This is a genomic window from Acidovorax sp. LjRoot66, from assembly GCF_964253305.1.
Taxonomy (GTDB): domain Bacteria; phylum Pseudomonadota; class Gammaproteobacteria; order Burkholderiales; family Burkholderiaceae_C; genus Acidovorax.
Genome location: NZ_CAXUQU020000001.1, coordinates 222,410 through 334,157, shown reverse-complemented (window position 1 = coordinate 334,157; position 111,748 = coordinate 222,410). Strand labels below are relative to the sequence as shown.

The window sequence follows — 111,748 nt, the reverse complement described above, 5'->3', positions numbered from 1 at the left end:
TTGCCGCGCAGCGGCAAGATCGCCTGAAACTTGCGGTCGCGCCCCTGCTTGGCAGACCCACCGGCGGAGTCACCCTCGACGATGTAGATTTCGCACAGCGAGGGGTCTTTTTCCTGGCAGTCGGCCAGCTTGCCGGGCAGGCCCATGCCGTCGAGCACGCCCTTGCGGCGCGTCATTTCGCGGGCCTTTCGGGCGGCTTCGCGGGCGCGGGCGGCCTCCACGATCTTGCCGCAGATGATTTTGGCGTCGGCCGGGCGCTCCTGCAGGTAGTCGGTAAGCAGCTTGCCCACGATGTCTTCCACCGGGGCGCGCACTTCGCTCGACACCAGCTTGTCCTTGGTCTGGCTGCTGAACTTGGGTTCGGGCACCTTCACGCTCAGCACGCAGCACAGGCCTTCGCGCATGTCGTCGCCGGTGACTTCGACCTTGGCCTTCTTGGCAAACTCGTGCTCTTCGATGTACTTGTTGATGACGCGGGTCATCGCGGCGCGCAGGCCTGTGAGGTGGGTGCCGCCGTCACGCTGGGGGATGTTGTTGGTGAAGCACAGCACCTGCTCGCTGTAGGCGCTGTTCCACTGCATGGCCACTTCCACGCCGATGTGCGTGCCGGGGATGCCGCCGTAGGTCTCGGCCGGGCGCTCGCCTGCGGCGTAGAACGAGTTGGGGTGCAGTACCGTCTTGCCCTTGTTGATGAATTCGACAAAGCCGCGCACGCCGCCGGCGCCCGAGAAGTCGTCTTCCTTGCCGGTGCGTTCGTCCTTCAAGCGAATGCGCACGCCGTTGTTCAGGAACGAGAGTTCGCGTAGGCGCTTGGCCAGGATCTCGTAGTGGTAGTCGTTGTTCTCTTTGAAGATCTCGGTGTCGGGCAAAAAGTGCACTTCGGTGCCGCGCTTTTCGGTATCGCCCGTCACCCGCATGGGCGACACTTCGATGCCGTCAATTTTGTCGAGCAGGCGGTCTTGCACAAAGCCGCGCGAAAACTCGATCTGGTGCACCTTGCCTTCGCGGCGCACAGTCAGGCGCAGCCATATGCTCAGCGCGTTCACGCAGCTCACGCCCACGCCGTGCAGGCCGCCCGATACCTTGTAGCTGTTCTGGTTGAACTTGCCGCCTGCGTGCAGCTCGGTCAGCGCGATCTCGGCGGCGCTGCGCTTGGGCTCGTGCTTGTCGTCCATCTTCACCCCGGTGGGGATGCCGCGGCCGTTGTCGGTCACGCTGATGGAGTTGTCGGAGTGGATGGTGACGACGATGTCGTCACAATGTCCGGCCAGGGCCTCGTCGATGGAGTTGTCGACCACCTCGAACACCAGGTGGTGCAGGCCGGTGCCGTCGGACGTATCGCCGATGTACATGCCGGGGCGCTTGCGCACGGCCTCCAGGCCTTCGAGGATGGTGATGGAGCCTTCGCCGTAGCTTTCGCTGGCGCCAGCCTGGTTGGTGTCGATCTTGTGCGGAACGGGCTCACCAGTGCCGGTAGGTTCTTCTTGCTCGGGCAGGTTGTTGTCAGCGGTCATGGTGGGCCTTGGGATCCGGGGAAGCCGGGGTCGGCTTCCAATGTGTCTGTCGAAAAAGGTTCAAATAGGGCTCTAATCCCCATCATATGAGGGCGAGCAGCTATCAAATCAATAGCTCATGCGGGGTGCCCGGCGCGCAAGGCGGGGGCACGGCGCAGGGCTAGATGCGCATCGGCATCACCACGTACTTGAAGCTTTCGTTGTCGGGGATGGTCAGCAGCGCGGAGCTGTTGCCGTCCGAGAGCTCCACCTTCACCATGTCCTGGCCCATATTGGCCAGGGCGTCGATGAGGTAGGTCACGTTGAAGCCGATCTCGATGGTGTCGCCACCGTAGTCGATGTCGAGCTCGTCCACGGCCTCTTCCTGCTCGGCGTTGTTGGACGCCACGCGCAGGGTGCCGGGCTCCAGGTTCAGGCGCACGCCCTTGAACTTGTCGCTGGTCATGATGGCGGTGCGCTGCAGGCTGGCCAGCAGCGGGGCACGGCCCAGGGTGATGCTGTTCTTGTGGTTCTTGGGGATGACGCGGTTGTAGTCGGGGAACTTGCCCTCGACCAGCTTGGTCACGAACTCCATGCCGCCAAAGGTGAACTTGGCCTGGTTGTTGGCGAACTGCATCTCGATGTGGGGCTGGTTCTCGCCGCCGGCGTCGGACAGCAGGCGCTGCAGTTCGATCACGGTCTTGCGCGGCAGGATGACTTCTTGCTTGGGCACTTCCACGTCCAGGGTGGCGCTGGCAAACGCCAGGCGGTGGCCATCGGTGGCCACCAGGCTGAGCTGCTTGCCCTCGGCCACGAACAGAATGCCGTTGAGGTAGTAGCGGATGTCCTGCACGGCCATGGCAAACGACACCTGGCCCAGCAGGTCTTTCAGCGTCTTTTGCGGCACGGCGAACACGGGGCCGAAGGCGGCCGACTCCTGCACCAACGGGAAGTCCTCGGCCGGCAGGCTTTGCAGGGTGAAGCGGCTCTTGCCACCCTTGAGGATCAGCTTGGACTGGGCGGATTCGAGGCTCACCGTCTGGTCGCTGGGCATGGTGCGCAGGATGTCGATGAGCTTGCGCGCACCCACGGTGGTGGTGAAGTCGCCCGTGTCGCCACCCAACTCTGCGGTGGTGCGGATCTGGATCTCGAGGTCGCTGGTCGTCAGCTGCAGCGCGTTGCCGGTCTTGCGGATCAGCACGTTGGCCAGAATGGGCAAGGTGTGGCGACGCTCCACGATGCCAGCCACCGATTGCAGAACCGCGAGTACCTTGTCTTGTGTTGCCTTCAGGACGATCATGTCATCAACCCCTTGCTTGTGGATCTTTTTTGGAACGGTGCGGGCAGCGGCACGGGTTGTGCCCCCCTGCTGCCCATAAACCCCCCATTTTGCCTTGTAAGGACGTGTTTACTGTGGCGCTGGGGCGCCGAACAAGTTCTTACATCAAAGGCCAGGGTGGAACGCACGGTGGTTCAGCCCTTGAGCGTCTGTTCCAGCACGTGCAACTGCTGGTTCAGCTCGGTGAGCTGCTGGCGCTCGCCCGAAATCTTGCGCACGGCGTGCAGAACAGTGGTGTGGTCGCGGCCGCCGAACAGCTCGCCGATCTCGGGCAGGCTCTTTTGCGTCAGCTCCTTGGCCAGGTACATGGCAATCTGGCGCGGGCGGGCAATGCTGGCCGGGCGCTTCTTGCTGTACATGTCCGCCACCTTGATCTTGTAGTAATCGGCAACGGTCTTCTGGATGTTTTCCACAGAAATCTGGCGGTTCTGGATGGACAGCAGGTCGCGCAGTGCCTCGCGGGCCAGCTGGATGGAGATCTCTTTCTGGTTGAAGCGCGAGTACGCCAGGATCTTGCGCAGCGCGCCTTCGAGCTCGCGCACGTTGGAGCGCACGTTCTTGGCCACGAAGAAGGCGACTTCCTCGGGCATCTCGGTGCCTTCAACGCGGGCCTTGTTGATCAAGATGGCCACGCGCATCTCGAGCTCGGGCGGCTCGATGGCCACGGTGAGGCCCGAGTCGAAGCGCGAAACCAGCCGCTCGTGGATGTTGGCCAGGCCCTTGGGGTAGGTGTCGCTGGTCATCACGATGTGGCTCTTCTTGGCCAGCAGGGCTTCGAAGGCGTTGAAGAATTCTTCCTGCGTGCGGTCCTTGTTGGCAAAGAACTGCACGTCGTCGATGAGCAGCAGGTCCAGCGAGTGGTAGCGCTCCTTGAATTCGTCGAAGGTGCGGCGCTGATAGGCCTTGACCACATCCGACACGAATTGTTCGGCGTGGATGTAGAGAATTTTGGCGTCGGGCTTGTCGGCCAGCAGGCGGTTGCCCACAGCGTGCACCAGATGGGTCTTGCCCAGGCCGACGCCGCCGTAGATGAACAGCGGGTTGTACAGGTGGCCGGGCATGCCCGCCACGTGCATGGCGGCCGAGCGCGCCATGCGGTTGGCCGTGCCCTCCACCAGGGTTTCAAAGGTCAGGCCGGCGTTCAGGCGGTTGCGGAAGGCACCGGCCGATTCGTCGGAGGTGCTGCTGCCGCTGTTGCTACTGTTGCCATTGCCGGAGCTGTTGTTGTTGCCATGGCTGCCCTGCCCCTGGCCGTGCTGGTCATTGTGGGAAACAGGGGTTTGCGTGCCCGCTGCGTTGGGGCGCACATACGTGCGGGTAACGGCTTCACGCTGAGCGAGCGCTAACTCCAGCGTAACGGGCTGGCCGTACAGGTCTTCGAGCAGCAGCGAGATGCGCTTGCCGTACTGCGCGCGGATCCAGTCGAGCTTGAAGCGGTTGGCGACGAACAGCGTCACCTTGGAGAAGTCTTCGGTTACCTGGGCCACCAGGGGCTTGATCCAGGTGTTGAACTGCTGCTCGGGCAGGTCTTGCGCCAGTTGTTCGATACAGGCCTGCCACAGGCCCTGGCCGGCGTCTGCCCCGGGGTTGGATGCGGAGCTGCTGGAGGGTTCCTCGGTCATTTATAGGCGGATTCTTGTTGTGGATAGGAGGAACGGAGCTTGGCCTCGCATTGTAGCTTGTCAAGGAGTTATCCACAATTTGGAAAGGCCCCCTGACAGAGGGGATCAGGGCCTTGGGGAGGTGGGCCGAAAGTACATTTTGAACCCCTGATTCGGGCACGCCACAGGGTCTTCCCGCAGAGGGGCATTGCCAGCACTGCAGAAGCCTGCGATAATTTTGGGTTTCCCTGAATGTGTTCAGGGTGATTTGACCCGGCGTGCCGCTATTTCTGCGCAACAGTCCGGAACTGAACCTCAAGGAATAGAGCACCATGAAACGTACTTACCAACCCTCCAAGACCCGCCGCGCGCGCACCCACGGCTTCCTCGTTCGCATGAAGACCCGCGGTGGCCGTGCCGTTATCAACGCACGCCGCGCCAAGGGCCGCAAGCGCCTGGCCGTCTAAGGCCGGCCAGGTCTGGGTCTGCACTTCGCTGCACCCCGGTTTGCACCGTCAGGTACCAAACGGGGCGTTTGCATGCAACGGCTGAAAACCCGTCCGCAGTTCCAGGCCGCCATGGCGGGGGGCACCGTTTCCCGTACCGCCCATTTTGCGCTGCACCGCCTGGTGTTGGGCGCCGACGGCACTGCCACGACTGGCGGTGCCGTTGTTGCGTCTGGCGATACCAGGGCGGCATCGGTGACTCCGGTTACCGATGCGCCAGCAGCGAAAGCCGCAAAGACGGAACCCCCTTCAGGGCCCGGCGCTTCGCCGCAGGCCCTGTTTGCCGTTCCCGACGTGTGGCTGGGCGCCATGGTGCCCAAGCGCTGGGCGCGCCGCGCGGTCACGCGCAACGCCATCAAGCGGCAGATCTATACCGTGGGCGCCACCTTCGAGGCGCGCCTGCCCCAGGCCGCGCACGTGGTGCGCCTGCGCAGCACGTTCGACCGCAAGCAGTTCATCAGCGCCACGTCCGACCAGCTCAAAGAGGCGGTGCGGGCAGAGCTGTTGCAGCTGTTCGGCTACGCCGCCAAGCGTTCTGGCCCTGGCCAGAGCAAGGGCCAGGGCGCCGGTGGCGAGGCTGGCAAAGCCAGCGGCGCTAGCAGAACCGACAAAAGCCCCAGCGTGCCACGGGTGTCGGTGACTGCGCCATGATGCGTGCGCTGCTCATCGGGGTGGTCAAGGGCTACCGCCTGTTTCTGAGCCCCTGGCTGGGCTCGGCCTGCCGCTTCGAGCCGACCTGCTCCGTCTACTCGCTGCAGGCGCTGGAGCAGTATGGCGCGGCGGCCGGCAGTTATCTCACGGTGCGCAGGCTGGTACGCTGCCACCCCTGGTGTGACGGGGGCCATGACCCGGTCCCGCAAGAATTGCCGCGCAGCATGCGGTTGTTCTCGCGGCTTCAACCTTCCACATCATCTTCACCAAAGAAGTCTTCATGAACGACATTCGCCGCACCATTCTGTGGGTGATTTTTGGCTTTTCCATGGTTCTGCTGTGGGACAAGTGGCAGTTGCACAACGGCAACAAGGCCACCTTCTTCCCCACCGCCGCCCCCGTGGTCGCGCCTGCACCTGCGGGCACCGCCTCTGCTTCGGCAGGCGCTGCGAGCGTGCCTGCCACCACCAATGCGTCGGCGCCCGCCACCGCATCGGCCCAGGGCGCATCGGCCGTGCCCGGCCAGCCCGCTCCCACGGCAGCCCCTGCCACCCGTGAGCGTGTGCAGGTGACGACCGACGTCTACCGCCTGACCTTCGACAGCGAAGGCGGCTCGCTGACCCATGCCGAGCTGCTCAAGCATGCCGACATCGGCGACAAGAGCGGCAAGAACTTCCTGCTGCTCGACGAAAGCGCGAACCGCGTGTACGTGGCGCAGACCGGCCTGATCGGCGGCAACTTCCCTACGCACAAGACGCTGATGACGGCCGTGGCCGGCCCTCGCGAGCTGACGGATGGGCAGGACGAGCTGACCATCCGCTTCGAGTCGCCCGAGCAGGGCGGCGTGAAGCTGGTCAAGACCTGGACGGTGAAGCGCGGCGCCTACGACATCGCTGTGAAGCATGAAGTGGTGAACACCGGCACGGCCCCCGTGTCGCCCGAGCTGTACCTGCAGCTAGTGCGCGACGGCAACAAGCCGCCAGGCGAGTCGTCGTTCTACTCCACCTTCACCGGCCCTGCGGTCTACACCGAGGCCAAGAAGTACCAGAAGGTCGAGTTCAAGGACATCGAGGCCGGCAAGGTCGACATCCAGAAGGATGCGACCAACGGCTACGCCGCCATGGTGCAGCATTACTTCGCCACCGCCTGGCTGCTGGCCGACGGGGTGCAGCGCAACCTGTTCATGCGCAAGGTGGACACCAACCTGTACTCGGTGGGCATGATCACCCAGTTGGGCGCCATTGCCCCCGGTGCCAGCAAGACGCTGGACGCACGCCTGTTCGCCGGCCCCCAGGTCGAGAAGACGCTGGAAACCCTGAGCCCCGGCCTGGAACTGGTCAAGGACTATGGCTGGCTGACCATTCTGTCGAAGCCGCTGTACTGGCTGCTGGACCAGCTGCACAAGATCCTGGGCAACTGGGGCTGGGCCATCGTGGCGCTGGTGCTGCTGCTGAAGATCGCCTTCTACTGGCTCAACGCCAAGGCCTATTCGAGCATGGCCAAGATGAAGTCGATCAACCCCAAGATCATGGAGATGCGCGAGCGCCTGAAGGACAAGCCGCAGCAGATGCAGCAGGAGATGATGCGCATCTACCGCGAGGAGAAGGTCAACCCCATGGGCGGTTGCTTCCCCATCATGATCCAGATCCCCGTGTTCATCGCGCTGTACTGGGTGCTGCTGTCGAGCGTGGAAATGCGCAATGCACCGTGGATTCTCTGGATCCGCGACCTCTCGGCACCGGACCCGTTCTTCATCCTGCCCCTGCTGATGACGGCCAGCTCGCTGCTGCAGACGGCCCTGAACCCCGCGCCACCCGATCCGCTGCAGGCCAAGATGATGTGGTTCATGCCGCTGATCTTCAGCGTGATGTTCTTCTTCTTCCCGGCGGGCCTGGTGCTGTACTGGCTGACGAACAACATTCTGTCCATCGCGCAGCAGTGGCTCATCAACACCCGCATGGGCGTGCCACCGCAGTTCAACCTGCCCAAGTTCAAGTGATCACCGCCTGATCGCTGACTGACCCTGAAAGGCCGCGCAAGCGGCCTTTTTCATTGAACGCCCTACCCTGTAAAGTCACGCCCACCATGCTTGCCCGCCACGCCGACCCCATCGTTGCCATTGCCACTGCCCCGGGGCGCGGTGCCGTGGGTATCGTGCGCGTGTCGGGCAAGGGCATCGCCCCACTGGTGCAGGCCCTGTGTGGGCGCGACCTGCGCCCGCGCGAGGCGCACTACCTGCCGTTTCGCGATGCCGACGGCCAGGCCATCGACCAGGGGCTGGCGCTGTACTTCCCCGCGCCGCATTCCTATACCGGCGAAGACGTGCTGGAGCTGCAGGCCCATGGCGGCCCGGTGGTACTGCAGCTGCTCGTGGCGCGCTGCCTGGAGGCGGCGGCCGCGGTGCAGGCCGAGGGGGGCGCGGCGGTGCTGGCCGGCCTCCGCGTGGCCGAGCCGGGTGAATTCACCGAGCGCGCCTTCCTCAACGACAAGATCGACCTGGCCCAGGCCGAGGCGATTGCCGACCTGATCGACGCCTCGACCTCGGCCGCGGCGCGCAGTGCGAGCCGCTCGCTCACGGGCGCCTTCTCGAACGAGATCCATGCGCTGCGCGATGCGCTGATCCACCTGCGCATGCTGGTGGAGGCGACGCTCGATTTCCCCGAGGAGGACATCGACTTCTTGAAACAGGCCGACGCCCAGGGCCAGCTCGACCGCCTGCAGCAGACCCTGGCCCGCGTGCGCCAGCGCGCGCAGCAGGGCGCGCTGCTGCGCGAGGGCATCAAGGTGGTGATCGCCGGCCAGCCCAACGCGGGCAAGAGTTCGCTGCTCAACGCGCTGGCGGGGGCGGAGCTGGCCATCGTCACCCCGATTGCCGGCACCACGCGCGACAAGGTGCAGCAGACCATCCAGATCGAGGGCGTGCCGCTGCACGTGATCGACACCGCCGGCCTGCGCGACAGCGAGGACGAGGTGGAGCGCATCGGCATCGCCCGCGCCTGGGACGAGATCGCCGGGGCCGATGCGGTGCTGTTCCTGCACGACCTGTCGCGCGCCGACATGGCGGACTACGCGGCCAGCGATGCGGCGATTGCCACGGACATGGCCGGGCGGCTGCCCGCTTCGGTGCCGGTGATCGACGTGTGGAACAAGACCGACTGCGTGGACGCGGCCACGGTGGCCCGGCTGCAGGGCGAGGGCCGCTCGGTACGGCTGTCGGCGCGCACGGGAGCGGGCCTGGAAGAATTGCGCCGCACGCTGCTGGAAGTGGCGGGCTGGCAGTCGGCACCCGAGGGCGTGTACATTGCCCGCGCCCGCCACGTGCAGGCGCTGCAGGCAGTGGCCGCCCACCTGGACGAAGCGCATGCGCAGTTACTGGCGAAAGCCCCCGCACTGGACATCCTGGCCGAGGAACTGCGCCTGGCCCAGAACGCGCTGGGCGCCATTACCGGCGAGTTCACGTCCGATGACCTGCTGGGCGTGATTTTTTCGAGCTTTTGCATCGGCAAGTAGCGGGGTGCGGTGTGCCGGGCACCTTCTTTTGTTGTAAACGGACGTAAACAGCGCTTGTGCGCAACCTGTAACAAGGTTACTTTAAGGTGACCATGAATGTCCTTTCCCCCGCTGCCACCAAAGCCGATCTGCAGGGCCTGATCGATGCCATCGCCCAGGCCAGCGCAGACGACAGCATGACCAACCCGCTGACGCCCGCGCAGTGGGATGTCGTCGCCTCTTACCTGCTGCCCTGCATCATCCCCATGGGCCACGTGCTGTTCACCCAGGGCACGACCGACCGCACCCTGTACTTCGTGGAGAGCGGCAGCCTGAGCGTGCACTTCCAGGACGAAAAAGAGCGCCTGCGCCTGGCCATCGTGGGCCCCGGTTCGGTGCTGGGCGAAGGCGCCTTCTTTTCGCACCGGGCCCGCAGCGCCACGGTGCAGGCCAGCGGGCCGTGCAAGCTGTGGAGCCTGACGGCCATCCGCTTCACCGAGCTGACCAACCGGCAGCCTGCGATTGCGTTGGGCCTGGCCATGGCGGCAGGGTCGGTACTGGCCAAGCGCCTGGGCAATCGCCGTCGTCGCGTTGCGGCGACCTGACACCCCTGTCGGCCGGCAGCCCTTTCGGGACCGGTGGCATCGTTGGGGGCGCAGGGCTCGCGGTACACTCGAATCGCACAACCCACTGCAGGCGCACCCCGAGGAAAGCAAGCCATGTCACTGTTCAGCTGGTTCAGCCGCAAACCGGCACCGACCAAGCCCCGGCCCAATGCGGCATCGGAGACTTCGGGTCTGCTCAACGCCGACGCCACTGTGCCTTTGGCCGCAGGCCGCCAGGGCAAGCCCATGCTCGACCCCGTGCCGCCCGAGCACGCGGCCAACCGCAAGAACGAGCGCATGGAGCGGCGCGAGCTGCTGTACACGGTGGTGCGCGATGCCATGGTGCGTGCCGGCGTGCTTTCGGCCAGCTACAAGTTCAAGGTGCTTTCGCTGGACCAGCGCGGCCGCCAGTTCCTGGTGATGATGGACCTGGCGCGCGAGTACGGCGGCGAGACCGTGCGCTTGTCGGAGATCGAGGCGCTGATCGCCCAGACCGCCAAGACGCGCTACGACATCCTGGTGACCGCCGTGTACTGGCGCATCAATGACCATGTGGCGGTGGGCATTCCACAAAAGGGCATTGCCCCGCTGGGTGCGGCCCTGCCTCTGGGTACGCAGCAGGCCCCTGCTGCCGCCGTGCGGCGCCCGCTGCCGCCGGTATCGGCCCCCGCCCCGCTGACCGCCACGCCTGCGGCTCCCCTCTCGCGCCCGGCGCCCTTGCGGCCCGCAGCCCCCGTGGCAACAGCCCCGGCCCCGCTGACGGGAACGATCGCACCGCGCCCCCCCGCACCGGTGGACTACGAAGCCACGCGCCCCGTGCCGCGTTTCGAGCCCATCGAGGCCGACGAAGTCGCCGCCTTCAAGCGCGCCCTGGCCGATGCTGCTGGCACCAACCCTGCGCCCGTCGTTCCTGCACGCCCCGGCGGCGCCCCGGTGCGTTCGGGCCCCATCCGCCCCCGGCCGCCCAATGCGACGGGTTTCGAGGACACGGAAATGCCCGGTGCCGAAGAGCGCGGCCCGGACCTGAGCAGCACGCAGTACGGTGAGCTGCGCTGAGGATCTTTCGCACAGCGGAAAAACAAAGGCGGCCTTCGAGGCCGCCTTTTTCATTTCTGCTATCCGGGACGCCGCGCATGAAACTGGCGCGGCCCAAGCCAGTGCCCCCGCGCAAGGGCCGCCCCGCCGCGCTGGGGGCGTCCCCCTCCCGACTCGCGCAGCGGGTCGAGAGAGGGGTGAAGGCGCGAAGCGACTCAGGGGGTGACTAAGCCTTCACGTCGAGCAGCGAGCCCATCATCTGGTCCTGGGTCTTCACCACCTGCAGGTTGGCCTTGAAGGCGTAGGTGGCCGAGATCTGCTCCACGGCTTCCTTCTCCAGCGCCACGCCCTCTTCCTGGCTGCGGCGCACGGATCCGGTCACGCCGGCACCGCCCGGGGCGGCTTGCTGGTCCACCACCTCGCTTTTGTAGCGCGGCGTGTTCATGTTGGCCACGTTGTTGGCCGAGGCATCGAGCCGCAACTGAGCGGCCTGCATGCCGGAAGAGCCGATCGAGGAAATGGAGGCCATGGTGGAGTGCTCGCGGTGGCGAAGGATGGCCGGATTATCCCGCGCTGGCGGATTTCACGCGAGACCACCCATCCTGCCGGAATGGTCACTGGCCCCAGAAGCGGTCCTCCTGCGCCGGGTCGCTGGAGAAAAGAAAGACCTCGGCAATCTTGCCATCCGCGATGCGCAGCAAGTCCACACCGGTCTGGTCCAGGCTTGCGCCTGCACGCTCGCCCCGGAAGGTGATGGTGACGGCAACCCAGTCCCCGTTTTGCATGTAGTGCCGGGCCTCTGTGATGGCAAATGTCCCTTGGGAGACTTCCATCATCTTGCCGATCATCGCCCCCACGGCGGCCAGGCCCTGGTGGGTGCCGGAAAACCTGTTGGCGCCGGGCTGGTGCCAGACGACGGTGGGCGATACGGTACTGGCCAGCAGGGCCTGATCGCCCGTCTGGGCGGCTCGGATGTAGTTCTTGGCGATGTCGATGGCGGACATGGGGGCTTTCTGCAGGTGTTGAAGATGGGGTAATTATTGGACTCTTGGTGCGAGAAAGCACGATAGCTCCAAGCCATAGAAAGATACTTATCGGACAAAATGCAGTGAGCACACAACCAAGGAACGTATGGCCCCGAAGCAGGCATGGAACGCCGACATCGAACGGTTCGACTACCGGCCGCCCGGGGCCTACGGGCTGGACCTGGAGGTCTTCCCGATGTCCGATCTGCGCCAGCGCGGCCCCGAGGGCGAGGTCCACCGCACCCACCGTTATGCCTTCCACATGCTGGTGCTGGTCACCCGGGGAAGCTGCACGCAAGTGGTCGATTTCGAACCCGTGCCCTGCGCACCCGGATCGCTGCTGGCCATCCGGCCCGGGCAGGCCCACAACTTCGGGCTGGCAGAGGGTTGGGAGGGGTGGGTCATGCTGCTGCGCCCGGAATTCCTGCTTGCGGCCGGTTCTGCGCCGGCCAGCGACCTGCGCCTGGTGGTCGGGCTGGAGCGGTTTCCCGTGCACCTGGCCCTGGCCGACGGGGAGGCCCGCACGGTGGCGGATGCCATCGTGCAGATGCGCACGGACGCGGCGGCCGATGCGCCTGCGCAGGACCTGCATGCGCTGCTGCGCTACCAGCTCTATGCCCTGCTCACGCGGCTGGCCATCGCCCACCACCAGCGCAGCCAGCGTGGTGACAACCGGGAGCCTGCGAACCACCGCGCCATGCGGCGTTTCGAGCGTTTTCGGCAATTGCTGGAGCAGCGGTTCGCCGAATGGCACCAGGTGGCGGACTACGCCGGCCCGCTGGGGTGCACGGAAAAGAGCCTGGCGCGCGCCACCAGCGCTGCGGCCGGCACCAGCGCCAAGGCCTTCATCGCCGCGCGCATCTGCCTGGAAGCCAAGCGCCTGCTGTTGCACACCGGCGTGCCCGTGGCACGCATCGCCGAGCGCCTGGGCTTCGGCGAGGCAACCAATTTCAGCAAGTTCTTCCGGCGCGAAACGGGCTGCACCCCGGCGGAGTTCCGCCGCCAGCAGGTGGCTGCACCCGGCAGTTGATGAAAAGCCCGCAGTCAGCCCACGCCGTGGGCCCGCACCAGGCACTGCTGGAACGCCTGCGCCGCGCGCGAAGGCTCGGGGGAGCGGCGCAGCAGGCCCACGAACTGGCAGCTGTAGCGCAGCAGCGCGGGCTGCACGGCCTGCATCAGGCCGCGCCGCTCATAGACCTCGGCATAGTGGTCGGGCAGAAAACCCAGGTAGCGGCCCGAAAGGATCAGCGTGGCGATCGACTCCTGGTCGAAGCCCGTGGCGGTGCGCGACAGGCGCGCCTGGTGGCTCAGCTCCATGTTGGGCGAGTGGTAGCCCAGGCCGGCAAAGGGCTGGTTGCGCAGCGCCTCCCAGTCGAGCGAGGCATCGCTGGTGCCGAACAGCGGGTGGCCCACGCCGCAGTACAGCAGCATGGTCTCGGTGAACAGGTCGGTGTACAGCAGGCTTTGCGAGGCGCGGTGCGCCGGGATGATGCCGACCTGGTAGGTGCCGTCGATCACCCCGCGCTCGATGGCGTTGATGGTGCCCACGTGCATCTGCAGGTGCACGTCGGGCGCCTGCTGCGCAAATGCGGCGATGGCCTGGCCGATGCGGGCAGCGGGGTTGGTGGCCGTCTTGTCGAACACGGCCACGGCGAGCTGCCCGCCCATGCGCGCATGGATGTCGTCCACCGCGTTGCGAAAGCCCTGCACCGAGGCCAGCAGGCGCAGCGTCTCGTCGTAGACGCGCTGGCCCTCGGGGGTGAGGGCGAAACCGGCGCGTCCGCGCCGGCACAGAGTCAGGCCCAGCCGGGTCTCCAGGTCCTTGACGTGGCGGCTCACGGTGCTGGTGCCGATGTTCAGTTCCAGCTCGGCTGCCGACATGCCCCCGCACTCGGCCACGGCCTTGAACACCTGCAACAGGCGCAGGTCCATGTCGCTGAGCTGGCCGAGCACGGCGCGGTTTTTGGTGGTGGTCATCGTTCTGGCTCTTTACTTGCATAAATCCGCAAGTAAACATTGATATCGCTCTCTTTGAGAGATTAACACCGGGGACAACAATCCGCACCGAGACCTGCTTTTTTGCCCGGCCTGCTCCCGCTTTGGCGGCCGTTTTTTGCACTGGAGATTCCCATGAGCTTCGTCAACATCGAAAAACCCGCTTCCGACGCTGGCGGCGACCGCCTGGACGCCGCCTGGCTCGACGCGCACTGGATGCCGTACACCGCCAACCGCCAGTTCAAGGCGGCTCCGCGCATGATCGTGGAAGGCAGCGGCGCCTACTACACCGATTCGGACGGCCGCAAGATCTTCGACGGCCTGTCGGGCCTGTGGTGCACGGGCCTGGGCCATGGGCGCCGCGAGATCGCCGATGCCATTGGCAAGCAGGCCATGAAGCTCGACTACGCGCCGGCCTTCCAGTTCGGCCACCCGCTCTCGTTCGAGCTGGCCAACCGCATCAAGGCCATCACGCCCGACGGCCTCGATTACGTGTTTTTCACCGGCTCGGGCTCGGAAGCGGCCGACACTTCGCTGAAGATGGCGCGCGCTTACTGGCGCGCCAAGGGCCAGGCCAGCAAGACGCGGCTGATCGGCCGCGAAAAGGGCTACCACGGCGTGAACTTCGGCGGCATCTCGGTGGGCGGCATCGCGGCCAACCGCAAGCTCTTCGGCCAGGGCGTCGAAGCCGACCACCTGCCCCACACCCAGCCGGTCGCCGGCTCCTTCCACAAGGGCATGCCGCCCACTGGCAAGGAACTGGCCGACCGCCTGCTGGACGTGATCGCGCTGCACGACGCCTCGAACATCGCGGCCGTGATCGTCGAGCCCTTCTCGGGCTCGGCCGGCGTGGTGATCCCGCCCGTGGGCTACCTGCAGCGCTTGCGCGAGATCTGCACGCAGAACAACATCCTGCTGATTTTTGACGAAGTGATCACCGCCTTTGGCCGCTCGGGTGCCTGGACCGGCGCCGAGGCCTTCGGCGTGACGCCCGACATCCTGAACTTCGCCAAGCAGGTCACCAACGGCGCGCAGCCCCTGGGCGGCGTGGTCGCCAGCAAGGACATCTACGACACCTTCATGGCCGCGGGTGGCCCCGAGTACATGCTGGAGTTTCCGCACGGCTACACCTACTCGGCCCACCCTGTGGCCTGCGCCGCCGGCATCGCCGCGCTGGACCTGCTGCAGAGCGAAGACGCCATCGGCCGCGTGAACGCGCTGAGCCCGCATTTCGAGCAGGCCGTGCACAGCCTCAAGGGCAGCAAGCACGTGCTCGACATCCGCAACTACGGCCTGGCCGCGGGCATCACCATCGCCCCGCTGCCGGGCGAGCCGGCCCGCCGCCCCTACGAGATTGCAATGAACTGCTGGAAGAAGGGCTTTTACGTGCGCTACGGTGGCGACACCATCCAGCTGGCACCCCCCTTCATCAGCGAGAAGGCCGAGATAGACCGCCTGGTCAACGCCCTGGGCGATGCCCTGGCAGAGACCGCTTGAGCCCGCCATTTTCTATCCCAATATTGTTGCCATGAACCACGACAAGAACGTCACCACCACCATCGGCCACCTGATCGACGGCCAGATCGTTGCCGACACGGAGCGCACGCAGCCGGTCTTCAACCCGGCCACGGGCCAGTCCACCTCCAACGTCGCCCTGGCCAGCAAGGCCACGGTGGAGCGCGCCATCGCCTCGGCCGAGGCGGCCTTCCCGGCCTGGCGCAACACGCCGCCGCTCAAGCGCGCCCGCGTGATGGGCAAGCTCAAGGTGCTGCTCGAAGAAAACGCCGACAAGATCGCCGCGATGATCACGGCCGAGCACGGCAAGGTGCTCAGCGATGCGCACGGCGAGCTGCAGCGCGGCATCGAGAACGTGGAGTACGCCAGCTACGCACCCGAGCTGCTCAAGGGCGAGCACAGCCGCAACGTCGGCCCCGGCATCGACTCGTGGAGCGAGTTCCAGGCGCTGGGTGTGGCGGCGGGCATCACGCCCTTCAACTTTCCGGCCATGGTGCCGCTGTGGATGTGGCCCATGGCCGTCGCCTGCGGCAACACCTTCGTGCTCAAGCCCTCCGAGCGCGACCCGAGCAGCACGCTGTTCATCGCCCAGCTGGCGCTGGAAGCCGGCCTGCCCCCGGGCGTTCTCAACGTTGTCAACGGTGACAAGCTGGCCGTGGACACGCTGCTGCAGGATGCGCGCATCAAGGCCGTGAGCTTCGTCGGCTCCACCCCCATCGCCGAGTACATCTACGCCGAAGGCTGCAAGAACGGCAAGCGCGTGCAGGCCCTGGGCGGCGCCAAGAACCACGCCATCGTGATGCCCGACGCCGACATCGGCAATGCCGTGAGCGCCCTCATGGGCGCCGCCTACGGCAGCTGCGGCGAGCGCTGCATGGCCATCCCGCTGGTGGTGGCCGTGGGCGACGAGGCCGGTGATGCCGTGGTGGCGGGCCTCAAGGTCGAAATCGCCAAGATGAAGGTCGGCCCCGGCACCGACAACGGCAACGACATGGGCCCTCTGGTGACCAAGCCCCACTTCGAGAAGGTCAAAGCCTATGTGGACAGCGGCGTGGCCGAGGGCGCCACGCTGGTGGTGGACGGCCGCGGCGTGACCGTGCCCGGCCACGAGGAGGGCTACTTCCTCGGTGCCTGCCTGTTCGACAACGTCAAGCCCGGCATGAAGATCTACCAGGAAGAGATCTTCGGCCCCGTGCTCGGCGTGGTGCGCGTCAAGACGCTGCAGGAAGCCATGAAGCTCATCGACGACCACGAGTACGGCAACGGCACCTGCATCTTCACGCGCGACGGCGAGGCCGCGCGCTATTTCACCGACCACATCCAGGTCGGCATGGTGGGCGTGAACGTGCCCCTGCCCGTGCCGGTGGCCTACCATTCGTTCGGCGGCTGGAAGCGCAGCCTGTTCGGCGACCTGCACGCCTACGGGCCTGACGCCGTGCGCTTTTACACCAAGCGCAAGACCATCACCCAGCGCTGGCCCTCGGCCGGCGTGCGCGAAGGCGCGGTGTTCAGCTTCCCCAGCAGCCGCTGATCCCGGCGTGCCCACGCAAGAACGGCCCTTCGGGGCCGTTTTTCATGCGCTGGCCTGGTTCAACAGGCGGCGCGGCAGCGCCTTCCGTCGGTCCAGGTCGCGCCTTCGAGCTGTGCCGCATCCAGGTCCACGTTGACCATCTTCGCGCCGGAGAGGTTGGCGCCGCGCAGGTCGGCCTGCTCCAGGTTCACGTTGACCAGCTCGGCGCCGCGCAGGTCGGCGCCCGAGAGGTTGGCGCGCGACAGGTCCACGTTGGTGAACTTGCGGCCGGCCAGCTGGGCGCCTGCGAAGTTGCGGCCCGAGAGGTCGCTGTTCACGTAGTCCCCGCTCTTGCCGCCCTTGCCGGGCTTGGCATTGGAGGAGTTGGTCACCGTGGTCGACGCGCCCTGCACCACCACGCGGCCGCTGCCGCCGCCGATGGTGGTTTCCACGCGGGCATTGCCGTCCGTGGCGGTGATGATCTGCTGGCCGTTGACGATCACCGAGGCGTTGTTGTCGCCGGCGATCACCGTACCAGAGCCATTGGAGGCCAGGTTGCGCTGGGCATGGGCCATGGGCATGCAGGCGGCCAGGGCGGCCAGGCCGACCAGTGCGCTGGCAAAGGTGTTGTTCGTCATGTGTCGGTTTCCTTCCGTCGGTTGTTCGATGGGCCGGTGTCCAGGCCCGCTCCTACCCAGGAGCGCGGGCTGGACTTTAAGGGGGTGTGGCGCTGGCGTCGGTAACAGGCGGTGTCCAACGTAAGCTGGTGAGATTCCACAGCGGGTCTTCGCTGCGCCGGGGGCGGTCGGACATCAGATCCCGGCCTTCCTTGCCGCCCGCGCCATCGGTCTTGGCGCTGATGCGCGCAGCCAGCTCTTCCATCCAGGCGGCGTCCACGCCGCGCGCCGAGTTGTCGCGCGACGAGCGGCTGAAGATCAGCGCCAGGAATTCGCGTGCGCTGCGCGATCCGCCGTCGGCTGCGCGCCGGTACAGCTGGATGGCCTGGGCGAAATCACGCTGCACGCCGCCCTTGCCCTGGTGGTACAGCTGCGCCAGCTGCAAGGTGGCATCGGCGTTGCCGTCGTCCGACAGGGTGCGCAGCCGGGCCAGGGTGGACGATTCGCTGGAGCGGTTCTGGCGCTCCAGGCGCAGGTAGTTGGCGCGGGCCGGGTTGTACCCCTGTGCCGCCGACAGCACATACATCTCGCGCGCCCGCTCGACGCTGCCGTCGAGCTCCCAGGCCACGGCCAGGTCGTTCATGGCCAGCGGGTCGCCGTCCTGGGCGGCCTGCTCCAGCAGGCGGCGCGCGTCGCGCAGCTTGCGCGGGCCGGTGATCTGGCCTTCGAGCAGCGATTCGACATAGGTGGCGCGCACCAGGCCGGCCGCGCGGGCCTTCTGCAGCCATTCGCGGGCCACCGACAGGTCGCGCTGGCCGCCGGCATTGTCCACGCCCAGCAGGTAGCCATAGCCGGCCATGCCGCGCACGTCGCCGGCATCGGCGGCGCGGCTCCACCAGCGGCGCGCGGTGGCGGCGGCCTGGGGCAGGCCGGGGTTGGTGTGGTAGTACATGCCGACCTGCACCATGGCGTCGGCATCGCCGGCGTTGGCTGCCTCGATCAGGCTGTTGAGCACCTGCTCGGTGTTGGCCGAGGGCAGACGCAGGGAGCCGCCGGGGGTTTGGGGCGTGCGGCTTGCACCGCCCTGGGGGGCTGCGGCGGGCTGCGAGGGCAGCTGGATCACCGCATGCGCGGCGCCAGCGGCGGCTACGCAGCAGGCGGCCAGGGACCAGCGCAGGGCCGTCCTGCGTGCCCGGTCGGCGGGCGCGCCCTGGGGTTGCAGTGGGGCGGTTTTCATTTACGGGGCCGGTTGGGGGTGTTGCCGCGGATGGGCTCTGCGGCCGGGGCCTGCACGTTCCAGTCGAGCGAGGTGCTCATCACGCCGACGCCGGCCTGCTCGAAGGCGCCCTGCACCTGGGCCAGGCTGGTCACGCTCTTGATCGGCTCCAGGTTGGCGCTGGTCAGGGCAGCAGGGATCTGGCCCTTGAGCGGCTGGGCCGTCATGGCGCAGAACATGTTCTCGGTGCCGCCGCGTGCCGTCTCGATCAGGAAGGAGTTGGGCTTGCTGATGTCGGGGATCAGCACGCTGGTGCGCCCCTGCACGGTGGCCGATGGCTGCATCGGGTTCGGGTAGACCTGGCTGATGGAGCCGCCCGCGTCCTGGTAGTAGCAGTACAGGTAGCCGGTGCGCGGCGGCACCACCCGCACCACGATGGATTCGCCTACCTTGAGGTCGCGGTCCTTGCGGCCCACCATGCTCAGCGCAATGCTGCGCGGGTCGGGTTCGTTGGCCGGCAGGCCGCTGGGGCGTGCCACCAGCTTGTCATCGGCGTACTCGGGCTTGCGCAGCTTGCCTTCGGCCGACATGCCCACGAAGCTGCGCATCAGCCGGGTATAGGTCTCGAAGTTGACCACGCCCACGGGGGTCAGGTCCTGCGAGGCCTGGTACTGGGTCACGGCCTTGCGGAAGGCGGGCGAATCCGTGCCATCCGTCGCGCCGTTCCAGATGCCATGGGTCTGCAGCACGCGCTGCGCCAGGGTCCAGCGTTCGGCCACGCTGGCCTCGTCGAACCAGGCGCGCATCTGGCGCAGGAACTCGGGGTGGTTCTGCTCGTAGTCGATGCAGTCCCAGTACGGCACTTTGGCCCACTTGCCCACCAGCTCGATGGCGGCCAGGTCCACCAGCAGGCGGATGGCGGCACCGGCGCCCTGGTTGTTGTCGGCCGCCACTTCGTACTGCACACCCACGCGGTAGATGTGCTTGGGCAGGCCCGTGGCCTTGGCGCCGATCTCCACCGCCTTGCCGCCGGTGGCCACGATCAGCTCGTTGGCCGACTCGATGCCCGAGTACAGAGTGCGCGTGTTCATGTCCCCCAGGTGCAGGTCCAGCCCGACGGCGCTGCCCAGCACGTCCCAGCTGTAGCCGGTGTCGGTGGCGGCGGTGGAGATGCCCAGGCTTTGGCGCTTGGAGACCACGGTCTTGTCGCCGAAGCTGATGGCGCCCGAGATGTAGATCTGCGGCTTGCGCAGCTCCATCTGGTTGTTGTTGAGCAGCAGGCTGGTGAGGGTCTGCACCGTGTCTTGGCGCAGGGCGTCCACCTCGTAGTCCACCACGCGAAAGGCCTGGCTGGTGCGCGACATGCGCGACAGGGCCGTGATCAGCATCTCCTTGGTGCCCGTGCTGAACAGGCCCGAGGGGTCGGGGATGGATTTGACGGCGATCAGCGTGGTGGGCGTGTTCTCGGCGGCCAGCATACGGTCCATGCAGGCCAGGCCTTCGCGCAGCACGGAGCCCGATTTGCTCGGCGTGACCAGGGGGGCCTGCTCCACGGTGCCCTGCTCGATGATGTTCACGCGGTCGCTCACATTGGGCTGTATGGCGCAGCCAGACATCAGTAGCGCCAGGCCCGACAGGGCCAGAAGGTGGCGCGGGCGGCGCGGGTGGTGGGTGCTGTTGTTGTTCTTCATGCTGGAAACCGATGGTGGTGGGGTTATTTGCAGAGATTGATCACGGGGCCCTGCACCACGATGACCTGGTCGTTGTTGGCAGTGCCGAAGCGGTTGCCGATGCCGCTGTCGCCCTCGGGCACCTTGGGCGCGCCGATGTTGGTGGCGCAGCTGCTGCCGCTGGGGCCGGTGACGAGCTTGCGGTCCACCGTGGCCAGGGTGTCCTCGGCGTCGATGCGGGTGCGCGAGAGCACATTGGTGACCTTGGTGCGCGAGGCGGGGTCCAGGCCGCTGCGCCCTGCCGGAGGCTTCTGGACGGGCGTCTGGGCCAGAACGGACAAAGATGCGGCGCCGGCCAGGCACAGCGCAGCGAGACGATGGGTTTTCATGGTGTGCTTCTCCTCTTTTTGGAACCTGTGCAAAGCCTTCTGCATTCGGGTCGGTGCTTGGGCCAAAAGGCTTTGGACAGGGAGGCCAGGGCGCGCAGCAGCGCTACTGCGCGCCTTGTTCTTCTGTCTTGAAGGATCAGGGCGACGAACGCGCCCTGGAATTACTTGCCGTCGTTGGAGGCGAGGTTCTGTTCGGCCTTGGAAGCACCGAAGGCCATGTTGGCCACGGCGCCGTTCTTCACGGAGACTTCCTGGTTGTTGTTGCCGCCGATCTTGACGTTGCCCTTGTTGGAAGCCAAGTTCTGCTTGGCCGTGGAAGCACCGAATGCCATGTTGGCCACGGCGCCGTTTTGCACGGTTACCTTCTGGTTGTTGTTGCCTCCGATTTTCACTTCTGCGTGGGCAGCGCCAGCGACGAGGACCAGAGCGGAAATAGCCAGTGCGAAAGTCTTTTGCATAATGAACTCCATTGATAACGATAAAAAGAAAGGCGCCAAATAGATAATGGCTGCCACGGGAAAATCCGGTTGATCTTCAATAACCGACCGGAGATTTTGGCGAAATTATCTTCCGCCAATATTCACGACACTTTTCACGCCTTTGCCAGTGGCCTGGTTGAGCACAGGGCCCTGGATCGATATGACCTGGGTGCCGGAGCCGGCACCGGGCCCCGTGCGGGAGGCGATATTCAATTCGCTGTGGGCGCCGAAGGTCGCGGCATTCAGGACGGCACCCCGCACCACCACCTGCTGCGAATTGCCGCTGATGACCTGGGCGCCCTGGGTCGACGAGATATTCATCACGGCGGTGCCGCCCGTAGCGGCCACGTTCGCGGCGCCGCCGCTTAACTCGACAGTCTGTTGATTGCCGCCACTGTGGGCGAATGCGGGGGCCAATGCCACTGCCGCGATCCAGGGAGAAATCAGATGCTTCATTCCAGATGTCCAATCCACTGATGTTCTGCTTGCTGTTAATCGCATTCAGGTCGCTGCCTGTTTTTGTGCCGCGCTGTGTTTGCGATTTGTTGGACGAAGATTAACAAGGAACTTTTTGATTTGTTCATGTCCAAGGGCAGTTTCAATCCCGTTCGTGACAAATTCATTAAATTCGCACGGTTTTCGCAGAAGTTCCTCTATTTGCGGAAAACTTCTCGAAATCAGTCGATACGCCGCATTTGCGTTGAAACATATGCAACAAAATGAAAGAAAAACACAATATCCATTAGGTCAAAAAAACGTCTGGATGCAAATCACAAAAATACATACATATGTGACAACTGCATCTCGCGGGCTTTGGGGTGCTTTCGTGCAGGGGCTGCTCCCCTCATCTGTCGCAAAAATCTTTGCATCAGCTTTCGTCGGCGATCTGCGGGGGGCGCGGCGCGCCGGAGGCCGGTCCGGCGAGGGGGCGTAGCACTGCCCGGCCGATAAGGTCAATGGGCGGGGATGGCCGGCTATGCGTGGTGGGCGAAAGCACCCCGACCCTCCTTCGCGGTTCACCGGCGTGGCGGGCATGGGCCTTTGCACGGTCGAATGCATGCATTGCAATTTGGCAATTTCTTCGTTGACCGTACGCATGCCAGCGCCATAGCATCCGGCGCCTCTCACCCACTTTATTGAAGGAGCCTTCATGGATGCATTTATGGGCACGATCATGCCGGTCGCGTTCCAATACGCGCCGCGCGGCTGGATGTTCTGCAATGGCCAAACGCTGCCCATTGCCCAGAATTCCGCACTGTTTTCACTGCTGGGGACGATGTATGGCGGTGATGGCCAGAACACCTTTGGCCTGCCGGATCTGCGGGGGAGGGTTCCTGTCGGCTCCCAAGGCCCCGGTCCGGGCATTGCCACCGTCGCCCAGGGCGAAAAGGCGGGAACCAACAATGTCACCGTAATTGCCACCGGCGCGGCGACGGTGACGTTGGCCATTGCCAATCTGCCTGCCCACGACCATACGGCCACCGTGAATCCGACAGCGATCAAAACCACCTTGCAGGCATCCACCGGCACGACCGGTACCAGCACCTCTCCGGCCAATGGCTCCTACCTGAGTGCGTCGCCCGGCGGCCCCGGCAGTGCCTCCATTTACTGCCCTACGGTGACCGGGCCGGTCAACCTGGGTGGCGTCAGCACAGCGGCCGAGACGGGCGCTGTTACCGTGGGTACCACGGGGGGCGGCCAGCCACTGCAGGTACCCGTGCAGACGACCGCAACGGCATCCATCATGCAGCCCTACCTGGGTCTCAACTACATCATCTGCGTGGAAGGCATCTTCCCGTCTCGCAACTGAGGACAACTGGCGCCAGGCCCGGCATTAGCCCGGGCTGCGCGCCAGCCGCCACTGCTCCAGTTGCCGGTAGCACCGGTTCGCGTCGTCCAGGCGCTCGGGGGTTGGCGGGCTCGGTGCGGCGCTCGCTGGCGCAGGGTCTCCCTGGAACCGGCTGCCCGAATGTTTGGAGTGAAAGCCTGAGCGCGCCTGCAGCGTGGCCAGTTCAGTGGGGGTGCACTCCATCCCCAGGGTGTCCAGCAGCCCGTTCCAGATCACTTGGGGAAGCTGCCCATAGTCCATCAGGACCAGGTCTGAGGCGGCCGCCATCTCCAGCCCGCAGCGGTACAGGCTTTCGAGCACCCGGATCGCATGGCCGTCCAGGTCGCCGGGAGCCAGTTGCGGCGCGCCGGGCCTGTGCACCAGGTCCGCCAACCGCGACAGGTCGATCAGTCCCGGCACCATCTGCCGGCCACGCTGGCGCCGATGGGACGCCAGCACTTCATCGGGCTGGCGGTACAAAAACACGATGGGGGTGGCCGGAAACGCGGCCTGCACGAAGGGAATCCAGGGCAGGTGCCAGCAGTCGAGCTTGATGACCAGGTGCCGTTCGGCGGGGCTGCGCCGCTGCCCCAGGGCAGCCACCAGTCGCCTGAAGGTATGAGAGCCGCCGCTTTGCTCCGGGTGCCGGTGGTGCAGCCGGAAGAAGGCATCGAGCGCCGGGGGCTCCGACATCACGATGCACTGTGGCATGGTGGCCAGCGCCTGCGTGAGCAGCGTGGAGCCGCAGCGCGAGACGTGGAAGATGAAGGCCGCCGGTGGCACGCTCTCGGGCAGATCGTCCAGCGCGGACAGAGGGGTGGTGCACACCTTGCGGTCTTGCGGCGCCTGCGACAGGATGCTGTCTTCGAAGAACGGCTCCACGAACCGCCTGTCTCCGAGGAATCGCCACGAGACGGTGGCGGGGCCGTGGCCCAGGCTGACGGGAAACCAGCCATGCAACGACGCCAGTTGTCCCGGCGCTACCTCACGGCCGCGCAGCAGCGCCTGTTCTTCGAGCATGGGTTTCCTGCAGTCGGTCGGCCAATTGGATGCTGGTCGCATGGCTCCCAGCGCGCAGTGCGGCAATGATCTGCAGCACGTTGCCATCGTTGATGGACGGGTCGCCGTACGGGGGCGGGTCCCGCTGGACCCCGCCGGCCGCCTGAAAAATCTGCGCCAGCCAGGGGTTGGTCACGCAGTCGATCATGAGGTGGATGCGGGCCTGCGGGCTGCGGTTCTCCGCGCCGTGCAGGCAGCTGGCATTGAGGTACCAGGCACTGCCTGCGGAGAAATGGATTTCCTCCCCGTCGATGCGGAAGGTGGCCAGCGGCGAGGTCTGCACGGGGATGTGCAGGCGCGTCAGGCCGTCTTCGAGCGCTCCACCTTCGTCCCGGTGCTCGTGGATGACACCCCCCGCCTCCAGCGACATCAGGCGGATGGAAGTCTTGTCACAGTGAAACTGGTCTATGGCATGGCGGAAGTACGGGCAGCGCTCCAGGATCGAGGTGTCCTCGAAGTGGCCGCTTTCCACCGGCATGATGTGGTCCGTGCGGCCATCCACGGAGCGCAGCGGCGCACAGCTCCAGCCCTTTTCGTAGGCGGAGGTGTTGAAGTGGCCGATACATTCGGACGCGGCCACGCGGCGCAGGTCCTCCTGCAGGCGTGCCAGGTCGAAGGAAAAAGGCAGCTTCAGGTAAGGGGTGGGTGCCGTGACAGTGTTCATGTGCAATCGCCGTGCCAGACCATCCGCGCGAGCATATCGTCCTGCGAGGTGGTGGTGAACCCGAGCTTCGCATAAAGGCGCCGCGCTGCCTGGTTGGTGTGGCTGACGCTCAGGCTGAGCGGCAGCCCGCGCGCCAGGGCGTGCGCCTGCAGAGCGGACAGCGCGGCCGTCGCCGCGCCGCTGCGGCGGGCCTCTGGCAGCACGGCGATGTCGACCAGGTGCAATTGCGCGGGCGAGGCATCCACCACCATGCGGCCGATGGGATGGCCCGATTGCAGCAGCAGCCACTGGCGGGCCTGGGGGAAGTGCTGGCGAAATCCCATCTCCTGTGCGTTCTGCTGCATGGCCATCAACTGCTGCAGCAGCGCGGTGTCCGCCATGGCCTGCTGCAGGTCCTCGCGGCTCGAAAAGTACAGCGCCTGCAGGAACCCGTGGTCCGCATCGGTCCTCTCTCGCAGGGCAAATGGTTCTGGCAATAGGTACACAGTGGATTACCGGCGGTACGATGTTTGGGCAGATCGTGGAAACCTGCCCATTCTGGCAAGGGAATGGGCGGTGTCCAAATTTTGAATCACTCTCCTACGAACGCAACCGATGAGTACCACTTTTGAACCTGTCAGCGCTGTGGTGGGCAGCCGCTTCGTCGCGCATACCCAGCATGGTCCCGTGGAACTGGTCCTGACAGAGGCCACGGAGCGTGAACGTGGCCATCTGCCCGAGCAGTTTCGCACCCCATTCTCCCTGCTGTTCCATGGCCCCGACCAGCCCAGGCTGTCGCAGGACACCTACACCCTGGACCACTCTGAACTGGGCCGCGTGCAGTGGATGCTGGTGCCGGTCATGCCCGATACCAGGACGCCGAACGTGGCGCGCTATGAGGCGTTGTTCGGCTAGACGCCGGGGCCATGGCGCGCGGTCTTGTCCCAACGGCGTGCAGGGATTTGGGTGATCCTGCGCCCGTGGGGGACCGCCGCTTTCCAACCTGGATCGCAAAGCTGTCTCACCCAACTAAGCAGATTCGCTTACTAGGGTTTTTACCGAACGCGGCCTACAATCCCTTCCCCCGGAACGTGTAAGCATGTTCCTACAAGAGCTGACTGACCCCTTGCGCACCCCCCAAGCTGGAGACAATTGAATGCCCGAGAACACCACGGCCGAGAACAACAACAACCATCCGGACAAGCGCGCCCAGCTGCGCCGTGCCGCTCTCGAGTACCACGAGTTTCCCAAGCCCGGCAAGATCGCGATCGCTGCCACCAAGCAGATGATCAACCAGCACGATCTGGCTCTGGCCTACTCGCCCGGCGTGGCTGCGCCCTGCGAGGAGATCGTCAAGGACCCCAATGCCGCCTTCAAGTACACCGCGCGGGGCAACCTCGTCGGCGTGGTGACCAACGGCACGGCCGTGCTGGGCCTCGGTGACATCGGAGCGCTGGCGGGCAAGCCGGTGATGGAGGGCAAGGCCGTCCTGTTCAAGAAGTTCTCGGGCATTGACGTGTTCGACATCGAGATCAACGAGAAGGACCCCGAGAAGCTGGTCGAGATCATCGCCAGCCTGGAGCCGACCTTCGGCGGCATCAACCTCGAAGACATCAAGGCGCCCGACTGCTTTTACGTCGAGCGCAAGCTGCGCGAGCGCATGAAGATCCCGGTCTTCCACGACGACCAGCACGGCACGGCCATCGTGGTGGGCGCGGCCATCCTCAACGGCCTGAAGGTGGCCGGCAAGAACCCCGAGGACGTCAAGCTCGTGACGTCGGGCGCCGGTGCTGCCGCCCTGGCGTGCCTGGGCCTGCTGGTCAAGCTGGGTATCCGGCGCGAAAACATCTGGGTGACCGACCTGGCCGGCGTGGTCTACGAGGGCCGCACCGAACTCATGGACGAGGACAAGATCCAGTTCGTGCAGAAGACCTCGGCGCGCACGCTCTCCGAGGTGATCGAGAACGCCGACGTGTTCCTGGGCCTGTCCGCCGGCGGTGTGCTCAAGCAGGACATGGTGCGCAAGATGGCCCCGCGTCCGCTGATCTTTGCGCTGGCCAACCCCAACCCCGAGATCCAGCCGGAAGACGTGAAGGCCGTGCGCGACGACGCCATCATGGCCACGGGCCGCACGGACTACCCCAACCAGGTCAACAACGTCCTGTGCTTCCCCTACATCTTCCGCGGGGCCCTGGACAGCGGCGCCACCACCATCACGCTGGAGATGGAGATCGCGGCGGTGCACGCCATCGCCCAGCTGGCACAGGCCGAGCAGAGCGAAGTGGTGGCCGCTGCCTATGTGGGTGAGCAACTGGCCTTCGGCCCCGAGTACCTGATCCCCAAGCCCTTCGATCCGCGGCTGATGATGATGATCGCGCCGGCCGTGGCCCAGGCCGCCGCCGACAGCGGCGTGGCCCTGCGCCCCATCACCGACATGGACGCCTACCGCGACCAGCTGCAAAGCTTCGTCTATGCCTCGGGCACCATGATGAAGCCGATCTTCGCTGCCGCCAAGGCTGCCACGAAGAAGCGCGTGGCGTATGCCGAAGGCGAGGAAGAGCGCGTGTTGCGTGCCGCCCAGATCGTGGTCGACGAGCGTATCGCACGCCCCACTCTGATCGGCCGCCCAGCGGTGATCGCAGAGCGCATCGAGAAGTTCGGCCTGCGCCTGCGCGAAGGGACGGACTACGACATCGTCAACGTCGAGCAGGACCACCGCTACCGCGACTTCTGGCAGACCTACCACCGCATGACCGAGCGCAAGGGCGTGACGGTGCAGATCGCCAAGATCGAGATGCGCCGGCGCCTGGCGCTGATCGGTTCCATGCTGCTGCACAAGGGTGAGGTCGACGGCCTGATCGTGGGCACCTGGGGCCACACATCGCTGCATCTGAACTACATCGACCAGGTGATCGGCAAGCGCGCCGGCGTGTGCACCTATGCCTGCATGAACGGCCTGTTGCTGCCCGATCGCCAGGTGTTCCTGGTGGACACGCACGTCAACTACGACCCCACGGCCGAGCAACTGGCCGAGATCACCGTGATGGCGGCCGAAGAGATGATGCGCTTTGGCATCAAGCCGCGCGCCGCCCTGCTGTCGCACTCCAACTTCGGCAGCAGCAACCAGCCCAGCGCGGTGAAGATGCGCCAGACCCTGGAGCTGCTGCGCGTGCAGGCCCCCTGGCTCGAAGTCGATGGCGAGATGCATGGCGACGTGGCCCTGGACGGCAAGGCCCGCGCGGCCATCATGCCGCACAGCGATCTCATTGGCGACGCCAATCTGCTCGTGCTGCCCAATATTGATGCAGCCAATATTTCCTACAACCTGCTCAAGACGGCTGCGGGTGGCAACATCGCCATCGGCCCCGTGCTGCTGGGTGCGGCGCAGCCGGTGCACATCCTGACGGCAAGCGCCACCGTGCGCCGTATCGTGAACATGACAGCCCTTACCGTGGCCGATGCGAACGCATCGCGATAAGCCATTGATAGATAGCAAGCACTAACTTATATTGCTTGCAACACCCCCCAGCGCCTGCCCAATCTTTGTGCAGGCGCTTGCTTTTTGGGGACCATTGAGTCACACTACGGGCTCGAAATTTCGGGTTAACCCGTAGTTTCTGAAAGGTGTTGTTGATGCTGAAGGCTGTAGCCACCCGGGCGCGCAAAGCAGGGTTTTTGTGTGTGTTGGGTGTTGCGTTTGCTCTTTCCCCGGTGGTGGGGCAGGCCCGCCAATCCCCCTCCACCCACGGTTCGACCACCCCTATCGCACTGGCCGAGTTGCCGCCCCAGGGGCGTGCGACGTATGCGCTGATCCGTGAAGGAGGCCCGTTTCCGTACGACAAGGACGGATCGGTTTTCGGCAATCGAGAACGGCTGTTGCCCGCCCAAAAGCGCGGCCACTACCGTGAGTACACCGTCAGAACACCAGGTTCGCGCGACCGGGGAGCCCGGCGTATCGTGTGTGGCGGCAAGCCCCGGGTACCGGACGCCTGCTATTACACCAGCGACCACTACGCCAGTTTTCGCGAAATCATCGAAAAATGACGCCCGACGCACCACGTACCGGCCGGTCTTTCCGGCGGTGAGCGGTGCGCGCTCTTGAATCCCCCAACCGGCAGTCGGCCCCCGTGGACTGGCGGATACCCGAAGTTTTTGGACTTTATTAAGAAAGAGTAGCGGAGATGCAGACGCCACTTCGTAAAGACCTGGAAACGCCCCTTCGTGGCGTGCGCACCAACATCGTGCAGTCCATTCGCGCCTTCCGCGTGCAGGACCTGCAGGATGCAGCCACTTCCCTGGGTCAACATTTCCTTTATGCCAATCTGGCCCACGCGCAGTCCAAGCAGGATGTGCTGGACCTGATTGCAGGACAGTTCACCTTCCCGTCGCACTTCGGCAAGAACTTCGATGCGTTGTACGACTGCATGACGGATCCCTTGCACAAATCGGGCCCGCAGCCCGGCTTCATCGTGGTGCTGGAGCAGATCCCGGCCACGGGCAAGTTCGACAAGGAAGCTCGTGAGCAGCTTCTGGACATCTTCCGTGACGCTGCCGACTACTGGGGCGACCGCAAGATCCCGTTCCGCTGTTTCTATTCTTTTCTGTAGCCCGTTCTGCATCCACCAGCCAAGCAGAACGGGCGAACGAGGCTAACGAAGCACAGACCAAGGTCCAGGGCATCGAGATCCCCGCCGACCCCGCCGCCGAAAAGATGCCCACTGACAAGTTGGTGGACGTGTCGCCGCTGGCGCTGCGCATGAGCAGCCCCTTCAACGCGGGCTACTGGCTCAGCGCCGCTTGATTCGGTACATCCCCCTGAGGCGCTGACGCGCCTTCACCCCTTCTCTCGAATGGCTGTGCCATTCGGGAAGGGGGACGCAGCCCGTGCGGCGGGGCGGTCCTGGCCTGGGCAGCGCGTGTTCGATGGGTGCTGTGCTGGCGCTTGCGTGCCTCGACCATCAGGGTTTGGGGCTCATCGCGGCGGCTAAGGCCACGTATTCGTCCACGGGCACTTCTTCGGCACGGCGTTGGGTGTCGAACGCGGCGGGATAGGCCTTGGCTTCGAGCCAGCGGCCCAGGGTGTGGCGCAGCAGCTTGCGGCGCTGGCTGAAGGCCACCTGCACCAGTTCTTCCAGCAGGCGCTCGTTCAGGGCGACCGGTGCCTCCCGGGGCACCATGCGCACCACGGCGCTGTCCACGCGCGGTGGCGGGTCGAAGCTCTCGGGCGGCACGAACAGCACGTTCTCCATCGCGTAGCGCCACTGCAGCATCACCGACAGGCGGCCATAGTCCGAGGTGGACGGATGGGCCACCATGCGGTCGATGACTTCCTTTTGCAGCATGAAATGCTGGTCTTCGATCACCGCCACGTGCGCCAGCAGGTGGAACAGGATGGGCGTGGAGATGTTGTAGGGCAGATTGCCCACCACCCGCAGCTTCAGGGCCGGCTGTTCCACGCGCGCGCGCCAGTCCTGCGCCAGCTGCGTGAAGTCGACCTTGAGCACATCGGACTCGATGACTTCGAGCTGCCCATGCAGCCGCAGGCGCAGCGCCAGGTCGCGGTCGAGCTCGATCACAGTGAGGCGCCCCAGGCGCTCCACCAGCGGCTGCGTCAGCGCCGCCAGCCCCGGCCCGATCTCCACCATGGGCTGGCCCGCCTGCGGCGCAATCGCGTCCACGATGCCATCGATGATGCCCTTGTCGGACAGGAAATGCTGGCCGAAGCGCTTGCGGGGAATGTGTTTCATATCAACTGCAGGGTGCACGTGGCACCTATCGGCCCGCGTGGGGAAAGAAGCAAAGCGCCCAGATGCTGAGCGCGTTTCGGCGAATGATGCACCATTCGCAGATGCGGGGCTGCTGGGCCAGTGATCCCGAGACCCTGCCGGCGGAGCTCACCTGATCGATCACCCACAGTGCGTGGTCCGAGGGCGGGACGGCCGCAGCGCCGGGCCGCCCCAAGCATGGCCAGCCCCCTCGGGGAGCGTGGGGGCCCTACTGCGGTGGTTCGCGGTACTCGACATAGGCGCGGCCGCGCAGTTCCTGCGCCCAGGTGGCGTAGGCCTCTTCCAGCTTCTTCTCGCGCACGGCGTCGCGCACCATGTCGCGCTGTTCTCGCTGCGTGAGCTTGGCCTCGCGGCGTTCCATGAGCTGGATCAGGTGCACACCAAAGCGCGAGACCAGGGGTTCGCTTATATCGCCCGGCTTGAGTGTGCTGAGCGCCTGCTCGAATTCGGGCACATAGCGGCCGGGGCTGGCCCAGCCCAGGTCGCCGCCCTGCTTGGCGCTGCCATCCACCGAGTTGTCGCGCGCCAGGGTCGCAAAATCGGCCTGGCCGGCCAGAATGCGGCGGCGGTAGTCGGACAGCCGGGCGGCGGCGGCCGCCTCGGTCAGCTGGGCGCTCGGGCGCAGCAGGATGTGGCGCGCATGGTTCTGCACCACGGTCGATGGCAGGCCGGCGACATTGCGCTCCACCACCTTGAGGACGTGAAAGCCCGCCGGCGAGCGCACGGGGCCCACGATGCCGCCCACGGGCAGGCCCTGCACGGAGTTGACGAACAGATCGGGGTAGCGGTCGGCCGGGCGCAGGCCCAGCAGGCCGCCGGCGCGCTTGCCTTCGGGCGCGTCGGAGAACTCGGCCGCCACGGCGGCAAAGTCGCTGCCTGCGGCACGCGCCTTGTCGGCCGCGCTCTGCGCGCGGGCCTGCAACTGGGCCACCTGGGTGGGCGTGGCGTTCTCGGGCACCAGGATCAGCACGTGGCCCAGGTTGATTTCCATGGCCGAGGCATCGGCGCCCGATTGCTGCTCGCGCAGGAACTGGTCGATGTCCTGGTCGCTGACCTTGACCTTGGCATCCACATCGCGCTCGCGCAGGCGCTGTATCAGCAACTGGCTGCGCAGCTCTTCGCGAAAGCGCTCCTTGCTCGTGCCATCGCGGGCCAAGCGCCGGTGCATGTCGTCCAGCGTCATCCCGTTTTGCTGGGCAATGTTCTGCTCGGCCTGGTTGAGTGCGAAATCCTCCACCTTCACGCCGCTTTCCTTGGCCAACTGCATCTGGGCCTTCTCGATGATCAGGCGTTCGAGCACCTCGCGCGCCAGCAGCTCGCGCGGCGGGCGGTTGCCGCCCTGCTGCTGGGCCAGCTGCTGTTCGGCCCGCGCCAGGCGCGCGCGCACTTCGTTGTTGGTGACGGGCTCGGAGTTGACCACCGCCACGATGAAGTCGGCCGATTGCGGTCCCTGCGCCGCTGCAGGTGCCGGCAGGCTCAGGGCCGGGGCGGCGGCCGGACGGCCGATGCCGGCCCCGGCGCTGCCCGGCATGCGCAGGCCCTGCGCGAATGCGCCCCCGCAGGCGAGGGTGGTCAGGCAGGCAAATGCCAGTGCGGATACACGGTGGTTCATGGCGGTGTCAGTCAGTCGTAGTTGCTGAAGCGGCTGGGCGAGCCAACCTGGTCGCGCAGGTTCTGGTAGCGCGGCACATTCTGCTTGAAGGTATCGAGGGGGCTGGAGCCCAGGCTGAGGCGGGAGAACCCGACGAACTCGATCTGGAACAACAGGCGGGTGTTGGAGGTAGAGACGCTGTTCTGCAGGCGTTCCAGCACCACGCGGCCGATCCAGCAGCAGCCGTCGTATTCGAGGCCGACCACGCTGTCCACCAGCTTGCGGTCCTGCATGCTGAAGTTCAGGCGGCCAATGGTGTACCAGCGGCCGGGGCCCTGGCCGCGGCCGGGGCCCAGGTCCTTGCCCTTGTCACCCCACAGGTCGTTGAGCGGCCACTGCCAGCCGATGTCGATCTGCTCGCTGGTGCCGCGCTGGAAGCGGTAGGCGGCGCTGACGGTGCGGTAGTTGCCCGGGCTGTAGCGCGCGCCGACGGTGGAGCGGATGGAGCGCCGCGTCTTGGGGTTGTACTGCACCGTGGAGTCGTAGGCCCAGTTCTTGGTCCAGTTGATGCCGGCGCCGACCAGGATGTCCGAAAGGCGGTCGTTCACCGGCGCGGCGCCCGGCAGGGTCACCTGCTGGTCGGTGAAGCGCACGCGCTGCGCCACGCCGAAGCGCGCCGCCTCGGCGCCCGAGTCGGGGTCGATCAGGCGCGTGGTCACGCCCATGGTCAGGAGGTTGTTGTCCGCCAGCCGGTCATTGCCACCGAACGAGTTTTCGGTGTAGATGGTGGCAAAGTTGAAGTCGTTGAGCGCCGTGTCGTACAGCGGCAGCTTGCTCTGGTCGCGGTAGGGCGTATAGGTATAGAACGCGCGGGGCTCCAGCGTCTGCAGGAACGAGCGGCCAAAGAAGCTCGCATCGCGCTCGAACACCAGGCCGCTGTCCAGACTGAAGGTCGGCAGCGTGCGGCTGGCCGAGCGCGAGCCGTCGCTGAGCGGGCCGTCGAACTGGTACTGCGTGGTGTGCAGCTGCAGGCGCGGCGTGATGAAGCCGGCGGGCGCGAGGAACGGCCGGCTGATCTGCGCCACCGCGAACGAGCGGTTGGCATCGGGCTGCTTGGTCAAGAAGCGGTCGGCCTGGAAGCGCGTGGTATCAAGCTCCACACTGGCGTCGAAGCCGCCCGGCAGCATGCTCGGCTCGTAGCGCCACACCAGTTGCGGCATGCGGTCGTACGGCGGCACGATGGGCGCCGACACGTCCTGCAGTGTCTGCCACTTGAGGGCCCGGGCCCGCACCGACATGTCGCCGGCGCCCCAGCTCAGCGTGGCATCGCCGGGCAAGAGGCGCTGGCGCAGCGGCTCGGAGACGCGGCCGAAGTCGCGCCAGTAGTTGTCGTCGCTCACCCGGTTCAGGTTCAGGCTCAGGTTCAGGCCGCCCACGGGGGAGGCGATCAGCGCGTCGTGCTTGCCCGTGAAACCCCAGCGGTCGCGGTCGCGCAGGCGGTCCGACGGCATGTAGTCACCGCTGATCTCGCCCTTGTAGGTCGGCTCCAGGTAGCGGAACTCGCCACCCAGGTTGGCGCCGCGCTTGGACAGCAGGGCCGCGCGCAGCGTGGCATCCCGGTTGGGCGCGATGTTCCAGTAGTAGGGCTGCGAGTAGGCCACGCCGTCACGGCTGTCCAGCCCGAAGGACGGGGGCAGCAGGCCCGACTTGCGCTTGTCCGACAGGGGAAAGGTGATGCGCGGGATGGGCAGCAGCGGGATGCCCTTGAACTCCAGCACCGCATTCTCGGCCGTGCCCACTTCCTCTTCGCGGTCGATGCGGATGGTCTTGGCGCGCAGCACCCAGTCGGGCTGCCAGGAGGCCTCGTCGCCCTTTTGGCAGGTGGTGTAGGTAGCGTCGTGGACGATGGAGCGCTGGCGGTCGATGAAATCCACGCGCGACGCGTCCCCATGGGCCTGCGTGGCCAGGAAGCGGTAGCGTGCGTCGTTGAAGAACCCTTCGAAGGCCTCCACCCGGAGGTCGAGCGCCGTGCCTTCGTAGACGTTGCCGGCGCGGTTGATGCGCACCGAGCCGCGCGCCTTGGCCAGGTCCTCGGGCACGTCGTAGTCCAGGCGGTCGGCGCGGATGACCGTGTCACCCCTGCGCAGCTCGGCGTTGCCTTCGATGGTGGCGTTCAGGTCCGTCTGTCCGCTGATGTGGTCGCCGGTGACGAAGATCGGCAGCTGCGGCCGCACGGGCTCGGGGATGTTTTCCTGCAGCAGGGGCGAACTGCGCAGGGCGGGCGGGGCATCCCAGGCACTGGGCGTGGCGTTCTGTGCCTGGACTGCCAGCGGCAGGCCGCACCAGGCCAGCGCCACACCATAGGCCAGGGCGCGCGGCACGGGGCGGCGCAGCCGCTCCCCGGGTGCCGTGGCGGGCCGGGTCCGGGAGGAAGGGGTCTGCACGGTGGGGGGCTTGCGGCGTGGCACGTGGGACGGTATGGGCTGAATCAGAAGAAGGGAACCCGCGCCAGGGAACGGGTTTGTAAAATCGGATTATCCATGAGCCACCCTTTCCCCCCATCTTCCTCCCCCTCACCCGCGGGTGCGGCGGCGGCAACGCCCCCTTCTTCCACCGTCACCTGGCCTGACGCCGAACGCCACCGCGCCTTCGACGCCTGGCTGGTGCCCTTGGTGGGAGGCCACCAGCTCAGGCCCGAAACGCTGCGCCCGGCATCCGCCGATGCGAGCTTTCGCCGCTACCTGCGCATCGACACCGCGCTGGGCACGAGTTGCATCGTGATGGATGCCCCGCCCGACAAGGAGAACTGCCGCCCCTTCGTGCAGGTGCAGCGCCTGCTGGCCGACGCCGGCCTGAACGTGCCGCAGATCCTGGCCTGGGACGAGGCGGGCGGCTTCATGCTGCTGTCCGACCTGGGGCACCAGACGCTGATCGAGTTGCTCGACCCCGAGAAGCCTCGCGGCGCCTATGCCTGGTACCAGCAGGCCACCGATGTGCTGCTGCAGTGGCAACTGGCCTCCCAGCCCGGTGTGCTGCCTGCATACGACGAAGCCCTGCTGCGCCGCGAGCTGGCGCTGTTCCCCGACTGGTACCTGGCAAAGCACCGCGGCGTCACGCTGGATGCCGGGCAGCAGGCCACGCTGTCCAGCGCGTTCGACGCCATCGTGGCGCACAACCTGGCGGCGCCCCAGGTCTACGTGCACCGCGACTTCATGGCGCGCAACCTGATGGTGCCGGTGCAGGACGGTGGGCCGCTCGGGGTGCTCGACTTCCAGGACGCGGTCTACGGCCCCATCACCTATGACATCGCCAGCCTGATGCGCGACGCCTTCATCAGCTGGGAAGAGGAATTTGTCATCGACATTACCGTGCGTTACTGGGAGAAGGCGCGCAAGGCCGGCCTGCTGGGCGCGAACAGCGCCAGTGGCTTTGGCGAGGACTTCGGCGAGTTCTACCGCAGCGTGGAATGGATGGGCCTGCAGCGGCACTTCAAGGTGGCCGGCATCTTCGCCCGCCTCACCCTGCGCGACGGCAAGCCCAAATACCTGGCCGACGCGCCGCGCTTCATGGCCTATATCCGTTCCACCACCCACCGCTACCGCCAGTTGGGCCCGCTGCTCAAGATGCTCGACGAGATCGAGGGCACCGAGGCGCCCATGGGCTATGCCTTTGGCCGCGTGTGAATGAAGCACCCCCTGAGTCGCTTCGCGCCTTCACCCCTCTCTCGCATTGCTGCGCAATGCGCGAGGGGGACGCCCCCAGCGCGGCGGGGCGGCCCTTGCGCGGGGGCACTGGCCTTGGCCGCGCCAGTCTTATGCGTTGCGTGCGGCGCTAAAGGCAACTGATATGCCATTGAAGAGATAACGCACATGCCCCGCTTCCACTGCCCCATCGACCTTGCGCCTGGCGCCGAGATCGACCTGCCCCCGGGCGCCGCCCGCCACGTGCAGGTGCTGCGCCTGCAGCCCGGCGACGCCATCACCCTCTTCCACGGCGGCCAGGACGGCCCCGGCGGCGAATTCGACGCCACCGTGCTGCGCATGGGCCGCAGCGACGTGCGCGTGCAGGTCGGCGCCCACCATGCCATCGAGCGCGAGGCGCCGCGCGCCGTGCACCTGCTGGCCGGTATCACTGCCAACGAGCGCATGGACTGGCTCGTGGAAAAGGCCGCCGAACTCGGCGTGGCCAGCATCACCCCCCTGGTGGCCGAGCGCAGCGTGCTCAAGCTCAAGGGCGAGCGCGCCGACAAGAAAATCGCCCACTGGCAGGCCGTGGCCGTGGCCGCCTGCGAGCAGTGCGGGCGCAACCGGGTGCCCATGGTGCACGGTGCGGTGGATCTGGGCGCCTGGGTGCGGGCGCAGGCCCAGCCAGGCACCCCGGGCTCGGCGCAGCGCCTGCTGCTGTCGCTGCGGGCGGGCACTGTGCCCTTGCATACCGGGGCGGCAGGCGCAGGTCCCGTGGTGTTTCTGTCGGGCCCCGAAGGCGGGTTGAGCCCAGCCGAGGAGAACCTGGCGCTGCAGCACGGCTTCGCCCCCGTCACCCTCGGCGCGCGCGTGCTGCGGGCCGAGACGGCGCCCCTGGCGGCCCTGGCCGCGCTCACGATCGCCTGACCCAGGCGCGGATGCGACACAAAAACTCCCCGCCCGGGAAGCCCCGCCGGTAAAATCCCGGCCAGCGCCGCTGGCCAGCGCGCCCAACCCGGGCGACGTGCCCTTGGCAGGAGAGGCAGGCCACCTTGCACAAACCCACCCACTGGCGGCGGCTGGTGGGCTCCTTCCTTCCCACTGACCGTCGGCAGCGCACGATAGGCAGCATGGCCTTGCTCGCGCTGCTGCTCATGATCGGCAGCTCGGGCGTGATGCTCATGCTCGCGCATGCGGGCATGACCGCCCACGAAGAGGCGGTCCAGTGGTGGGCCGCCATTTCGGTGGGCGGCCTCATGGTGATGACGGCCATGGTCTTCAGCGGCTGGTCCGCGCGCCTGCCCGATCCCTCGCTCACCATGGCCCAGATGGCCTGGACCATCACCAGCGGTGCTGTGGCCTACGTGCTCGCGGGCAATGCGCGCGGTGTGGTGCCTGCCGTGCTGGCCATGATCCTGTTCTTCGGCACCTTCGGCCTGACGCTGGCGCAGGTCGTGGGCATCGGTGCCTATGCCCTGCTGACCTTTGTCGTGGCGGTTGCTGCGGCAGCCCGGTTCAATGCCGGAACCTACGGCGTGGTGGACACGGCCTATGCGCTCATGGTGCTGCTCGTGCTGGGGGGCTCGATCGCGCTGAACCTGCGCATCCAGAACATCCGCCAGCGCCTGCGCCAGCAGCGCGAGGCCCTGGCCCAGGCGCTGGCCGAAAACCGCGAACTGGCCATGCGCGACGAACTCACGGGCCTGCTCAACCGCCGCGCCATGGTGGACCTGATGCTGCTGGAGCAGCGGCGCAGCCTGCGCAGCGGCCGCCCCCTGCTGCTGGCGCTGCTGGACATCGACCATTTCAAGCCCATCAACGACCTGCACGGCCACTCCACGGGTGACCGGGCCCTGCAGGCCTTCACCGCCGCCGTGCGCGCCAGCGTGCGCGATACCGACGTGCTCGCCCGCTGGGGCGGCGAAGAGTTCGTGCTCATGCTCTGCGACACCCGGCTCGATGATGGGCACGAGCTGCTGGAGCGCGTGCGCGCTGCGGTGGCGGGGCTGCAGGTGCTGCATGTGCCCGAGGCGGTGCACTTCACCGTGTCGGCCGGGCTGGCCCAGCACCTGCCCGACGAGACCATCGAGCACACGCTGGAGCGGGCCGACCAAGCGCTCTACACCGCCAAGGCCCTGGGGCGCGACCGGGTAGCGGTGGCTCCGGGTCATCGGCATACGGCAGCTTCGGCAGGGCACGCACGGTCCTGAGAGGCTGAGAATCTTTCGTCCGTGCCCGCCTTGCACGCCAAAACACCCCGGCTCGTCGTTGCAAATGCTCGCCATAGCACGAGCTATGGCTGTGCTTTGCGCCTAGATCCGAGGCGTTTTGGCGCGCCCCCCGGTCACGGCCAAAAAATTCCCAGCCTCTGAGCCCCGCCGCTGGATAGCTTCGGGGCCGCTTGGGGTGCACTGCGCGGGTACCATCGCCGCATGAGCACTTACTACGAAACCTTGCAGAACGCCAGCGCCTACCCCGAATCCTTCGGAGTGGAGTCACCCGCCGTGCTGGGCGAGCGGCATCTGTGGCCGCGCAAGAACGGGTTTTTCATCCGCGCTGCTGCAGAGGCGGTCGACGAGGTTGCGCCGGTGGTCGCAAGCGAAGGACTGGCCGAAGCCCCGCCCAGCCGCGCCGCGCGGCGCCGCGAACTGGTGCCCGCGCAGTGGGGCTTGGTGCCGCACTGGGTCAAATCGGCGTCCGATGGCAAGCTGCGTGCACCCAAGCTGGCGCATGCCAAGTCCGATACCGCTTCCACCGGCACGGCGTTCCGCGACGCCTGGCTCAACGGCCAGCGCTGCATCGTGCCCATGTTGGCCTTCTACGAAGACGACTTTCGCCCCGGCAAGGCCGTTCCCACCCGCATCACGCGGGTGGACGGCAAGCCCATGGGTGTGGCGGGCCTGTGGGCGCGCTGGCAGGGGCCGGATGGCGAAGTGCTGCTCAGCTACGCGCTGCTCACGGTGAATGCCAACAACCACGCCCTCATGCACCGCTACCAGCAGCCTGGCAGCGAAAAGAGCATGCCCGCCATCCTCAACGAAGGCGCCTACGACGCCTGGCTCAGCGCACGGCAGGAAAAGGCCAAGGAATTCATGCGCCAGTACCCGGCCCAGTGGCTCACCGCCAATCCGCTGGAAAAGAAGGCCGACAAGGTTCCGAAGGGCTGGCTGGAATAGCCAGCGGCCGTGTGCGCTAGGCCACGTAGAGCAGCACCGTGACGAAGTGGCAGATGCTGCCGCCCAGCACGAACAAATGCCACAGCCCGTGGCCGTGGCGAACCTTGTGGTCGGTGGCGTAGAAGACGATGCCCAGGGTGTAGCAGGCGCCGCCCGCCAGCAGCCAGCCGAAGCCGGCGGGGGTGAGTGCCTCCCACAGCGGCACCACGGCCACCAGGGCCAGCCAGCCCATCAGCACATAGATCACCAGCGAGAGCACGCGTGCGCCCTTGGCCAGCCAGATCTCCTGCGCGATGCCCAGCAGGGCCAGGCCCCAGACGACCCCCAGCAGCGACCAGCCCCAGGCGCCGCGCAACGAGACCAGCGCAAACGGCGTGTAGCTGCCCGCGATCAGCAGGTAGATGCTGCAGTGGTCTACCTTCTGCAGGATCTCCTTGGCGCGCCCGCGCACGCTGTGGTACGCGGTGGATGCCGTGTACAACGCCACCAGCATGGCCCCGTAGATGCTGAAACCCACGATCTTCCACGGGTCGCCCAGCCGCGCGGCCAGCGCCACGAGCACTGCCGTGCCGGCCACGGCCAGGGCGGCGCCCACCAGGTGGCTGATGCTGTTGAAACGTTCTCCGTGGTACATCCGGTCATCCTTGCAATGCATGCAGCGCCACAGGCCAGCCGTGCATGGCCCACCATACACAATCCGTGCCACGCAGGGGCTCCAATCCCTGTGCAACGTCCGGGCACTCCTGTTGGTGCACATGCACAGCCGCTGGCGCGCCTGCCAGGGATTTCGATGTGCACAATGGGCGCCTCCTTCCCCTGCCTCGCGCCCGGCGCCCCCGTCTGCATGAACAAGAACCTCTGGCTGCTGGCCCTGTGCCAGGGCCTTTTCCTGACCAACAATGTCGTCTTCATCGCCATCAACGGGCTCGTGGGCCTGCAGCTGGCGCCCTATGGCTGGATGGCCACGCTGCCGGTGATGGGCTACGTGGTGGGCGGCGCGCTGTCCACGGCGCTGGTGGCGGCCACGCAGGCGCGCTGGGGGCGCAAGGTGTCGTTCCAGATCGGGCTGGCCGTGGCCGTGCTGTCGGCCGCGCTGTGTGCCTGGGCCGCGTTCAGCGCGCAGTTCTGGCTGCTGTGCGCGGCCACCGTGGTGGCCGGCTACTACAGCGCCAACGGCCAACTCTACCGCTTTGCGGCCGCAGAGCTGGCCGTGCCGGCCTACCGTGAGAAGGCCGTCTCCCTGGTGCTGGCGGGTGGCCTGCTGGGCGCCGTGGCCGGCCCCAACCTGGCCAGTGCCACGCGCCTGCTGTTCCCGGTGCCGTTTGCCGGCGCCTACGTCGCGCTCATGGGTGTGGCACTGCTGGCCATGGCCTGCATGTCGGCTATCCGCTTCGCGCCGCCGCCCGTTGTGCTCGACGCCGCAGGCCAGCCGCAACAGGGCCGGCCTCTGGCCGAGCTGATGCGCCAGCCCGCCTTCGTGGTGGCCATCCTGGGCGCCGCGCTGGGCTATGGCGTGATGAACCTGCTGATGGCGGCCACGCCGCTGGCCATGCAGGTGTGCGGCTTTGCCTTCGACCAGGCCGCGCTGGTGCTGGAGTGGCATGTGATCGGCATGTTCGCGCCGGGCTTCTTCACGGGCCACCTGATCAAGCGCCTGGGTGTGTTGCCCGTGATGGGCACGGGCGTGCTGCTGAACTTCGCCTGTGTGGCCGTGGCGCTGTCGGGGGTGGAGCTGCACCACTTCGGCATTGCCCTGTTCATGCTGGGCGTGGGCTGGAACTTCCTGTTCACGGGCGCCACCACGCTGGCCATGACGGCCTACCGGCCCGAGGAGAAGGACCGCGCCCAGGCCGCCATCAACTTCTGCGTGTTCGCGACGCTGGCGGTGAGTGCCTTCTCGTCGGGCGTGCTGGTCACCACCCAGGGCTGGACGCTGCTCAACGCGGGCTCGCTGGTACCCATCATGGTCACGGGTGCAGGCCTGGCGTGGCTGGCCGTGCAGCGCCGCAGCGCATGAATCAGGGTGCCGTGACGGGCACTTGCGCAGCCACGGCCTGCGTGAGCCAGTGGACAAAGGCCTGGACGGCGCGCTCCTGCGCCCGTTCGCGCGCGACGAACAGGCTGTAGCCGCGCAGGCCACTGTCCTCGAAAGGGTGGGCCAGGGCCAGGTCGCCCGATTGCAGTTCACGCTCCACGAAGTAACGCGGTACCAAGCCCACCCCCAGGTCCGCGCGCACCGCCTCGACGAGCATGGAGAACAGATCGAACCGATGCCCGCCCAGGCTGTGCGCCGGCGTGTGGGTAACGCCCGCGTGGGCGAACCAGTCGTCCCAGGCGCCCAGGCGCGAGCTGAGCTGCAGCAACGGCACGGCGCTGAAATCGCCGCGCTCCATGGCACGCCGGTGGCGCGACCCTGGCGCGCACACGGCTACGCAGGCCTCGCGCAGCAGGGGCTGCTGCAGGGCGCCGGGCCAGGCCGCGTCGTCGTATTGCACGGCCACGTCGAACGGGATCTCGGCCATGTAGGTCTGCGTGGGGTAGACCTGCAGGTGCACGCTGCAGGCCGGCTCCTCGGCCAGGAAGGTGGGCAGGCGCGGCAGCAGCCAGCGCTCGGCGAACACCGGCACGCAGCCCACCTGCAGGCTGGTGCCGTCGGCGCGCTGGGCCATGGCCTCGCGCGTGTGGTTCTGCAGGCGCAGCAGGTCTCCCACGATCTGCGCGTGGTAGCGTCGGCCCACTTCGGTCAGCTCGGTGCCGCGCGCGCTGCGCCGCACCAGTTGCAGGCCCAGCTGGCCCTCGAGCTGGCGCAGCTGCTGGCTCACCGCGCTGTGGGTCAGGAACAGCTCCTGGGCGGCCTTGCCCACGCCATGGTGGCGCGCCACGGCGTCGAAGATGAGCAGGGCGCGGGTGCTGGGGATATGGCGGTGCATGTAAGAAAAGCTGACGAGTAGGTAGATTAAAGCAGAGCCGAAAGCGGCGCTGCGGCCCAACAATTGCTCCGTTGCAGTGTGCCGCTTGTCGTCTGCCAGGTGGTCCGCGTTCTTGTAGTTTCGTCAATTTTCCTTTCCATCATGATCCAGACCCGTACCCCCCGTTTCGCCTTCGCGGCCAGCGCCGTTGCCCTGTCCGTCGCCACCCTGCTGGGCGGTGCGGCCCATGCCCAGGCCGTCGCCCCCACGCCTACCCAGTTGCGCCCCGCCGTGGACCAGGCCTACACCCAGCTCATGGCCGCCCCGCAGATCCAGAAGCTGCTCGAGGCCGTCAAGGCCGACCACGAGCGCTCGATCGGCGACCTGAAGCTGCTCACCGAGATCGAGGCGCCGCCCTTCAAGGAGCAAAAGCGCGCTGAAGCCTTCCTCACCCGGCTGAAGGCGCTGGGGCTCACCGATGCGGCCATCGACGCCGAAGGCAACGTGGTCGGCGTGCGCAAGGGCACGGGCCAGGGCCCCAAGCTGGTGATCTCGGCCCATATGGACACGGTGTTCCCGGCGGGCACCGACGTGAAGGTCAAGGAGCGCGACGGCCGCCTGTATGCGCCCGGCATCTCCGACAACACGCGCGGCCTGGCCGTGTTGCTGTCCTGGCTCAAGGTGCTCAACGACAACCGCATCGCCACCGTGGGCGACCTGGTGTTCGTGGGCAACGTGGGCGAGGAGGAACTCGGTAACCTGCGCGGCATGAAGCACCTGTTCGCCGAGCACCTGGACATCGACGGCATGGTGGCCCTGGAGCCCGCCCCGGACGGCACCGTTCTGGTGCTCGGCACGGGCAGCCACCGCCACGAGGTCACCTTCAAGGGCCCGGGCGGCCACAGCTATGCCGCCTTCGGCCAGGTGCCGAGCGCCATCCACGGCATGGGCCGGGCGATTGCCAAGATCTCCGAGATCCGCACGCCGACCTCGCCCAAGACCACCTTCACCGTGGGCACGGTGGGCGGCGGCACTTCTGTGAACACCATCGCCCCCGAGGCGCGCATGGCCGTGGACATCCGCTCCGACGCGATGGAGCCGCTGCTGGCCACCGAAAAGCAGGTGCTGGCAGCCGTGGACGCGGCCGTGGCGGAGGAAAACCAGCGCTGGGGCGTGACCACGCTGAGCGCGTCCAGCAAGCTGATCGGCGACCGCCCAGGCGGCCGCACCCCGGTGGATGCGATCCTGGTCGAGGCCGCCGTGCGCTCCAACACGGCGTTCGGCCACAAGACGGTGCTCAGCGGTGCCAGCACCGACGCCAACGTGCCCATGTCCCTGGGCATCCCGGCCATCGTGATCGGTGGCGGCGGCAAGACCGGGGGCTTTCACGCGCTGTCGGAATGGATCGACATGACCGATGCCTGGAAGGGTGCGCAGAACTCGCTGGTCACCGTGCTCGGCCTGGTCGGTGTGCAGGGCATCAGCCAGCCCCTGCTCGAAAAGCGCCCTGCGCGCACCAAGTGAGTCCGCAGGCTTGCGGTCTCCTATCGACCGGCGGCCCTCAGTAGGACAATTCACCATTGTTGACACCAGGGCCTGCCCTGGCCTGCGTACCATCTCCGGGTGGCGGGCTGCTTCGGCCCTGCCCTGACTTTTTTCAGGAGATCACCATGGGTTTGCTCGATTCAGTGCTGGGCGCTGTCATTCAGAACGCGTCGCAGGGCCATGGCGGTGCTTCGGCCGCGCAAGGCGGTGGTGGCCTGGGCGGGCTGGTGGCGCTGGCCGCACAGAATCCGCAGCTCATCCAGGCGGTGCTGTCGCTGGTGAGCAATGACGGCCCGGTGGGTGGCTTGCCCGGCCTGATGGCCAAATTCCAGCAGGCCGGGCTGGGCGACATGATCGCCTCGTGGCTCGGCTCTGGCACCAACCAGGCCATCTCGGGCGACCAGCTCTCGCGCGTGCTCGGCTCCGGCCCGCTGTCGCAGGTGGCATCGCAGCTGGGCGTGGGCCAGTCGGATGCGGCGAACCAGCTGGCGCAGGTGCTGCCGGGGCTGCTCGACCAGCTCACGCCGCAGGGCCATGCGCCCCAGGGCGGCCTGGGCCACAGCAGCGACCTGTTCGGCATGCTCGGCGGCCTGCTGAGCAAGTAAGCCGCACGCAGGAATCACCGGGGCTGGTCTACAGGCCCTGGCCGATCACGTTCAGGCGACGGAAGCGAGCCGGCCCCGGGTGGCCGCGTTGTTGGCGCGTGCCGGGCAGCGCATGTCCAGCCACTGGCGCAGGGTCTCGAACACGGGGGCAGCCAGATCGGAGCGCTCGTTGAACAGCTCGTGGTACAGCGGTTCGAAACAGCGCGACTGCACCCGGGCGCTGGGTGCGGCGGCCGCAAAGGCGCGGCTGCCAGCGGGGTTCACCAGCCTGTCGCTGCCGGCCCACATCAGCAGGGTCGGCACTTTCCACTGGGCCGCTGCGGCCACGGTGGCCGGGCCGCCGTCGGCAATGAAGCGCGCCAGGCGCGCACTGATGCGGTCATGGCACAGTGGGTCTGCCAGGTAGGCGACCGGCACGGCATTGTCGTGCGAGAGGTACTGCGCATCCAGGCCGTTGCCCACGCGCAGGTTGGGTGCCAGGCGCGGCAAGGTGGCCAGCAGCAGCTTTTGCACCGCGCCCAGGCCCGGGTCCAGCGCCGGGGACGACAGCACCAGCGCATCCACGGGCCGCACGCCGAGTGCGACGAAGCGCGAGGCCACCAGCCCGCCCATGCTGTGGCCCAGCAGCACCAGCGGCAAGCCCTCGGGGGTGCGGGCGCGCACAGCGTCCACCATGTCGGCCAGGTCGTCGAGCAGCCGGCTGTCGGTGGTGAGCCCGCCGCGCGGGCCACTCGATTCGCCGTGGCCGTACTGGTCGTAGCCGCGCACGGCAAAGCCCCAGCCCCCCAACTGCCGCGCCAGCGCGTCGTAGCGGCCCACATGCTCCCCCAGGCCATGCACCAGCAGCACGGTGCCCCGCTGGGCCTGGCCCGGTGGCAGCGGCCAGTCCTGGACGGCCAGATTCTCCCCGTCGCTGGCGGTGAAGGTGGTCAGGGTGGAGGGAGCGGGTTCGGTCATCGGACAGGGCGGCAGAAGTGAGCGTCGTGGCCCGGGGGCGGACAGGAAAGGTTCGTGCAGGCAACAATCTGCCGCATGCAGGCATCGTGACGGGGCCGTGCAGCGCCGTCAATGGATTTCATGCAGGGCCAGACCCGGCAGGTCCGGGCCATGGCGAGTACCCAACGGTTCAGGGCGTGTTAACAGGCCCTAGTTCAGCGAGATCCAGAGGTCGTCCCAATCGGTGGGCTGGAAACTGCCCTCGCGCCGCAGCACCTGCTGGTGCTGGCGGTTGAGCACATAGTGCGTGGGCCTGCGCGTGATGGCTCCGAAGCTGTCCTGGTGGCCTGGGGCGTTGCGCCAGGCGATGGGAAAGCGCTGCTCCGCCGGCACGGACACCTTGAGCAGGTCGATGTACTGCATGAAATCCGCGCTCTTGTCGTCCAGGTTCACCCCCAGCAGCACGAAGTCGCGCTGGCGGTTGTTGGTGTAGAACTCGCGCATCAGGCGCAGCTCGTTGACGCACAGGGCGCAGCCGGCGGTGAAAAAGCTCACTAGGCAGACCTTGCCCTTGAAGTCGGACAATATGACCGGCTTGCCATCGCTGCCGGTGCCTGACAGCTGGTGCTGCGCACCCTTTGCCGGCACGGGTGCGGGCTGCGCCCAGGCACCCAGCTGGGTGGATGCCAGGGCCGATGCGGTGAAGGTCTGTAGAAAAGCGCGTTTGTCCATCATCAGGGCCTGCAACAGGGAAGCGGTAAACCGGCGCCCCGCCAAGGCAGGGCGCAGGAGGAAAGACTCTCAGCCTCTCAGGCCGGGGTGGCTGGCGCAGCCTGCTCGGCGGCCATGGCCGCGATCACGTGGGCCACCGATGCCGTGAGGCGCTTGGCATACGGCACATGCAGGAACTCGTTGGGGCCGTGGGCATTGCTCTTGGGGCCGAGCACGCCGCAGACCATCATCTGCGCCTGAGGGAAGCCTTCGCTGAGCATGTTCATGAGCGGGATGGTGCCACCCTGGCCGATGTAGCCGCAGGGCGCGCCGAAGTGCGCCTCTGATGCCTCGTTGAGCGCCCGCTCGAACCAGGGAGTGGTGGCCGGGGCGTTCCAGCCCGTGGCACCGCCGCCGTGGTCGAAGGTGACCCGGGCCTGGTAGGGGGCGTTGTCCTCCAGCAGTGTCTTGAGCTCCTGTACGGCCTGGGCCGCGTCCACCAGCGGGGGCAGGCGCAGGCTGAGCTTGAAGGCGGTGTAGGGGCGCAGCACATTGCCCGCGTCCTGAAGGGCCGGAAAGCCTTCGGCGCCGGTCACGCTGAGCGTGGGTGTCCAGGTGCGGTTGAGCAGGGCCTGCAGCGGGTCGGTGGTGGTGGGCAGCGCGAAGGCGGTGGAGCCGCCGCAGTCGTAGTGTGCCCAGGGGAAGCGCCTGTACACCTCCTCGCCCAGGATGGCGGCCGTGGCGCGGGCCTGGGCCAGGCGGTCCGCTGGCACCTCGCAGTGGAAGCTGGCGGGCAGCAGGCGGCCGGTGGCGCTGTCTTCCAGCCGGTCGAGCACCTGGCGCATGATGCGGAACGACGAGGGCACCAGGCCCGAGGCGTCGCCCGAGTGGATGCCTTCGGTCAGCACCTCGACCTTGAGCGTGCCGCTGGCCATGCCGCGCAGGCTGGTGGTGAGCCACAACTGGTCATAGTTGCCGGCGCCCGAGTCCATGCAGACCACCAGCGCCACGTCGCCCATGCGGGTCTTCAGGGCGTTGATGTAGGGCAGCAGGTCGCCCGAGCCGCTTTCCTCGCAGGTCTCGATCAGGCCCACGATGCGCGGGTGCGGCACGTTCTGGCGCTTGAGCTCCTGCACGGCGGCAATGCTGGCGTACACCGCATAGCCGTCGTCGGCGCCGCCGCGGCCGTAGAGCTTGCCGTCCTCGTACTTGGGCGTCCAGGGGCCCAGGTCGTTGCGCCAGCCCGAGAACTCGGGCTGCTTGTCCAGGTGGCCATACATCAGCACGGTCTGGGCCGAGGCGGGCGCGGTGGCGTCGATCTCGAAGAACAGCACGGGGGTACGGCCTGCCAGGCGCACGATCTCCAGGCGCAGGCCGGCCACCTTCTGGGCTTCGACCCAGGTGGCGGCATTGCGCACCACGGTGTCGAGCAGGCCCAGCTCGGCCCAGTCGGGGGCAAAGCCGGGCGACTTGGCGGGGATGGCGATGTAGTCGGTGAGCTGGCGCAGGATGTCGGTGTCCCACGCCTGACTCACCCGCTCAAGCGCCAGTGCGGGTTGCAGGGCGTGGGGGGGGACGCGGGCGTTCATGGTGGTGTTCCTCTGGCGGGATGGGATGAAACCGACATTCCAACACAACGCGCGCCAGCGCGCCACGGGTCAGTATTCAGACGTTGGCAGCGTCTCGGGATTGGAGTCGAGCGAGGAGGGTGACGAGGGCGGGTGCAGGGCCAAGGCCGCCTCCACCCGGTTGCGCCCGAGCTCCTTGGCCCGGTACAGGGCCCGGTCGGCGGCCGAGATCAGCATGTCCCAGCTGTCGCCCGGCTCGAGCCGGCCGCCGAAGACGCCAATGCTCACCGTGACGCTGATGTCCTTGCCCTCGTGCCGGTAGCGCGCGCCGGACACCGACTCGCACAGCTGGCGCGCCACCTGGTGGGCGCCGATCAGGTCGGTGTCGGGCAGCACCACGAGGAATTCCTCGCCCCCATAGCGGCTCACCAGGTCCTGTGATCGCAGGCGCTCGCGCAGCAGGTTGACCACGTGGCACAGCACCTGGTCGCCCACGGGGTGGCCGTAATGGTCGTTGACGCGCTTGAAGTGGTCGATGTCCACCATCATCACCGAGATGGATTCGCGCGTGCGCACCGCGCGCGCCACGTCGCGGTCCAGCGCCGAGATGGCCGCGCGCCGGTTGGCCACGCCGGTCAGGGGGTCCAGCGCCGCCAAGCGGCGGTTGTTCTCGTCTGCCCGGTCCCGGGCCATGAAGATGAAGCCCATGGTGGCCACCATCAGCTCGATGAAGGTGGTGCTGAAGGTCAGCGTCTGCACGCCGCTGGACTGCATGATGCCGGTGGCCGGATCGTCGCTGCCGCCGATCACGGCCACGCGCACCAGGAACACCAGCGCCTGCAGGGCCAGGACCGCCATGACCAGCCAGGCGCCGCGGCCGGGCGTGGACCCGCGTCGCGAGAACAGGATCCACAGCGCCCACAGGTTCAGCGCCCCCAGCAGCAGCCCGGCCAGCACCACGCGCGCGGCATAGTCGTCGATGAACCAGGCCATGCCGGCGGCCATGAGCACCGGCGCGACCGCCATGGTGGGCCAGGGCAGCGGCCGGCCCTGGAATTGCAGCAGGGCTGCCGCCAGGCAGGTGAACATGCAGCTGAGCAGCACATTGCCCAGCACGATGGACAGCAAGGCATGGATGTGGCCGCGCGATGCGAACAGGGCATAGGCCATGGCATTGAGCAGCAGGCCCAGGGCCCACAGCTCCACCCCTTCGCGGCGCTTGCCCCAGGTCACGACGGCCATCGCCAAGGCAGCCGCCAGCGATGACAGGATGATCATCACCAGCATGGTGGGCACGTCGGCAGTGAAGGGAACCATGGCGCTTAGTCGGGACGGGCGGCAAAGGCCGCAGGGAGTTCAGGATAAACGATGGTGCCGCCCACTCCCGTCAGAAAAAGTGCCGGCCACGCCTACTGCAGGGCGGGCACCTCCACCGCCGACAGGCCCAGTGCCGGCACGCCCGAGAGCTTGAATACCTGCACCGCGCCGGCCAGCCGGGTGGCCTGTTCGCGCAGGCTGTGCGCGGCGGCGGCCGATTCCTCGACCAGGGCGGCGTTCTGCTGCGTCATCTGGTCGAGCTGGTTCACGGCGGTGTTGACCTGGCCGATGCCGTCCGACTGCGCGCCCGAGGCGGCCGTGATCTCGCCGATGATGTGGCCCACGCGCTGCACCGAGCCCACGATCTCGTCCATGGTCGTGCCCGCGTTGTGCACCAGTCGCGCGCCCGATTCGACGCGCTCCACCGAGGCGTTGATCAGTTGCTTGATCTCCTTGGCCGCGTCCGCGCTGCGTCCGGCCAGGCTGCGCACCTCGCTGGCCACCACGGCAAAGCCCCGGCCCTGCTCGCCGGCGCGGGCCGCTTCCACGGCGGCATTCAGCGCCAGGATGTTGGTCTGGAAGGCAATCGAGTCGATCACGCCGATGATGTCGGCGATCTTGCGCGAACTCTGGTTGATCTCGCCCATGGTGGTCACCACCTCGCCCACCACCTGCCCGCCGCGCGCGGCCACTTCGGCGGCGGTGTTGGCCAACTGGTTGGCCTGGCGCGCGGCATCGGCCGACTGGCGCACGGTGGTGGTCAGATGGTCCATGCTCTGGGCCGTCTGCGCCAGGCTGCTGGCCGTGGCCTCGGTGCGGGCCGACAGGTCCTGGTTGCCGCTGGCGATCTCGGCGCTGGCGGTGCCGATGCTGTCCACGGCGGTGCGTACCTGCTGCAGCATCTGCGTGTAGCGCTGGCGCATGCCCTCGACCTCCTGCACCAGCGCACCGATCTCGTCGCGCCGCGTGGTGTGGAACACCTGCGTCAGGTCGCCCTGCGCCACCAGGGTGATGGCCTGGGTCAGGTCGCGCAGCGGGCGGCTCACGCCGCGGCGCAGCATCAGGAACAGGCCCACGGCCAGCAACGCCACGGCCACCGCCATCAGCGCCCACACGGCCAGGGTCACGCGGCGCTGGCCGGCCATGGCCTCCCCGTAGGGCACCTCGGCCACCACCCACCAGCCGCCAGCGGTCTTGCGCACCAGGGCGAAGGGGTCCTCTGCGCCTTGGCCCAGCAGCGGCACGGCCTCGCGCACATAGCCGTCCTGCGAGGCGGCCAGCGCCTCCAGGAACGGGCCGGCCTGGGGGTAGGCCTCCAGCACGCGCTTGCCGCCGGCGCTCGGGTGGTAAACGAACTGGGCCTTGTCCAGCCCGGCGCCGGGGTTCACCACGTAGGTGCCGCCATGCTCGAAGAAGCGCGTCTGCGCGACCTGCTTTTGCAGCATGGTATGGAACACGCTGATGTCGTTGCCGATGAACAGCACGGCGGTGACCTTGCCGGCACCGTCCTTGGTCGGCAGGTAGTGGCCCATGTAGGGCTTGCCGCCCACCACCGTGACGCCGGTGTAGGGCTCGCCCTTGCTCACGGCCGCATAGGCCGGGTCGGTGCGCGCCAGTGGCGTGCCCTGCTGGCGCTCGCCCTTGTCGTTCTTGACCGAGGTGGTGATGCGCATGAACTCCTCGCCCTTGCGCGCGAACACGGTGGCGATGCCCCCGGTCTCATTGGCGAACTTGTCCACCGAGCCATAGTCCTCGTTGACCAGCGCGCCGTAGCTGCGCAGCTCGCCGGTGGCCTCGTCCAGGTGCATGGCTGCGTCGAAGTAGCGCTGAAAGCCCTTCATCGTGAGCTGCACCAGTTCGCGGTTGGTGTTGTCGGCTGCGTCCAGCGACTGGGCCACGCTCTGCGCGGTGTCGCCCACGCTGGCGATCAATTGGGCGCGCGTGTTGCGCTCGGTCAGCACGGCGATGGCCAGGCCCACGAGCACCATGACCAGCGCCACCAGGGCAATGGCCATGAGCGTGACCTGGCGTGCGACGGAACGGTTGTTGGCAAGGGGGGCTGACACGGGGTTTGTCTCCTGAAAGTGAATGCGCATTGCCGGCTGTGCCGGTCTGCGTTCACTCTAAGCCCGAGTGCCTGTTACATTTATTCACGCATTCCCTTACGCAGAGCTGCGTACCACACCTGCTTAGCCGGGAGTCAGTGGCCTGATTGCGTCCTCTCAAGCCATCCGAGGCCTTCGGAGGTGCCGGCGGCCGGCCGGTACTCGCAGCCCACCCAGCCGGCGTAGCCCAGGCTGTCGATCAGGTCGAACAGGTAAGGGTAGTGCAGCTCGCCCCGGTCGGGCTCCTGGCGCTCGGGCACGCCCGCCACCTGCAGGTGCGACACGCGGCCCGTGGGCAGGTAGCGGCGCAGCTTGCTGGCCACGTCGCCCTCCACGATCTGGCAGTGGTACAGGTCCATCTGCACCTTGAGGTTGTCCATCTGCGCCGCGTCGAGCAGCTCATGCGCATGGTCCTGGCGATTCAGGAAGTAGCGCGGCATGTCGCGCAGGTTGATCGGCTCGATCAGGATCTCGCGCCCGCTCTTCGCAGCCTCGGCCGCCGCCCAGCGCAGGTTGTCCACGCACAGGCCCTTGAGCGATTCGCGCTCCACCCCGGCCGGCACCATGCCCGAGAGCACATGGATGCGTGGGCAGCCCAGGGCGTCGGCATATTCCAGCGCCTCCTGCACACCACGGCGGAACTCCGCTTCGCGCCCCGGGATCGCCGCCGTGCCGCGCGCCTGCTGCTCCCAGGCCGTGGCCATGCTGGCGCGGTCGGTGCCGCTGGGCGGGGCGTTGAGCAGCACCATCGCCAGGCCGTTGTCGGCCAGCCGCGCCGCCAGCTCGGTCGGGGCGAAGGCATAGGGAAACTGGCATTCCACCGCGGCAAAGCCGTCGCGCGCGGCGGCGGCAAAACGCGCGAGGAACGGCAGCTCGGTGTACATCAGGCTCAGGTTGGCGGCGAACTGGGGCATGGTGGTGGGCAAAAGGTGGAAGGCCGGACGTGCGTAGGCTACTATTTTGCGGTGGAGCCATCCCCTCCATCGCCCATCCCCTTCAGGAACCGCCCCCATGCGCATCGGAGAACTTGCCCAACGCACCGGCACCACGCCCAAGGCCATCCGCCTGTACGAGGCGCGCGGCCTGCTGGGCACGGTGGCGCGCGATGGCAGCTACCGCCACTACAGCGAGGGCGACGTGGCGCGTGTGCAGCTCATCCGCCAGGCGCAGGGTCTGGGGTTCAGTCTGGCGCAGCTGGAGGGCCTGTCCGACCTGCACAGCAGCGCTGGTTGGGCACGCATGGCCGGTCTGCTGGCGCAGCGGCGCGTGGCGCTGGCCCGGGAGATGGCGCGCCTGGCAGTGCTCGACGGACAGCTGGCGGCACTGGAGGCCGAGTTGTACGCCTGCGATGCCATGGCAGTCCCCGCCACGCCGCAGGCCTGCGCCGCGCCGGATGTGCCCATGGGCCCATTGCGCCAATTGGTCCCCGTGGGCCACGCCACCGCCTGACGCCGCTTCTTTCCGGAAAGCCTGATCCCGCTGCTTGACTCTGCCCCGTGGGGCAAGGTGAACATGGGGAACTCAACCACTTTTAGGGAGTTCTCGTGGCGCAACGCATTCTGGTCATCCTTGGCCACCCTGCCCTCAACAGCCTGTGCGCAGGCATGGCGACCGCCTACGCCGAGGGCGCGCAGGCCGCCGGCGCCGAAGTGCGGCGGCTGGACCTGTCCACCCTGCACTTCGACCCCCTGCTGCAGGCCGGGTACCGGGGCGAGCAGCCCCTGGAGCCCGACCTGCTGGCTGCCCAGGCCGACATTACCTGGGCCGAGCACCTGGTCTGGGTCTACCCCATCTGGTGGGGCGCCATGCCGGCGCTGTTGAAGGGTTTCATCGACCGGGTCTTTTTGCCCGGGTATGCCTTCAAGTACCGCCAGGGCTCGTCGCTGTGGGACAAGCTGCTGGCGGGCCGCACGGCCGAGTTGCTGGTGACCATGGACTCGCCGCCCTGGTACTTCCGCTGGGTCACGCACATGCCGGGGCACCACCAGATGAAGAAGGCCATCCTGGAGTTTTGCGGCATCCGGCCGGTCAAGGTGCGCAGCTTCGGCCCGGTGCGCACGGCCGATGCGAAACGCCTGGGCGCATGGGTGGCGCAGGCGCGCGCCCTGGGTGCGCGGCATGGCGGCCGCGCGCCGACTGCCGACACGGCGTCCTGATTATTTCCCGGTGAACGCCTGCACGGCGGCGCGGCCTACGGCCGAGTCGTCGGTAAAGAAGCCGTCCACGCCCGCGCGCAGGTAGGCAGTGATCTCGGCCACGCTGTCACCTCGCGCATTGGCGTCGCTGGACGGGGCCTTGCGCAGGCTGGCGGGCAGGAAACTGTTCTCGGGCCGCAGGGTCCAGATATGCACTGCCAGGCCCGCCGCGCGAGCGTTGGCCACCAGTGCCGTGGGCTCGCCGAGGGCACCGTCCTTCACTGGCACCACCAGTGTCTTGTAGGGGCCGACGGCATTGGCGTAGGTCGCCACTTGCCTGAGGCCCTCGGCCGTGACCAGGTCGGCATAGCTGCGCGTGTTGGCAGCGCCCTGGGCGACAAAGTCGTAAGGCCGGCCTGAGGGCGCCACCAACTGCACCAGGCGCACCGTGCTCAGCTTGCGGATGGCCTGCAGGTTGGCCACCTCGAAGGATTGCACGAACACCGGCGCGTCCTTGTGGTTCCAGCCGTTCTTTTCGAGCACGGCAAGCAGCGGTGCTTCCAGCGGCTGGCCGATGGACTGGAAGTAGGTCGGGTGCTTGGTCTCCGGGTAGATGCCGATGGTGCGGCCGGTCTTGGCGCTCTGCGCCTTGGCCAGGTCGATCACCTCCTGCAGCGTGGGGATCTCGAACTGGCCGTTGTAGGCCACGTTGGCCGGGCGCTGCGCCGGGATGCGCTCGCGCGCGCGCAGGGTCTTGAGCTCGGCCAGCGTGAAGTCCTCGGTGAACCAGCCGGTGATGGCCTGGCCGTCGATGCTGCGCGTGGCCTTGCGCGCCGCGAACTCGGGGCGGTCCACCACGTCGGTGGTGGCCTCTTTCACCGAGCCGTCGGGGTTGAGGATGGCGATGGCGTTCTCGTGCCGGGCCACGAGCACGCCGTCCTTGGTGATCACCAGGTCGGGTTCGATGATGTCCGCGCCATCGTCGATGGCCTTCTGGTAGGCCGCCAGCGTGTGCTCCGGGCGCAGCGCCGAGGCGCCGCGGTGCGCGATCACCGTGGGGGTGGGCGGCCAGGCCTGCTGGGCGGCGGCGCCCAGGGCCAGGGTGGCCATGGCGGCAGCGAGAAAGGTTTTCAGGGGGGCGAGGTGCATGGGGTTCTCCGGGGCGGTTGTCGCAAGCCCCGCACCATAAACCCCTTGCGTGACGCGCGCATGGCGCCCCGCCCGGTGCGGGCTTGGACCAGGTTCTCAGGCGTGCTCGAAGTGGAACACCGCCGTGCCCGCCATCACGTTGGGCAGCACGCGCACCTCGCGCCCATCCTGCAGCCCGAAGGATTCGAGCACGCGCAACTCGTTCTTGTGCGCCAGCACCTCGAAATCCTTGTAGGTGCCCACGCGGATGTTGGGCGTGTCGTACCACTGGTAGGGCAGGCGCCGCGTGACCGGCATGCGCCCGCGCAAGATGGACAGGCGGTTGGGCCAGTGCGCGAAATTGGGGAAGGCGACGATGCCGGTGCGGCCCACGCGCGCCGTCTCGCGCAGCATCACCTCGGCGTTGCGCAGGTGCTGCAGTGTGTCGATCTGCAGCACCACGTCGAAGCTGTTGTCGCCGAACATGGCCAAGCCCTCGTCCAGGTTGAGCTGGATCACGTCCACCCCGCGGCGCACGCAGGCCAGCACGTTGGCGTCGGCGATCTCGATGCCGTAGCCGCTGCAGCCGCGCTCGCGCTGCAGGTAGGACAGCATGGCACCATCGCCGCAGCCCAGGTCGAGCACGCGCGAACCTGCGGGTACCAGGCGCGCCAGCGCCTGCATGGTGGCTTTCTCGGTCATGCGTGGTGCTCCTTGGCAATGGCGTCGAAATACGAGCGCATGGTGTCCATGTAGCGCGGGTCGTCGAGCAGGAAGGCGTCGTGCCCGTGCGGCGCGTCGATCTCGGCGTAGCTCACGCGGCGGCGGTTGTCGAGCAGGGCCTTGACGATCTCGCGGCTGCGCTGGGGCGAAAAGCGCCAGTCGGTAGTGAAGCTGATGAGCAAAAACTTCGCCGTGGCGCGGGCCAGCGCCTGCGTGAGGCTGCCGCCGTACTGCAGCGCCGGGTCGAAATAGTCGAGCGCGCGCGTGATCAGCAGGTAGGTGTTGGCGTCGAAATACTCGCTGAACTTGTCGCCCTGGTAGCGCAGATAGCTCTCGATCTGGAACTCGATGTCCTGCGTAGAGTATTTGGGCGTGAGGCCTTCGCGCAGCTGGCGTCCGAACTTCTCGTTCATCACGTCGTCGCTCAGGTAGGTGATGTGGCCGATCATGCGCGCGATGCGCAGGCCGCGCTGCGGGATCACGCCGTGGCGGTAGAAGTGGCCACCGTGGAAGTCCGGGTCGGTGACGATGGCGCGGCGCGCCACCTCGTTGAAGGCGATGTTCTCGGCCGTGAGATTGGGCGCGCTGGCCACCACCACGGCATGGCGCATGCGGTCGGGGTACTGCAGCGTCCAGCCCAGGGCCTGCATGCCACCCAGGCTGCCGCCCAGCACGGCGGCCAGCTGGGTGATGCCCAGCCGGTCGAGCAGGCGGGCCTGGGCGTTGACCCAGTCCTCAACCGTCACCACCGGGAAATCGGCGCCATAGACCTCGCCCGTGTCCGGGTGGGTGTGCATGGGGCCGGTGGAGCCGAAGCACGAACCCAGGTTGTTCACGCCGATCACGAAGAAGCGGTTGGTGTCCACCGGCTTGCCCGGGCCGATCATGTTGTCCCACCAGCCCTCGCTGCGCGGCTGGCCTTCATAGACGCCGGCCACGTGGTGCGAGGCGTTCAGGGCGTGGCAGACCAGCACGGCGTTGGAGCGCTCGGCGTTGAGCGTGCCGTAGGTTTCGTAGGCCAGCACGTAGTCGCGGATGGATGCACCGCTCTGCAGCGGCAGCACCTCCTCGAAACGCATGGACTGGGGTGTGGCAATGAACGACATAAAAAAAACCCGGCATCGCTAAAAACGAGGCCGGGGTTTGGGTGTCGGTCGGGTCTTTAGCAGAATTTATAAAGCGCCCGCAAGCTATGGCAAATCGGCGCAGGACCGAATATACCAAAGCCGGGCGCTGGCCGCACCCCCTCAGGAAGAGGCCAAGGGTGCGAACAGCGCGATGCCGCCCAGGACCAGGAAGATGCCTGCGGACACCAGGTGCACCGCACGGATCGGCACGCGCCGTGTGATGCGCTCGCCCAGCCACACCACGGGGGCATTGGCCAGCATCATGCCGAGCGTGGTGCCCATCACCACCCACAGGTAGGCGTTGTACTGGGCGGCGAGCATCACGGTGGCGATCTGCGTCTTGTCACCCATCTCGGCCAGGAAGAAGGCGATCAGCGTGGTGCCGAAGACGCCCCAGCGCGGGGTGCCACCGGTCTCTTCCTCGTCGAGCTTGTCGGGGATCAGCATCCAGATGGCCATGGCGATGAAGGATGCGCCCAGGATCCAGCGCAGCATCTGCGGTCCCAGCATGGTGGTGACCCAGGCGCCCAACGCGCCGGCCAGGCCGTGGTTGGCCAGCGTGGCGACCAGAATTCCGAGGACGATGGGCCAGGGTTTGCGGAAACGGGCAGCGAGTACCAGTGCCAGCAGTTGGGTCTTGTCGCCCATCTCGGCAAGGGCGACGATGGCGGTCGAAACGAAGAAGGCTTCCATGGGGTGGGGTCAATCCGGCCGGATTGTTATGAGACGCACATTGACTGCACCCCGACTCCGGCCATTGGATCGGCATGCAGTCAATGGTCTCGCCCAGCTCAAGAACCGCATGCGCCATAGGTTTCAAGGAACCCAAGTATGTTGACGCATGCCCCCGGCGCATGTTGCGACCGGGCGGGCTACTCCCCAAAGACGCTGTGATTGTATACGAATCTAAGGTGAAACCCTGCCCACCCCCGGTGGATAAAAAGCAGGCCTTCGGAGCGTTTGCTGAAATAAAACCCCACAAGCGACAAAAGTGATTAATAATGACCTCGCTTTTCTGCTTAGCAGCAAGGCAGTTAGGTTAGCGGTGAATGGTCAGTTTCGCGTCTTTGAAGTCGTCACAGGTTTGTTGATTGCGTCGGGCTCCATCGCGTTTTCATGTTTTTTCAGGAGTCCTTCATGGGCAACAAACTTTACGTGGGCAACCTGCCCTACAGCTTCCGCGACGAAGACCTGCAGCAAACCTTCAGCCAGTACGGCTCGGTTGGCAGCGCCAAGGTCATGATGGAGCGCGACACCGGTCGTTCCAAGGGTTTCGGCTTTGTCGAAATGGGCAGCGATGCCGAAGCACAAGCCGCCATCCAAGGCGTGCATGGCACCAACTTCGGTGGCCGTGACCTCGTGGTCAACGAAGCCCGCCCCATGGAGCCCCGCGCTCCCCGTAGCGGTGGCTTCGGTGGCGGCGGTGGTGGTGGCGGCGGCTACGGTGGTGGCGGCGGCGGCGGTTACGGCGGCGGCGGTGGCGGCCGTAGCGGTGGCGGCGGCGGTGGTGGTTACGGCGGTGGCCGTAGCAGCTACTAAGCAGCGCACACCCGTCCCGGCAGGCTTTGCCTGCTGACGACAAAAAAAAGGAGCCTTCGGGCTCCTTTTTTCATGCCTGCGGCATTGTCACCACACCGGGCCCGGGGCTGTCATGCAGCTTGCTTTTTTGGGAAATTTGTGGCGCATAATGGGTTGGCGGGCTTTTGCCCGTCTCAAGTTTGCGGTGATCCGTCAGTTTCGCGCTGAGAGCGTCATTGAGATTAGCTGGCTGCGGTATCGGGACTCCATCGCTTTATCCATGTGTTTTTGAGGAGTCCCTCGATGGGCAACAAACTGTACGTTGGCAATTTGCCGTACTCGGTACGTGACAGCGATCTGGAGCAGGCCTTTGGCCAATTTGGCGCAGTGACCAGTGCCAAAGTGATGATGGAGCGTGACACGGGCCGCTCCAAGGGTTTCGGATTTGTTGAAATGGGCAGTGACCCCGAAGCCCAGGCCGCCATCAACGGCATGAACGGCCAGCCCCTGGGTGGCCGCAGCATCGTGGTGAATGAAGCACGTCCGATGGAGCCCCGCCCACCGCGCAGCGGTGGTTTCGGCGGCGGTGGTGGCGGTTATGGCGGCGGTGGTGGTGGTGGCCGCAGCGGCGGCGGTGGCGGCTACGGTGGTGGCGGCGGCCGTGAAGGCGGTGGCTACGGCGGCGGTGGCCGTGAAGGTGGCGGCGGTGGTGGCTATGGCGGCGGTCGCGGTGATGGCGGCGGCGGTGGCGGCTACGGTGGTGGTGGCCGCAGCGAAGGCGGCTTTCGCAGCCCCTACGGCTCCGGTTCGCGCAACGGCGGTGGCGGCGGTGGCCGCAGTGGTGGTGGCGGCGGTTACGGCGGTGGCGGCAACGGCGGCTACTGAGCCCCATGCTCCCCAGCAACAAAGCCCCTTCGGGGGCTTTTTTCACGTCTGAAGCCTGCCAAGGAAGTGCCTTTCATGCTTCATGGCAAGGGCCGCCCCGCCGCGCTGGGGGACGGCGGGAAGCGACTCAGGGGGCTACTCGTCCATTCTGCGCTTGCGCGGCCGGCCCGCCAGCGCCTTGTCGAACACCACGTTGGGCAGCAGGCGCATGAGTTTGGCGACCACCCCCATCTGCCAGGGGATCACGCGGTAGGTGGCGCCTGCAGTGATGGCCCGGAATGCCCGCTCGGCAAAATCCCCGGCCTTCATGAGGAAGGGCATGCCATAACGGTTGTGCTGGGTCAGCGGCGTGTCGATGTAGCCCGGCGAGATGGTGACTACGCGCACGCCATGGGGCCGCATCTCGCCGCGCAGGCTCTCGCAGTAGCTGATCACCGCCGCCTTGCTGCCGCAGTAGGCGCCATGCCCGGGCAGTCCGCGGATGCCGGCCACGCTGCCGATGCCCACGAAGGTGCCGCTCTTGCGCTGCACCATGGCATCGACGAAGGGGTGGAAGGTGGCGGCCATGCCAATGTTGTTGGTGGCAAAGGTGCGGGCCATGACGTCGATGTCGCCCCGCACCGCCGTGTCCATGCCCACACTGATACCGGCATTGGCGATCACCACGTCGGGCGTGCCCTGGCGCACAAGGCAGTCGCGCCCGGCGGCGATGATGCTGTCCACCACCGAGACGTCGGCGCTGTAGATCTCATAGTCTGCAGGGTCGATGCCTTGCGCGATCGCCCAGGCCTTGACCTCCTCGGTGCGGCGCGCCACCAGGGCCAAGCGGTAGCCCGCCTGGTGAAAGCGCAGGGCCAGGGCCTGGCCGATGCCGCTGGAGGCGCCGGTGATGAAGGCCAGTAGTGGTTGCTGCTGCAGGGTCATGGGGGCTTTGGTGGTGGGGTGAGATGCGCCTGATGGCGGCGCCTACAGCGGGTTACTTGGCGGCGCCGGGCATGAGCAGGCCCTTGACCCGGCCGTGCAGCTGCAGCACCTGGTCCAGGTTGTCGTAGTCCATGCCATCGGCCGTGAAGCGGTCGTTGCCCCGGGTCAGGACCACCGGCTTGTCCGAGCGCACGCGCTCGGTCTGGGTGAAGGCGTGCAGGAACTCGCTGCGGAACTCCATGCGCGGCTGGGCGGCCACACCGGGGCGGGCGGGCAGCGGCTCGCGCGTGACGATGGCGTTGCCGAACAGCTGCACTTCGCTGCCGTCGGCATTGCTCAGGGCCCGGTTGGCCGTGGCCAGGGTCAGGCGTCCGTCGATGGCCACCGAGCGCATGCGCGCCAGGTCGATCTCCAGGGTGTCCGTGTCCGGGAAGTGGCGTGCAAGGTCGCCCTGCACCTCGCTTTGCAGTCGGCCCTTGGCATCGAAGCTCTTCACCGAAAAGGCCTTCATCGAATAGTCGGGCTGGTTGCTCCGGGCCTTCTCGGCGGCCGGGGCCAGGGGCATGGGGGCATTGCGCACCAGCCACCAGGTGCCCAGGGCCATCAGGCCCATGATCAGCACCGGCAGGTACAGGGTGATGCGCTCCCAGCTTTGCTGGAGCATGCGGCGGCGGCTCATGGGCGGCCTCCTGCCTGTGGGGCTGGCGTGGTGGTGCAAAGGTGCATGGGAGAAGTCGTCATGCCGTGTAGTCTGCCAGCAGGCGGGCGTAGTGTCCCGTGGCCACGAGCAGCAGATCGCAGAACTCGCGTGCAGCGCCATCGCCACCGCGCGCAGCAGTGATGTAGTGGGCGTTCTGCCGCACCTCGGCCTGGGCGTTGGCCGGTGCGCAGGCCAGGGCGCTGCGGCGCATCACCGGCAGGTCGGGCCAGTCGTCGCCCATGGCGGCGGCCTGCGCCCAGGACAGGCCCAGGCGGGCCAGGATGTCCTCGGCTGCGGGGCGCTTGTCCTCTGTGCCGAAGACCGCATGCTCCACGCCCAGGGCTTTCAGGCGCACGCGCAGCGGGGCCGAGTCGCGCCCGGTGATCACGGCGGGCGTGATGCCCGCCTTCTGCAACAGCTTGAGGCCGTGGCCGTCCAGCGTATTGAAGCGCTTGATGGTTTCACCGGCGTCGGTGAACAGCAGGCTGCCGTCGGTGAGCACGCCGTCCACGTCGAAAAACGCCACCCGCACGCCTTGGGCGCGCAGCAGCAGCTCGGGTGCGAAGTTCAGGGCCGGCTGTTGCATGGAAAGGGGGGTCGCCATGGCTCAGATCACCTTGGCGCGCATCAGGTCGCCGATGTGCACCACGCCGGCGAGTACACCGTCCGCCGCCACCACCAGGACGCTGGTGATGCCGTGGGCTTCCATGAGCTCGGCAGCGTCCACGGCCAGGGCATCGGGGGCAATGCGCCGGGGCGATGGGTGCATGACCTCGGCGGCGCTGGCGGCGCGCAGGTCGGCACCGGCCTCGATGCGCCGGCGCAGGTCGCCGTCGGTGAAGATGCCCAGGATCTGGCCGGCAGGGTCGACGATGGCCGATGCGCCCAGGCCCTTGGCGCTCATCTCGCGCATCAGCTCGCTGAACGAGGCCTCAGGCGCCACGCGCGGCACGTCGCTGCCCGAGCGCATGACGTCGCTCACATGGGTCAGCAGCTTGCGGCCCAGGGCACCGCCGGGGTGCGAGCGCGCGAAATCCTCGGGCCTGAAGCCCCGTGCATCGAGCAGGGCCACGGCCAGCGCGTCGCCCATGGCCAGCTGGGCCGTGGTGCTGGCAGTGGGGGCCAGGTTCAGCGGGCAGGCCTCGCGGTCCACGCTGCAGTCGAGCACCAGGTCGGCATGGCGCGCCAGGGTGGAGTCCGGGCCCCCGGTCAGGGCCAGCAGCGGAACCCCCAGGCGCTTGAGCACCGGCAGGATGGCCGTGAGCTCGCCGCTTTCGCCGCTGTTGGAGATGGCCAGCACCATGTCGTGCTCGGTCACCATGCCCAGGTCGCCATGGCTGGCTTCGCCCGGGTGCACGAAAAACGCCGGGGTGCCGGTGGAGGCCAGGGTGGCGGCGATCTTGCGGCCCACATGGCCGCTCTTGCCCATGCCCATCACCACCACGCGGCCGCGGATCGAGAGTGCCATCTGCACCGCCTGTGCAAAGCGCGCATCCACGCGGGAGGCCAGCGCGTTCAGGGCGGCGGCTTCGATGTCGAAGGTCTCGCGGGCCAGGCGCAGGGCCTGTTCGGCATCGAAGGGGGGGAGCACGGGGGCAACGGGCGTCATCCCACGATTCTATCGACCGGCCTGCCCGGGCTCGGATAGCATCAGCCTATGTCCTCACTCGCCCTCACCCTGCTCTACCTTCTGGCCGCGGTGCTGGGCGTGGTGGTCTGCCGCAGCCTGAAACTGCCGCCCATGCTGGGCTACCTGGCCGCAGGCGTGCTGATCGGTCCCCATGCGCTGGCGCTGGCCCAGAACTCCGAAGGGGTGCGGCACCTGGGCGAGTTCGGCGTGGTGTTCCTGATGTTCGCCATCGGTCTGGAGTTCAGCCTGCCCAAGCTGCGCGCCATGCGCCGCCAGGTGTTCGGCCTGGGGCTCATGCAGGTGGTGGTGACCATGACGCTGGCGGGCGGGGGCTCGCTGGTCCTTTCGCTGCTGGTGGGCGGGATCTGGGAGATGGGCTGGCAGACGGCACTGGCCCTGTCGGGCGTGATGGCCATGAGCAGCACCGCCATCGTGGTCAAGCTGATGGCCGAGCGCGCCGAGCTCGAAAGTGAGCATGGCCGCAATGTCATGGGCATCCTGCTGTTCCAGGATCTGGCCGTGGTGCCGCTGCTGGTGCTGATCCCGGCGCTGGGCTCCTCGCCCGACAAGCTGCTGGTGGCCCTGGCCTGGGCCCTGCTCAAGGCCACGGTGTTGGTGGGCCTGCTGCTCACCGGCGGGCAGCGCGTGATGCGCTGGTGGCTGACCCTGGTGGCGCGCCGCAAGAGCGAAGAGCTGTTCATGCTCAACCTGCTGCTGATCACGCTGGGCCTGGCCTGGCTGACCGAAGAGGCCGGCCTGAGCCTGGCGCTCGGGGCCTTCATCGCCGGCGTGCTGGTGTCGGAGACCGAGTACAGCCACCAGGTGGGCACCGACATCCGCCCCTTCCACGACGTGCTGCTGGGGCTGTTCTTCATCACCATCGGCATGATGCTGGACTGGCACATCCTGGTGGACCGCTGGGGCCTGGTGCTGGCGCTTCTGGTGGTGCCGATCACGCTCAAGCTGGTGGTCATCCTGGTGCTGGCGCGGGGCATGGGGGCGACCACGGGGGTCTCGCTGCGCACCGGGCTGTACCTGGCGCAGGCCGGCGAATTCGGCTTCGTGCTGCTGTCGCTGGCCCAGAACAACAACCTGGTGCAGCCCGCGCTCATGAACCCCATCCTCGCGGCCATGGTGCTGTCCATGCTGGCCACGCCCTTCCTCATCATGTACGCCAACCGCATCGTGATGAAGCTGGTGGCCAGCGACTGGCTGCAGCAATCGCTGCAGATGACGAGCATTGCGCGCAAGTCCATCAATTCGAGCAAGCACGTGATCATCTGCGGCTATGGCCGTTCGGGCCAGAACCTGGCGCGCATGCTGGAGCACGAAGGAATCCCCTACATGGCGCTCGACCTGGACCCGGACCGGGTGCGCCAGGCCGCCGCCGCTGGCGACTCGGTGGTCTACGGCGATGCCACGCGCCTGCAGGCGCTCATGGCCGCTGGCCTGGTGCGCGCCAGCGCCGTGGCCGTGACCTACATCGACGTGCCGGCCGCGCTCAAGGTGCTGGCCAACACCCGCTCCCATGCGCCGCAGGTGCCGGTGGTGGTGCGTACCCAGGACGACCTGCACCTGGACAAGCTGCGGGATGCCGGTGCGACCGAGGTCGTGCCCGAGGCCATCGAAGGCTCGCTGATGCTCGCCAGCCACGCGCTGGCCCTGGTCGGCGTGCCCATGCGCCGCGTGCTGCGCCTGGTGCAGGACCAGCGCGATGCACGCTACAACCTGCTGCGCGGCTACTTCCACGGGGCCGACGACGACACCGTCAACGAGCGCGACCAGGAGCGCCTGGCCACCGTCACCCTGCCTTCGGGCTCCAAGACCCTAGGCCAGGCGCTGGGCGAGTTGGCCCTGCCGGCCATGGGCGTGCGCGTGGTCAACCTGCGCCGTGCCAACGGCCATGTGAGTGCTGCGGCGGACGATGCGGCGCTGGCCGAGGGCGACACGCTGGTGCTGTCGGGCCACCCCGCAGCGTTGAGCCTGGCCGAAGCCAGGTTGCTCAAAGGCTGACAGGCCGGGTCAGCCGGGCTGCAGCGCTTCTGCGGGGCCGGGCCGCCCAAAGAGATAGCCCTGGAACTGCTGGCAGCCGTTGCGCAGCAGAAAGTCGTGCTGGCCTTCGGTCTCCACCCCTTCGGCCACCACGTCCAGGCCCAGGCTGTGCGCCAGCGCCACGATGGTGCAGGCGATGGCGGCATCGTTGGGGTCGGTGAGCACGTCGCGCACGAAGCTCTGGTCGATCTTGAGCTGGTCCAGCGGCAGCCGCTTGAGGTAGGAGAGCGACGAGTAGCCGGTACCGAAATCATCGAGCGAGAAGCCCACGCCCAGGTTGCGCAGCACCTGCATCTTGACGATGCTCTCCTCTACGTCCGATAGCAGCAGGCTTTCGGTCAGCTCCAGCTTGAGCCTCCCGGGGTCGGCGCCCGTGGTGTACAGCGCCTGCAGCACCTGGGGCACGAATTCGGTGTGGCGAAACTCCTGCGCGCTGACATTCACCGCCACGGTCCAGGCCTGGGTGGCCGGCTCCCGGTTCCAGCGGGCCAATTGCTCGCAGGCCAGGTGCAGCACGCGCTGGCCCAAGGGCAGGATCAGGCCGGTCTGCTCGGCCAGTGGAATGAACTGGCCCGGCGGCACCATGCCGCGTTGCGGGTGCTGCCAGCGCACCAGGGCCTCGGCGCCCATGGTCTGGCCGGTGGCGTTGACCACGGGCTGGTAGTGCAGCAAGAACTCATTGCGCTGTATGCCCTGGCGGATGTCGCCCTCCAGCGCCGAGCGTGCCGTGGCCGCCGCCTGCATGGCGGGATCGAAGAAGCACAGCGTGTTGCGCCCCTGGGCCTTGGCCTGGTACATCGCCAGGTCGGCCCGCTTGAGCAGTTCGTTGACGGGCTGCTGCCGGTCGCTGAACAGGGCAATGCCGATGCTGGGCGTGCTGTGCAGCTCGCTGCCATCCATGTCGTAGGGCTCGTTGAGGGCCTGCAGCACCTTCTGGGCCACGGCCTCCGATTCCACGGCGGCGCCTGTCTCCTCGCTGCTCAGGCCCTGCAGAACCACCACGAATTCGTCGCCCCCCAGGCGGGCCACGGTGTCGGTGGCGCGCACGCTGGCACGCAGGCGCATGCCCACCTGCACCAGCAGTCGGTCGCCCCATTCATGGCCCATCGTGTCGTTGATGCCCTTGAAGTTGTCCAGGTCCAGGAACAGCAGGGCGCCATGCTGGCCGTCGCGCTCGCAGGCAGTCGCCACGCGCTCCAGCCGATCAAGCAGCAGGCGCCGGTTGGGCAGTTTGGTCAGTTCGTCGTAGAACGCCAGGCGCTGGATCTCGGCCTCGGCGCGCTTGCGCTCCGTGATGTCGCGGGCCAGCCCGCGGTAGCCGGTGAACTGGCCCTCGGCATCGAAAATGGGCTCGCCGCTGATGGAAACCCAGAGGGGGTCCCCTTGCGCCGACATGCGCTGGATCTCGAAATTGCGGAACACCTGGCGCTGCTCGAGCTGTTCGCGGTGCGCGCGCCACTGGCCATCGTCCGCAAAGGTGTTGGGCAGTTCCCAGCGCGCAAGGCCGTAGAGCTGGTTGTCGGGCAGGTCCATCTTGTTCTGCGGACTGCCCTCCAGGCGCACGAAGCGGAACTCGGCATCCTGCTCCCAGTACCAGTCGGAGGACAGCTGTGTGAGGCTGCGCCAGCGGGCCTCGCTTTCGCGCAGGGCCTCCAGCGCGCCCAGGTAGTCGGTCACGTCGGTGAAGGTGCGCACGCGCCCGCCCCCTTCCAGCGGGCGCGTGCGCACCTCGATGAAGCGGCCCGCGACCGTGCGGCGGATGTAGCTGTCCGGCATGGTCAGCTTGCCCCCGTGCGCGGCGTACTCGGCACCCACATAGTCCCGGGCCTTGGACTCGATCAGCTGAAAGCCCGTGCCGAAGTCCCCGCGCTCGGTCTGGAAGCGCACCACCTCCTCCACCCGGGGCTCGCCCGCGAGCAGTTCCTCGGGCAGGTTCAGGAGCTCCAGGTAGCGCTGGTTGTAGACGCGGATGCGGCCTTCGCCATCGACGTTGGTGATGCCCTGCGACACGCTGGCCAGCGTGCTCTGCAGCGCGCGTGTCTTTTCGGCCAGCAGCGCGCTGGTGCGCGCCAGCTCCTGCTCCACCTGCCGGCGCGCGAGTTCGGCCCGCCGCGCCAGCTCCAACTGGCCCACGGTGCTCAAGAGCGGCTGCAGGAACTGCACGTCGGCTGCGGTGTAGCCCTCTGGCCGGTTGGCCAGCCCCACCACGGCGACGAGCTCGCCCGAGGCCAGGATGGGCAGGCCCAGGTACGAGACCACGGGCGGGTGCCCCGGCGGCATGCCGGCGCTGCGGCTGTCGCCCGCTGCATCGTTGATGACCACGGGCTTTTCGGTCAGCATCGCCTGGCCGGGCAGGGAATCGAGGTCGTCGAAGACCCGGCCCTCCTCCGCGTCCCGGGTGTAGCGCGCGCGCGTGGCCTCGTCCCACGCCACGTCGGTCATGGAATGCATGCGCAGAAAGGGCTTGCCCTCGGCCGTGCGCTGCACCTGCCCGACCAGCCCGAACCGGCTCCCGGTCAGCTCCATGAGCTCGTGCAGCAGCGCATCGAAGGCAGCGCGCGGGGCCGAACTGGCAATGAACACTGCCTGCGCGCGCGAGATCGCCTGCAGCAGCCGGTGCTGGCGTGCCAGCATGGCCTCGGCGGCGCGGCGGGCGCGCACGCTGCTGCTGCGCTCGAGCACGGCCTCGATCTGAGCGGGCAGGGCCAGCAGGTAGTTGCAGCCGGGGTCGCGGATGGTGAAGTCGGCAAAGCCATGGCGCATTGCGTGCGCCGCCTGGGCGTCGGCACCGGCGTCCACGATGATCAAGGCCGGGATGCGGCCCATGCGCTCGAGCACGTCGTAGGCCGATCCGTCTTCGAAATGCTGGCAGACCAGCAGAATGTCCGGGGTGTGGTTCTCCAGCCATGCCTGGGCCTGTGCCAGCGAGGGCGCCACCTCCACCCGCCAGCCCAGCCAGGGGTCCACCAATGCATCGACGAGCGCCCGTGCGTGCTCCCGGTCGTCTTCGATCAACAGGACGGAGATGGGCATGGCCGATCTGGTTTTTCAGGGCAAAGAGAGGCAGCCTGCACACCGCAGGCCCTAGTTCCATTATGGGTCAGCATTCGGGGCTTGCGGTCCGCCGACCCCAGGGGCTGGTGTTTACACTCGCAGCCTTTGTGCCATCCACCCCACACCCCATGCAGCCCCTCAGCGTCAACCAGTACCTGCGCCAGCACATCCGAACCGTGCCCGACTGGCCGGCACCCGGCGTGCAGTTCCGCGACATCACACCGCTGCTGCAGGACCCCAAGGTCTTTCGCGTGCTGATCGATGCCTTCGTGCACCGCTACATGGACAAGGCCCTGCGCCCCGATGTGGTGGCCGGGCTCGATGCGCGCGGCTTCATTCTGGGCGCCGTGGTGGCGTACGAGCTCAACGTGGGCTTCGTGCCGATTCGCAAGAAGGGCAAGCTGCCATTCACCACGGTGGAGGAGACCTACGAGCTCGAATACGGCAGCGCCACGGTGGAGTTGCACACCGATGCCGTCAAGCCCGGCGACCGCGTGCTGCTGATCGACGACCTGATCGCCACCGGCGGCACCATGATGGCCGGCCGGCGCTTGCTGGAAAAGCTCGGCGCCACGGTGACCGAGGGCGCGGCCATCGTCGACCTGCCCGAGCTGGGTGGCTCGCAGCGCCTCAAGGAATCAGGCCTGCCGCTCTACACCCTGGTCGATTTCGAAGGGCACTGAACGCCACAGCCGGCGTTCACCGGGACTGCGCATAGGCCGCCAGCGTGAGCAGCAGCCAGGCCACAAAGCGCTGGTGCATGGCTTCAAGCAGCTGCGGGGAGGGCATCGCCGGCCTCGGCCGCGCGGCGGCGTGCCGCACGGTCCCAGGCCTTTTCGTGGAAGAAGAAGGCCACGGCCTGCACCGTGGGTTCGAGCAGGCTCAGCGTGAGCGAAGCCCAGAGGTTGCCCGTGACGGCATAGGCCACCATGGCCGCCACGCTGATGTGGATCAGGTAGTAGCTGCCGGTCTTCTTGAGCATGGTCTGGTTCTGGCGGGCGAGTTGGCGAATGTGGGCCATGGTGGATTCCTTCTTCCAATCAGCGCCTGCACGGGGGTGGGCAGGCATGGTGTTGATGGTAGGGATTCTCAATAGCATTCACCAATTGAAAACTGCTAATCCACGCATTGAAACTATTGCAAAGCCCCCCGCAAAACCCCAAGCGCCCCGGCGTTAAATCCGTCACGCAGTGGGGCCAAAAAATCCCTCAGACCCTGGCGACCCCGTTGCTATGATGGACATCTTTTCAACTGCGGCAACGCACTAGGGAGCAGACATGGCCCTCATGGACTTCATCAAGAAACAGTTCATCGACGTCCTCCAGTGGACGGAGGAAGGCGACGGCACGCTGGCATGGCGCTTCCCGATGAGCGGCATGGAAATCCAGAACGGGGGCACGCTGGTGGTGCGCGAGTCGCAGATGGCGATCTTCGTCAACGAAGGCAAGGTGGCCGACGTCTTCGGCCCCGGTACCTACAAGCTCACCACGCAGACGCTGCCGGTGCTGACCTACCTCAAGAACTGGGACAAGCTCTTCGAGTCGCCCTTCAAGAGCGATGTCTACTTCTTCAGCACGCGCCAGCAGATCGACCAGAAGTGGGGCACGCCCCAGCCCATCACCATCCGTGACAAGGACTTCGGTGCGGTGCGCCTGCGCGCCTTCGGCAACTACGCCTTCCGTGTTGCCGACCCCAAGCTGTTCCACACCGAAATCTCGGGCACGCGCGAGTCGTATCCCGTGGCCGACCTCGAAGGCCAGCTGCGCGGCCTGGTGCTGCAGAACATCAGCAACGCCATTGCCGGCAGCGGCCTGCCCTTCCTGGACCTGGCGGCCAACCAGGTCATGTTCGCCGATGCGCTGACCAAGGAGCTGGCCCCCCTGTTCGCCAAGCTCGGCCTGCTGATCGAGAACCTCACGGTGCAGAACGTCTCGCTGCCCGAAGAGCTGCAGAAGATCCTGGACCAGAAGATCGGCATGGGCATGGTCGGCAACGACATGGCCAAGTTCATGCAGTACCAGACCGCCCAGGCCATCCCCAAGTTCGCCGAGAACAGCGGTGGCGGCAGCGGCATTGCGGGCGACGCCATGGGCCTGGGTGCCGGCGTGGCGCTGGGCCAGGTGATGGCGCAGAACCTGCAGCAGGGCCTGCAGGGCGGCGGCAACGCGGCCCCTGCCGCAGCGGCCGTGGCAGCAGCCTCCGGTGTGAAGCCCGAGGACGTGATGGCCACGCTCGAGAAGCTGGGCGAACTCAAGTCCAAGGGCATCCTCACGCAGGAAGAGTTCGACGCCAAGAAGTCCGAACTGCTCAAGAAGCTGATCTGAGGCCGGCGCAACCTACCTTCGCTACCGGCGCCTGGCGTGCGGGCAGCAGCGGGCTGATGGGCCCCTGCATTGCCGCACCCGGCCGCCATTGGCACCGCCCGAATGGCCACTGACCCTACACAGCGTTCCTACCGTGCGCCCTGCCCGGGCTGCGGCGCGCCGGTTGAATTCCGCAGCGCGCAGTCCACGCACGCCGTATGCGGCTACTGCCAGAGCACCGTGGTGCGCAGCGGTGACGTGCTGCAGCGCGTGGGCAAGATGGCCGAGCTGTTCGACGACCACAGCCCGCTGCAGCTCATGGCCAGCGGACGCATCGAGCTCGACGGCAAGGACACCCCCTTCACGCTCATCGGCCGGCTGCAGTACAAGACCGAGGCCGGCGTCTGGACCGAATGGGCTGCCTTCCTGCAGGACGGCACCCTGGCCAGCCTGGGCGAGGACAACGGCGCCTACGTCTTCACGCGGCCCATGGAGGCCGGGCGCGAGCTGCCCGAAGCCAGCCGCTTTCGCATCGGCGCCACCACCGCCATTGCCGGCAAGTCGTATTCCGTCGCCTTCAGCGGCAGCGCCTCGCTGATCTCGGCCCAGGGCGAACTGCCCAAGCTGCCGCCGCTGGGCCAGCCCTTCGACATGGTCGAGCTGCGCAGCGCCGATGGCGAGGTGCTCAGCATTGACTACGGCCACACGCCGCCGCACCTCGAGCGCGGCCGCGCCGTGCTGCTCGAAGACCTCAAGCTCACCGGCCTCAAGGAAGAATCGGCCAAGGACGAGAAGGGTCGCCAGTTCAACTGCCCGCACTGCGGTGCGCCGGTGCAGGTGCAGCTGTCGACCACCAAGAGCATCACCTGCGGATCGTGCGCCAGCATCATCTCGCTGGACAGCGGCGTGGGCGGCGAGCTGCAATCGACCGAGCAGGACGAGCCCGTGCGCCCCATCATCCCGCTGGGCAGCAAGGGCCAGCTGCAGGGCGTGCACTGGCAGGTGGTGGGCTTCCAGCACCGCATGGGTGTGGAGCCGGGCGACGACGAGCACTTCGGCTGGAGCGAGTACCTGCTGTACAACCAGAAGCGCGGCTTCGCCTTCCTGGTGGACGCCGAAGACGGCTGGAGCATGGTGCGCCCGACCACCGGCGCCCCGCAGATGGCCGCCAGCGGCCGCAGTGCCACCTACCTGGGCACCACCTACCAGCTGAAATACAGCTACGAGGCCGAGACCACCTACGTGCTCGGCGAGTTCTACTGGCAGGTCACGCGCGGCCAGAAAACGTCGAACCGCGACTTCGCCAGCGCCAAGGGCCTGCTGTCGATGGAGCAGACACCCAACGAGGTGACCTGGTCCTCGGGCGACAAGCTGGCCAGCGACACCGTGGTCAAGGCCTTCAAGCTCGAAGACAAGAAGGATGTGCTGCAGCGCGACGACCCGGGGCCCTTCGTGGCCAAATCGGGCCTGGGTTGCGGCACCATCATCATCATCGCGATCGTCATCATCATCCTGCTGATCCTGCTGAGCAACTGTTCCGGATCGTCCGGCAGCGGCTACCGCAGCTCGGGCGGCTCGTTCGGCGGCTATTCCAGCGGCGGCGGACACAAGTAAGCAATTTATCAAGGAGCTTCCACCATGATGGGAATCGAATGGCTCAAGCCCGCGGCGTTCCTCGGGTCCATCCTGTACGCGCTGATCGGCGTCGTCATCTTCTGGGTGTGTTTCATCGTCGTCGACAAGATCACGCCCTATGACCTGTGGGGCGAGATCGTCGAGAAGCAGAACGTGGCGCTGGGCGTCGTGGTGGCTGCCATGTGCCTGGGCATCAGCCTCATCGTCGCCGCCGCCATCCATTGAGGCAGGGGGTGGCGGATTCCAACGGGCTTTCACGGGCCCTGCTCGCGTTTGTCCCTTGGTGTGTCAAAAATTGAATAAGAATAATTATCGTTTGTATTAAAATGTGTACTTCGTGTGAGCGGTAGCGGCCGGAGGGGGCTGCACGTTCGAATATCTGGAGTACCCATGGCACACAAGCACCCTGCGGGCAGCAACAAGGCTGCCCGTTTTCATTGGACCGCCACCGCAGCAGCCAGCCTGCTGGCCGTACTGGGCACGGCGCAGCAGGCCTGGGCCCAGGCCGATGCCGCACTGCCTGCCGTGCAGGTCACAGGCTCGCAATACGACGCCGACGATGTGCGCCCCGAGGGCGTGACCACGGCCACCAAGACCTACTTGGCGCCGCGCGACATCCCGCAGACCATCGACACGCTGGAGGTCAACAAGTAAAGAGCCTGTTCAATGTCTTTTTGAAGCCGCGCAAGCCCCTTTTCGGGATGGGATGCAAGGCGCGGGGTGCAGCCAATAGCGCGGCTATTGGCAAGCGCCGCAACGCCGCAGACCGCCCGAAAAGGCACTTGCCCTCCGGGTTGGAGTGAAATCGGGCGATTGGACGCCCCGGCTGCTTGCATGGGCACGAGCCCATGCGGCGCATCCGAAGCATCCACTCATCCCGATTGCACTCCAAAGCGGGTGCAAAAAGGCATTGAACAGGCTCTATGAGCTATGGCATCAACGACCTTGCGGTGATGCTCGACGGCGTGCCCGGCGTGAACACCAAGTACGACATGCGCGGCGAGGGCGTGATGATCCGCGGCTTCAACGCCGACTCGGGCGACATCTACCGCGACGGCGTGCGCGAATCCGGCCAGGTGCGCCGCAGCACCGCCAACGTGGAGCGCATCGAGATCTTGAAGGCCCGGCCTCGGTGCTCTACGGCCGCAGCAGCGGCGGCGGCATCGTCAACCTGGTGAGCAAGCAGGCCCGCTTCGATGCCAAGAGCAGCGTCACCTTGCGCGGCGGTTCGTGGGAGAACTACGGCGGCACGCTCGATATCAACAAGGTCATCAACAACCACGTGGCCGTGCGCCTGACGGCCGACCGCGAGCAGGCCGACAGCTTCCGCAGCGGTATCCGCAACCGGAACGAGATGGTCTCGCCCAGCATTCTGGTCGATACCCGCACCGGCCTGCGCTGGAGTGGCCAGTACACCTACGACAACATCTGGCGCGTGCCCGACCGGGGGCCGGTCTACGACCAGCTGCCGCCCGGTGTCTCCATCCGCAAGGGCTTCGCCCACCCGGATGACCAGGTGGAAGACCGCCTGCGCGTGCTGCGCTCGGACCTGTCGTACGACTTCAACAGCGCCTGGAGCGTGCGCTGGGTGGCCAGCAAGCGCGAGGCCAGCCAGGACTTCGACCACTACTTCGCCGGCACCTACTGCAACACGGCGGGCCAGACCACCGCAGGCGCCGCCTGCGCGTGGCGCGGCCAGGTGCGGCCGAACTACGCCTGACAGCAGACGGCCAACGAGACCCTGTCCAACACCGTCGACCTGACGGGCAAGTTCAGCACCGGCGGCATCCAGCACGAGGTGCTGGTCGGTGCCGAGGCCAGCGAGGAAAAGCGCCACCCGCGCATCGGCCAGCCGGCGTCCACCTTCAGCTACGACCCGCTGCAGCCCATCGCCTGGGGCGCCAAGCCGGCGCAGGGCAACCCGACCCAGCACAACCTGCACAAGGCCGAGGGCCAGGCCCTGTACGTGCAGGACCTGGTCAGCCTCACGCCCGAATGGAAGCTGCTGGCCGGCCTGCGCTATGACCGCTTCACCTTCAACAGCACCAACCTGCTGACCAACGTGGGCCGTGGCTACGACGGTGATTCGGTGAGCCCGCGCCTGGGCGCGGTCTGGCAGCCGGTGCGCGAGCACAGCCTGTACGCCTCGTGGAACAAGAGCTACTCGCCCTACGGCGGGCGCGGCATGATCAGCGTGGACGTTGCGCCCACCGCCGTCTACGACGACGAGCCCCAGCACTCGCGCCAGGTCGAGGTGGGCGTCAAGAGCGACTGGCTGAACGGCGCGCTCTCGACCCAGCTGTCGGTGTACCAGCTCGAGCACGCCAACATCCGCTACCGCCCCGACGCGGTCAACGATCCCTTCACCTGGGCCGTGCGCGGCAAGGAGCGCTCGCGCGGCATCGAGTTCAGCGCGGCAGGCCGTGTGGCCTCGTCGTGGTACGTGCGCGGCGGCGTGGGCGTGACCAGCGCCAAGGTCACCGAGGACAAGCTGCAGCCCGCACTGGTGGGCAAGTACCTGGTGGACACCGCCTTGCGCAACGGCAACTTCTTCGTGCGCTACGCGCCGCAAGGCCCCTGGTACGGGGAAATCGGCGCCACGCACACCAGCGCCCGCTGGCTCAACGCCGCCAACACCTCGCGCGTGCCCGGCTATACCCGCTGGGATGCGCTGGTGGGCTGGCGCCAGGGCGTATGGACGGCGACGGCCGCCATCTCCAACCTGCTGGACAAGGAATACTGGCGCAGCGATGCCATGCCGGGCGCCCCGCGCAGCCTGCTGGTCAGCGTGAACTACCAGTTCTGACGCCGGCCTTGGGGCGGGGGACTTCCGGAAGGTGCCCTCGGCTTGCACCTTTCCCATTCGCAGCACAATAGCGGCTTGTCCTCAAACCCTACCTCCCTCCCCTCCGCCTCCGCCCCCTCGGGCGCACGCCCCATCGACGTTGCGCTGCTGGCCAGCGTGTTCGTCGTGGCCGCCTGCGGCCTGCTCTACGAGCTGGCGGCTGGTGCCCTCGCGTCCTATGTGTTGGGCGACTCGGTGCTGCAGTTCTCCACCATCATCGGCACCTACCTGTTCGCCATGGGCGTGGGCTCCTGGCTGTCGCGCTATTTCGAGCGGCAGCTGCCTGCGCACTTTTTGCGCATCGAGTTGATGGTGGCACTGATTGGCGGCGCGCTGCCGGCCACGCTGTTCCTGGCCAACGCCTATGCGCCGGGGGCCTTCCGGCTGCTGTTGTACGGCATGGTGTTCATGGTGGGCACGCTGGTGGGGCTGGAGATTCCGCTGGTCATGCGCATCTTGAGGCGCAACGTGGCGCTCAAGGACCTGGTCTCGCAGGTGCTGACCTTCGATTACCTGGGCGCGCTGGCCGTGTCCATGGCTTTTCCGCTGCTGCTGGTGCCGCACCTGGGGCTCATCCGCACGGGGCTGCTGTTCGGGCTCATGAATGCAGCCGTGGCGCTGTGGGCGGTGTGGCTGTTCCGCGATGAGCTGCGCCGCCTGCGCGCGCATGCCTTCGCCTGCGTCGCCGTCATAGGGCTGCTGTTCGCGGGCCTGCTCGGCGCGGACCACATCACCAGCTTTGCCGAAGACAAGTTCTACCAGGACCGCATCGTCTTCAGCACCGCGTCGTCCTACCAGCGCATCGTCGTCACCAACGGCAAGCTGGGTCACCGCCTGTACCTCAACGGCAACCTGCAGTTCGCGGAGCGCGACGAGTACCGCTACCACGAGGCCCTGGTCCACCCCGCCATGGCGGCGCACGGCGCACCCCGGCGCGTGGCCGTGCTCGGCGGTGGCGACGGCATGGCCGTGCGCGAGATCCTCAAGTACCCCTCGGTCGAGTCCGTCACCCTGGTGGAGCTGGACCCGGCCATGACGCGCCTGTTCAGCGACAACCCCACGCTCGCCCGGCTCAATGGCGAGGCGCTGCGCTCGCCCAAGGTGCACGTGGTCAACACCGACGCCTTCCAGTGGCTGCAGCACGGCAAGGACGCCAAGGCGGATGGCGGCGATGCGGTGGATGACCTGTTCGACGTGATCGTGGTCGACTTTCCCGATCCCACCAATTTTTCCATCGGCAAGCTCTACACCAACAGCTTCTATGCGCTGCTGGACAAGCGCTTGGCGGCCAGCGGTTATGCCGTGGTGCAGACCACCTCGCCGCTGGTGGCACGCCAGAGTTTCTGGACCGTGGTGCAAACCATCGAGTCCGTGGGCCTGCAGACGGCGCCCTACCATGCCCATGTGCCCAGCTTCGGCGAGTGGGGCTTCGTGGTGGCCAGCCGCCGGCCCTGGCGCATGCCCGAGGCACTGCCTGCCGACCTGCGCTTCCTGAGCGCGGGCACGCTGCCCCTGCTGTTCGACTTTCCGCTCGACATGGCGCGCCTGCCGGCCGAGGTGAACCGCCTGTCCAACCAGGCGCTGGTGCACACCTACGAGCGTGAATGGGGCAAAGTGGTTGCGCACTGAACTCGGAACAACCCCCTGAGGCGCTGCGCGGCTTCACCCCTTCTCTCGAATTGCTCCGCAATTCGGGAAGGGGGACGCAGCCAGTGCGGCGGGGCGGCCCTTGCACGGCTGCTCTGGTATGGGGCGTGCCAGTTTCGTAGACCAGAGGTCCGCACCACATCGGCATTTGCCGGGGCGCTGAACCCGTGCTGTTGCATCCATGCCGCGCGGATGTAACAAATCGGGGAGTTGTAGGGCTTACCGGCCACGTGGGTAAATCGCTCACGGGGTTCCCTGCAAAATGGAAGCCAACGCTTACATTCGTCCGCCCGATGCTCGAGAGATTCTTCGTTGTCGGCGCAGAGCAGGATCTACAGAACCTTTGGGGGCACGACCCCTGGCTGGTGGCCCTGTCGGTCGCGCTCGCGATCGCCTCTTCCCTCATGGCGCTGCACCTGGCAGCGCTGGCCTTGCGCGCACCCGACCGCTTGCGCCGCAACCTCACGGTGGCTTCCGGGGCGGTGGCGCTGGGCGGGGGCGTCTGGTCCATGCATTTCGTGGGCATGCTGGCGTTTGACCTGTGCGCCAGTGGCCATTTCGAGCCCTGGGTGACGGCGCTGTCGTTTCTTCCCAGCCTGGTGGCCTCGTGGATCGCGTTGCACGTGCTCACCCAGGAGCAGCCCACCCGCCGCTCCATCACCTGGGGTGGTACCTTGGTGGGCGTGGGAATCGGCGTCATGCACTACGCCGGCATGTCGGCATCCGATGCGGCGCCGCTGATCCGCTACGACGTGGTGGGCTTCCTGGCCTCCCTCGTGTTCGCGGTGGGCATGGCCATCCTGGCGCTGTGGCTGCGTTTTGGCATGCAGCGCGCCTGGACGCGCCGCCCCTGGCTGAGCACGCTGCTCGGCGGCCTGGTCCTGGGCCTGGCGATCGCCGGCATGCACTACATCAGCATCGCGGCCGTGCGCGTGTCCGGCAGACCCGATCTCCTGGGGCCAGTACCCGAGCAAGCCAGGTACATGGCCCTGGCCATCGCCCTGATGGCGGTGCTGGTGGGCCTGGTGGTCACCACCGTCAACATCGGCCTGCGGGTCCGCTGGCTGCTGCGCAGATCCGAACAGAGCGAATCGCGCCTGCGTTCCGTGGTGGAGACGGCCATGGACGCCATCATCATGGCCGATTCGGACGGCACCATCCGGTCCTTCAACGGCTCGGCACAGCGGATGCTCGGCTGGACCGCCGAGGAAGCCGTGGGCCAGCCGGTGCGCATGCTGGTGGACCCCGCCTATGCCAACACGCCGCACAGCTACCTGCCGCGCGACCTGTCCCGGGGCGAAGCGCGCCAGGTGGGCAAGGACAAGGAAATCCACGTGGTGCGCAAGGACGGCGCCCTGGTGCCCGTGCGCCTGGTGGTCGGCCGCGTGGACCTGCCGGGGCCGCCGGTGCTCGTGGGGTTCCTGACCGATCTGACCGAGCGCCGGGCCATCGAGCAGGAGCGCCGGCGCGGCGAGGAGCAACTGCGTTCGCTGGTGCGCAACATCCCGGGCGTGGCGTTTCGCTGCCGGTACGACGCCGACTGGTCCATGCTGTTCATCAGCGATGCGGTCGAGGCCCTGACCGGTTGGCCGGCCGAGGACTTCCTGCACAGCCGCATCTCCTTTGGCCGCATCATCCACGAGGACGATGCCGAACGCATCGGTGAGCAGGTGGCGCGCGCCCTGGACACCGGCGAATCCTATGTGCTGGAGTACCGGCTGCACACGCGGCATGGCGGCATCCGCTGGGTGTCCGAAACGGGCCGAGGCGTCGCGGGGCCGCAGGGGGAAGTCCGGTGGATCGATGGCGTGATCACCGACATGACGGCGTCCAAGGCACAGAACGCCGAGTTCGTGGGCACGGTCACGGCCATCGGCCGGTCGCAGGCGGTGATCGAGTTCGACCTCAAGGGCAAGGTGCTCACCGCCAACCGGAATTTCCTGGACCTCATGGGCTACACGCTCGCCGAGATCGAAGGCCAGCACCACCGCATCTTCTGCACGCCGGAGTACGCCGAGAGCCAGGCCTACCAGGCCTTCTGGGCGCGCCTGGGCCAGGGCGAGTTCGATGCCGGAGAATACCTGCGCCTGGGCCGAGACGGGCGCGAGGTCTGGATCCAGGCCACTTACAACCCTATCTTCGACGCCCAGGGGCGGGCCTTCAAGATCGTCAAGTTCGCCACCGATCTCACCGTGCGCCGGCGCATGGAGACCGACCTGCGCGCGGCCAAGGAGCAGGCCGAGCACGCGGCAGCGGCGCGCAGCACCTTCCTGGCGAACATGAGCCATGAGATCCGCACGCCCATGAACGCCATCATCGGTTTCACCGAGGCGCTGCTCGATACCCCGCTCGAAAGCACCCAGCGCCGCCACCTGGGCACGGTGCACCATGCGGCGCGTTCCATGCTGCGCCTGCTCAACGACATCCTGGACACCGCCAAGCTCGAAAAGGGCGCGGTGGAGCTGGAAGTGGCCGACTTCAGCCTGCGTGAGCTGTGCGAGCAGATCCTCGCCTCGCTGCGCATCACCGCAGCCAAGAAGGGGCTGGAGCTGGTGCTCGACTACCCTGACACGGTGCCCACGTACTGGCAGGGCGATGCCTTCCGCATCCAGCAGGTGCTGCTCAACCTGCTGGGCAATGCGATCAAGTTCACCCACGCAGGACGTGTCACCCTGCGCGTGTCGGGCGTGAATGCGCAACTGGTGCTGGAAGTGACCGATACCGGCATCGGTATCGACGCGGCGGGTGTGGAACGCATTTTCGACCCCTTTGCGCAGGCCGATGCCTCCACCACGCGCCGCTACGGCGGCACGGGCCTGGGCACCACCATCGCCCGCCAGCTGGCGGAGCTCATGGGCGGTGCCATCGCGGTGGCAAGCCGCGTGGGCCACGGCAGCACCTTCACCGTGCGCCTGCCGCTGCGCACAGGCGAGGCCCCGGTGGATGGCAGTGCATCGGCCCGGGACTGGCTGCGCGCACCCTTGCCCAGCCTGCGTGTGCTGGCCGTGGACGACGTGCCCGCCAACCTGGAGCTGCTGCAGATCACGCTGCAGCGCGGCGGTCACAAGATCACCACGGCAGGCAGTGGCGCGCAGGCGCTGGAAGCCTTTGCGGCAGAACGCTTCGACGTGATCCTCATGGATCTGCAGATGCCCGACATGGACGGGCTGGAGGTCGCCCGCCACCTGCGCAGCTTCGAGCAGGCCCGGCAGCGCAAGGCCACGCCCATCGTGGCATTGTCGGCCAGCGTCCTGGAGCAGGACCGCCGCAATGCCCGTGCCGCCGGCATGGATGGCTTTGCGAGCAAGCCGGTCGAGCCGGTGCGGCTCATGGCCGAGATCGCGCGCGTGATCGGCGTGCGTGAAGATGGCGCTGACCCGGTGTTTGCCGTCACCAGTGCCTTTGGCAGCCTGGAGGCCCCCGACGGGCTGCAGGGGATGCGCGCACTGAGGCCGCCGCAGGCGCCGTTGCCGGCCGCCATCGAGTGGGACCGTGGTGTGCGGCTGTGGACCCAGGCGCGCTACCTGCGAGAGGCCATCGAACGCTTCATGCAGGAGAGCGGCGTGGCGCTGGCGGGCCTGCTGTCCGCGCACCAGGCGGACGATTGGGAGGGCCTGGAATCACGTGCCCACCGCGTGCGTGGCGCGGCCGCCAACCTGGCGTTGCCCGTGGTGCAGCAGCTCGCCGGGCAGATCGAGCATGCGGCCCGCGCGCGCGATGCCGCTCCAGTGCAGGCAGCGCTGCTGGCCCTGGCCACCGCGCTCGACGCGGTGCGCGTCGCCCTGCTCCATCCGCAAGCGCCTGACGCCCAGTTGCAGGGCACGGCCTCCTCACCGGTGCCGCTGCCGCCCGCCGAGCGCAGCCGTGTTCTCGCCGCCATCGATGCCCTGGTCGCAGCCCTGGCGCAAGGGGAGCTGGCCGATGCTCCGCTGGCGGTGCTGGAGGGCGAGCTGTCGGCCGTCAGTCTCAACAGCCTGCAGGAGGCGCTGGATCGCTTCGATTTTGACGAGGCGCGGGCCTGCCTGCTGGCCTTGCGTGCGCATCTGCAGGCGCCCACGCCCCCCCAGGAGATGGCATGACCCCCGTGCTGGAAGACCACCGCCCGCGCCTGCTGCTGGTGGACGACGAACCCACCAATTTGCAGGTGCTGCGCCACATCCTGCAGGAGGACTTTCGCCTGCTGTTCGCCACCGACGGGGCGCGCGCGCTGCAGATCGCCCAGCAGCAGCGGCCCGACCTGGTGCTGCTCGACGTGATGATGCCGCAGATGGACGGCTACGGCGTGTGCCAGGCCCTGAAGGCCGACCGCGCCACCGCGAACATACCGGTGATCTTCGTCACCGCGCTCACCGAAGCGCAGGACGAGGCGCGCGGCTTCGACGTGGGCGGCGTGGACTACATCACCAAGCCCGTGAGCGCCCCCGTGGTGCGCGCCCGCGTGCGCACGCACCTGTCGCTGGTGCGCACCGAGGAACTGCGCGAAACGCGGCTGCAGATCGTGCAGCGCCTGGGCCGCGCCGCCGAGTACAAGGACAACGAGACGGGCATGCACGTCATCCGCATGAGCCACTTCGCCCATGTGTTGGCGCTGGCGCTGGGCCACTCGCCCGCCTGGGCCGAAGACCTGCTGAACGCCGCGCCCATGCACGACGTGGGCAAGATCGGCATCCCCGATGCCGTGCTGCGCAAGCCCGGCCCGCTCGACGCTGGCGAATGGGACACCATGCGCCGCCATCCCCAGATCGGTGCCGAGATCATCGGCGAGCACCCCGCAGGCTTGCTGCGCCTGGCCCACTCCATTGCGCTCACGCACCACGAGAAGTGGGACGGCAGTGGCTACCCGCAGGGCCTGGCAGGCGAGGCGATCCCGGTGGAGTCGCGGATCGTCGCCCTGGCAGACGTGTTCGATGCACTGACGGCGCGCCGGCCCTACAAGGAGCCCTGGAGCATCGAGGACACCCTGGCCCACCTGCGCGCCCAGGCGGGCAAGCACTTCGACCCTGGGATGGTGGAGGTGTTCATCGCGCAGCTGCCCCGGCTGCTGGAGATCCAGGCGCGCTGGAAAGATTGACCCCCGTTGCCGGGGACTGGGTTGCGGGTGACGTAGAGTACGGTTCCATGTCCCTTGCGCCCCCCTCTCTCCCGCCATCTCCGCGCCGCAGGCAACTGTTGCAGGCTGGCGCCCTGTTCGCCGCAGGCGGACTGCTGCAGGGTTGCGACAAGGCGCCGCGCACACTCGATGGTGGCTTTGCCGGCATCGACATGGAGCGCGGCCATGCGCTGCGCGAGTTGCTGCAAAAGGGCCGCCTGCCCGAGCCTTCCGTGGTGCGGCGTGCGCAGGTCATCATCGCCGGCGGCGGCGTGGCAGGGCTGGCCGCGGCGCGCGCGCTGCGCCTGGCCGGGGTGGAGGACTTTGCGCTGCTGGAGCTCGAAGACCAGCCTGGCGGCAACAGCCGCGGCGGTGTGGTCGGCGGTATCGCCTGCCCCATGGGCGCGCACTACCTGCCCGTGCCCGGCGACGACGCGGGCGAGGTGCAGGACCTGCTCGAAGAACTGGGCCTGCGCCAGCGCGTGGCTGGGCGCTGGCGTTACGACGAGCGCCACCTGTGCCATAGCCCGCAGGAGCGCCTTTACTTCGAGGGTGAATGGCAGGAAGGCCTGCTGCCGGTGCAGGGCGTGGGCGAGGCCACGCTGGCCCAGTACCGCCGGTTCTCGGAGCGGGTGGATGCCTTGTCCAAGGCGGCGCGCTTCACCATGCCCATGCTCAAGGCCTTCGATGGCAAGCGGCCGCTGTCGCCCACGCACCAGGCGCTCGACGCCCTGAGTTTCGGCGCCTGGCTCACGCAGGAGGGGCTGGACGATGCACACCTGCGCTGGTACCTGGACTACTGCTGCCGCGACGACTACGGTGCGGGCATGGCGCGCGTATCGGCCTGGGCCGGCATCCACTACTTCGCCAGCCGCCATGGCTTCCATGCGCCGGGCGACGCAGGCACCGATGACCGCGAGGGCGTGCTCACCTGGCCCGAGGGCAATGGCTGGCTCACGCAGCGCTTGGCGGTGCCGCTGCGCGAAGGCGGGCAACTGGCCACGGGCACCAGCGTGCTGCGCATCACCGAGGGGCGCCATGGCGTGGAGGTGGAGGCGCTCAACCATGCCTCGGGCAATGTCGAGCGCTGGCAGGCGCCGCGCTGCGTGGTGGCGCTGCCCGTGTTCCTGGCTGCACGCGTGGTGCGCAACCCGCCCGCCTTTCTCACCGAAACAGCGCAGCGCCTGTCCTGGGCGCCGTGGCTGGTGGCCAACATCCACATCGATGCGCCGCTGACCGACCGCGCAGGCGCCGCGCCGGCCTGGGACAACGTGCTGTATGCCGATGCCAACCCGGGCGGTCTGGGCTACGTGGATGCTGGTCACCAGCGCCTGGACCCGCGCCCGGGGCCCACGGTGCTCACCTACTACCAGGCCCTGGGCGATCTGCCCGATGGCCGCCAGCAACTGGCCACCCAGCCCTGGGCCCACTGGGCGCAGGCGGCCATGCAGTCACTGGCCGGCCCGCATCCCGACCTGGCCCAGCGCGCCACGCGCGTGGACGTCACGCGCTATGGGCACGCCATGTCCATCCCCACGCCGGGGCTGCTGGGCTGGCTGCACCAGCCGGGCCGTTACCGCGCGCCCGACAAGCGCGTGCGCCTGGCCAGCGGCGAGCGCGTGGCCGTGCTGCCTACGCCGGCCACGGCGCGCCTGGCGTTCGCCCACAGCGACTGGTCGGGGTATTCGGTGTTCGAGGAAGCCTTCACGCGCGGCCACATGGCCGGGCTGGTGGCAGCCGGCTGAACGGCACTGGCATGGCAGGCACGGCGCTCGAAGTCGAGGTGCATCTCAGCGTACCGCGCCAGCAGCTGCATCTGTACGCGGGCGATGCGCTGGTGCGCAGCTATGCCGTCTCCACCGCGCTGCAGGGCGTGGGTGAGTTGAACGGCAGCGGCTGCACGCCGCGCGGCCTGCACCGCGTGCGCGCCAAGGTGGGCGCGGGCTGCGATACCGCCACCGTCTTCGTGGGGCGCCGGCCCACGGGCGAAGTCTTCACCCCCGAACTGGCCCTGCAGCACCCGGGGCGCGACTGGATCCTGTGCCGCATCCTGTGGCTCGCGGGCTGCGAGCAGGGCGTCAACCGCGGTGGCGCGGTGGACACGCTGCGCAGGTACATCTACATCCACGGCTGCCCGGACGGCACGCCCCTGGGCGCGCCGGCGTCGCACGGTTGCGTGCGCATGGCCAATGCCGATGTGGCGGACCTGTTCGACCGGGTGGTGGTAGGGACTGCGGTGTACATCGAAGGCTAGTGGCTGCCGCCGTGTGGGCCGATGTCACGGGCCCGTCACGCGGACCGGGCATCGTCGCCGCTTTACTTACATTTGCAGCGAGTGACCATGTCCCGACTCTCCACCCTCGCCGCCTGCGCCCTGCTGGCGTGCGCCGCCGCTTCCACCACGGCCCAGGCCCAGCAGGCGTACCCCGCCACGCTGGCCGGCCATGCCGTGATGCCCGCCATGAGCCTGGTGCCAGCGCCCAAGGACGCGCCGCAGGACCTGCAGACCAGCGGCAAGTTCACCACGGGCAAGCGCGTGGAGGCGCTGGGCTCGGTCGAAGGCCTCTCGGGTGGCCGCCCTACCGGCATCTCGCTGCCGTTCGCGGGCCAGCCGCTGCAGGGCCACTCGGGCATCAAGCGCATGGCCGACGGCTCGTTCTGGATCCTCACGGACAACGGCGCCGGCGCCAAGGCCAATTCGCCCGATTTCATGCTGCACCTGAGCCACTACAGCGTGGACTTCAAGGCCGGCCAGTTCAACCGCCTGGCCACCGTGTTCCTGCACGACCCGGATAAGAAGGTGCCGTTTCGAATCACCCACGAAGGCACGGACAAGCGCTACCTCACGGGCGCGGACTTCGATCCCGAGAGCTTCCAGTTCGCCGGTGGCGCACTGTGGATCGGCGAGGAGTTCGGGCCCTATCTGATCAAGGCCGACCTTTCGGGCCGCGTGCTCGCCGTGTTCGAAACGCAGGTGGACGGCAAGCTCGTGCGCTCGCCCGACCACCCGGCCATCACCACGGCCGGCGCGCCCGACGCCAAGGCCCCTGCCTTCGAGGTCAAGCGCTCCAAAGGCTATGAAGGCATGGCCTCGTCCAAGGACGGCAGCAAGCTCTACGCCCTGCTCGAAGGCCCGCTGTGGAACGAGGCCGGTAAGGCCTACGAGGCCGTGGATGGCAAGCAGTATCTGCGCGTGCTGGAGTTCGACGTGAAGGCCGAGCAGTGGACCGGCCGCCACTGGAAGTACGTGCTCGAAGCCAACCACCATGCCATCGGCGACTTCAACATGATCGACGGCACCACTGGCCTCATCATCGAGCGCGACAACGGCGAAGGCACGGCCGACAAGGCCTGCCCCGAAGGACAGAAGCGCACGGACTGCTTCCACGACCTGGCAAAATTCAAACGCGTCTACAAGATCGAGCTGACCGACGCCAACGTCGGTGGCCCGCTGCGCAAGGTTGGCTACATCGACCTGATGTCCATCCAGGACCCGAAACGCCTGGCGAAGAAGCCGCTGAACAACGGCGTGCTCACCTTCCCCTTCTTCACCATCGAGAACGTGGACGTGGTGGATGGCACGCACATCGTGGTCGGCAACGACAACAACCTGCCCTTCAGCTCCAGCCGCGAGCCGAACAAGGCCGATGACAACGAGCTCGTGCTGTTGGATGTGGGCGAACTGCTGCGCGCGAAGTAAACGGCATTGCACCCAACAAGCGCCGTAACGGCGTTGGCGCCAACCCATATCGTGCAAGTCAGAGTTTGGGACAGAGGCCCCAGCGGAGTCGCAGGGGCTGCTATACCTTTGACTGTCGAAAACTGTGGTGAGCTTATTCACCATGGCGCAGTACTTCTCTCGGCGCTGGCAAAGGCGAAATCCTTTCGGTGCTCGGAATCGATCCGCTCGGGGCGATACTCAAGCATTTCGATGGCGTAGCGGCTTAAGGAGAGTACGTGCTTATTACAAGACTCAAACTGCAGAACTGGCGCAACTTCAAAAAAATTGAAGTGGACTTGCGCGACAGGGTGTTTGTCATTGGGCCGAATGCGTCGGGAAAATCGAACCTGTTGGATGTATTTCGGTTTTTGCGGGACGTTGCCAAGCCCAAGGGAGGAGGCCTTCAGCGCGCAGTCGAAGCGCGCGGAGGCATGACCAAGTTGCGCTGCCTCCTGGCGCGGCGCGACCCAGAGGTACTGATCGAAGTGGAGTTGGCAGAGAAAATTGACACGCCTGCCAATTGGCGCTACAGCCTCGCCTTTCGCAGCGAAGGGAAAGGGAAGCAGCGGGTGGTAGTAAGCAAGGAGCGTGTAGAAGATCTGCGTCTAGGTGTCGTACTGCTGGATCGACCACACAATCCGGAAGACCAAGCGGACCCAGAGCGTTTGACCGAAACCAGCCTTGAGCAAGTCAACGCCAACAAGGAATTCCGCGAGATCGCGCAGTTCTTTGGTGCATTGACCTATCTGCACCTGGTGCCGCAGCTACTCAAACATACTGAGTTGGGCGCGGCGGCTTTGCTCGAAGGTGACCCATTCGGGCAGTCGTTTCTTGAGCGTATTGCGAAAACTCCTGACAGAACCCGCGATACCCGGCTGAAGAAAATCGAATCTGCTCTGAAGGCATGTGTGCCCAACATGCGTGATCTGAAGTTCAGCCGTGACCCTGCCACGGGCACTCCGCACCTGGAAGCGCTTTACGAGCACTGGAGGCCTGATGCGGGCTGGCAAAGGGAAGATCAGTTTTCTGATGGAACTTTGCGTTTGCTGGGCATCATGTGGAGCCTGCTGGATGGAGACTCCTTGCTCCTGCTGGAGGAGCCCGAGTTATCGCTCAATGAGTCCATCGTTCGACAGATTCCGCCCCTTCTTTGGCAAATGCAGCGCAAGGCCAAGCACCGCCGCCAGGTCTTTGTGACAACGCACAGCGAAGCATTGTTAGAACACAGTAGCGTGGATCCGCGCGACGTTCTGCGTCTGGAGCCGTCACCAGAAGGAACCCGGGTGGCGCCCGCAACGCCGCAAGAAATTGCTCTGGTGGAGGCGGGCTACAACGTGGCGGAGGCCATGGTTCGCAAGGCACCGCAGGGGGAACTGGGACAGCTTTCCATTTTTTAGCCATGGCCAAACCGTTGGAAATTGCCCTTGTCGTAGAAGATGTGCTGAGTCTGGTCTTGATGGAGAAGGTGTTGGCGCATACAGGGCGCGGCTACACGGTGCTGCGCCCACTCGTGGAGCGGGGCGTTGGCAACATTCGAAAATCCGTACCCAAGTACGTGAGCGCCAGCCGAGCTCTGCCCCATGTTGTGTTGGCAGATCTGGACCAGATGAGGTGCGCGCCGCTACTGCGCCAGCAATGGGGAGTCGCGAAGTTGCCCGACAGCATGCTGTTTCGTGTGGCCGTCCGAGAGTCGGAAGCCTGGGTGCTTGCCGATCGTGCTGGCTTTGCCGATTTTGCAGGGATACCCGTCATCAAAGTTCCTGCTGCGCCCGAGGCTTTGGCCGACCCCAAACAGGAGTTGGTCAACTTGGTGCGGCGCAGCCGGAACAAGCGGCTCGCGGCGGAATTGGTGCCTGTTCAAGGAAGTGCTGTATCCATCGGGCCTCTCTACAACGAACGGCTGGGCCAGTTTGTTCGTGAAACTTGGGACGTTGGAGCCGCAATGGCAAATTCCCCAAGTCTTGAGCGCACTTTCTCGCGCTTGCAGAGTTTCATGGCTTGAACTCGTCTGACGTCCGGAGTGACATTGACACGGCCAATAGTTGCTACCACGCAGGCCGAATGCAAAAGTGTGGTTTCTGCGCAGGAGCCACATGCGGAGCACCCGACTGGCAAAATAGAGCGATCTCATCAAGTTTCGGTTCGGCGATGGAACCGTCATACCAAAGTCTGCGCTTATGTTCACAGGCATCGTTCAAGCCACGGCAGGCATTGCCGCCATCCATGACCGCGCAGGCCTGCGCACCTTCACGCTCGATTTCCCCGAGGGCTTCTGCCAGGACCTGGCCATTGGTGCCAGTGTTTCCACCGATGGCGTGTGCCTCACGGTGACCGAGATCCTCTCGCCCACACAGGCCAACTTCGACGTGATGCAGCAGAGCCTGAACATCACCACGCTGGGCAGCTATGGCCAGGGCGACCGCGTGAATGTGGAGCGCGCTGCCAAGGACGGTGCCGAGATCGGCGGCCACCCGCTGTCGGGCCACATCGATTTTTCGGGCACGCTGGCCAGCGTGCGCGAGTTCGACAACAACCTGGTGTGGCGCGTGGCCGTGCCGCCCGAGTTCCGCAGGTATGTGTTCGCCAAGGGCTACATCGCCATCCATGGCGCCAGTCTCACCGTGTCGGAAGTGAACCGCTCCGAAGGCTGGTTCGAGGTCTGGCTGATCCCCGAGACCCGCCGTGCCACGGTGTTCGAGGGCAAGAAGGCCGGCGACCGCCTGAACATCGAGATCGAGCGCAGCACCCAGGTGGTGGTGGACACGGTGCGCGAAGCGGTGCAGGAAAGCCTGGGCCGTCTGCAACCCGTGCTCGAAGCCCTGCTCAAGGAAAAGGGCCTGTCCCTTGAAGACTTCGTGCAACCCCCCGTGCTCCCGCACTGAAGCTCAGCCCGCGACGTAGTCGAGAAAGCCGGTGACACGGCGCAGGCGCCCATCGGCGTCCACTTCGGCCACGTCGGTGCCGCGCGCCACGGGTTCGGCCCCCGGGGCCGCGAGCGCCCAGGAAAAGCGCACCACGCTGTGGTGCCCCTCGGGCGTGCCCAGCAGCGCGAAGCGGTAACCGGCAAAACGCTGCTGCGCGCCCGCGATCAGGGCCGCCATGCCGTCATGGCCCCTGCCTTCCATCATCGGGTCGAGGTAGTGCACCTCGCTGCTGAAGGCCTCGCGCACCAGGCGATCCCGCTCGCTGCTGTCGGTGGCGTTCCACGCGCTCAGGTAACGTGCGGCGATGCCGGAGGCCGAAGTGGCGGCGTTCAGGACAGGGGATTCGACGGTGTTCATGGTGGCTGCTCCAGAGAAGTTGAACGAACGGAATAAAAACAAAGGGTGGCGGATGCAGGCAGGCATCCGACGCAAGCCATTCTTCGCGGCTGCCCTGCCGGCGTCGATGACATGGCAGGTCATGTGCCAGGGATAATGCGGCGCCTGCATGCTGAACTCCACCGCTTCCTCTTCTTCTCCTGGTGCGCCGCGCGCTCTGCAGCTGCACGACCTGCCCGGTCTGCTGCAGGTGCAGCTGGCCTGCTATGGCGCGGGCTTTGTCGAAAGCGGCGAGGTGTTTGCGCGCCGGCTCGCCAGCCCGGTCAACTGCTCGCTGGTGCTCGAACGCGCCGGCCAGGTCTGCGCCTACCTGGCGGCCTACCGCTCGGTGCAGGGCAAGGTCACGCCGCTGCACGGCGACTTCGAGGGCCCGCCCGGCGCACCCGACACCCTGTACCTGCACGACATGGCGGTGCTGCCGGCCTGCGCAGGCCAGGGCCTGGCGCAGACGCTGCTTGCGCCGCTGTGGGCGCAGGGCGCGGCATGGGGGCTGCGGTACACCGCCCTGGTCTCGGTGCAGGGCTCGCAGGGCTACTGGGAGCACCATGGCTACGCCGTGCAGCCGCTGGCCGATGCACAGCAGCGTGAGCGGCTGGCAAGCTACGGCGAGGGGGCCGTGTACATGGTGCGAACGCTGGCTCCCTAGCCAGCGCCTTGCGTACGCCATTGGGCTTGTTTGAACGGCGCCACGGGCCGGGCATCTGTCGCAGGCCGTGGTCATAATGGCTGGCATGCCGAACCGCTGGAAACCCAATGTCACCGTGGCTGCCGTGATCGAACGCGATGGCCGCTTCCTGCTGGTGGAGGAAGAAACCACCGATGGCCTCAAGCTGAACAACCCAGCCGGCCACCTGGACCCCGGTGAGTCGCCCCCCAGCGCCTGCGCGCGCGAGGTGCTCGAAGAAACTGCGCACGATTTCGAGCCCACGCACCTGATCGGTGTGTACCTCAACCGTTTCACCAAGACGCGCACGGGCGACGACCTGACCTACCTGCGTTTTGCCTTTGCCGGCACGCTGGGCACGCACCACGCCTGGCGCACGCTGGACGAAGGCATCGTGCGCACCGTGTGGATGACGGCCGACGAAATCCGCGCCTGCCCCGAGCGCCACCGCAGCCCGTTGCTGCTGCAGTGCCTGGCCGACTACTTGGCCGGCCAGCGCTACCCGGTGTCGCTGGTACACACCGACATCTCGGTGACCCAGACCTCGGGCTGACTCGCCGCAAATATTTGTGGGATCGCATGTAACCCGCAGGTTGGATGGAGCGAAGTAACAGGCAGAGAGCACGGCGCCGTGCGATCTGAAACCCCTGTTTCGACCCTCCCTCACCTTTACGGAGTCTTCCACCATGCTGTCCACCTCGAACCCATCCGCCGCTTCCCTCGCCCTGGCCGCAGCCCTGCTGGCCCTGTCCTCCGGCGCCTTTGCCGCCGACGCCCCCAAGGGCTCCAAGGGCGGGGCTGTCGCTGCCAACGACAAGGTGCACTGCTACAACGTGCACGACTGCAAGGGCAACAGCGACTGCTCCACCGCCGAGCACAGCTGCAAGGGCCAGAATGCCTGCAAGGGCCACGGCTTCAAGGCCAAGACCGCTGCCCAGTGCCTGAGCGAAAAGGGCACCATCGGCGATATCAAAGGTTGACCCCCTGAGTCGCTTCGCGCCTTCCCCCTTGAAGGGGGACGCCGCCCCTGCGGCGGGGCGGCCCTTGCACGGCGGCATTGGCCTGGGCCGTGACAGTTTCATTGGCCTTGGGCGTAGCAGAGCGCACGAAGCATCAACCTATCAGCCATGGCACACGACCCCATCGCCGCGCGCGGCACCGGCTTCGGCCTGGGCCTGCGCACCGCCCACTACGCGGATTTTCTGGCCGGCCCGCAGCCGCTGGATTGGCTGGAGATCATCACCGACAACTACCTCATCGAGGGCGGCAAGCCGCTGGCGGTGCTCGACACGCTGCGCCGCGACTACCCCATGGCCATGCACGGCGTGGCCATGTCCATCGGTGCGGCGCAGGGCGTGGACATTGCCTACCTGCGCCAAGTGAAGGCGCTGGCCGAGCGCATCGAGCCGCTGTGGGTATCGGACCACCTGTGCTGGATCGGCCCCGGGCCGCAGCAGCAACTGCACGACCTGTACCCGCTGCCCTATACCGATGCCTCGGCGCGCCATGTGATCGCGCAGGTCCGCCGCGCGCAGGACGTTCTGGGCCGCCGGCTGGTGCTGGAGAACGTCTCCAGCTACATCCGCTATGCCGGCGACAGCGCAAGCGAATGGCAGTTCCTGGCCCACATCGCGCAGGAGGCCGACTGCCTGCTGCTGGTCGATGTGAACAATATCTACGTGAGCAGCGTGAACCACGGCTTCGACCCGCTCACCTACCTTGATGCGCTGCCCGCGCACCGCGTACAGCAGATCCACCTGGCCGGCCATTCGGACCAGGGTGACCACATCATCGATACGCACGACCACCCCGTGGCCCAGCCCGTGTGGGACCTGTATGCGCGGGCCTGCGAGCGTTTCGGCGCCGTGGCGACCATGGTCGAGCGCGACGACCACATTCCGCCGCTGGCCGAGCTGCTCGATGAAATGGCGATGGCCCGCTCCGTGGCTGCGGTCCATGTGCCGCCGGCCGGGGCTGCGGCCGCAGCACCGGTCGCAGAACCCTGGCCGTTCTCTCCGCTGTCCTTCGCACCCCAGCTGCAGGCGTTGCAGCGGGACCTGGCGGACCGCATCCTGGCCGAGCCCATGCAGGCCCTGGACGCCGAGGCACCGTTCGCGGGGCGCCTGGGCATCTACCACCATGCCTACCGCGCGCGGCTGGCCGAGGTGCTGGCCGACACCTACGCCAAGACCTGGCTCTACCTGGGCTCGGATACGTTCGAAGACCACGCGCGCCAGCATGCCGTGGCGCACCCGCCTACGGCGCGCAGCCTCAACCGCTATGGCGAGGGCTTTGTCGGCACCCTGCGCACGCTCTACCCCGACAACCCCGAGCTGCACGAACTGGCCCAGCTCGACTGGGACCTGCGCACGCGCTTCGACGGGGCGGACGTGCCGGCACTGGACGCGGCCACGGCTCCTTTCGCCGGCCCCTGGCTGGCACGCGCAGGGGTGCTGCACCCCAGTGCATTGCTGCGCACGCTGGCCACCAACGCCGTCGCGCTGTGGAATGCCATCCACGCCGACGAAGACGTGCCCGAGGCGGTGGCGCTGCCAGCGCCTGTCACCTTGCTGGTGTGGCGCAAGGGCCACCAGCCGCACTTTCGCTCGCTGGGCGCCCAGGAGGCGGTCTTCATCCACCTGCTGCAGGCGGGGGCCTCGGTGGAGCAGGCCTGCGACCGCCTGCAGGCGCTGGGGGCGATGCCGGGCACGGAACTGCTCGCACAGTGGCTGGCAGGCTTGTTGCGGGAGGGCCTGGTTGGCCTGGATGCGGCACGCGGCAGCCACTGCGCCGAGGCGCCCGTTGAGGAGCGCGCGAGCGCAGGCTGAGACTCCCTGGCCGGTGCCAGGTCACACCCCGTTGGGCAGCAGCGCGGCCAGCGCCTCGCGCATCCAGCGGGCAATCAGTTGTTGGCGCTCGCGCGGCATGCGGTCCAGCGTCGATGCGACGCTGATGGCGGCCACCGGTGCGCCATCGGCATTGCGCACGGCCATGCCCGCGGCCAGCACGCCCTGGGTGGCGTGGTTGCCCACCACTGACCAACCGCGCTCGCGTGTGGCGCGCACCAGGATCGCGAGGCGCTCGGGCGTCATGCCGCCATAGTGCGGCAAGGCCTGTGCATTGGCCTCTATGCAGGTGGCCACCTCCTCGTCGGGCAGCGCCGCCAGCAGAGCCAGGCCGGCCGCACCCACGCCCAGGGGCTGGCGCGTGCCCACCTGGATCACCAGGATCTGCACCGGGTGCGTGCCCACATGGCGTGCGATGCAGTGCGATGCGGCGCCCTCGCGCACGATGGCGAAGGCCGCATCGCCGCAGGCCCGGCTCACGCGCTCCAGCACGGGTGCCAAACGCATGGCCATGTTGGGCAGGGCGGCGGGCGCGGCCATGGCGGCCATGCGGGGCCCGGCCACGTAGCGAAAACGCCCGCGCCGGGCCACATGGCCGCCCTCCAGCAGCGTGGCCAGCAGGCGGTAGACGGTGGCGCGCTCCAGCCCCACAGCGCGGCACAGGTCGATCACGCGCAAGCCCTCGCGGCCGCTGGCGAGCACGGCGTCGAGCACCTGCAGGCCCCGGCGCAGCGTGCGGCTGCCGGGGTCCTCCGCAGCGTCTGGCGAGGGCAAGGTGGTGGATGAAACGTCCTGCAGACGGACGTTTCGATTCGCGGGTCGGGAAGGCATGGGAAAGAATTTGTCCGTCGATGCAACCAGCATGCAGTGTGCCGCAGAGCCACGCCGCCGGGGCGCCAAGACGGGATTTTCAGAACCACCAGGAGACAAGACATGACCTCGCACACCCCTGCCACCACCGCGCCGCGCCGGCGTCTTCTGGCTTTGGCCGCCGCTGCCATCGCCTGCACCGCCGCACTGCCCCTGCAGGCACAGACCACCCACTGGCCTGCCAAGCCCGTGAAGCTCGTCGTGGGCTATGCGGCCGGCGGCGCCACCGATGTCATCGCGCGCCTGGTCGCCATCAAGCTCGGCGACCAGCTTGGCCAGCCCGTGGTGGTGGACAACCGCACGGGCGCCAACAGCAACGTGGGCGCCGAGAACGTGGCGCACGCCCCGGCCGACGGGTACACGCTGTACGTCTACACCATCGCCAACACCATCAACGCCTCGCTGTACCCCAAGCTGGGCTACGACCCGGTGAAGGACTTCGAGCCCATCGGCATGATCGCCAAGATCCCCAACATCCTGGTGGTCAACCCCAAGCTGCCGGTGAAGAACCTGGCCGACTACGTGCGCTACGCCAAGGAGTCCAAGGACGGCATCACCTTCGCGTCGTCGGGCAGCGGCTCGTCCATCCACCTCTCGGGCGAGATGTTCAAGATGCAGTCCCAGCTCAAGATGCTGCACGTGCCCTACCGCGGCAGCGCCCCGGCCGTCACCGACCTGCTTGGCGGCCAGGTGGACTCGATGTTCGACAACACGCCCTCGGCCCTGCCGCATGTGCAGGCCGGCAAGCTGCGCGCCATTGCCATCACCAGCGCCCAGCGCTCGCCCCTGCTGCCGGACGTGCCCACGCTGGCCGAGTCGGGCTACGCGGGCTTCGACGTGCAGTCGTGGTTCGCGCTGGCCGCGCCTGCGGGCACCCCGCGCCCCGTGGTCGAGCAGCTCAACACCGCCCTAAACAAGGTGCTGGCCCTGCCGGAGGTGCGCAACCGCCTGCAGGAGCTGGCCGCTACGCCCGATTCCGGCACGCCCGACAAGATGCGCAGCTTTGCCGCCGCCGAGATCAAGCGCTGGCGTGAAGTCGTCAAGGCCTCCGGCGCCACCGCGGAGTAGGCGACGGGAAAAGCCCTCCTGGCGTCGTTGTTCCGTCTTGTCGTACTGACCGTACAGCCTGCGACGGAACGCCTAGCCAGGACCGCTTCGCTGGGCTTTGCCCGCCGCTTGTGACGCTCTTCATCGAATCTCAACCCAGGAATACCTGCCCTCCATGTTCCCCATCGACTTCTTCTGGCGCGCCGCCCAGCGCTGGCCCGACCGCATCGCCATTGATGCTCCCGAGGGCGCCATCCGCTACGACGCGCTGGCCGCGCGCGTGGCGGCCCTCGCTGCGGGTCTCACCGCACTCGATCCTTTGCCGCAAAGCTGCGTGGGCATCTGCGCGGGCAACAGCGCCGACCACATCGCTGCGCTGCTGGCCGTGCTGGCCTGCGGCAAGGTCTGGGTGCCGCTCAACCCCAAGAGCACCCGGCCCGAGATCCGGCGTATCGTCGACGCGACCGAGCCCTCCATCTTGGTGCTCGACGCGGCCTGCGCCGACCTGCTCGAAGGCGCACCGGGCGCCCGGGTGTTGGCGGGTGGCGACACCACCAGCGCGGCCACGCTCGCGGGCCTGGCCCAGGCGTATGCCGGCGCGCAGCGGCCGGCGCTAGACCTGCCGGACGACGCCACCCAGGCCATCAAGTTCACGGGCGGCACCACCGGCGCACCCAAGGGCGTGATGCAGCCCTATCGCGCGTGGATGGCCAACATCAGCAACCAGATCCACGCCTGGGGCTTCGACGAGCACGAGCGCTACATCGTGGCCGCGCCCATCACGCACGGCACCTCCACCTACCTGCTGCCCATCCTGGCGCAGGGCGGCTGCCACGTGGTGCTGGGCGGCGCGGGTGCCGAGGCGGTGCGCGCGGCCTTCCGCGAGCGCGGCGGCACGGTGTGCTTCATGCCGCCCACGCTGGTCTACATGCTGATGGCGCTGCCGGGCGCTTCGCGCGCAGACTTTCCGCGCCTGCGCCGGCTCATCTACGGCGGCGCACCCATGCCGCCCGAGAAGATCCGCCAGGTGCGCGACTTCTTCGGCCCGGTGCTGGGCACGACCTATGGCCAGACCGAGGCGCCGCAGATCCTCACCGTCATGCGTCCCGAAGACTTCGAGGACCCGCACAACTGGGCGGCCGTGGGCCGCACCACCTGGTTCAGCGACGTGGCTATCATGGCGCCCGACGGCCGCCTGCTGCCCACGGGCGAGGTGGGCGAGGTGGTGGCGCGCGGCGACCTGCTGATGACCGGCTACTGGCGCCTGCCCGAGAAGACCGCCGAAACCCTGGTGGACGGCTGGCTGCACACCGGCGACCGCGGGCTCATCGACGGGCGCGGCTACCTCTACCTCAAGGACCGGCTCAAGGACATGGTGATCACCGGCGGCTTCAACGTCTACCCGGTGGACGTGGAGAACGCCCTGGGCCAGCACCCGGCCGTGCACGAATGCACCGTGTTCGGCCTGCCCGACGACAAGTGGGGCGAGACCGTGCAGGCCGCCGTGCAGCTGCGCCCCGGCCAGCAGGCCAGCGAGGCCGAGCTGATCGCCTTCGTGCGCGAGCGCCTGGGGCCGGTGCAGACGCCCAAGCACATCCATTTTCACGACAGCCTGCCGCGTTCGCCCGTGGGCAAGGTGCTCAAGTCCGCCGTGCGCGATGCGGCCCTGGCCCTCGCCCCTACTGCCTGAAGGAACCCACCCCATGACCGCCCCATCTGCCAAGACCCCCGTCACCCGCCTGTGCACCCACACCCTCACCAGCCTGCATTACCGCGATGCGAACCTGGTGGAGGACCTGATGGGCAAGAAGACCTTCACCGAGGTGATGCTCATGCAGATCCTGGGCCGCGCGCCGCGTGGCGTGGACCTGCGCATTACCGACGTGGTGCTCATCGTGCTCATGGAGCACGGCCTCACACCCAGCGCCATCGCCACGCGGCTGATCTACATGAGCGCGCCCGAGAACCTGCAGGGCGCCGTGTCGGCCGGCCTGTTGGCGGTGGGCAGCTCCTTCGTGGGCACCATGGAGAACTGCGCCGGCCTGCTCGACCGCATCGCGGCCGCAGCCGACCCTGCTGCCGAGGCCCTGGCCATCGCGCGCCACTACAAGGGCCTCAAATCCCCGGTTCCGGGCTTCGGTCACCACCTGCACAAGCCGGTGGATCCGCGCGCCTACAAGCTGCTGGAGATGGGCCGCGCCGAGGCCGAACTGAAGGGCGACAAGATCCGTGCACTGGAGACCCTGTCCCAGGCCGTCGACGAGGTGGCGGGGCGCCCTATCACCATCAACGCCACGGGGGCCGTGGCCGCGCTGCTCGGCGAGATCGGCGTGCCTGCCGCGGTGATGCGCGGCTTCGCCGTTATCTCGCGCGCGGCCGGGCTGGTGGCGCACATCGTCGAGGAGCAGAACAGCCCCTCGGGCCGCTTCATCTGGGACACCATCGAGCACGCGATTCCCTTCGTCGGCGGCAAGGACGGCCAGGCATGAGCGGCGGCCAGGAAGGCACGGTGCTCGTCACCGGCGCCAGCCGCGGCATCGGCCGCGCCGTGGCCACGCGGTTGATGGCCGACGGTCTGCATGTCGTGAACTTCGACATCGCCGCGCCCGAGGCCCTTGCGCAGCGCGAGACCTTCGTGCAGGTGGATCTGGCCGACGAGGCCGCCCTGCGCGACGCGCTGGCCCGCACCGTGGCCGCGCGGCCCATCACCCGCCTGGTGAACAACGCAGGCATCGTGCGCCCGGCCGGCATCGATGCGACCACCAGTGCCGACCTGCAGGCCGTGATGGCCGTCAACCTGGCGGCGTCCATGGCGTGCGTGCAGGCGCTGCTGCCCGCCATGCGCGCGGCGCGCTTCGGGCGCATCGTCAACATATCGAGCCGCGCAGCGTTGGGCAAGGGCGAGCGCATCGCCTACTCGGCCAGCAAGGCAGCGGTGCACGGCTTCACGCGCACCCTGGCGCTGGAGCTGGGCGCCGACGGCATCACCGCCAACGCCATCGGCCCCGGGCCGATTGCCACCGAACTCTTCGAACGCGTGAACCCGCCCGGTGCACCGGCTACCCAGCGCATCCTGGACAACATCCCCGTGCGCCGCATGGGGCAGCCCGACGAGGTGGCGCACCTCGTGGCATCGCTGCTCGATGCGCGCGCGGGCTTCACCACCGGCCAGGTGGTCTACGTGTGCGGCGGCATGACCGTGGGGCTGGCACCATGAGCGCGCCGAAGAATATGCCACCCGCCCTGCCGCTGGACCTGTCTGGCCGCGTGGTCTTCGTGGCCGGTGGCGGCTCGGCCGGCCCGGGCTGGAGCATCGGCCGGGCGTCTTGCGTGACCTACGCGCGCCTGGGCGCCAGCGTCTGCGTGGCCGACCGCGACGCAGCATCGGCCGAAGAGACCACGGCGCTGATCCACGCCGAGGGCGGCACGGCCGCCACCTTCGTGGGCGACGTGGCCGTGGCAGCGGACGTCAAGCGCCTGTTCGCCGAGGCGCGCGAGCGCTTCGGCGGCGCCATCGACGTGCTGCACCACAACGTGGGCATCGGCAAGACCGGCGGCCCGCTGGAGACCAGCGCCGAGGACTTCGACCGCATCCACGGCGTGAATGTGGGCAGCCTTCTGCTGGCCTGCCAGGAGGTGCTGCCCAGCATGGTGGAGCGCGGGCGTGGCTCCATCATCACCATCTCGTCCATCGCGGGCATGCGCTACCTGGGCTACCCGCACCTGGCCTATGGGGTCACCAAGGCCGCGGTCACGCACTTCACGCGCATGATCGCGCAGCAGTATGCGGGCCAGGGGGTGCGCGCCAACACGGTGGTGCCGGGCCTGATCGACACGCCGCGCATCGCGACCACGGTGGCCAGGATGTTCTCGGACACCAGCCTGGACGAGGCGCGCGCCGCGCGCGCCCGCCAGGTGCCCATGGGCCGCATGGGCACGGCCTGGGACGTGGCCCACGCCTGCGCCTTCCTGGCCAGCGATGCCTCGGCCTATGTGACCGGTACCGAGCTGGTGGTGGATGGCGGTATCACGGGCAAGTTCGTATAAGAGGCTGTCCGTGCGATGACCTGCTTTCGGCGGGGCGTTCAGCGCTCTGCCAGCACCATCGCACCACAAAAAATACAATAGGTGCAATGACAGCACCAACCAAGCACCGCGTCGTCGTCGGCCTCTCCGGCGGCGTGGACTCGGCCGTCACCGCCCACCTGCTCAAGCAGCAGGGCCACGAGGTGGTCGGCATCTTCATGAAGAACTGGGAAGACGATGACGACAGCGAGTACTGCTCGTCCAACGTCGACTTCGTGGACGCGGCCGCCGTGGCGGACGTGCTCGGCATCGAGATCGAGCACGTGAACTTCGCTGCCGACTACAAGGACCGGGTGTTCGCCGAGTTCCTGCGCGAGTACCAGGCCGGCCGCACGCCCAACCCCGACGTGCTCTGCAACGCCGAGATCAAGTTCAAGGCCTTTCTCGACCATGCGATGCGCCTTGGCGCCGAGAAGATCGCCACCGGGCATTACGCACGGGTTCGCCAGAACCCGGCCTCGGGCCTGTTCGAATTGCTCAAGGGGCTGGACCCGTCCAAGGACCAGAGCTACTTTTTGCACCGCCTGAACCAGGCGCAGCTGTCCAAGACCCTGTTCCCCGTGGGCGAGCTGCACAAGACCGAGGTGCGCCGCATCGCCGAGGCCATCGGCCTGCCCAACGCCAAGAAGAAGGACTCCACCGGCATCTGCTTCATCGGCGAGCGGCCGTTCCGCGAGTTTTTGAACCGCTACATCAGCCATGCGCCCGGCCCTATACAGGACGACCGGGGCCGCACCCTGGGCAAGCACGTGGGCCTGAGTTTCTACACCCTGGGCCAGCGCCAGGGCCTGGGCATCGGTGGCATCAAGGAAAAGGGCGCCCAGCGCGGCGGCGGCGAGCACGAGCCCTGGTTCGTGGCGCGCAAGGACCTGGCGAAGAACACGCTGCGCGTGGTGCAGGGGCATGACCACCCCTGGCTGCTGTCGCACGCGCTGACTGCGCAGGACGTGAGCTGGACGGCGGGCCACGCGCCGGCACCGGGCGTCTATGGCTCCAAAACGCGCTACCGCCAGCAGGACGCCGCCTGCACCGTGCTCGCGGCCGACGACGCCGGCCTGAGCCTGCAGTTCCCGGACGCCCAGTGGGCCGTCACGCCCGGCCAGTCGGCCGTGCTGTATGACGGCGACGTCTGCCTGGGCGGCGGCGTGATTTCCAGCGCGGCGGAGTAACTAGCGGATCCAGCCCTGCAGCCCGTCGCGCTGCAGGCTGGCTTCCAGCAAGGCCTGCAGGCGCAGGCCGGCGTGCAGGTCCTCCTCGGTAGTTTCGTAGTGCATGCCGGCGAGCGATGCGGCCGTGGCCTCGTCCGTGCCGTGCAGCTGCGCCACCTTGGTGGCCAGGTCCGCCGTTTCCTGCGGGCGCAGGCCGGTGAAGGCCTGGCGCAGGTCCGGCAGGTGGGCCACGAAGGCCGCGTCGTCCCACTGGCGCACCAGGGCGTCCAGCCCCTGCAGCAGGGCTGGCAGGCGCAGCAGCAGCTCGGGTGCGGCGGTCATCATGCCGTTCAGGAACTGCACCGCTTCTTGCGGCTGCGCTCCGGGGCCGAAGCGCTGGCGCACCACAGCATCCAGCGCCGCATCGTCCCAGTGGCCGTCCAGGTAGAGCAGCGCGGTGGCGGCGCCGGCCACGCCCGGTGCAACGCCGGCACCGGTGGCAAAACGTTGCAGGTGGTCCGTGAGCAGGCAGGCATCGATGGCACTGGCGTCTTCTTTTCCGTCCAGGCTGGCGAGCAGGCGCCCCAGTTCGCGCAGCGAGAGCAGCAGGCGCACGGCATGTTCCTGCCCGTCCGCCGGCGTCTGCGCCAGCGGCGGCAGCAGGTACAGGGCGGCGGGCCACACGCGCTGCAGCAGGCCGCCCAGCTGCGGGTTCTGCTGCACGCCCAGCGGCTCGCGCGCACGCCACAGCGTGACCAGGCGGTGCCCGCACTCGACAACGGAGCCGAGCGAGGCATCCTCGTCGAGGTGGGCCGAGAGCATGGCCAGCAGCTGCGGCAGACGCGCGTGCAGGCCCACCAGGCAGGCGCGCTGCAGCAGGGCCACGGCGGCGCTGGCGCTGCGCCCGCGGCCCTGGTCGGACAGGGCAGCCTCTTCGCGCAGCAGCCGCGCCAGGCACACCGCCTCCACGCTCGCGCCGTCGCTGGCCAGCGCGATCAGGCGCGCCTCGACCATGGGCGACCAAGCGGCGCGCCATTCCTCGAACAGCATGTTCAGCCGGCTGCCGGCGATGAAATCGGGCCCGGCCACCCACTGTGCCAGGCCCGCATCGAGGTAGGCCATGGCGTGCAGGAAGCGGCTGCGCTCGCGGTGCGAGGGCTTGCGGTACAGGTCCAGCCGCACCGTGCGCGAGGCGCTGTCGTCCAGGCGCACGCCGGCCGCGCGGGCCAGGCGGCGCGCATCCTCGATCAGCGGCGGCGAGCCGGCCGAGGGCGGCACATCGCCGATGCGCGTGCCGCCCAGGAAGGCGCGCAGGTCGGCCGTGAAGCCGCGCGTGCCCTCGTCCATCGCGCCCTTGACGAAGCACGAGCGGATCGCGTCCAGCAGGTCCTGGCGGCCCGGCCCGGCATTGCCACGCAGCTCGGCAAGGCGCACCGCCTGCAGCGCGGCGGCCTGTACCAGCGCGGTGGAAACGGCGTCGGCCTGGTCCTGCGCGCGCGTCTGCTGCGCAAAGCGGGTCAGCAGGTCCAGCGCCACCACGGTGAGGGGGTGGACCGCCCCGGTCGCCGGGACATCGCGTTGGGCCGGGGCCTGCAGTGCCTCCAGGGCTTCCCAGGTGCGCTGGTAGTAGCCCGGTGACGGCATGCCGGCGCCATAGCCATTGAGCGCATCGAGCTGCTCGAAGCTGTAGCGGATCAGCCAGGCATCGGGTTCGGTGGCCTTGTTCTTCCTGGCTGCGGCCTTGGCGGGCGCCGCCAGGGGCGGGGCCGTCTTCCAGCTGCGCAGCAGCTCGGGGGTGTGAAAGCCCCCGGTCACCACCACGATGGGGCCGCTCACCGCGCTGCGCCAGCGGCGGATGTGCGCGGCCATATGGCGCTCGCGTGGCAGGCTCAGCTCGGCCTCCAGCACCTCGGGCTCGTAGTCCTGCCGGGCCATGGCGCACCAGCTGAACACGTCGGCGAACAGCGTGCGCCAGTCGGCAAGCGCCTCGGGCGTGCGCAGTTCGAACAGCCTGTCCCACAGGTCGTGGTGGTCCACGCAGCCGAGTTGGCGTGCCATGGCGTTCAGGTAGCGGCTGTGGGCGAAGTGGCGCTCCTCCATCTGGCTGCGCGCGGTGTCGGGGGCCTGCGTTTCCTCCCCGCCATCGCCTTCGCCGTAGCGGCGCTCCCAGGCCTTGTAGCGCCAGGGCAGGTCGATGAGTGCGACCTGCGCGCCGAGGGCCACACCCTCGCGCACGGCGATCCATTCGGGGCTGTAGTCGCACAGGGGGTAGAAGGAGCTGCTGGTCACCGTGCGCGGCGCGGCGGACTCCGGTTCGGCCTCGGTGCCTTCCTCGCCGGGGTCAGGCGGCTCGGCCTTGGCTTCGCGCGTGGCCTGGCACAGCCAGGCCACGGGGGTGCGGGTCAGCGGGTCCTGCAGCAGGGGCAGCAGAGCGTCGAGGTCATCCGGGCCCTCGATCAGCACGGCCGCCGGGCGCACCTCGCGCAGCAGGTGGCGCAGCGCCCAGGCACAGGCCGGGCTGTGGTGGCGCACGGGCACGAAGAAGATGCCCTCGTCGCCTAGCAACTGCGGCAGCAGGGCCGCTATTTCCGGCGGCAGGCCCACGGGCTGCGGTGTTGTGCTCACCGCTATTGCCACAGCGAGCGGGCTGCTTCGTGGAAAGCCTTCCACTGCGGGTCGCGCCGGGCGCGCTCGCGCACCACGGTGTCGAAGTAGTGGCGCACGCGCTTGGCATCCTCGGTGCTGTCCTTGAGCACCACGCCCTGCAGCTGGCCGGCGATTTCGCGCGGGGTCAGCTCGCCGTCGTTGAAGTGGCGCGCCTGCAGCGCCGCCGCATAGGCCACGTTCACCGCCTCGGCGGTGGACATCACGGCATCGAGCCCCTTGATGGCCGTGCCCTCCTGCGTCTGGCCGGCGCGCAGCTCCTGGAAGGTGGTGACCAAGAGCGAGACCACGTCGCGCGGCACGTTCACCGGCGCCTCGCTGCCGGCCAGCTCGCGCGTGAGCTGGGCCATCACCAGGTCGACCTCGAACTGGTGGTCGCGGATCGGGCGCACGGTCTCGAAGTTGAAGCGGCGCTTCAGGGCCGAGGACATCTCGTGCACGCCCCGGTCACGCAGGTTGGCCGTGGCGATGATGTTGAAGCCGCGCTGGGCAAAGAGGCGCGCGTCGTTGCCCAGCTCGGGGATCATCAGCTGCTTGTCGCTCATCAGCGAGATCAGCACGTCCTGGATCTCGGGCGGGCAGCGCGTGATTTCCTCGAAGCGCACCAGCTTGCCCGCGCGCATGGCCTGGTACAGGGGCGATGGCACCAGCGCGCGCTGGCTCGGGCCCTCGGCCAGCAGCAGGGCGTAGTTCCAGCTGTACTTGATGTGGTCTTCAGTGGTGCCGGCCGTGCCCTGCACCGTGAGGCTCGAGTCTCCGCTGATGGCCGCCGAGAGCAGCTCCGACAGCAGCGACTTGGCCGTGCCCGGCTCGCCCACCAGCATCAGGCCCTGGTGGCCCATGAGCGTGACGATGGCGCGGTCCACCAGCGGGTCGTCGCCAAAGAACTTCTGCGTCACCTGCAGCTTGGCATCGCCCAGGATGAACTGGCGCACCGCACGCGGCGAGAGCTTCCAGCCCGGCGGCCGGGCGTGGGTGTCTGCTGCGGCCAGGCGGGCCAGTTCGTCGGCCCAGCGTTGCTCGGGCGACAGGCGCACGGATTGGTTCGCGGAAGGGGGGGTGGTGCTCATGGTGTCGGTGGTGTGGACGGCGGTGAGCGCGCACAGGGAGACGGGCTGCGCGCCCTTCGCAGCTATTTTGGACCAGCTTTGCGCAGTCTCCGCAGCAAGAGTGCATCGCTCCAAATAAAACACCGGGCGCATGCTGTGCATGCCCCGGTGTACTTGTTTCTGTCGGGTGCCCTTCGCAGGGCACCGGCCCAGGCCTTGGCTCAATCGTCGTTCGTCGCCAGGCTGATCAGGATGCGCAGCACGTACCAGAGCATCAGTGCGATCGACGCGAACAGGTGCAGCGCGGCGCCGGCGGGGCGGTCGGTGGGGTAGTCGTGGATGATGCGCGAGGTGTCGTACAGCACGCAGGCGCCAGCGAACAGCACCATGATGCCGGAGAACCAGATGCCGAGCTTGAAGCCGAAGATCGCGCCGGCCACGATGGTGCCCAGCGCGACCAGGCCACCCACCTTGAGGATGCCGCCCAGGAACGAGAAGTCCGACTTGCTGGTGAAGGCCGTCCAGGTCAGGGCCGCCACCATCAGCAGCGTGATGAAGCCTGCCGCGCCGATGGCGCCGGGCGCGACGATCTGGGCGATGCCGAACATGGGCGCGAAGATCAGGCCTTCGGCCAGCACGTAGATCCCGAGGCCCATGAGCTGGGTCTGGGGCTTTTCCGCGTTGTCGGCCAGGTGGGTGGCGAGCCAGCCCACGAGCATGAAGGCGCCCATCACACCCAACCAGATGAACTTGTTGCCGCTGCCCAGCAGCATCTTGGCGGTGGTGGTGGAAAAGCCGCTCAGCATGAGCACGGTGGACAGCACGACAAAGGCCAGGATGGCCGCGCCCAGGTGCTTGTAGGTGGAGACGATGAACTCGCGGCGCTCCATGGGCGAGCCGGACGGGTCCTCAGGGGTCAGTACATTGGTGTTCACAAGGATGTTCCTCGGTTGTGGTTGTTGCTACTTCTCACGCAGGAAGCAGCCTTGTGGGCCGCTTCCTGCCTCTCTCTTCGGGTAGGGGGTCAGGCGGCAGCCAGCTCGTCGGCGCGGCGCAGCTTGCGGTTGGACCATACGCCGGCGGCGCCCAGCAGCGTCAGCACGACGGCCAGCACCCAGATGCCGGCCCCGCTGAAGGACTGGGCCGTGGACGCGGCCTCGGCCTGCATGCGTGTGCGCGTGGCCTCATAGCTGATCACGGGCTTGCCGGCCATCACCACCTCGTAGACGATGTCGCTGTCGCTGCTGTCGTACAGCGCGGTGACCTTCTCATCGATGATGCCGCCCACGACCGCCTTGGGCTCGCTGTGCGCGATGCGCAGCTTGCGCTCTTCGCCACCCGCTTCAGGCTTGACGGTGATTTCGTAGTACTGCTTGGTCGAGCGGCGCTTGCGCTTGACCGTCACCTCGCTGGCGCCGGTGACCGTGCCGGCCACCGTCTGCAGCTGCTCCCGCGCGGTGTAGGCGTGGTCGCCATCGGCCTTCCAGCTGCTCCAGATGGCCATGCCAGCCAGACCCGGGCCTGCCAGCAGGATGAGCCATGCATAGCCCGTGATGAAAATCAGTATTTTTCGGACAAAACCCGGCATGAAAATTCCTCCCTCAATCATTCACATTCAATGAAATCCCGCACAGCTCATGGGCTGTTGTGCGGTGCAAGGGCTGGATCATCGCGGGAGTTTTCGCGCCAAGATGTCGCAAATTGTGAGAATGGAGAGACCTCACCAAAAAAACGTGAATTACGTCCGGTTTTCGTCGCTCGATTCAAACAGTTACGGCTTGAAATCTTGCGGCGGGCCCTCTTCAGGAGCCCGCTGACAGGCTACCAGGGCATCTTCTTTTCCCAGTCGGCATCGAAACCGGTGCAGGCCTGGGCGATGGCCAGGTAGTCGGCGTAGGCCTCTGCCAGCAGAACGGGCGGCACGCTGGCCAGGGGCAGGGTGTTGTCGCCCCAGCTGCGTGCCTTGCTGTCCTCGAAGCTGAGCGTCTTGAGGGCGGCAGCCACGTTCTCCTCGGGCAGGGTGTTGCCGGAGAAATCGATGGCCACGCGCACGCCCACGCTCGAGAAGTCCTTGGTGTACTGGTAGAAGAAGCCGCCGTCTTCGGCCTGGGCGCGCTGGTAGCCGAGCTTGGTGAAGGCGCCGCGCAGGGTGAAGCTGTCGCTGACCCAGCCCTGGCGGTCTTTGATTTCGCTCACGGCCAGCCCCTTCTCGTCGGTGAAGGCCAGGGTGGGCGACTGGCGCGACATCTGCGGGAACAGCGGGGCTGTCTTGTAGTCCTTGAAGTGTTTCGTCCACGCGCTGGCGCTGGCCTTGTCCACCAGCGAGGCGTGGGCCAGGCGCACTTGGGCGCCGTCGGACAATTGCACCTCGTCGTCCTCGGTGTTGATCAGGCTGCCGTCCTCTGTGGGGCGAAAGCTCTGCAGCGCGGCGCCCTCGGCATCCACCTCCAGCCACACCAGCCGCTGGATCAGCCGGCCGGCCACCGGGTGGCGGTGCAGGTACTCGCGCCACTCGGCCACGGGCCAGTGGCGACCGGTGCACATGGCCTCGAACAGGCGGGCGGTCTGCAGGTCGATGACCTGCTTGAGCTCCTTCTTGCTGGTGGACAGCAGCGCCTTGGTCTCCTTGGCCTGCGCCGGGTCGTCGTTCTGGCGCGGCTCGGGCAAGGTCTTGATGGCCTTGCCCTCGGGGTTGCGCAGCTCGGGCTTCATCGCCGCGTCGAGCACCATGGTGAAGATGCGCTCGCCAAAAGGCAGCGCCAGGGTGCCGGTGTCGTCCAGGCCGGCTGTGGGTATGGTGCGGTCGGCCAGCTGGTCCTGCGTCCAGCCGTTGCGGTCGGCGATCTCCTGCACCAGGGCGCGGGCCTTGGTCTGCACCGAGGCCGTGCGGTAGCGGCGCGACAGGCCCAGCATCAGCTGGATCACCACCGGGTCGTTGCCCGGGGCCACGCCTTCGAGCATGGCCTCGATCTGCGAGCGGCGCTGGTAGTGGTCGCGCATGTACTGCTGGAGCAGGGTCACGATCTCATGGCCCGGCGCAAAGGCCGCCAGCGCCAGGATGCCCTTCTCGCCGATGGCGCTGCCCAGGTACTCGGCCATCTTCTCGCGCTTGCATTCTTCGAACACCTGGTCTTCGGACTTGGCGTAGTCGGCCTCGTAGTACTGGCGGTACTCGGGTTTGGCGTTCTGGTAGCCCTTTTGGTAGGACTGGTAGCGCTGCGGCGCATGGGCCTGGGCGTAGGCGATGCCTTCCTCGAGCGGCGGATGGCGCGTGTCCTGGGCGATGAACTGGCGCAGCACGCTGCTGCCCAGGGTTTGGCGGCTCCCGGCATCGAGCAGACCCATGTAGCGCGTGAGCAGGGCGTTGCCGCCGGGCTCCTTGAGCTTGCAGGCCAGCACCACCCACCAGCGCAGGATCTCGGGCTCCACGGCCGTGCCGTCGGCCCAGCGTGCGGCCGGCAGCGCATCCAGCGCGAACCAGGCCAGGCCCGCAGGGGGCTTGGCCTTGAGGCCCTTCTTCGCCTCGGCCAGCAGGATGGCGGGGGCCAGGCGCGGCGAGATGTCATCGCCCAGGCCTTCCAGTGCGGTCAGGAAGGCGGCACGCACCGTCTCACGGCTTTCCTTTTCGAGCGCCTTGGTGAGGGCCGGCACGGCGTCGGTGTACTTCAGCTCGGCCAGCCAGTTCGCGGCCTCGATGCGCACTTCGCTCTTGGTGTGGGTGAGCGATTCCACCACCTGGCGGCCGATGCTTGGCAGGGTGGACAAGGCCTTCTGGGCCATGGGGCGGTGCGTCTTGCCCTCGCCCAGGGCCAGTTCCATCACGCGTGGCAGCCAGCGTGCCGGGATGGTGGGGAACACCGCCAGCGTCTGCAGCGCGGGCGCCAGCGCCAGAGCGCTGGAATAGCGCTCGGTGTTGGGCGGGGGGGCGGTCAGGCCCAGGGCTTGGTCGATGAACTCGGGATGCTCCATGAAGAAGGGCCAGATGCACTCGGGCGGCAGCAGATCCGTGGCGCTGGGGGTGTTCCAGTAGTCGGACAGCGCAGTGCGTGCCACTTCAATGATCGGCAGGCTGGAGCGCTGCATTAGCTCGGCCAGGGCGCGCAGGTCCACGCTGCCCCGGGGCTGGCGGCCCAGCCACTTCTGGAAACCGTCGTCGAACCAGAAGCTGCGGCCGTAGCGCGACACGCCCAGCCAGCGGATCAGGTGCGAGGGCCCGAAGGACGGCAGTGCGAACAGGCGGTTGCCGTGCGTCACCGCCTGGGCCACCTCGGTGCTGCGCAGTTTCTCTGTCTGCTTCCTGTCGAGCTGGCCATTGAGCAGGGCCAATGCCTGGCGCATGTCGTCCTCGGTCAGCTTCGACAGGTTGGCGTAGCTCTTCTGGCGCCAGGTGTACTTGTGCTTCTGGGTCTTGTTCTCTTCGGCCTCTTCCTCGGCGGCGCGGCGCGCGCGCTCGATCACCTCGGTGCGGTTGGCCAGCAGCAGATCCAGCGCGTCCTGGCCCAGCGGGTTGTCGGCAAACGGGGCCCAGGGCGGGGGCTCGGGCAGGTCCTGCTCCTGCGCATTGCCGGCTGCGTCCAGCCGGTTCAGTGCGGCGCGGATCGCCTGCTGCACCGGCTTGCTGGCCTCGCTGGCCAGCGCGGCTTCGAGCAGGCTGCGCGTGGACTCGGCGGGCAGGCGCGCGAGCAGCTCGGCCGCCTGGGTGCGCTGGCTGGTATCACCGTCGTTCAGCAGTGCGGCCAGCAGGCGCAGGCGTTCGGCTTCGGCGATGCCCTCGATGTGCGGCACGGCCTCGGCGCGCACGGTCTTGCTGCCATCAGCGGCCAGCGCCACCAGCAGCGGTGCGAAGGCGGCGCGCAGTTCCTTGTCCGGCCCGATGCGCGAAGCCAGCTGCACTCGGCCGGACGCCGAGAGCTGCTGCAGCAGGGCCTGTGCGGCCTCGGGGCGCGCGCGCATGAAATCGGCGACGGCCGGGTTCTTCACCAGATGGTCCAGGCGGTCCTGGTAGTAGCTGTCCAGGCCCTTGCGCTCGAACACCAGCTGCAGCGCCAGCGTCTCGTTCAACCCTTCCTCGGCCAGCAACTGCGCGATGAGATCGACCGTCCAGGCCGCACGCTCCTTGGCCGGCTCGTGCTTGTTGCTGTTGCCATCCTTGAAGCTGGCATGCACCGCATCGTTGACCAGGTACTGCAGCCAGTCGGGCACGGGCGCACCAGGGTGCTCCAGCGACTTGCCGGCATCGGCTGCGGCCAGCAGCTTGCCCAGGCGCACCAGCAGGGCCAGAGGCGGCTTGTCGGCAGGCACAGCGGCGTAGAACCCGGAGCGCCCGGCCAGGCTCTTCTTGCCCGCTGCCTCCAGGGGCTTGTCGTTCCAGAGGTTGAAGCCCCAGCGCAGCCGGCCCGGCGAGCCGAGCAATTGACCGGGCTCAAGGGCATGGGGGGCCTGCAGCTCCAGCAGCACGGCTTCGTGGGTGCCTTCGCTCACGAAGGCCAGGGCCTTGTCCGCCAGGCCCGGCGCCGCCTTGTCCAGCGGCTCCATGGCCTGGCGCAGCAAGTTGTTCTGCGCGGTGCTCAGTCCATTGCCATCATTGCCCGAGCGGCCCGTCACCGCCCCCACGATCTTGTCCAGCAATCCCATGCGCGATCCCCTGTGGTCTGAATAGAGCCTCGCATTTTGTCAGCGCGTCATGGCGCTGCCGTGGCGCCAGGCCGCGCCAGCGTGCAATTTGCCCGCTTTCAAGGTAATGGCTTGTAACACCACGCCGGTGCGCGACTACGCAGCGATGGAGGGCAGGCCGTCGAGCTCCACCGTGCGCTGGCACAGCTGCTGCAGGCGCAGCATGCCGGCCGGCTGCGGTGTGGCCAAGTGGTGTTGCAGGGCCGATGCCACGGTGTGCAGCCCCACCGAGGCGATGCCGGGTAACGCAGCGCCCAGGCGCTCCGATTGCGTTTCGGTGAGCGGCATGCGTCCGGTGGCGGCCTGGGTCTCCAGCACGTCGAGCACCGGGCCCAGCAGGCGCTGGGCGCGCGTGGGCTGGGTGGCCGCTGGCGTGGCCTGGTCCTTGCGCCATTGCACCAGGCGCAGGATGCGCTGGGCCAGCGGCGTGGGCCGCGCCGCCTCGGTCGCATAGTCCAGCGAGATGGCATGCACCTGGCCTTTGGCGTCACTGCTCAGCAGCGACAGCGGCACCAGCAAGGTGGTGGCAGAGGTGCGCTCCACCCGCACCAGCACGGCGTGTACCGGGGCGCCACGTGCGGCCAGCCGGTCGAGGTTGTCCACGCGCTGCATGCTGGCGTCGCCCACGGGCACGGTCAGGTGCAGCCACAGGCCATCGGCATCCTGCACGGGCCACAGCAACTGCTGGTGCGCCTCATCGAGGATGGGGGTGCGCGTGGCGGCAGGGCGCAGCAGCACCAGTTCGGCGCCATCGCCCGAGAGGCCGGTGGCTGCGCTCAGCTGCGCCGTGAGTTCGGCCCAGCGGCCGCAGCCCAGCGTGGCCAGGCGCGCATCGCCCGCGTGCCAGGGTGCCAGCGCCAGCGCCCGGGCCGTGCCGGCCAAAGCCAGCCGGTCGTCGTCGGCCAGCCGGGGGAATTTGAGCTGCAGCGGTGCTTGGCACAGGGACTGCGCGGCGCCCACACCGGGCCACACGGCATGGATGGCCCAGGCGCTGTGCCGCGTGAAACCTGTGTCGCTTCCGTCGGGGCGCGCCAGCACGGCCTGCAGCAGCCGCTCGCCGGCCAGGTCCCAGAAGGCCAGCGTCAGGCCACGCGCACCGCCCAGGGTTTGCCACCAGTGGGCGCCCAGGGGCTGCAGTTCAAGGGCCGTGGTCTCGTCGAAGGCGCGGCGCAGCCGGCCGCGCAGGGCGGCGGTGCGCTCTGCGGCCTCCTGGCCTTCAGCGGGGGCACGCAGGGCATCGCACAGGGCCTGGATGCTGGACATCAGCGCCAGCGCATCGCGCTCCTGCATGCGGTGGTCGCGCCGCACCAGGCCATCCACCATGCCGCCCAGGTTGCGCAGCAGCGCGGCCAGGCGCGGCAGGCCCTCGCCGCGGGCCGACATGTTCAGGGCCAGCAGCCGAGCCGAGGCCTGCTCGCTCACGTGCGACAGGCCGCCGGTGAGCAGCTCGTGCAGCATGGCCTCCACCTGGGCGAGGAAGGCGCGCTCGCGTTCACCCAGCGCGGCGGTGGGCTGCTCTGCCGCTGCGGCAGGGGCCATTCCCTCGGGCCAGGGCAGCGGCTCGCCCAGCACCTCGCGCAGGGCCGCCAGCGCGATCAGGTGCACGGCCTTGCGCTCGCGTTCGGGCACTTCGGACACCATGCCCTCGTAGCCCGCGCCCGCCACATAGCGGCAGGTGGCGGCGAGATCGGGCAGGTCGATCACCAAGGTGCCGCCCTGCACGCGCCACTCGATGCCGCAGGGCAGCGCCTGCACCGCGCGGCGCACGGCGGCTACGCCGGCCTGCTTGAACAGCGCGGGGGCTTGCAGGGCGCGCACCTCGGCCAAGGGGTCGGCGGTGGGGCCAGGCGCAGGCAGCGGTGTCGCATCCGCCTGGGCACCAGGGGTTGCTGGTGCTCCAGCGGTGGCGGCACCGGGCTCCAGCGCTCGCAGCCATAGCGCCGCACCCAGGATGTGCTTGCAGATGTCCGGCGCCGGGCAGTCGCACTGCGCCTTCTGCGGGCCCCGGGCGTCGAGCTGCACGCGCTGGCCATCGGCCTCGACCACGCCGCCGTCGGCGCCCTGCTCCGCCCATTGCACCTTGCCCGCCTCCACGTCCTTGGCCGCGCGGCGCAGCAGGCCTGCGTTCGCCAGGGCCGTGAGGGTGTCGTCGTCGTAGGCGCGGTAGCCCTCAAACCAGGCGGGCATCGTCACTCCATCACTTCCGCAAGCCACTGGGCGAAGTGGGTCGGCGTCAGGGCCGCCACGTGCATGCCCTTGTTCGCCAGGCGCTGCGCCATCTGGCGGTCGTAGACCGGGTTGGCACCCTCGTCGAGCGCGGCCAGGCCGAGCAGCTTCACCCGTGCCTCGGCCATGCGCGCCACGGCCGACAGCAGCGGGCCGGGTGCGGCGCCTTCCTCGAAGTCGCTGATCAGTGTGAACACCGTGCGCTGCGGGTTGCCGACCAGCGACTCGCAGTAGTGCACCGCGCGCCCGATGTCGGTGCCGCCACCGAGCTGCACCGTGAGCAGCACCTCCACCGGGTCGTGCGCCAGGTGCGTGAGGTCGACCACGGCGGTGTCGAACACCACCAGCTTCACGCGCACGGCGGGCAGCGAACTCATGATGCCGGCGATCACGGCGCTGTAGATCACCGAGTCCATCATCGATCCGCTCTGGTCCACGCACAGCACCACGTCCCAGGGCAGGTTGCGCTTGACGCGGGCGTTGAACAGCGGGCGCTCGATGACCAGCTGGCGCCGCTCGGCGCTGTAGTTCTTGAGGTTGGCCGCAATGGTGGCGCGCGCGTCGAAGTTCTGCGCGTTCTTGACGAGCGAGCGCCGCTGGCGGTTGCGCCGGCCCACCAGGGCGTTGACGAAGTCGTTCTTCAAGCGCCGGGTGATCTCGTCCACCGTCTTCTGGATCACCTCGCGCACGGCATCGCGCATGCCGCCCGACAGGCGCCCGCGCATGCCCAGCAGCGCCTTGGCCAGGCCCGGCGTGGGGTCCATGGAGCGCAGCACCGCCGGGTCCTTGAGCAGGTCGGTGAGCTGGTAGCGGTCGATGGCCTGGGTCTGCATGCGCTCGAAGACTTCCTGCGGAAACAGTTCGCGCGAGCGGTTGAGCCAGTCGATGGCGCGCAGCTGGCTCGGGTCGAGCGAGCCGGCTGCGCCGCCCGCAGGGCGCGCCAGGCCCCGGCCGTCGTAATCGCGGCCGTAGAGATATTCGAGGGCCTGGTCGAGTTTCCAGTCGCCTGCATCGAACTGCGCATGCGACAGCGGCTGCGCGGCGTAGCGGCCCAGGATCAGGCGCCAGCGGCGCAGGGCCTCGTCGGGGCGGTCGCCAGAATCAAGGCTTTCCATGGGTGCCTGTGCGGCCGCAAAAAAGGCCCGCGACACGGGCGGGCCTGGATGGGTTGGGCGAATGCAGGGGTGCGGCGCGCAGGGGCTGCACCAGCCCGGCAATCATGCGCAACACGCCCATTCGGTGCTCAGAACGGGATGTCGTCGTCCATGTCGTCGAAGCCCGAGGCTGCGCGAGGTGCGGGCGCAGGGGCCGGGCGCGCGGCGGGCGCGGCGGGGCGCTGCTGTGCCGGAGGGGCGGGGCGGCGCTGTTGCTGGGGCGGGGCCTGGTCGTAGCCGCCACCGCCCTGGTCGCCGCCGTAGCCGCCACCATCGTCATAACCGCCGCCCTGCTGGCCGCCACCGCCCTGGCCGCCGCCCATGCCCTGGCGGCTGCCCAGCATCTGCATCTGATCGGCACGGATTTCGGTGCTGTACTTCTCGACGCCCGCCTGGTCGGTCCATTTGCGCGTGCGCAGGCTGCCTTCCACGTAGACCTGCGAGCCCTTGCGCAGGTACTGGCCGGCAATCTCGGCCAGGCGGCCATTGAAGACCACGCGGTGCCACTCGGTGGCTTCCTTCATTTCGCCGCTTTGCTTGTCTTTCCACTTGTCGGTGGTGGCAATCGTCACGTTGGCCACCTGGTCGCCACTGGGGAAGGTGCGCATTTCAGGGTCGCGGCCGAGGTTGCCGACGATGATGACTTTGTTCACGGATGCCATGGTGCTGCTCTACCTACTTGATGTTGGGGGGCGCTTGTGTGCTCTCCGGTCCGTGGAGAGTCTGCGCGCCGAACGCGCCATTGTGCCGCAAGCCGGGGTGGCCGGGGCGGGCGGGAATCTGTTACAGAAACGCTCAGTGCCCCTGGCCCCGCCCCGTGGGGCGCAGCGGCCAGGTCAGCACCAGCCACAGGGCGGTCAGCACGGCCGTGGTGGCAAAGAGGCCTGGTGCGCCTGCCCATTTGACCAGGGCACCGCCCAGGGCGCCGCCGGCAAACAGCCCCAGCGACTGCAGGGTGTTGTAGCTGCCCAGGGCCGCGCCGCGCAGGGCGGCGGGGGCCATGCGCGAGACCAGGCTGGGCTGGCTGGCCTCCAGCGCGTTGAAGCCGCAGAAGAACACGAACAGCAGCGGCCCCAGCACCCACAGCGTGGGCGTGGCGCCACTGGCCGCCAGGCCGCCAAGGCCCAGTTGCACCACCAGCACCAGGGCGATGGAGCCCAGCAGGGCGGCGCGCAGGTGCCCGGCGCGCTCCAGCGCGAACAGGCCCCCCATGGCGGCGAACGACAGCACCACCGCTGGCAGGTAGGCCTGCCAGTGGTGGTCCTTGGGCAGGCCGGCCTGCACCAGC

General features: G+C 67.6%; 100 protein-coding genes, 1 pseudogene and 1 riboswitch (2 of these 102 cut by a window edge). Of the genes and pseudogenes, 54 read left to right on the top strand and 47 right to left on the bottom strand.

From position 1 onward, the window contains the following. The 3 genes from gyrB to dnaA all read right to left on the bottom strand — a co-directional run. Window positions 1-1,514, bottom strand: the 5' portion of a protein-coding gene (gyrB, locus tag ACSQ3Y_RS01515) for a DNA topoisomerase (ATP-hydrolyzing) subunit B (RefSeq protein WP_436176202.1). Its footprint begins 1,096 nt before the window's first position; the window shows 1,514 of its 2,610 coding nt (coding positions 1-1,514); its start codon is at window positions 1,512-1,514; its stop codon lies off the left edge, out of view. A gap of 160 nt (window positions 1,515-1,674) precedes the next feature. After that, window positions 1,675-2,793, bottom strand: coding sequence for a DNA polymerase III subunit beta (gene dnaN, locus ACSQ3Y_RS01510; protein ID WP_007854794.1), 1,119 nt, complete (start codon window positions 2,791-2,793; stop codon window positions 1,675-1,677). Between the two features lie 173 nt (window positions 2,794-2,966). After that, window positions 2,967-4,454, bottom strand: coding sequence for a chromosomal replication initiator protein DnaA (dnaA, locus tag ACSQ3Y_RS01505; RefSeq protein WP_436176201.1), 1,488 nt, complete (start codon window positions 4,452-4,454; stop codon window positions 2,967-2,969). 311 nt (window positions 4,455-4,765) lie between these two features. Here dnaA and rpmH point away from each other — a divergent pair, with 311 nt between their 5' ends. From rpmH to ACSQ3Y_RS01470, 7 genes are all read left to right on the top strand, one after another. Beyond that, a complete protein-coding gene (rpmH, locus tag ACSQ3Y_RS01500; protein WP_005798102.1) occupies window positions 4,766-4,900 on the top strand; it encodes a 50S ribosomal protein L34 in 135 nt (44 codons plus the stop codon). A 72-nt stretch (window positions 4,901-4,972) separates the two neighbouring features. Continuing rightward, window positions 4,973-5,590, top strand: a complete 618-nt coding sequence (locus ACSQ3Y_RS01495; protein WP_436176200.1) for a ribonuclease P protein component — start codon at window positions 4,973-4,975, stop codon at window positions 5,588-5,590. After that, window positions 5,587-5,874: a membrane protein insertion efficiency factor YidD gene (yidD, locus tag ACSQ3Y_RS01490; protein WP_057266919.1), complete on the top strand. Its 288-nt coding sequence runs from the start codon at window positions 5,587-5,589 to the stop codon at window positions 5,872-5,874. The genes ACSQ3Y_RS01495 and yidD overlap by 4 nt, the downstream gene beginning before the upstream one ends. Further along, window positions 5,871-7,589 carry a membrane protein insertase YidC gene (gene yidC, locus ACSQ3Y_RS01485; RefSeq protein WP_436176199.1) on the top strand — a complete coding sequence of 573 codons (1,719 nt, stop codon included), beginning with the start codon at window positions 5,871-5,873 and terminating at the stop codon, window positions 7,587-7,589. Before yidD ends, yidC begins: the two co-directional genes overlap by 4 nt. Window positions 7,590-7,675: 86 nt before the next feature. Then, a complete protein-coding gene (mnmE, locus tag ACSQ3Y_RS01480) occupies window positions 7,676-9,100 on the top strand; it encodes a tRNA uridine-5-carboxymethylaminomethyl(34) synthesis GTPase MnmE (protein ID WP_436176198.1) in 1,425 nt (474 codons plus the stop codon). 92 nt (window positions 9,101-9,192) lie between these two features. Beyond that, window positions 9,193-9,684 carry a Crp/Fnr family transcriptional regulator gene (locus ACSQ3Y_RS01475; RefSeq protein WP_057200494.1) on the top strand — a complete coding sequence of 164 codons (492 nt, stop codon included), beginning with the start codon at window positions 9,193-9,195 and terminating at the stop codon, window positions 9,682-9,684. 114 nt (window positions 9,685-9,798) lie between these two features. Beyond that, complete coding sequence (locus ACSQ3Y_RS01470; protein ID WP_436176197.1) at window positions 9,799-10,740, top strand: hypothetical protein; 942 nt, start codon at window positions 9,799-9,801, stop codon at window positions 10,738-10,740. A gap of 205 nt (window positions 10,741-10,945) precedes the next feature. Here ACSQ3Y_RS01470 and ACSQ3Y_RS01465 read toward each other — a convergent pair whose 3' ends face one another. Beyond that, entirely contained in the window at window positions 10,946-11,248 is a 303-nt protein-coding gene (locus tag ACSQ3Y_RS01465; protein ID WP_057200496.1) for a flagellar basal body protein, read from the bottom strand. Between the two features lie 85 nt (window positions 11,249-11,333). Beyond that, window positions 11,334-11,723: a nuclear transport factor 2 family protein gene (locus ACSQ3Y_RS01460; protein WP_057200497.1), complete on the bottom strand. Its 390-nt coding sequence runs from the start codon at window positions 11,721-11,723 to the stop codon at window positions 11,334-11,336. Between the two features lie 127 nt (window positions 11,724-11,850). Between ACSQ3Y_RS01460 and ACSQ3Y_RS01455 the strand changes: the two genes are divergently transcribed. Further along, window positions 11,851-12,774 (top strand): AraC family transcriptional regulator, encoded by a 924-nt coding sequence (locus ACSQ3Y_RS01455; RefSeq protein WP_436176196.1) that lies wholly within the window; start codon window positions 11,851-11,853, stop codon window positions 12,772-12,774. Between the two features lie 14 nt (window positions 12,775-12,788). Here ACSQ3Y_RS01455 and ACSQ3Y_RS01450 read toward each other — a convergent pair whose 3' ends face one another. Further along, entirely contained in the window at window positions 12,789-13,721 is a 933-nt protein-coding gene (locus ACSQ3Y_RS01450; protein ID WP_436176195.1) for a LysR family transcriptional regulator, read from the bottom strand. 153 nt (window positions 13,722-13,874) lie between these two features. Here ACSQ3Y_RS01450 and ACSQ3Y_RS01445 point away from each other — a divergent pair, with 153 nt between their 5' ends. Both ACSQ3Y_RS01445 and ACSQ3Y_RS01440 read left to right on the top strand, forming a co-directional pair. Then, on the top strand, window positions 13,875-15,236 hold the full coding sequence (locus ACSQ3Y_RS01445; RefSeq protein WP_057200500.1) for an aspartate aminotransferase family protein: 1,362 nt from the start codon (window positions 13,875-13,877) through the stop codon (window positions 15,234-15,236). 31 nt (window positions 15,237-15,267) lie between these two features. Next, the gene (locus ACSQ3Y_RS01440) at window positions 15,268-16,785 is read left to right on the top strand and encodes a CoA-acylating methylmalonate-semialdehyde dehydrogenase (protein WP_428003030.1); all 1,518 of its coding nucleotides are present in this window, start codon (window positions 15,268-15,270) and stop codon (window positions 16,783-16,785) included. A 59-nt stretch (window positions 16,786-16,844) separates the two neighbouring features. Here ACSQ3Y_RS01440 and ACSQ3Y_RS01435 read toward each other — a convergent pair whose 3' ends face one another. The 6 genes from ACSQ3Y_RS01435 to ACSQ3Y_RS01410 all read right to left on the bottom strand — a co-directional run bounded on the left by ACSQ3Y_RS01435 (window position 16,845) and on the right by ACSQ3Y_RS01410 (window position 21,591). Continuing rightward, window positions 16,845-17,402 (bottom strand): pentapeptide repeat-containing protein, encoded by a 558-nt coding sequence (locus ACSQ3Y_RS01435; protein WP_057266926.1) that lies wholly within the window; start codon window positions 17,400-17,402, stop codon window positions 16,845-16,847. A 76-nt stretch (window positions 17,403-17,478) separates the two neighbouring features. Further along, window positions 17,479-18,618 carry a tetratricopeptide repeat protein gene (locus ACSQ3Y_RS01430; RefSeq protein ID WP_436176194.1) on the bottom strand — a complete coding sequence of 380 codons (1,140 nt, stop codon included), beginning with the start codon at window positions 18,616-18,618 and terminating at the stop codon, window positions 17,479-17,481. Further along, complete coding sequence (locus ACSQ3Y_RS01425) at window positions 18,615-20,288, bottom strand: DUF4384 domain-containing protein (protein WP_436176193.1); 1,674 nt, start codon at window positions 20,286-20,288, stop codon at window positions 18,615-18,617. Before ACSQ3Y_RS01425 ends, ACSQ3Y_RS01430 begins: the two co-directional genes overlap by 4 nt. A 23-nt stretch (window positions 20,289-20,311) precedes the next feature. After that, on the bottom strand, window positions 20,312-20,656 hold the full coding sequence (locus ACSQ3Y_RS01420; RefSeq protein WP_436176192.1) for a hypothetical protein: 345 nt from the start codon (window positions 20,654-20,656) through the stop codon (window positions 20,312-20,314). 161 nt (window positions 20,657-20,817) lie between these two features. Next, window positions 20,818-21,171 (bottom strand): hypothetical protein, encoded by a 354-nt coding sequence (locus tag ACSQ3Y_RS01415; RefSeq protein ID WP_436176191.1) that lies wholly within the window; start codon window positions 21,169-21,171, stop codon window positions 20,818-20,820. Between the two features lie 48 nt (window positions 21,172-21,219). After that, a complete protein-coding gene (locus ACSQ3Y_RS01410; protein WP_436176190.1) occupies window positions 21,220-21,591 on the bottom strand; it encodes a hypothetical protein in 372 nt (123 codons plus the stop codon). A 694-nt stretch (window positions 21,592-22,285) separates the two neighbouring features. Between ACSQ3Y_RS01410 and ACSQ3Y_RS01405 the strand changes: the two genes are divergently transcribed. Next, the gene (locus ACSQ3Y_RS01405; RefSeq protein WP_057200508.1) at window positions 22,286-22,945 is read left to right on the top strand and encodes a phage tail protein; all 660 of its coding nucleotides are present in this window, start codon (window positions 22,286-22,288) and stop codon (window positions 22,943-22,945) included. 24 nt (window positions 22,946-22,969) lie between these two features. Here the strand turns inward: ACSQ3Y_RS01405 and ACSQ3Y_RS01400 are convergent, their stop codons facing one another. The 3 genes from ACSQ3Y_RS01400 to ACSQ3Y_RS01390 are packed head-to-tail and all read right to left on the bottom strand — an operon-like array spanning window position 22,970 to window position 25,162. Further along, complete coding sequence (locus tag ACSQ3Y_RS01400) at window positions 22,970-23,983, bottom strand: hypothetical protein (RefSeq protein ID WP_436176189.1); 1,014 nt, start codon at window positions 23,981-23,983, stop codon at window positions 22,970-22,972. Continuing rightward, entirely contained in the window at window positions 23,949-24,686 is a 738-nt protein-coding gene (locus ACSQ3Y_RS01395) for an aspartyl/asparaginyl beta-hydroxylase domain-containing protein (RefSeq protein ID WP_436176188.1), read from the bottom strand. Before ACSQ3Y_RS01395 ends, ACSQ3Y_RS01400 begins: the two co-directional genes overlap by 35 nt. Further along, a complete protein-coding gene (locus tag ACSQ3Y_RS01390) occupies window positions 24,683-25,162 on the bottom strand; it encodes a GNAT family N-acetyltransferase (RefSeq protein ID WP_057200511.1) in 480 nt (159 codons plus the stop codon). The genes ACSQ3Y_RS01395 and ACSQ3Y_RS01390 overlap by 4 nt, the downstream gene beginning before the upstream one ends. Before the next feature lie 118 nt (window positions 25,163-25,280). Here ACSQ3Y_RS01390 and ACSQ3Y_RS01385 point away from each other — a divergent pair, with 118 nt between their 5' ends. The 4 genes from ACSQ3Y_RS01385 (at window position 25,281) to ACSQ3Y_RS01370 (ending at window position 29,272) form a co-directional block, all read left to right on the top strand. Next, entirely contained in the window at window positions 25,281-25,580 is a 300-nt protein-coding gene (locus tag ACSQ3Y_RS01385) for a DUF6916 family protein (RefSeq protein WP_057200512.1), read from the top strand. A 241-nt stretch (window positions 25,581-25,821) separates the two neighbouring features. Next, the gene (locus ACSQ3Y_RS01380) at window positions 25,822-28,143 is read left to right on the top strand and encodes an NADP-dependent malic enzyme (protein ID WP_057200513.1); all 2,322 of its coding nucleotides are present in this window, start codon (window positions 25,822-25,824) and stop codon (window positions 28,141-28,143) included. A 155-nt stretch (window positions 28,144-28,298) separates the two neighbouring features. After that, on the top strand, window positions 28,299-28,709 hold the full coding sequence (locus ACSQ3Y_RS01375) for a ribonuclease (protein WP_179682822.1): 411 nt from the start codon (window positions 28,299-28,301) through the stop codon (window positions 28,707-28,709). Between the two features lie 137 nt (window positions 28,710-28,846). Next, the gene (locus ACSQ3Y_RS01370; RefSeq protein WP_057200514.1) at window positions 28,847-29,272 is read left to right on the top strand and encodes a barstar family protein; all 426 of its coding nucleotides are present in this window, start codon (window positions 28,847-28,849) and stop codon (window positions 29,270-29,272) included. 351 nt (window positions 29,273-29,623) lie between these two features. Here ACSQ3Y_RS01370 and rsmA read toward each other — a convergent pair whose 3' ends face one another. The 3 genes from rsmA to ACSQ3Y_RS01355 form a co-directional block, all read right to left on the bottom strand. Beyond that, entirely contained in the window at window positions 29,624-30,412 is a 789-nt protein-coding gene (rsmA, locus tag ACSQ3Y_RS01365; protein ID WP_436176187.1) for a 16S rRNA (adenine(1518)-N(6)/adenine(1519)-N(6))-dimethyltransferase RsmA, read from the bottom strand. A 247-nt stretch (window positions 30,413-30,659) separates the two neighbouring features. After that, on the bottom strand, window positions 30,660-32,063 hold the full coding sequence (locus tag ACSQ3Y_RS01360) for a peptidylprolyl isomerase (RefSeq protein WP_436176186.1): 1,404 nt from the start codon (window positions 32,061-32,063) through the stop codon (window positions 30,660-30,662). An 11-nt stretch (window positions 32,064-32,074) separates the two neighbouring features. Continuing rightward, a complete protein-coding gene (locus tag ACSQ3Y_RS01355; protein WP_369818168.1) occupies window positions 32,075-34,486 on the bottom strand; it encodes an LPS-assembly protein LptD in 2,412 nt (803 codons plus the stop codon). Window positions 34,487-34,582: 96 nt separating this feature from the next. Here ACSQ3Y_RS01355 and ACSQ3Y_RS01350 point away from each other — a divergent pair, with 96 nt between their 5' ends. The 4 genes from ACSQ3Y_RS01350 to ACSQ3Y_RS01335 all read left to right on the top strand — a co-directional run bounded on the left by ACSQ3Y_RS01350 (window position 34,583) and on the right by ACSQ3Y_RS01335 (window position 38,901). Then, window positions 34,583-35,725, top strand: coding sequence for an aminoglycoside phosphotransferase family protein (locus tag ACSQ3Y_RS01350; RefSeq protein WP_436176185.1), 1,143 nt, complete (start codon window positions 34,583-34,585; stop codon window positions 35,723-35,725). A gap of 186 nt (window positions 35,726-35,911) precedes the next feature. After that, the gene (locus tag ACSQ3Y_RS01345; protein ID WP_436176184.1) at window positions 35,912-36,652 is read left to right on the top strand and encodes a 16S rRNA (uracil(1498)-N(3))-methyltransferase; all 741 of its coding nucleotides are present in this window, start codon (window positions 35,912-35,914) and stop codon (window positions 36,650-36,652) included. Window positions 36,653-36,855: 203 nt separating this feature from the next. Then, window positions 36,856-37,935, top strand: coding sequence for a diguanylate cyclase (locus ACSQ3Y_RS01340; protein WP_057266935.1), 1,080 nt, complete (start codon window positions 36,856-36,858; stop codon window positions 37,933-37,935). 222 nt (window positions 37,936-38,157) lie between these two features. Next, entirely contained in the window at window positions 38,158-38,901 is a 744-nt protein-coding gene (locus tag ACSQ3Y_RS01335; protein ID WP_057266936.1) for an SOS response-associated peptidase, read from the top strand. Window positions 38,902-38,917: 16 nt separating this feature from the next. Here the strand turns inward: ACSQ3Y_RS01335 and trhA are convergent, their stop codons facing one another. Next, window positions 38,918-39,535 (bottom strand): PAQR family membrane homeostasis protein TrhA, encoded by a 618-nt coding sequence (trhA, locus tag ACSQ3Y_RS01330; RefSeq protein ID WP_436176183.1) that lies wholly within the window; start codon window positions 39,533-39,535, stop codon window positions 38,918-38,920. Between the two features lie 210 nt (window positions 39,536-39,745). On the opposite strand from trhA, the gene ACSQ3Y_RS01325 reads away from it, so the two are divergent. Then, window positions 39,746-40,918, top strand: a complete 1,173-nt coding sequence (locus tag ACSQ3Y_RS01325; protein WP_436176182.1) for an MFS transporter — start codon at window positions 39,746-39,748, stop codon at window positions 40,916-40,918. Window position 40,919: 1 nt separating this feature from the next. Here ACSQ3Y_RS01325 and ACSQ3Y_RS01320 read toward each other — a convergent pair whose 3' ends face one another. Then, window positions 40,920-41,831 carry a LysR family transcriptional regulator gene (locus tag ACSQ3Y_RS01320; protein ID WP_436176181.1) on the bottom strand — a complete coding sequence of 304 codons (912 nt, stop codon included), beginning with the start codon at window positions 41,829-41,831 and terminating at the stop codon, window positions 40,920-40,922. Between the two features lie 141 nt (window positions 41,832-41,972). Between ACSQ3Y_RS01320 and ACSQ3Y_RS01315 the strand changes: the two genes are divergently transcribed. After that, window positions 41,973-43,334 (top strand): M20/M25/M40 family metallo-hydrolase, encoded by a 1,362-nt coding sequence (locus tag ACSQ3Y_RS01315; protein WP_157412365.1) that lies wholly within the window; start codon window positions 41,973-41,975, stop codon window positions 43,332-43,334. 146 nt (window positions 43,335-43,480) lie between these two features. Beyond that, on the top strand, window positions 43,481-43,960 hold the full coding sequence (locus ACSQ3Y_RS01310; protein ID WP_057200525.1) for a YidB family protein: 480 nt from the start codon (window positions 43,481-43,483) through the stop codon (window positions 43,958-43,960). A gap of 51 nt (window positions 43,961-44,011) precedes the next feature. Here ACSQ3Y_RS01310 and ACSQ3Y_RS01305 read toward each other — a convergent pair whose 3' ends face one another. The 6 genes from ACSQ3Y_RS01305 to otnI form a co-directional block, all read right to left on the bottom strand. Then, a complete protein-coding gene (locus ACSQ3Y_RS01305; RefSeq protein WP_057266938.1) occupies window positions 44,012-44,917 on the bottom strand; it encodes an alpha/beta hydrolase in 906 nt (301 codons plus the stop codon). 189 nt (window positions 44,918-45,106) lie between these two features. Next, on the bottom strand, window positions 45,107-45,628 hold the full coding sequence (locus tag ACSQ3Y_RS01300) for a TlpA family protein disulfide reductase (protein WP_436176180.1): 522 nt from the start codon (window positions 45,626-45,628) through the stop codon (window positions 45,107-45,109). Between the two features lie 77 nt (window positions 45,629-45,705). Next, on the bottom strand, window positions 45,706-47,196 hold the full coding sequence (locus tag ACSQ3Y_RS01295; protein WP_436176179.1) for a M20 family metallopeptidase: 1,491 nt from the start codon (window positions 47,194-47,196) through the stop codon (window positions 45,706-45,708). Between the two features lie 69 nt (window positions 47,197-47,265). After that, entirely contained in the window at window positions 47,266-48,492 is a 1,227-nt protein-coding gene (locus ACSQ3Y_RS01290) for a GGDEF domain-containing protein (protein WP_436176178.1), read from the bottom strand. A 92-nt stretch (window positions 48,493-48,584) separates the two neighbouring features. Next, window positions 48,585-50,558, bottom strand: coding sequence for a methyl-accepting chemotaxis protein (locus ACSQ3Y_RS01285; protein WP_057266942.1), 1,974 nt, complete (start codon window positions 50,556-50,558; stop codon window positions 48,585-48,587). 134 nt (window positions 50,559-50,692) lie between these two features. After that, complete coding sequence (gene otnI / locus ACSQ3Y_RS01280) at window positions 50,693-51,511, bottom strand: 2-oxo-tetronate isomerase (RefSeq protein WP_436176177.1); 819 nt, start codon at window positions 51,509-51,511, stop codon at window positions 50,693-50,695. A 97-nt stretch (window positions 51,512-51,608) separates the two neighbouring features. Here otnI and ACSQ3Y_RS01275 point away from each other — a divergent pair, with 97 nt between their 5' ends. Beyond that, entirely contained in the window at window positions 51,609-52,046 is a 438-nt protein-coding gene (locus ACSQ3Y_RS01275; protein ID WP_436176176.1) for a MerR family transcriptional regulator, read from the top strand. A 95-nt stretch (window positions 52,047-52,141) separates the two neighbouring features. Continuing rightward, window positions 52,142-52,753, top strand: a complete 612-nt coding sequence (locus ACSQ3Y_RS01270) for an NAD(P)H-dependent oxidoreductase (RefSeq protein ID WP_436176175.1) — start codon at window positions 52,142-52,144, stop codon at window positions 52,751-52,753. Here ACSQ3Y_RS01270 and ACSQ3Y_RS01265 read toward each other — a convergent pair whose 3' ends face one another. The 4 genes from ACSQ3Y_RS01265 to ACSQ3Y_RS01250 form a co-directional block, all read right to left on the bottom strand. Then, window positions 52,754-53,881: a glycerophosphodiester phosphodiesterase gene (locus ACSQ3Y_RS01265; RefSeq protein WP_436176174.1), complete on the bottom strand. Its 1,128-nt coding sequence runs from the start codon at window positions 53,879-53,881 to the stop codon at window positions 52,754-52,756. Between the two features lie 96 nt (window positions 53,882-53,977). Beyond that, window positions 53,978-54,562 carry a methionine biosynthesis protein MetW gene (gene metW / locus ACSQ3Y_RS01260; protein WP_057266946.1) on the bottom strand — a complete coding sequence of 195 codons (585 nt, stop codon included), beginning with the start codon at window positions 54,560-54,562 and terminating at the stop codon, window positions 53,978-53,980. Further along, window positions 54,559-55,689: a homoserine O-succinyltransferase MetX gene (gene metX, locus ACSQ3Y_RS01255; protein ID WP_057200535.1), complete on the bottom strand. Its 1,131-nt coding sequence runs from the start codon at window positions 55,687-55,689 to the stop codon at window positions 54,559-54,561. Before metX ends, metW begins: the two co-directional genes overlap by 4 nt. 141 nt (window positions 55,690-55,830) lie before the next feature. After that, entirely contained in the window at window positions 55,831-56,403 is a 573-nt protein-coding gene (locus ACSQ3Y_RS01250; protein ID WP_057200536.1) for a TMEM165/GDT1 family protein, read from the bottom strand. Between the two features lie 21 nt (window positions 56,404-56,424). Beyond that, a riboswitch (yybP-ykoY riboswitch) is annotated at window positions 56,425-56,603 on the bottom strand. A 244-nt stretch (window positions 56,604-56,847) separates the two neighbouring features. On the opposite strand from ACSQ3Y_RS01250, the gene ACSQ3Y_RS01245 reads away from it, so the two are divergent. Then, window positions 56,848-57,249: an RNA recognition motif domain-containing protein gene (locus tag ACSQ3Y_RS01245; RefSeq protein ID WP_057200811.1), complete on the top strand. Its 402-nt coding sequence runs from the start codon at window positions 56,848-56,850 to the stop codon at window positions 57,247-57,249. Window positions 57,250-57,531: 282 nt separating this feature from the next. Next, window positions 57,532-58,113: an RNA recognition motif domain-containing protein gene (locus tag ACSQ3Y_RS01240; protein WP_436176173.1), complete on the top strand. Its 582-nt coding sequence runs from the start codon at window positions 57,532-57,534 to the stop codon at window positions 58,111-58,113. A gap of 135 nt (window positions 58,114-58,248) precedes the next feature. Here the strand turns inward: ACSQ3Y_RS01240 and ACSQ3Y_RS01235 are convergent, their stop codons facing one another. The 4 genes from ACSQ3Y_RS01235 to ACSQ3Y_RS01220 are packed head-to-tail and all read right to left on the bottom strand — an operon-like array spanning window position 58,249 to window position 61,346. After that, a complete protein-coding gene (locus ACSQ3Y_RS01235) occupies window positions 58,249-59,037 on the bottom strand; it encodes an SDR family oxidoreductase (protein ID WP_436176172.1) in 789 nt (262 codons plus the stop codon). A gap of 52 nt (window positions 59,038-59,089) precedes the next feature. Continuing rightward, on the bottom strand, window positions 59,090-59,716 hold the full coding sequence (gene lptC / locus ACSQ3Y_RS01230) for an LPS export ABC transporter periplasmic protein LptC (protein ID WP_057200539.1): 627 nt from the start codon (window positions 59,714-59,716) through the stop codon (window positions 59,090-59,092). A gap of 58 nt (window positions 59,717-59,774) precedes the next feature. Beyond that, on the bottom strand, window positions 59,775-60,341 hold the full coding sequence (locus ACSQ3Y_RS01225) for a KdsC family phosphatase (protein ID WP_436176171.1): 567 nt from the start codon (window positions 60,339-60,341) through the stop codon (window positions 59,775-59,777). Window positions 60,342-60,344: 3 nt separating this feature from the next. Next, window positions 60,345-61,346, bottom strand: coding sequence for a KpsF/GutQ family sugar-phosphate isomerase (locus ACSQ3Y_RS01220; RefSeq protein WP_428003049.1), 1,002 nt, complete (start codon window positions 61,344-61,346; stop codon window positions 60,345-60,347). Window positions 61,347-61,394: 48 nt separating this feature from the next. Between ACSQ3Y_RS01220 and ACSQ3Y_RS01215 the strand changes: the two genes are divergently transcribed. Beyond that, window positions 61,395-63,380, top strand: coding sequence for a monovalent cation:proton antiporter-2 (CPA2) family protein (locus tag ACSQ3Y_RS01215; RefSeq protein WP_057200542.1), 1,986 nt, complete (start codon window positions 61,395-61,397; stop codon window positions 63,378-63,380). A 9-nt stretch (window positions 63,381-63,389) separates the two neighbouring features. Here the strand turns inward: ACSQ3Y_RS01215 and ACSQ3Y_RS01210 are convergent, their stop codons facing one another. After that, complete coding sequence (locus ACSQ3Y_RS01210; protein WP_436176170.1) at window positions 63,390-66,452, bottom strand: EAL domain-containing protein; 3,063 nt, start codon at window positions 66,450-66,452, stop codon at window positions 63,390-63,392. Window positions 66,453-66,601: 149 nt separating this feature from the next. On the opposite strand from ACSQ3Y_RS01210, the gene ACSQ3Y_RS01205 reads away from it, so the two are divergent. After that, window positions 66,602-67,156, top strand: a complete 555-nt coding sequence (locus ACSQ3Y_RS01205; protein WP_436176169.1) for an adenine phosphoribosyltransferase — start codon at window positions 66,602-66,604, stop codon at window positions 67,154-67,156. Window positions 67,157-67,239: 83 nt separating this feature from the next. Here ACSQ3Y_RS01205 and ACSQ3Y_RS01200 read toward each other — a convergent pair whose 3' ends face one another. Beyond that, the gene (locus tag ACSQ3Y_RS01200) at window positions 67,240-67,494 is read right to left on the bottom strand and encodes a DUF2061 domain-containing protein (protein WP_436180071.1); all 255 of its coding nucleotides are present in this window, start codon (window positions 67,492-67,494) and stop codon (window positions 67,240-67,242) included. A 256-nt stretch (window positions 67,495-67,750) separates the two neighbouring features. On the opposite strand from ACSQ3Y_RS01200, the gene ACSQ3Y_RS01195 reads away from it, so the two are divergent. The 16 genes and pseudogenes from ACSQ3Y_RS01195 to ACSQ3Y_RS01120 all read left to right on the top strand — a co-directional run bounded on the left by ACSQ3Y_RS01195 (window position 67,751) and on the right by ACSQ3Y_RS01120 (window position 86,595). Next, window positions 67,751-68,797 carry an SPFH domain-containing protein gene (locus ACSQ3Y_RS01195; RefSeq protein ID WP_436176168.1) on the top strand — a complete coding sequence of 349 codons (1,047 nt, stop codon included), beginning with the start codon at window positions 67,751-67,753 and terminating at the stop codon, window positions 68,795-68,797. Between the two features lie 102 nt (window positions 68,798-68,899). Next, window positions 68,900-70,390, top strand: coding sequence for a DUF4178 domain-containing protein (locus ACSQ3Y_RS01190; protein WP_057266952.1), 1,491 nt, complete (start codon window positions 68,900-68,902; stop codon window positions 70,388-70,390). Between the two features lie 24 nt (window positions 70,391-70,414). Then, a complete protein-coding gene (locus tag ACSQ3Y_RS01185; RefSeq protein WP_082604034.1) occupies window positions 70,415-70,636 on the top strand; it encodes a DUF350 domain-containing protein in 222 nt (73 codons plus the stop codon). A gap of 165 nt (window positions 70,637-70,801) precedes the next feature. After that, window positions 70,802-71,062: pseudogene (locus tag ACSQ3Y_RS01180) on the top strand (TonB-dependent siderophore receptor); the annotation flags it as partial. 272 nt (window positions 71,063-71,334) lie between these two features. Further along, window positions 71,335-71,589 carry a TonB-dependent receptor plug domain-containing protein gene (locus ACSQ3Y_RS01175; RefSeq protein ID WP_369818169.1) on the top strand — a complete coding sequence of 85 codons (255 nt, stop codon included), beginning with the start codon at window positions 71,335-71,337 and terminating at the stop codon, window positions 71,587-71,589. Next, window positions 71,544-72,131: a hypothetical protein gene (locus ACSQ3Y_RS01170; protein ID WP_369818170.1), complete on the top strand. Its 588-nt coding sequence runs from the start codon at window positions 71,544-71,546 to the stop codon at window positions 72,129-72,131. Before ACSQ3Y_RS01175 ends, ACSQ3Y_RS01170 begins: the two co-directional genes overlap by 46 nt. 78 nt (window positions 72,132-72,209) lie before the next feature. Next, a complete protein-coding gene (locus ACSQ3Y_RS01165) occupies window positions 72,210-73,217 on the top strand; it encodes a TonB-dependent receptor (protein WP_436176167.1) in 1,008 nt (335 codons plus the stop codon). A 75-nt stretch (window positions 73,218-73,292) separates the two neighbouring features. After that, window positions 73,293-74,885: a polyamine aminopropyltransferase gene (locus ACSQ3Y_RS01160; protein WP_436176166.1), complete on the top strand. Its 1,593-nt coding sequence runs from the start codon at window positions 73,293-73,295 to the stop codon at window positions 74,883-74,885. 311 nt (window positions 74,886-75,196) lie between these two features. After that, a complete protein-coding gene (locus ACSQ3Y_RS01155; protein ID WP_436176165.1) occupies window positions 75,197-78,982 on the top strand; it encodes a PAS domain S-box protein in 3,786 nt (1,261 codons plus the stop codon). Continuing rightward, window positions 78,979-79,974: a response regulator gene (locus ACSQ3Y_RS01150; RefSeq protein WP_436176164.1), complete on the top strand. Its 996-nt coding sequence runs from the start codon at window positions 78,979-78,981 to the stop codon at window positions 79,972-79,974. The genes ACSQ3Y_RS01155 and ACSQ3Y_RS01150 overlap by 4 nt, the downstream gene beginning before the upstream one ends. A gap of 47 nt (window positions 79,975-80,021) precedes the next feature. Further along, on the top strand, window positions 80,022-81,737 hold the full coding sequence (locus ACSQ3Y_RS01145; protein ID WP_436176163.1) for an NAD(P)-binding protein: 1,716 nt from the start codon (window positions 80,022-80,024) through the stop codon (window positions 81,735-81,737). A gap of 11 nt (window positions 81,738-81,748) precedes the next feature. After that, window positions 81,749-82,246: a L,D-transpeptidase family protein gene (locus ACSQ3Y_RS01140; protein ID WP_428003060.1), complete on the top strand. Its 498-nt coding sequence runs from the start codon at window positions 81,749-81,751 to the stop codon at window positions 82,244-82,246. An 87-nt stretch (window positions 82,247-82,333) separates the two neighbouring features. Then, window positions 82,334-83,692 (top strand): esterase-like activity of phytase family protein, encoded by a 1,359-nt coding sequence (locus ACSQ3Y_RS01135; protein ID WP_436176162.1) that lies wholly within the window; start codon window positions 82,334-82,336, stop codon window positions 83,690-83,692. Window positions 83,693-83,949: 257 nt separating this feature from the next. Next, the gene (locus ACSQ3Y_RS01130) at window positions 83,950-85,110 is read left to right on the top strand and encodes an AAA family ATPase (protein WP_436176161.1); all 1,161 of its coding nucleotides are present in this window, start codon (window positions 83,950-83,952) and stop codon (window positions 85,108-85,110) included. A gap of 2 nt (window positions 85,111-85,112) precedes the next feature. Continuing rightward, window positions 85,113-85,715, top strand: coding sequence for a hypothetical protein (locus tag ACSQ3Y_RS01125; protein ID WP_436176160.1), 603 nt, complete (start codon window positions 85,113-85,115; stop codon window positions 85,713-85,715). A gap of 175 nt (window positions 85,716-85,890) precedes the next feature. Beyond that, a complete protein-coding gene (locus ACSQ3Y_RS01120) occupies window positions 85,891-86,595 on the top strand; it encodes a riboflavin synthase (protein ID WP_057200557.1) in 705 nt (234 codons plus the stop codon). A gap of 3 nt (window positions 86,596-86,598) precedes the next feature. Here the strand turns inward: ACSQ3Y_RS01120 and ACSQ3Y_RS01115 are convergent, their stop codons facing one another. Then, window positions 86,599-86,994 (bottom strand): nuclear transport factor 2 family protein, encoded by a 396-nt coding sequence (locus ACSQ3Y_RS01115; protein WP_057200558.1) that lies wholly within the window; start codon window positions 86,992-86,994, stop codon window positions 86,599-86,601. Between the two features lie 148 nt (window positions 86,995-87,142). Between ACSQ3Y_RS01115 and ACSQ3Y_RS01110 the strand changes: the two genes are divergently transcribed. The 4 genes from ACSQ3Y_RS01110 (at window position 87,143) to bufB (ending at window position 90,525) form a co-directional block, all read left to right on the top strand. Continuing rightward, complete coding sequence (locus ACSQ3Y_RS01110) at window positions 87,143-87,679, top strand: GNAT family N-acetyltransferase (protein WP_057200559.1); 537 nt, start codon at window positions 87,143-87,145, stop codon at window positions 87,677-87,679. 85 nt (window positions 87,680-87,764) lie between these two features. Beyond that, the gene (locus ACSQ3Y_RS01105) at window positions 87,765-88,250 is read left to right on the top strand and encodes an NUDIX hydrolase (RefSeq protein ID WP_428003064.1); all 486 of its coding nucleotides are present in this window, start codon (window positions 87,765-87,767) and stop codon (window positions 88,248-88,250) included. Between the two features lie 133 nt (window positions 88,251-88,383). Beyond that, window positions 88,384-88,677 (top strand): BufA2 family periplasmic bufferin-type metallophore, encoded by a 294-nt coding sequence (gene bufA2, locus ACSQ3Y_RS01100; RefSeq protein WP_007850748.1) that lies wholly within the window; start codon window positions 88,384-88,386, stop codon window positions 88,675-88,677. Window positions 88,678-88,824: 147 nt separating this feature from the next. Beyond that, window positions 88,825-90,525 (top strand): MNIO family bufferin maturase, encoded by a 1,701-nt coding sequence (gene bufB, locus ACSQ3Y_RS01095; RefSeq protein ID WP_436176159.1) that lies wholly within the window; start codon window positions 88,825-88,827, stop codon window positions 90,523-90,525. Between the two features lie 21 nt (window positions 90,526-90,546). Here the strand turns inward: bufB and ACSQ3Y_RS01090 are convergent, their stop codons facing one another. Next, window positions 90,547-91,374, bottom strand: coding sequence for an IclR family transcriptional regulator (locus ACSQ3Y_RS01090; protein ID WP_436176158.1), 828 nt, complete (start codon window positions 91,372-91,374; stop codon window positions 90,547-90,549). Window positions 91,375-91,476: 102 nt separating this feature from the next. On the opposite strand from ACSQ3Y_RS01090, the gene ACSQ3Y_RS01085 reads away from it, so the two are divergent. From ACSQ3Y_RS01085 to mnmA, 6 genes are all read left to right on the top strand, one after another. After that, the gene (locus ACSQ3Y_RS01085) at window positions 91,477-92,481 is read left to right on the top strand and encodes a tripartite tricarboxylate transporter substrate binding protein (RefSeq protein WP_436176157.1); all 1,005 of its coding nucleotides are present in this window, start codon (window positions 91,477-91,479) and stop codon (window positions 92,479-92,481) included. Between the two features lie 154 nt (window positions 92,482-92,635). Next, window positions 92,636-94,150 carry a class I adenylate-forming enzyme family protein gene (locus ACSQ3Y_RS01080; protein ID WP_436176156.1) on the top strand — a complete coding sequence of 505 codons (1,515 nt, stop codon included), beginning with the start codon at window positions 92,636-92,638 and terminating at the stop codon, window positions 94,148-94,150. A gap of 13 nt (window positions 94,151-94,163) precedes the next feature. Continuing rightward, on the top strand, window positions 94,164-94,949 hold the full coding sequence (locus ACSQ3Y_RS01075; protein WP_436176155.1) for a citryl-CoA lyase: 786 nt from the start codon (window positions 94,164-94,166) through the stop codon (window positions 94,947-94,949). Next, window positions 94,946-95,677, top strand: coding sequence for an SDR family NAD(P)-dependent oxidoreductase (locus ACSQ3Y_RS01070; protein WP_436176154.1), 732 nt, complete (start codon window positions 94,946-94,948; stop codon window positions 95,675-95,677). Before ACSQ3Y_RS01075 ends, ACSQ3Y_RS01070 begins: the two co-directional genes overlap by 4 nt. Next, window positions 95,674-96,507, top strand: a complete 834-nt coding sequence (locus tag ACSQ3Y_RS01065) for an SDR family NAD(P)-dependent oxidoreductase (RefSeq protein WP_436176153.1) — start codon at window positions 95,674-95,676, stop codon at window positions 96,505-96,507. Before ACSQ3Y_RS01070 ends, ACSQ3Y_RS01065 begins: the two co-directional genes overlap by 4 nt. An 86-nt stretch (window positions 96,508-96,593) precedes the next feature. Then, window positions 96,594-97,715 carry a tRNA 2-thiouridine(34) synthase MnmA gene (mnmA, locus tag ACSQ3Y_RS01060; protein ID WP_057200569.1) on the top strand — a complete coding sequence of 374 codons (1,122 nt, stop codon included), beginning with the start codon at window positions 96,594-96,596 and terminating at the stop codon, window positions 97,713-97,715. Here the strand turns inward: mnmA and ACSQ3Y_RS01055 are convergent, their stop codons facing one another. The 9 genes from ACSQ3Y_RS01055 to ACSQ3Y_RS01015 form a co-directional block, all read right to left on the bottom strand. Next, window positions 97,716-100,319 (bottom strand): DUF5682 family protein, encoded by a 2,604-nt coding sequence (locus tag ACSQ3Y_RS01055; RefSeq protein ID WP_436176152.1) that lies wholly within the window; start codon window positions 100,317-100,319, stop codon window positions 97,716-97,718. A gap of 2 nt (window positions 100,320-100,321) precedes the next feature. After that, entirely contained in the window at window positions 100,322-101,428 is a 1,107-nt protein-coding gene (locus tag ACSQ3Y_RS01050) for an AAA family ATPase (protein ID WP_436176151.1), read from the bottom strand. 200 nt (window positions 101,429-101,628) lie between these two features. Then, complete coding sequence (locus tag ACSQ3Y_RS01045; RefSeq protein ID WP_082608056.1) at window positions 101,629-102,342, bottom strand: Bax inhibitor-1/YccA family protein; 714 nt, start codon at window positions 102,340-102,342, stop codon at window positions 101,629-101,631. 89 nt (window positions 102,343-102,431) lie between these two features. Then, complete coding sequence (locus ACSQ3Y_RS01040) at window positions 102,432-102,995, bottom strand: hypothetical protein (RefSeq protein ID WP_057266980.1); 564 nt, start codon at window positions 102,993-102,995, stop codon at window positions 102,432-102,434. A gap of 233 nt (window positions 102,996-103,228) precedes the next feature. Continuing rightward, window positions 103,229-107,041 (bottom strand): DUF4132 domain-containing protein, encoded by a 3,813-nt coding sequence (locus tag ACSQ3Y_RS01035; RefSeq protein WP_436176150.1) that lies wholly within the window; start codon window positions 107,039-107,041, stop codon window positions 103,229-103,231. Between the two features lie 135 nt (window positions 107,042-107,176). Continuing rightward, entirely contained in the window at window positions 107,177-109,267 is a 2,091-nt protein-coding gene (locus ACSQ3Y_RS01030; protein WP_436176149.1) for an SWIM zinc finger family protein, read from the bottom strand. 2 nt (window positions 109,268-109,269) lie between these two features. After that, window positions 109,270-110,421 carry a VWA domain-containing protein gene (locus ACSQ3Y_RS01025; protein ID WP_436176148.1) on the bottom strand — a complete coding sequence of 384 codons (1,152 nt, stop codon included), beginning with the start codon at window positions 110,419-110,421 and terminating at the stop codon, window positions 109,270-109,272. Between the two features lie 128 nt (window positions 110,422-110,549). After that, window positions 110,550-111,122, bottom strand: a complete 573-nt coding sequence (ssb, locus tag ACSQ3Y_RS01020; protein ID WP_057200573.1) for a single-stranded DNA-binding protein — start codon at window positions 111,120-111,122, stop codon at window positions 110,550-110,552. 133 nt (window positions 111,123-111,255) lie between these two features. Further along, on the bottom strand, window positions 111,256-111,748 hold the final stretch of the coding sequence (locus ACSQ3Y_RS01015; protein ID WP_428003762.1) for an MFS transporter. 689 nt of this gene lie beyond the right edge of the window; only the last 493 of its 1,182 coding nucleotides appear in the window; the start codon falls outside the window, past its right edge; the stop codon is at window positions 111,256-111,258.

Excerpts from the sequence above, each read along its gene's own strand:
- dnaN (WP_007854794.1), bottom strand. The coding sequence starts at position 2,793 with ATGATCGTCCTGAAGGCAACACAAGACAAGGTACTCGCGGTTCTGCAA.
- dnaA (WP_436176201.1), bottom strand. The coding sequence starts at position 4,454 with ATGACCGAGGAACCCTCCAGCAGCTCCGCATCCAACCCCGGGGCAGAC.
- rpmH (WP_005798102.1), top strand. The coding sequence starts at position 4,766 with ATGAAACGTACTTACCAACCCTCCAAGACCCGCCGCGCGCGCACCCAC.
- ACSQ3Y_RS01495 (WP_436176200.1), top strand. The coding sequence starts at position 4,973 with ATGCAACGGCTGAAAACCCGTCCGCAGTTCCAGGCCGCCATGGCGGGG.
- yidD (WP_057266919.1), top strand. The coding sequence starts at position 5,587 with ATGATGCGTGCGCTGCTCATCGGGGTGGTCAAGGGCTACCGCCTGTTT.
- yidC (WP_436176199.1), top strand. The coding sequence starts at position 5,871 with ATGAACGACATTCGCCGCACCATTCTGTGGGTGATTTTTGGCTTTTCC.
- mnmE (WP_436176198.1), top strand. The coding sequence starts at position 7,676 with ATGCTTGCCCGCCACGCCGACCCCATCGTTGCCATTGCCACTGCCCCG.
- ACSQ3Y_RS01475 (WP_057200494.1), top strand. The coding sequence starts at position 9,193 with ATGAATGTCCTTTCCCCCGCTGCCACCAAAGCCGATCTGCAGGGCCTG.
- ACSQ3Y_RS01470 (WP_436176197.1), top strand. The coding sequence starts at position 9,799 with ATGTCACTGTTCAGCTGGTTCAGCCGCAAACCGGCACCGACCAAGCCC.
- ACSQ3Y_RS01465 (WP_057200496.1), bottom strand. The coding sequence starts at position 11,248 with ATGGCCTCCATTTCCTCGATCGGCTCTTCCGGCATGCAGGCCGCTCAG.
- ACSQ3Y_RS01460 (WP_057200497.1), bottom strand. The coding sequence starts at position 11,723 with ATGTCCGCCATCGACATCGCCAAGAACTACATCCGAGCCGCCCAGACG.
- ACSQ3Y_RS01455 (WP_436176196.1), top strand. The coding sequence starts at position 11,851 with ATGGCCCCGAAGCAGGCATGGAACGCCGACATCGAACGGTTCGACTAC.
- ACSQ3Y_RS01450 (WP_436176195.1), bottom strand. The coding sequence starts at position 13,721 with ATGACCACCACCAAAAACCGCGCCGTGCTCGGCCAGCTCAGCGACATG.
- ACSQ3Y_RS01445 (WP_057200500.1), top strand. The coding sequence starts at position 13,875 with ATGAGCTTCGTCAACATCGAAAAACCCGCTTCCGACGCTGGCGGCGAC.
- ACSQ3Y_RS01440 (WP_428003030.1), top strand. The coding sequence starts at position 15,268 with ATGAACCACGACAAGAACGTCACCACCACCATCGGCCACCTGATCGAC.
- ACSQ3Y_RS01435 (WP_057266926.1), bottom strand. The coding sequence starts at position 17,402 with ATGACGAACAACACCTTTGCCAGCGCACTGGTCGGCCTGGCCGCCCTG.
- ACSQ3Y_RS01430 (WP_436176194.1), bottom strand. The coding sequence starts at position 18,618 with ATGAAAACCGCCCCACTGCAACCCCAGGGCGCGCCCGCCGACCGGGCA.
- ACSQ3Y_RS01425 (WP_436176193.1), bottom strand. The coding sequence starts at position 20,288 with ATGAAGAACAACAACAGCACCCACCACCCGCGCCGCCCGCGCCACCTT.
- ACSQ3Y_RS01420 (WP_436176192.1), bottom strand. The coding sequence starts at position 20,656 with ATGAAAACCCATCGTCTCGCTGCGCTGTGCCTGGCCGGCGCCGCATCT.
- ACSQ3Y_RS01410 (WP_436176190.1), bottom strand. The coding sequence starts at position 21,591 with ATGAAGCATCTGATTTCTCCCTGGATCGCGGCAGTGGCATTGGCCCCC.
- ACSQ3Y_RS01405 (WP_057200508.1), top strand. The coding sequence starts at position 22,286 with ATGGATGCATTTATGGGCACGATCATGCCGGTCGCGTTCCAATACGCG.
- ACSQ3Y_RS01400 (WP_436176189.1), bottom strand. The coding sequence starts at position 23,983 with ATGCTCGAAGAACAGGCGCTGCTGCGCGGCCGTGAGGTAGCGCCGGGA.
- ACSQ3Y_RS01395 (WP_436176188.1), bottom strand. The coding sequence starts at position 24,686 with ATGAACACTGTCACGGCACCCACCCCTTACCTGAAGCTGCCTTTTTCC.
- ACSQ3Y_RS01385 (WP_057200512.1), top strand. The coding sequence starts at position 25,281 with ATGAGTACCACTTTTGAACCTGTCAGCGCTGTGGTGGGCAGCCGCTTC.
- ACSQ3Y_RS01380 (WP_057200513.1), top strand. The coding sequence starts at position 25,822 with ATGCCCGAGAACACCACGGCCGAGAACAACAACAACCATCCGGACAAG.
- ACSQ3Y_RS01375 (WP_179682822.1), top strand. The coding sequence starts at position 28,299 with ATGCTGAAGGCTGTAGCCACCCGGGCGCGCAAAGCAGGGTTTTTGTGT.
- ACSQ3Y_RS01370 (WP_057200514.1), top strand. The coding sequence starts at position 28,847 with ATGCAGACGCCACTTCGTAAAGACCTGGAAACGCCCCTTCGTGGCGTG.
- rsmA (WP_436176187.1), bottom strand. The coding sequence starts at position 30,412 with ATGAAACACATTCCCCGCAAGCGCTTCGGCCAGCATTTCCTGTCCGAC.
- ACSQ3Y_RS01360 (WP_436176186.1), bottom strand. The coding sequence starts at position 32,063 with ATGAACCACCGTGTATCCGCACTGGCATTTGCCTGCCTGACCACCCTC.
- ACSQ3Y_RS01350 (WP_436176185.1), top strand. The coding sequence starts at position 34,583 with ATGAGCCACCCTTTCCCCCCATCTTCCTCCCCCTCACCCGCGGGTGCG.
- ACSQ3Y_RS01345 (WP_436176184.1), top strand. The coding sequence starts at position 35,912 with ATGCCCCGCTTCCACTGCCCCATCGACCTTGCGCCTGGCGCCGAGATC.
- ACSQ3Y_RS01340 (WP_057266935.1), top strand. The coding sequence starts at position 36,856 with ATGGCCTTGCTCGCGCTGCTGCTCATGATCGGCAGCTCGGGCGTGATG.
- ACSQ3Y_RS01335 (WP_057266936.1), top strand. The coding sequence starts at position 38,158 with ATGAGCACTTACTACGAAACCTTGCAGAACGCCAGCGCCTACCCCGAA.
- trhA (WP_436176183.1), bottom strand. The coding sequence starts at position 39,535 with ATGTACCACGGAGAACGTTTCAACAGCATCAGCCACCTGGTGGGCGCC.
- ACSQ3Y_RS01325 (WP_436176182.1), top strand. The coding sequence starts at position 39,746 with ATGAACAAGAACCTCTGGCTGCTGGCCCTGTGCCAGGGCCTTTTCCTG.
- ACSQ3Y_RS01320 (WP_436176181.1), bottom strand. The coding sequence starts at position 41,831 with ATGCACCGCCATATCCCCAGCACCCGCGCCCTGCTCATCTTCGACGCC.
- ACSQ3Y_RS01315 (WP_157412365.1), top strand. The coding sequence starts at position 41,973 with ATGATCCAGACCCGTACCCCCCGTTTCGCCTTCGCGGCCAGCGCCGTT.
- ACSQ3Y_RS01310 (WP_057200525.1), top strand. The coding sequence starts at position 43,481 with ATGGGTTTGCTCGATTCAGTGCTGGGCGCTGTCATTCAGAACGCGTCG.
- ACSQ3Y_RS01305 (WP_057266938.1), bottom strand. The coding sequence starts at position 44,917 with ATGACCGAACCCGCTCCCTCCACCCTGACCACCTTCACCGCCAGCGAC.
- ACSQ3Y_RS01300 (WP_436176180.1), bottom strand. The coding sequence starts at position 45,628 with ATGGACAAACGCGCTTTTCTACAGACCTTCACCGCATCGGCCCTGGCA.
- ACSQ3Y_RS01295 (WP_436176179.1), bottom strand. The coding sequence starts at position 47,196 with ATGAACGCCCGCGTCCCCCCCCACGCCCTGCAACCCGCACTGGCGCTT.
- ACSQ3Y_RS01290 (WP_436176178.1), bottom strand. The coding sequence starts at position 48,492 with ATGGTTCCCTTCACTGCCGACGTGCCCACCATGCTGGTGATGATCATC.
- otnI (WP_436176177.1), bottom strand. The coding sequence starts at position 51,511 with ATGCCCCAGTTCGCCGCCAACCTGAGCCTGATGTACACCGAGCTGCCG.
- ACSQ3Y_RS01275 (WP_436176176.1), top strand. The coding sequence starts at position 51,609 with ATGCGCATCGGAGAACTTGCCCAACGCACCGGCACCACGCCCAAGGCC.
- ACSQ3Y_RS01265 (WP_436176174.1), bottom strand. The coding sequence starts at position 53,881 with ATGCACCTCGCCCCCCTGAAAACCTTTCTCGCTGCCGCCATGGCCACC.
- metW (WP_057266946.1), bottom strand. The coding sequence starts at position 54,562 with ATGACCGAGAAAGCCACCATGCAGGCGCTGGCGCGCCTGGTACCCGCA.
- metX (WP_057200535.1), bottom strand. The coding sequence starts at position 55,689 with ATGTCGTTCATTGCCACACCCCAGTCCATGCGTTTCGAGGAGGTGCTG.
- ACSQ3Y_RS01250 (WP_057200536.1), bottom strand. The coding sequence starts at position 56,403 with ATGGAAGCCTTCTTCGTTTCGACCGCCATCGTCGCCCTTGCCGAGATG.
- ACSQ3Y_RS01245 (WP_057200811.1), top strand. The coding sequence starts at position 56,848 with ATGGGCAACAAACTTTACGTGGGCAACCTGCCCTACAGCTTCCGCGAC.
- ACSQ3Y_RS01240 (WP_436176173.1), top strand. The coding sequence starts at position 57,532 with ATGGGCAACAAACTGTACGTTGGCAATTTGCCGTACTCGGTACGTGAC.
- ACSQ3Y_RS01235 (WP_436176172.1), bottom strand. The coding sequence starts at position 59,037 with ATGACCCTGCAGCAGCAACCACTACTGGCCTTCATCACCGGCGCCTCC.
- lptC (WP_057200539.1), bottom strand. The coding sequence starts at position 59,716 with ATGAGCCGCCGCCGCATGCTCCAGCAAAGCTGGGAGCGCATCACCCTG.
- ACSQ3Y_RS01225 (WP_436176171.1), bottom strand. The coding sequence starts at position 60,341 with ATGGCGACCCCCCTTTCCATGCAACAGCCGGCCCTGAACTTCGCACCC.
- ACSQ3Y_RS01220 (WP_428003049.1), bottom strand. The coding sequence starts at position 61,346 with ATGACGCCCGTTGCCCCCGTGCTCCCCCCCTTCGATGCCGAACAGGCC.
- ACSQ3Y_RS01215 (WP_057200542.1), top strand. The coding sequence starts at position 61,395 with ATGTCCTCACTCGCCCTCACCCTGCTCTACCTTCTGGCCGCGGTGCTG.
- ACSQ3Y_RS01210 (WP_436176170.1), bottom strand. The coding sequence starts at position 66,452 with ATGCCCATCTCCGTCCTGTTGATCGAAGACGACCGGGAGCACGCACGG.
- ACSQ3Y_RS01205 (WP_436176169.1), top strand. The coding sequence starts at position 66,602 with ATGCAGCCCCTCAGCGTCAACCAGTACCTGCGCCAGCACATCCGAACC.
- ACSQ3Y_RS01200 (WP_436180071.1), bottom strand. The coding sequence starts at position 67,494 with ATGGCCCACATTCGCCAACTCGCCCGCCAGAACCAGACCATGCTCAAG.
- ACSQ3Y_RS01195 (WP_436176168.1), top strand. The coding sequence starts at position 67,751 with ATGGCCCTCATGGACTTCATCAAGAAACAGTTCATCGACGTCCTCCAG.
- ACSQ3Y_RS01190 (WP_057266952.1), top strand. The coding sequence starts at position 68,900 with ATGGCCACTGACCCTACACAGCGTTCCTACCGTGCGCCCTGCCCGGGC.
- ACSQ3Y_RS01185 (WP_082604034.1), top strand. The coding sequence starts at position 70,415 with ATGATGGGAATCGAATGGCTCAAGCCCGCGGCGTTCCTCGGGTCCATC.
- ACSQ3Y_RS01175 (WP_369818169.1), top strand. The coding sequence starts at position 71,335 with ATGAGCTATGGCATCAACGACCTTGCGGTGATGCTCGACGGCGTGCCC.
- ACSQ3Y_RS01155 (WP_436176165.1), top strand. The coding sequence starts at position 75,197 with ATGCTCGAGAGATTCTTCGTTGTCGGCGCAGAGCAGGATCTACAGAAC.
- ACSQ3Y_RS01150 (WP_436176164.1), top strand. The coding sequence starts at position 78,979 with ATGACCCCCGTGCTGGAAGACCACCGCCCGCGCCTGCTGCTGGTGGAC.
- ACSQ3Y_RS01145 (WP_436176163.1), top strand. The coding sequence starts at position 80,022 with ATGTCCCTTGCGCCCCCCTCTCTCCCGCCATCTCCGCGCCGCAGGCAA.
- ACSQ3Y_RS01140 (WP_428003060.1), top strand. The coding sequence starts at position 81,749 with ATGGCAGGCACGGCGCTCGAAGTCGAGGTGCATCTCAGCGTACCGCGC.
- ACSQ3Y_RS01135 (WP_436176162.1), top strand. The coding sequence starts at position 82,334 with ATGTCCCGACTCTCCACCCTCGCCGCCTGCGCCCTGCTGGCGTGCGCC.
- ACSQ3Y_RS01125 (WP_436176160.1), top strand. The coding sequence starts at position 85,113 with ATGGCCAAACCGTTGGAAATTGCCCTTGTCGTAGAAGATGTGCTGAGT.
- ACSQ3Y_RS01120 (WP_057200557.1), top strand. The coding sequence starts at position 85,891 with ATGTTCACAGGCATCGTTCAAGCCACGGCAGGCATTGCCGCCATCCAT.
- ACSQ3Y_RS01115 (WP_057200558.1), bottom strand. The coding sequence starts at position 86,994 with ATGAACACCGTCGAATCCCCTGTCCTGAACGCCGCCACTTCGGCCTCC.
- ACSQ3Y_RS01110 (WP_057200559.1), top strand. The coding sequence starts at position 87,143 with ATGCTGAACTCCACCGCTTCCTCTTCTTCTCCTGGTGCGCCGCGCGCT.
- ACSQ3Y_RS01105 (WP_428003064.1), top strand. The coding sequence starts at position 87,765 with ATGCCGAACCGCTGGAAACCCAATGTCACCGTGGCTGCCGTGATCGAA.
- bufA2 (WP_007850748.1), top strand. The coding sequence starts at position 88,384 with ATGCTGTCCACCTCGAACCCATCCGCCGCTTCCCTCGCCCTGGCCGCA.
- bufB (WP_436176159.1), top strand. The coding sequence starts at position 88,825 with ATGGCACACGACCCCATCGCCGCGCGCGGCACCGGCTTCGGCCTGGGC.
- ACSQ3Y_RS01090 (WP_436176158.1), bottom strand. The coding sequence starts at position 91,374 with ATGCCTTCCCGACCCGCGAATCGAAACGTCCGTCTGCAGGACGTTTCA.
- ACSQ3Y_RS01085 (WP_436176157.1), top strand. The coding sequence starts at position 91,477 with ATGACCTCGCACACCCCTGCCACCACCGCGCCGCGCCGGCGTCTTCTG.
- ACSQ3Y_RS01080 (WP_436176156.1), top strand. The coding sequence starts at position 92,636 with ATGTTCCCCATCGACTTCTTCTGGCGCGCCGCCCAGCGCTGGCCCGAC.
- ACSQ3Y_RS01075 (WP_436176155.1), top strand. The coding sequence starts at position 94,164 with ATGACCGCCCCATCTGCCAAGACCCCCGTCACCCGCCTGTGCACCCAC.
- ACSQ3Y_RS01070 (WP_436176154.1), top strand. The coding sequence starts at position 94,946 with ATGAGCGGCGGCCAGGAAGGCACGGTGCTCGTCACCGGCGCCAGCCGC.
- ACSQ3Y_RS01065 (WP_436176153.1), top strand. The coding sequence starts at position 95,674 with ATGAGCGCGCCGAAGAATATGCCACCCGCCCTGCCGCTGGACCTGTCT.
- mnmA (WP_057200569.1), top strand. The coding sequence starts at position 96,594 with ATGACAGCACCAACCAAGCACCGCGTCGTCGTCGGCCTCTCCGGCGGC.
- ACSQ3Y_RS01050 (WP_436176151.1), bottom strand. The coding sequence starts at position 101,428 with ATGAGCACCACCCCCCCTTCCGCGAACCAATCCGTGCGCCTGTCGCCC.
- ACSQ3Y_RS01040 (WP_057266980.1), bottom strand. The coding sequence starts at position 102,995 with ATGCCGGGTTTTGTCCGAAAAATACTGATTTTCATCACGGGCTATGCA.
- ACSQ3Y_RS01035 (WP_436176150.1), bottom strand. The coding sequence starts at position 107,041 with ATGGGATTGCTGGACAAGATCGTGGGGGCGGTGACGGGCCGCTCGGGC.
- ACSQ3Y_RS01030 (WP_436176149.1), bottom strand. The coding sequence starts at position 109,267 with ATGCCCGCCTGGTTTGAGGGCTACCGCGCCTACGACGACGACACCCTC.
- ACSQ3Y_RS01025 (WP_436176148.1), bottom strand. The coding sequence starts at position 110,421 with ATGGAAAGCCTTGATTCTGGCGACCGCCCCGACGAGGCCCTGCGCCGC.
- ssb (WP_057200573.1), bottom strand. The coding sequence starts at position 111,122 with ATGGCATCCGTGAACAAAGTCATCATCGTCGGCAACCTCGGCCGCGAC.